This window comes from Streptomyces sp. NPDC041784 (assembly GCF_055591025.1).
The window spans coordinates 42,004-133,988 of record NZ_JBVJAB010000023.1 but is presented as its reverse complement, the minus strand read 5'-3'; the positions used below and the strand labels follow the sequence as shown (position 1 = coordinate 133,988).

Genomic DNA, 91,985 nt, shown 5'->3' with positions numbered 1-91,985 from the left:
TACCTACGGCCCTACACCAGCAACGAACAGCGAACGGCAGCCCTCAACACCTTCCTGCACACCTACAACTACCATCGCTGCCACACCGCACTCGGCGGCCAGCCACCGATCAGCCGTGTGAACAACGCTGCGGGTCAATACACCTAGAGACTCTTCCAGGTGACCGCTCGCCTGTTGGCCCGTGGCGTGGTGCCGGGCAGGGTGCCCGCGCCGGGCCGGAGCAGTTCGGCCGGGTCGTCGCCGCGGCGCAGCCGCTCGAGCAGGTAGTCGGGGTCGAACTCGGTGCCGATCGGGTTGGCGGCGAACTCCTTGCTGCCGAAGAAGGCGGCAGTGGCCTCAGTGGTGGGGAAGTTGTCCACCTGGAACTCCAGGCGGATGCCGTCGGGGTCCTCGTAGTACAGCGAGGTGGTCGGCCCGTGGTTGATGGCCCAGACCGGGCGGATGCCCGCCTGCTTGAGTCGCTCGTAGGTGGTGAGCAGGCGTTCGAGCGAGGCGAACTGGACGGCGAGGTGGTCGATCCCGTAAATCTTGCGCCGCAGCCGTGCCAGCGGGAAGAGGTATCGCAGGACAGACGGCACCGTGACCAGCGCCAGCCGGTGATGTTCGTGGTCCCAGCTGAGGAAGGTGACCTGCCGGCCCTCGTGAACCACGCGGGCGCCGAAGACCACGCGGTACCACGTGATCATCTCGTCGCGGCGGGCGGTCTTGACGACCCAGTGCGCGACGAAGGCTGGCGCGGTGTCGTACGCGGCCTTGTGGGTGCCGACTTCTTTGGCGGCTTCCATGATCGGTCCTTTCAGGATGTGGTGATGGTGGTGTGCTGACGGCCGAGGTCGATGGAGCCGTCGGGGCTGCGAATGCTCGCGGTCACGAGGTCACCGGGCTGGAGGTAGGGCTTGCGGAGGTTGGAGCGGATGAACATCCGCCAGAGCCTGTCCTCGGGTAGCAGCGCCGTGGCCAGGCGGCGGACCAGCGCCGGCGGGGTGGTCGCGGTACAGCCGTGGGGGGTGCCGGTGAGCAGCAGGTCTCCGGGACTGAGGTCGCAGAACGTGGTCAGCTCGGTGAGAGTCTCAGCGGGCCGGTAGAGCAGGTTGCGGGTGCTGTCGTGCTGGCGGAGTTCGCCGTTGACCTTCAGACGCAGTTCCAGGTCGTCCAGGAGCGGGAACTCGCCCGGCTCCGGGACCGCGAGATAGGGCCCGACCGGGCAGAACCCGCGGTAGCTCTTGCCCTTGAGGTACTGGCCCTGCGGGAGCTGGACATCGCGGGCGGAGAGGTCGTTGGCGATGGTGATGCCGAAGACGTACTCGTGGAGATTCTCGGCGGTGACGGTCTCCGGCTGGGTGACCTGTTTGCGCAGCACCAGGGCGAGCTCGATCTCGTGGTCGAGCAGCCGCACGTGGGGCGGCCGGGTGACAGGCGTGTCAGGACCGGTGACCGCGGCGTCCGTCTTGTCGAAGAACAGGTTGAAGGGCCGCGCGTCGGGATCCATTCCGGACTCGATCGCGTGCTGCCGGTAATTGGCGCCCTGGCACAGGACGCGACAGGGCGTGGTCACCGGGGACAGCAGCTCCACCGACTCGGTCGGCAGTTGGGCAGGTTTCTCAGCGGCCGACCGCCAGTCGTCAGCGCCGTCACGGATGAGGTCCGCGGTCGAGGCGTAGCTGCCGGCCAGCGGCGACAGGCCACCGTCGCCGACGGTCGCCCACCGGATCTCGTCGTCGAGGCGGTAGCGGGCGAGGTGGATCACCATGCGCGTTCCTTCGCGGGGCGGCGGCGGACCAGCGAGGCTGGCGCCGGTGCGAGCGATCGCGTCCAGTAGCCGAAGTGCATGCCGACAGTGCAGCGGACACAGCCTTCGCGGCGCTTGGTCCGTGGTGCAATCCGGCCCGCCGTCGATTGGACCGAAGTCCAAAGGGGCCGTCTGGACCGAAGTCCGAAGGGGCCGTCAGCGCCGTCAGCGCGGGGTGGCCTGTTCGCTCAACACGAGGTCGCCGAACTCCTCCGCGAGCGCCAGCGCAACCTGAAGTTGCATCCGCCGGACCTTGATCTCCCGGCCCCGCAGCTGCTCGGCCCGCTGGATGCGGTACGCAACCGTGTTACGCGCGACGTGCAGCAGCTCAGCCGTCGTGTTCAGGCTTCGTTCCGTGTCCAGGTAGCACTTGAGGGTGGTGCGCAGGGTGGTGGCAGGCTCCCCGCATCCCGCGAGTCCAGCCAGCTCACGGCGCACGAACCGGCGCGCCTCATCGAGATGCGTGCTGAGCATGGCGATCAGGTCGAGTTCGGCGTAGTCGAACAGCCACCGGTCGGTGCGGGACAGCATCCCGACCCGGACGGCATCGAGGGCCTGACCGTGACTGAACGCGAACCCCTCGGCGCCGGACTCGGGCGGCCCGGCCGCTACCCGAATCCCGGACAGGGGCGTGCCCGTCGACGTCGGCGGCGTCACCGAGGCACCGTGGACACTGGACCCCCACGCCCACACCCGTTGCCGGCCGACAGGCAGGATCAAGGTGCCCGTCGCTCCGCCCGCCCGCAGCAGCTGCTCGGCGCGCTCTGCCAACCGGCCGGGATCGGCCTGTTCGAGGTCGTCAGTCCACACCACCAAGGCGGTGTGCCGGCGGGTGAGGTCGTAGCCCAGGACGCGGTGCGCATGATCGGCAGCGACTGGCTTTCCGTCGAGGATGTCCTGCACCAGCTCCATGCGCACGGCGGCCGAACTGGTCACCCAGGCGGCATGCGCCCGGGAGAACTCGCGAGTCATCTCGGCGGACAGCTGGTTGACGATCGCGAACAGCACCTCCGAGACATGCGCCACCGCCGCGAAGCGGTCGGAGGCAGGCAGGTGTCGTTCGGCCTCGGCCAGGAGCTCCCTGACGGCGTACGCATGACCGAGCTGGACGCTTTGCAACAGGTGCTCGACACCGACTCCCCGGCCCACAGCCTCCACAGCGCCCGTGAGCGCTTCCGCCGGAGGCTCCGGCGTGACCTCGGTATTCTCGGCCAGCGCAGCCACGATGCTCAACGCGACGGCCTCACATCCCTTCCGCAGCTCCTGCACGAGGCCGTCCACGCCAAGCTGCGGGATCTGCGTGGTCACGTGATCAGTCATGCCCTGGGCAAGTTCGACGGCCCAGGCCACCGGACCCGCGCCGACCCGGTCGACAAGCCGGTTGACCTGGGCCGAGGGCAGAACCGACCAGGACAGCACACTCCGGCCGCGCGGCGCGAGCTCACGAATCCATCCGCCCATGTTGTCCACTGGCCCGCGCCACCTCCGTCCAGGACCGAAGCGCAGCGACCAGTCCGTGCCGCCGAGCGCACCCTCAGTCATCAAGTACAACAGACACCAGACATGAAGCGCTCCGGGTCTGATGGAGGCTCGATTCCCACCGCCGCCCGCTCAGCAGGAGCCAGGCGCAGACGAAGCCGGACCCGAGCCTGGCACCCACGAGAAAGCGCTGGTGGCCGAGCGGGTCGACGATCAGCACGCCTTGCCGCGGAGATGTACGGGCGGTCGTCCTCTTCCTGCGGTGGCCGGCCGAGGTATGCGGTCCATGCGAAGCGGTTGGACGCTGGCGTCCAGGTGTAGATGTCGCTGTCACGGGGCGCACGACGCAGGACTGTGCGGTCGTCGAGCATCGGGTACTCGTGCCTTGCCCCCGGATCGTGGACACCGATGGTCATGCGGCCATGGTCAGCGTAATGGATCTTTGCTCGTAGTCGATCGGGCTGATCTGGCCGAGGCTTGAGTGCCTCCTTCCGCTCGGCCACCAGCCGGGTGACCGGGACACCGAGCGCGGCAGCTATGGCGAACAGGGTGTCCACCGTTGGTTGCCGGTGCCCTGCTCCAGATTCGACAGAGTCCGCTTGGCCAGCCCGGCCTGCCGGGCCAACTCGGCCAGCGGCAGACCCCGCTGCTCTCTGAGAAAGCGCACGTGGCGCCACTACGGCATTTCCTGTGGCCCAGCACACGCCCTTCTTGGCGAACGGAACGGGCAGTGGACTGGGCGCCCAGCTGGTCCTTTGGCCCGATTCGCACGAGCCGCCTGTGAACCGGGCCCGGTACTGACCCCACGGAATGGACGTTGGGCCGTGCCCGTACCGTGGTGGCGTGTACCGATTTCTGCTGACGCCCCGTTGGTGCGGGATCAACGTCTTCGTGCTGTTCGCCATCCCCCTCTGCATCTTCATGGGGTCCTGGCAACTGAGCCGGTTCGAAGAGCGGGCTGCGACACATCGCGGGGCCGAGGCGCAGGCCGCGTCGGACAAGCGGGAGGCGGCTCGGCCGCTTGCCGAGATGCTGCCGGTGGACAAGGCGACCGTGGGGAAGCAGGTCACCGCCACGGGCCGGTACGGGGAGCAGTTGCTCGTGCCGGATCGGGAGTTGCATGAGCAGCGGGGCTTCTACGTCCTGACGTTCCTGCGGACCAATGACGGCTCGGCCCTGCCTGTGGTTCGGGGATGGCTGCCTGGGGATGCGGATCCCTCCAAGGCGCCGGCGGCACCTTCCGGGGAGGTCAGCGTGACCGGGGCCTTGCAGGCGTCTGAGCACCCCGGGGAGAACGGGGTGCCTGGGCAAGGGGGTCTGCCCGCCGGGCAGACGGGAGCCATCAGCTCGGCGTCCCTGGTGAACCTTGTTCCTTACGACGTGCATAGCGCGTGGGTGACTCTGAACAAGGGCGACGAGGGGATGAAGGCCGTGTCGGTGAGTGCGACGCGGCATTCCGGGTTGGATCTGAAGTCGTTCCAGAACCTTGGCTATGCCGGGGAATGGTTTGTCTTTGCTGGCTTTGTGGCCTTCATGTGGTTCCGCTTGTTGCGGCTTGAGGTGGAGTCCGCGCGGGATGCGGACCTTGGGCTGGTGCCGCGGGAGGACGACCAGCCGGTAGCTGTGTGAGCTTGTGCTGGCCTCCGCGGGGATGACGGCCGGCGAGGGGTGCACTCGCCCGCGGAGGCGGGCCACTCCGCCGACCCGTGCCGCCCCAGCGGCGACTACCTGCAGCTACGGCATTTTCATGACCACCGCTGCCAGGGCGGGTACATCCCGACGACCTGCCCTGCCCCGTCGCCGGTAACGGCCCGTCAGGGCTGGGAGCGCGTGCGGGACGGCTACGACCCAGTAGGTCGAACTCACGCATGGAACACGACGCCCAAGGGCGATCAGGCACTCATCCCGCGGAGGGGAGCGGTCAGCCTGATCCCGTGTCTCCGACTGCGCGCAGCCCATGAAGGAACAGGTCGAGGAACCGGTCACGGACTGCGTGCGTGTTCATGCCGCGGAGGCGGGCGATGTGCGTGCTGAACCCGCCGATCGACGCCGCGAAGGTCTCCGCGGCCACGGAGCGGTCGATGTCGCTGCGGAGTTCGCCGCGCACCTGGGCGTCGCGGAGGACGTCCTCGATGACGGCCAGCGGCTGGTCGATGCAGTCGCGCTGGAACGTCGCGTAGAGCTCGGGGTGGTCGGGGAATTCGAAGCTGCAGCGAGCTCCGATCAGCCAGCGGGGGCTGTCGAGATGCTCGGCCATGGCGTCGTAGAGAAGCCGTATGTCCTGTTCGAGGCTGCCCGTGCACGGCGGGTCGAGCCGCACGGACAAGGTGGCCAGGCCGGCCAGGATCAGATCGTCGCGCTCGGGCCAGCGCGTGTAGAGGGTTCGTTTGGCGACCTTGGCACGCGCGGCGACAGAGTTGATACGGAAGCCGGCGATGCCGACCTCGGCGAGTTCGTCCACGACCGCCTGGAGTATGCGCTCATCCGCGCCCGGGTCGCGAGGCCGTCCCTGCTTCGCCGCGGCCGGTGACGTGCTTGCCATGCATGTCCCTTCCAGTCTGCTCGCGGTCCAGTTTCTCAGGTGGCCCGGATCGATCGTCAGTGCCGGGCTTCGCCCGTGTCCCTTTTCACTACCGAAACGGTTTCGTATTCATGCTTCCTCGGGATAGATTTTCTTCGCATGGAACGGTTCCGTTCGAGGGAGTCGCTGATGTTGACGGAGGCCGAGCGCAAGACGTCAGCAGCGTCGGCGCGGCCGGACCGCGCGAGGCCGCGTAGCCGGATAACGCCCGAGCGCGAGGCAGAGATGTACGAGGCCGTGCTCGATGTGCTGCGGGAATCCGGTTACGAGGCCCTGACCATGGACGCCGTGGCCGCCCGGGCCCAGTGCAGCAAGGCCACCCTTTACCGCCAGTGGACGGGCAAGCCGGAGCTGGTCGCTATGGCGCTACGCCATCAAAAGCCCGCCACCCTTGCCGGTGTCGACACCGGATCCCTGCGGGGTGACTTCCGGGCGATGGTGGCGCAACTGGACGACCGGCAGATGATGAAGAACGCCTCGCTCATGCGCGGCCTCGTCCAGGCCGTGCACACCCATCCCGATCTGTTCCAGGCGCTGCGTGACCTGCTCGTTCACCCGGAGCTGACGGGACTCGACAAGGTGCTCGCCCGGGCGGTCGAGCGGGGTGAGATCAGCGCGGCCTCGCCGACCCTGACCTACGTGCCGCACATGCTGCTCGGTGCCCTGATCGCCCGTCAGTTGATCGAGGATAAGTCGGCCGACCGAGCCTTCGTGAGCCATTACATCGAAGCCGTTGTCCTCCCCGCCCTCGGCGCCTGAACCGCCGCACAACGGCGTACGGCACCACAAGCGTCGTGCGGCGCCACACCGCCCTTTCGCCCCACCTGACCTGCGCCACTCTCGTGCGGTTGGCGCTTCTGGCCGTCGTCGCCGTAATGCACTATCGCGATGCGGCCGATACCGGTTCGCATTCGGGACACCGCCGGCACAGTCGACTGAAGCGAGTCTGAGCCTGTCGGCGGTCAGGCATGCCGAGTGCGACAGCAATCTGCTCCCACGTCTGCCCATGAGCACGGGCCTGATCAATGAGCTGGAGTTCGGCGAAGTCCGAGTCGCTGCGACGTGGTCGAGTCGCCGGTCACCGGCGCGGTCACGACGAACCCCCACGAGAAGCCACTGCAGAGCATCGGCCCTGGTGACTCGCGATCTCCCTCCACCGTATCGTTGTGCCAGGGGGAAGATCGCGCCGGCCAGTCTGCCGCCTCGGGGTGGCGGCGGCCGCCTTGAGCGCGTCGGTGATCAGCTCGGTGCGCATGTGGTCGGCGATCGACCAGCCCGCCAGCCCCTTCGAGCACAGGTCCAACACCGTGGCCAGATAGAGGAATTGGCCGTCGCCGATGGGCAGGTAGGTGATGTCACCGACGTAGCGGGTGTTCGGCGCCGTCGCGGTGAAGTCACGCTGCAGCAGATCCGGAACCGGCGCCGCGGACGGCTCCGGGATCGTGGTGCGGACCGTTTTGCGCAGGTGCACCCCGACGATGCTGAAGGACCGCATCACCCGTGTCACCCGCTTGCGGTTGACCTTCAGCCCCGCCCCGCGGAGCTCGGCAGTCACTCGCGGCGAGCCGTAGGTGCCGTCCGAGTCGGCGTGGATCTTCTTGATCCGTTCGGCCAGCTCGGCGTCCGCCCGCCGTCGCGCGGCCCGCGCATCGACGCCGGCGAGCCAGCGGTAGAAGCCGGAACGGGAGCATTCCAGCACCCGGCACAGTCGCTTGACGCCGAACGCGTCGCGGTGGTCTTGGACGAATTGGAAACGACTCACCAGTTCGTCTCCGTCGCGAAATACTTCGCGGCCTTGCGCAGGATGTCGCGCTCCATCTCCAGCTCGCGGACCTGTCGGCGCAGCCGCGTAATCTCCGCGTCCTTCGCCGGATCGGCCGCCGCCGCGGGACTCGATGCTCCGGACCCTGCGGCCGCATCCGCGGCATCCGCGGCCTTGACCTACTGCCGCAGTGTCTCGTGGTTGACGCCCAGCTCCTTCGCGATCTGCGACACCGGGCGGTCCGACGAGCGCACCAGCGCCACCGCGTCAGCCCGGAACTCCGCTGGGTACCTATAGGTCCCCACCTGGGACTCCTCTCCCTGCATCACCCATGATCCAGGTCTACGAGGTGTCCACGATCAAGGGGCAAGGCCCAGGCACTGAGTGCGGAGCCACGTGTCGAGGGCGAGCGCGATGCGAGTGAGCGTCAGGCTGGTCCCGCTCAGCAATTACTCGTTGGAATCGACGGTGATAGTGCGTCGCCTGTGTCGATACGGCTGCCGAGTTCGCGCACATACGGCTGTAGTCGCCGGCGCAGCTCAAGGCGGCCACCGCGCTGATTGGCGGGAGTGAAGTACTGCGAAACCTCGTTGATCAAAAGCGCGGTATCGATGCCGGATCGTCGCAGCCTCTGCCGGAGCGGGCAGAGTAGATACTCGGCCTGAGTGACCTCTGCCCAGACCAATACGGTGCCGATCGCCGTTCCGTGCCGGGAGGTGAGGCGGTTGCCTTGTGCGAGCCCTGAGCAAAGGGCGAGCCAATCTCCGTACGGCATGGTCCAGTTGGCCATGAAGCGGCGCCTGAGAGTGTAATTCGTTCGCTGGGGCAGCTTGTCGAGGTAGTCGGCGAGTTGCTCCGTGGCACGCTCGAAGCGGGGCCACAAGCCGACGTCACCGAACTGACAGCGGAGTTTGTTCAGGGTACTCAAGGCCCGGCTCTGCGGGATATCGAGCGCCTGGGCCGAGTCGCGCCACGAACCGCCTGCGGTCATTTCCACGAGTTTGAGTGAGGCTGCTCGGCGAAGATGGCGCACAGTGTAAATGCCTGCAGGGCTCGGCGACGCGCTCGCCGAGATGGCCGACTGGTCGGCGGCGGCTGACGCGTACCAGCAGGCGGTGCAGGCCGACGACGAACTCTTCCGGGCCTGTCTGGTGAGCTCCTCACGCGTGCGCCAACTGCGTTCGGCCAGTGATCTGCACCAGCGAGGGGCCTACGCGCTGGCTCGCGCGGGCCGGTTGGAGGAGGCCGTGCTCTGTCTCGAACGGGGCAGGACGCGCACCTTCCACCTTGCTCTCGCGCCGGACCACGACCAGCTCCAGCAGCTGGCCCGGACCGACCCGGAGGTCCACCGCTCCTATGTGCGGGCAGCCGAGACGCTACAGGCTCTCGAGGCCCGCAACCGGGAGCTGGGCCGCCATGAACCGCCGGGAGACGGTGGAAGGGAGCGGGAAGCGGCCGAGTACGAGCTGGGCGGACCCCTCGACGAGGCCAGGGCGGAGTTGACCGCCGCTCTGGCCCGGGTCCGGGCGCTCCCCGGCCTGGAGTCATTTCTGCGGGAGATGACGTGGGACGACATCCTGGACGCGGCACGACCGGGCGAGCCGATCTGCTACCTCGCCGCGACGCAGCACGGCACCGTGTCCCTGATCGTCCGCCGCGACACCGACCCGGGGCCCCGAATCGATCCAGGCTCTTCCCCCCGAGGGGCCACCCGGTGTCTCCGCCACCACGGACCGGACCGGCGACACGGCGCCGTCATGAGAGGGGCACACGCATAATCCCGCGCATAATCCGCTGGAGGCGGTGTTTCCCGCGGTCCTATAGTGCCCGGCATGCGCACCCCCTATCCCCGAACTCCCCATTTGCCCTGGTCACCGGGTGCTTCCGCCGACGATGTGCGGGCCGGAGGGCTGAGCGGGTTCGTCGGGCGGGAGGTCGTCGTGACCGAGAAGCTCGACGGGGAGAACACGACGCTGTACGCGGACGGGCTGCACGCGCGGTCCGTGGATTCCGCGCACCATCCGTCGCGGGCGTGGGTCAAGGCGCTGCAAGGGCGGGTGGGGGCGCGGATACCGGCGGGATGGCGGGTGTGCGGGGAGAACATGTACGCCCGGCACTCGATCCCGTACGACACGCTGGAGGGCTACTTCTACGGCTTCTCCGTGTGGGACGAGCACGACCGGTGTCTGGACTGGGACGCGACCGTGCGGTTCCTGCGCGGGCTCGGCGTGCCGGAGACGCCGGTGCTGTGGCGGGGCGTGTTCGACGAACGGGCGCTGCGGCGGCTGCGGGTGGAGACCGGACGCCAGGAGGGGTTCGTCGTACGGACCGTCGAGGGCTTCGGGCGGGAGGACTTCGCCGGGCGGATCGCCAAGTGGGTGCGGCCCGGGCACGTGACGACGGGCACGCACTGGATGCACACGGCCGTCGTCGAGAACGGGCTCGGCCCGGCGGCCGCGCTGTGGGCCGTACGGTCCGGCGCGGCACCGGACGGGGACGCGCTGGCCGGGCACCTGGGCGCGGCGGACGGTGACGCGGGCGCGGCCGCCGAGGTCGTCCCGCGGCTGGACGCGCTGGGGCGGCACGGGGACGCACGGCTCGCGGGCGTGCTCGCCGCACTGCTCCACCGCACACCCCGCGCGCGGCTCATGGGCCGCGCCGCCGGCCCTCTGGGCGTGCCGCTCGCCCGGCGGGTCGCCGACCTGGTGGGGCTGCACACCGCCCTGCACCGGCCGTACCCGGACGCGGAACGGCGGGCCGGGCTCGTACGGATGTCGTTCGCGGCCGACCTCGGCGTGCTGCACGCTGTCGCCGGGGCGGTCGCGGGGGAGGAGCGGGCGCGGGAACAGGCGGAGTGGTCCGCGCTGCACGCGGAGGAGGCCGGGCTGCTCGGCGAGGCGCCGCTCGGACCGCTGCGCGCCGGGCTGCGCGAGGCCCTGGAACGGGACGGCGTCGGCGGCGAGGCCGGGGACCGCTGCTGGGCGGAGGCGCGGCAGGCGTACGCCGAGGGGCGGATCTCCACCGTGGCGGAGGCCGTCGCCGCGACCTGGCGGTGGCGCGGCGGGGACTTCCCCCGGCTGGTGCACCTCGTGGGGCCGTCCGGCAGCGGCAAGAGCGGCTTCGCGGACCGGCTGGAGGGCGTCTCGGCCCGCGTCTCGCTGGACGGCCTGCGCGCGGCGCGCGGCTCGCGGGCGGACCAGAAGGCCAACGGGGAGGTCCTGCGGGAGGGCCTGGACCGGCTGGACCAGGCCCTCGCGGCCGGCGGCACGGTGGTGTGGGACGCCACCTCGCTCAACCCGCACCAGCGCTCCCTGGTGCACGCCGTGGCCCGCCGGCGCGACGCGCTGGTCACCCACGCCGTGCTGCTCGCGGACGAGGACGAACTCGTACGGCGCAACGCCACCCGTGCCCATCCGGTGCCGGCGGACGTGCTGACGGGCCAGCTGCGGCGGTTCGTGCCGCCGTATCCCGGCCAGGCGCACCGCACCTGGTACGTCGGCGCGGACGGCACCGTGGCGGACCGCGACGGCACACTGGACCTGGAAGGGGAGAACGGCTGATGCGTACCAGCGAGGAGATCTACCACCGGGTGCGCTGGGACGCGCGGTTCGACCCCGCGCGGTTCGTGCTCGGCATCAACCAGCGCGGCGCCGCGCCCAAGCGGGTTCCGCTGCCGACGTTCGTGCCGGGCGGCGAGATCCCGTGGCACCGGGTGCTGTTCGTGGAGGCGGACGGCGAGCTCGTCTGGGACCGCGCCACGGGCGTGGACCGCATCGACGAGTCCGGCGCCGGCCGGGTGCGCGACCCGCGGCGGCTGACGGCGCCCTTCTTCACGGAGCGCGTTCCGCACGCCTTCGACGTGGCCGCCGGACGGTGGGTCCCCGCGCCGCCCACCGCGCGCGAGACGGGCCGGGAGCGGGTGCGGGTGCTGACCTGGAACACGCTGTGGGACCGCTACGACAGCCACCGCATCGACACCGCCGCGCGCCGCCCGCTGCTGCTGGCGGCCCTGGAGCGCGCCGACGCGGACGTCATCGCCCTCCAGGAGGTCGAGGCGGGGCTGCTGGCCCTGCTGCTGGACGCGCCGTGGGTACGGGCCCACTACACCGTCGGCACCGACCCCTACGGCAAGGACGTCGACGACTGCGGACAGCTCCTGCTCAGCCGGCTCCCCGTACGGGAGGCCGCCCTGCACGTCCTCGGCCACCACAAGGCCGTCACCGCCGTCGTCGTGGACACCGCGGCCGGGCCGCTGACCGTGGCCACCACCCATCTGACCAGCGACCACTCCGAGGCCGGGCCGGCCCGGCGCGAGGCCGAACTGACCCGGCTCGCCGAGGGGCTGGCGGGCGTGCCGGGCGGCCTGGTCCTGGTCGGCGACTTCAACGACGGCGGCCCCGGCCCGGCGCGCACGCTCGGCCTGGTCGACGCCTGGAGCGAGGCGCACGGGCCGCACGACGACTCACCCACCTTCGACCCCGGCGTCAACCCGCTGGCCGCCGTCTCGTCCCTGAGCGGCCGCGCCTCCCGCCTCGACCGCGTCTTCGTCCGCGCCGCCGACGGGCCGCACGTGACCGGCGCGGCGCTGCTCGGCGACACCCCCACCCCGCAAGGGCTGTACATCTCTGACCACTACGGGGTCGCCGCCGATCTGAGCTGCGGCACCGGTCCGCCCGTCGACGTGCTCGACCTCGCGCCGACCCCCCGTACGGCCCTGGCGTGGGTGCCGCCGCGCGCGCTGTGGCCCGCGCTCCAGGACGTGCGCCGGGACCACGACGTACAGATCCGGCGCTGGCCGCCGCACGTCAACGTGCTGTTCGGGTTCGTCCCCGAGGCTGACTTCGAGCGGGCGGTGCCGCTGCTCGCCACGGTGGCCGCGCAGGTCCAGCCGTTCACGGCACGGCTGGAGGGTCTGCACACCTTCGCCCACCGGCACGGCGACACCGTGTGGCTGGACCCCGCGGCGGACGACGAGACGCCGTGGGCGGAGCTGTGGCAGGCGCTCGTGCGGCACTTCCCGCGCTGCCGTGGCCGCCAGCACGGGTTCACCCCGCACCTCAGCCTCGGCCGGAGCAGCGATCCGCACGCCGTCGCCGTCGACTGCGCGGCCCGCCTCTCGCCCATGGCCGCACGGGTCGGCGAGCTGGTCCTGCTGTCCCGGCGGGGCGAGGAACCGATGCGGCCGCGGGCCACGGTCGCCCTCGGCACCGGCGAGGTGCGGTGGCTGCCCGAGCCCGCCGTCGGCCGGCCCGACCGGGACTGGGAGGACTGGGCCGCGCCCGCCGCCGGCACCGGCGTCCCGCCCGCCCCGGACGACGCGGCGGCCGAGCGGGTCGTGCGGCGCCTGACGGACGCGCTCGGCGAAGGGGTCGTCCACCTCGCCGGGTCGCGGCGGATGCGCTGCGCGCTCGACGGGGCCGACCTGGACGTCGTCGCGGCGCTGCCGGGCACGGCGGACCTCGCGGCAGTACGGGAGCGGGTCACGGCCGCGCTGCCGGGCGCCGAACGGGTGCGGGAGGTCGTCGGCGCGCGGGTGCCGGGGCTGCGGTTCCACGTCGACGGGTTCGACGTGGACCTGGTGGTCGTGGCCACGGGTCCGGTGCCGGCGCGGGACGCGGTGGCCCGGCGGGCCGAGCTGGGCGAGGCCGCGGCGGTCGCGCTCAGCGCGGTGTCCGACGCGGACGCGGTCCTGGCGGCCGTGAGCGGGCGGGCCGTGGGTGCGCGAGGGGAGGAGCGGTTCGCGGAGCTGGCCCGGGGCGTGAAGGCGTGGGCGAGGGCGCGCGGGCTGGACGCGGCGCCGTTCGGCGGGCTGCCCGGGGTCGCGTGGGCGGTGCTCGCGGCCCGTACGGTCCGGGAGTCGCCGGACGTCGGGGACGCCGGTGAGCTGCTGCGGCGGTTCTTCGGCACCTGGGCCGCGTGGGACTGGCGCGAGCCCGTCGCCCTCACCGGGGCCGGGGACGTCCACGGGACCGGCGGGGCCCTGACCGTGCTGACGCCAGGCGCGCCCGTGCGGTCCTGCACCGAACAGGTCGGGCCGGGCGGGCGGGACCTGCTGACCCAGGAGCTGTACCGGGCCTGGGAGACGGTGGAGGCCGCGTCCGCGTCCGGTACCGATCCCTGGCCCGAGCTGCTGACCCCGCCGCCCCTGCACCGACGGCACACGGCCTGGGCCGTGGTGACGGTCCTGCCCCGGCGGACGGCGGACCTCGACGAGCTGAACGGGCGCGTACGCGGACGGATGCGCGCACTGCTCGGCGCGCTGGAGGACGCGGGCGTGCGGGACGCGCACGCCTGGCCGCGGGCGCTGGCCCCCGCCCACCCGCCGGCGTCCGCCGACAGGCCGGCGGGCGCACGGTACGCGATCGGACTCGGCCGCACCCCGCCCGGCGCGGAACGGCTCACGGAGATCGCCGGCCGCTGGACCACGGGTCTGCCGGGGGTCGAGGTGGCGCAGGTCGAGGGCGGGACGGTGCCCACGCTGAGGTGAGCCGGGGCGAGCGGCCCCCGCCCCCGGCCCTGTGCCGCGCAGGCCGATCGAGGCCATGCCCCGGCCCACCGCCGCCACGAACCGGTCCTCCACCGTGCCCGCCGGGACGTAGTGCCCGCGGTTCTGGCCAGCAGGAACACCGCGACGCCCAGCGTGATCCAGCTGGAGCGCAGCGACCAGAACTTGGCCCACTCCGACCGCAGGACCCCGAGGCCGGTCACCTTGTAGGCCGTCGTGCGGGCGGGGGTGGGTGCGGGGGCGGGCGCGGGTGTGGGGTCGAGGCTGGTGACGGTCATCAGGCGGCCTTCCGTACGGTGTCGGCCGGAGCACTCTGGTACTCGACGACGTCGCGGGTGAGTTCCATGAACGCCTCCTCCAGGGAGACGGACTGCGGGGTGAGTTCGTACAACGGCACCCCGTGTCGGGCGGCGATCGCCCCGATCTCCCGGGCGTCCCGTCCGTTGACCAGGAGTTCCTCGGTGGAGGAGGAGCTGATCGTGACGTCGGGGCCGGCCAGCAGCGAGCGCAGCCGGACGGCCTCGGCGGTGGCGACCTTCACGCCCGAACCGCCGGCCTCCCGGGTGAAGTCGTCCACCGTGGTGTCGGCGAGCAGCCGGCCCCGCCCGATGATCACCAGATGGTCGGCGAGCAGCGCGGTCTCGCTCATCAGGTGCGAGGAGAGCATCACGGCGCGGCCCTCGTCGGCCAGGCCGCGCAGGACGTTGCGCACCCACAGCACGCCCTCGGGGTCGAGGCCGTTGACGGGTTCGTCGAGCATCACGATCGCCGGGTCGCCGAGGAGGGCCGAGGCGATGCCGAGCCGCTGGCCCATGCCGAGGGAGAAGGCCCCCACGCGCTTGCCGGCCACGCTGGTCAGCCCGGCCAGCTCGATGACCTCGTCCACCCGGCGGCGCGGAATGCCATGGGTGTGCGCGAGCGCCATCAGGTGGTGGAACGCGCTGCGGCCCGGGTGGACGGACTTGGCCTCCAGCAGGGTGCCGATCTCGTGCAGGGGCGCGGCGTGCCGGGCGTAGGAGCGTCCGCCCACGGTGACCGAGCCCCTGGTGGGGGAGTCCAGCCCGATGATCATGCGCATGGTCGTGGACTTGCCCGCGCCGTTGGGGCCGAGGAACCCGGTCACCTCGCCCGGCCGCACCGTGAAGCTCAGGTTGTCGACCACCGTCTTGTCCCCGTACCGCTTCGTCAGCTCACGCGCTTCGATCATGGGAGTGGACCTTTCCTGCCTCGAACCCGTCCGCGGACACACACCGCGGTGTCTGTGTCCGACGCTATGAGCGCGGCCGGCCCGGACCCTGGGCCCGCGGGGGAATCTTCGGCGGGGGAGTGGTACCGGGGTACCAGTCGCCCCGCCGGGCCGACGGCGACGACCCCGCCGGAGGATCGCTCGGCCCCGGTGGCCGTCAGGCGGGTGCGGCGCCCTCGTTGACGACCCCGAAGGGGATGTGGACGCTCGGGGTGGTCGGCGCGGTGCCCTCCAGATGGCTCACCTGGTCGTCGAAGAAGATGTGCGGCCGCAGGACGTCCATGACCGTGCTCTTGTCGATGCCGCCCAGGAAGAAGGCGTCGTTGACGGTGACGCCCCAGTTGTCGAGGCTCAGTACGGCGCGCTCGTGCGCGGGCGCGTTGCGGGCCGTGACGATGGAGACGTGGACGCGGATCGCGTACTCCGGGTCGTCCCTGCGCCGTGCCTCCTCCGCCCGCTGGAGCTTGTTGATCTCGCGCAGGAAGTCCCGGAGCGGGCCCGCGTCATGAGGGGTGGTCACGTTCAGGGTCTCGTGGGCGCGGAACCCCTCCAGGCCGCCCTCCTGGAACACCCGCTCCGACTCGTCGCCGGCCAGGACGCCGTCGAAGTCGAACGCGATCCGCAGATCGCGGTCCTCGGGATCGTCGTCCACGGCGGCACCGAGGACCCGGCCCGCCGGCAGCCCCCTGGCCACCGCCTCCCGTACGTCGTTGGCGTCGGCGGAGAGGAAGAGGGACATGTGCAGCGCCCGCATGAACCGGTAGGGGGCCCGGCCCTGCATGAAGACGGCGCGGCTTATGGGCAGGCCGTGCGCCTTGATCGAGCGCATCACCCGCAGGCCCGTGTCGGGGTCGTTGCGCGACAGGATGATCACCTCGACCAGCGGATCGCCCGCGGGGTTGAGGTCGTTGAGCGACAGGATGCGGCGGATGAAGGGGAAGGCGACGCCGGGCCGGAGCGTGCTGTCGAGGTGGGCCCGCTGGTAGGCGCGGTAGCTCTCCTCGCCCTCCCTCCGGAACACGGCGTCCGACTCCTTCAGGTCGAAGAGGGCGCTGGAGGCGATTCCGATGACCAGCCGGTTCTCCAGGCTGTAGCGCGACATGAGACTCCCCGAGACGTCTTCGCACGTCAGCGACGCGCGCTCGCGCCGACTGTAGCCCGCCCGCACCCTTTGCCATCTCTTTACAACGCGGTCCGCGGCTGCCTCGTCTCTCCGTCCGATCCGCACCGCGGCCCGTGGAACGAACCCCGGGCACCGGGCGTGCGGACCGACGAAGGAGAGCGACTGATGCGCCGAACCGTCCTTGGTTCCCTGGCCCTCGCGGCCACCGCCGTCCTCGCGGGCGCGCTGCCCGCGTTCGCCGACGGGACCCCGACCCCCGTCCCCTCCCCCACCAAGTCGTCCCGCCCCGCCGAGGCCGACCGGACCCCGGCTCCCGCTCCCGAGGCCACCACCGCCCCGGCGCCGGCGGAGGACCAGGTCGACGCCGTGCCGCGCGGCGCCGCCGACACCGGTGAGGCGCCGGAGACCGCCGGGTCCGCGGGCCACGGCGGGCTGATCGGCGGGGGCGCCGCCGCGGTGTTCGCCGCGGGCGGCGCGGGGGTCTACCTCGTGCGCCGTCGGAGGACGACCGGCGCATGAGCCCCCTCTCCAGGCGCGTCCTGGCCGTCGCGGCCCTGACCGCGCTGCTCACCGGCTGCGCGGGACAGCAGACCGCCCCGACCGCCGACAGCACGGCGGCCACCGGGCGCGGCGCCACGAGCGCACCCCCGGACCAGGCTGCCCGCGCCCGGGCCGCGCGTCCCCTCGCGCGCTCGGTGCCGGTCGGGCTGCGGATCCCCGCGATCGACGTCGACACCACGGTCATGGGGCTGGGGCTGGCCGCCGACGGCACCGTCGAGGTGCCGCCGATCGAGGCGGACGACCGGGCGGGCTGGTACCGGCACTCGCCGACCCCGGGACAGACCGGACCGTCGGTGCTCCTCGGCCATGTCACGGTCGGCGCGTACGGGGACGGCGTCTTCCGGCACCTGGACCGGCTGCGCCGGGGCGACACCGTCGTGGCGCGCCTGGAGAACGGCACGACGGCCCGGTTCGCCGTCACGGAGGTACGGACCGTCGACAAGGCGGAGTTCCCGACGCGGGACGTCTACGGGAACGTGGACCGGCCGGAACTGCGTCTCATCACCTGCGGCGGTCCCCGCGCCGGGGACGGATACCGCGACAACGTGATCGTCTTCGCCGTCCTGGACCACCCGGCCGAGGGATCGTCGGACAACTCCGTGGGAGAACGTTGAAACGCCCCGTCAGGTCCCGGGAGAGGGCGGCGTCCGAGCTGTTCGCCGCCCTCTACCCACGGCTCGCCGGCTGGTGCCGCCGGCTGGTCGACGACGACGAGACCGCCCACGAGATCGCCTCGGAGGCCTTCACCCGGCTCTGGGCCCGCTGGACGTCCGTGGCGGAGCCCCAGGGGTTCCTCTACGTCACCGCCGCGAACCTGGTCCGCGACCACTGGCGCAAGCTGGAGCGCGAACGGCGGGCCGTGCGCCGGGTCACCGCCGAGGCCGCGGTGAGCCCGCCCGCCGAGCAGACCGACCCCTCGGTCCGGCTGCTCGTGCAGTCCCTGCCGGACCGGCTGCGCGTGCCGATCCTGCTGCACTACTACGCTGACATGCCGATCCGGGAGGTGTCCGTGCTGACCGGGCGCAAGGAAGGGACCGTCAAGGCGGATCTGCACGCGGCCCGCGAACTGCTCCGCGCCCACCTGAGGAGAAGCCTTGATCACACCCGCTGACGACTTCGACGACGGCCCGGACCTCGACCCCGACGACCCGCTCACCGTCGTCCTGCGACCGCCGTCCACCGGCCGTCTCGCCCCGCCCCCCGGGCGGTACGAGGAGATCCGTCGCGGTGCGGCCCGGCGCCGCGTGCTGCGCGCCGCGGCCGGGGTCGGCGCGACCTGCGCCGTCGCGGCGCTCGCCGTCCTGCTGCCGCTGCGCCTGACGTCGGACGATGCTCCGAGGTCCCCCACCGTCCCGCTCGCCCCGCCCCCGGCGAGCAGCCCCTCGACCGTGCCCGACTCCTCGACCGCGCCCGTCCCCTCGGCCGTTCCGGACTCCTCGGCCGTGCCCGGCCCGTCGGAGACGACCGCCCCGGTCACGCCGGCCCCTTCCCGGGGGACCGGGACCCCCGGTGCCCGCGCCGCCACCGATGCCCCCAGCCCGGTCCCCACCCGCACCACGTCCCCGAACCCCGAGGAGAACCCGACGACGACCACGGCGGCGCGGCCGACCGCCCGCTCCGCTTCGAGCACGGGCCACTGAGCGGGCACTGAGCGGGATCCACACGCCGCGGGGGCGGCGGCAGTTGCTTTTGAACGTGTTCAACTGTTGGCGTACGCTGCCCCCATGAGCGACAGAGCCGCCCTTCTGAAGGGCATCCGCGGCTGGCTGGTCTTCTTCGTCGTCTGTCTGGTGCTCAGTGGCGCCACCGCCTTCCCCCTCGTCCACGAACTGCGCTGGACCGAGGAGTTGGCGCGGGCCCTGTCCGTGCCGGAGCACCTGCCCGCCGCCATGGACTGGATCGTGCGGGTCCGCCAGGGCCTGGACACCGCCGACGCCGAGTACCCCTTCCTCCTCTACGGCACGGACTGGCTGGCCTTCGCCCACCTCGTCATCGCGGTCGCCTTCTACGGGCCCTACCGCGACCCGGTCCGCAACATCTGGGTCGTCGAGTTCGCGATGATCGCCTGCGCCGGGATCATCCCGCTCGCGCTGATCTGCGGACCGGTCCGCGGGATCCCCTTCTGGTGGAGCGTGATCGACATGTCGTTCGGCGTGTTCGGGGTGATCCCGCTGTACGTCGTACGGAAGAAGATCAAGCGGCTGGAGCGGATCGGCCCGAACACCTGGGCCGTGGCGGCCGTTTGAGCACGCATCCCGGCCCGCACCCACGCCGGCGCCCCGCCCGCACCCCGCCCGCACCCTCCCGAGGGACGAAAAGTGTTATCCGCCGGCCGTTCCGCCCGTCCCCATGGGTGTGATCTCCGACATTGCCAACAGCGGGGGCCCGGCTGAGAGGGTGCGGGCATGAGGACGGATGCCGAGGCCGAGGCCGGCCGGTCCTGGCGCGCCACCATCGCCGCCGCGCAGGCCGGCGACCGGCACGCGCTGGACGAACTGGTCGCGGGCTGGCTGCCGCTGGTCTACAACGTGGTCGGCCGCGCCCTCAACGGCCACGCCGACGTCGACGACGTCGTGCAGGAGACGATGCTGCGGGCCGTCGACAACCTCGGCTCGCTGCGCGACCCCGACAGCTTCCGCTCCTGGCTGGTCGCCATCGCCATGCGGCAGATCCGCGACCGGGCGCGCCGCCGCACGGCCCAGCGCCTCGACGAGAGCACGGCCCACGACGGGGCCGCCGACTTCGCCGAACTCACCGTCCTGCGGCTCCAGTTGGAAGGGCAGCGGCGCGAGGTCGCGGAGGCCGTGCGCTGGCTGGACGCGGAGGACCGGCAGCTGCTGTCCCTGTGGTGGCTGGAGGTCGCCGGGGAACTCACCCGCCGTGAACTGGCCGCCGCCGTCGGCATCAGCCGGCAGCACGCCGCCGTGCGCGTCCAGCGGGTGAAGGAACGGCTGGAGGTCTCCCGGGGCATCGTGCGCGCCCTCGACGGCGCCTGCCCCGGCCTGCGCGAGCTGACCGCCCGCTGGAACGGCCGCCCCGACTCCGTCTGGCGCAAGCGGCTGGCCCGGCACATCCGGGGCTGCGGCTACTGCGGCGACCCCCGCGAGTCCGTCGTCCCCGCCGAGCGGCTGCTCGTCGGCATCGCGCTGGTGCCCGTCCCGGTCGGCTTCGCCCTCTCCCTCGGCCTCGGCGGCAAGACGGCCGCGGCCGCCGCCGGTGCCGCCTCCGCCGGATGGTCCGCGAAGGTGCTGAGCGCGCTGACCAAGCCCGCCGTCGCGGTGACGGCCGGCGCGACCCTCGTGGCGGGCGGCGCCTACGTCGTCGTACAGCCGCCGGACGGCCCGCCGACGCGCGCGGCCACCGCCCCCACGGCGAGCACGTCCGCCGAGCCGGCGCCCCCGCCCACCCCGTCCGCCCCCGGGTCGCCCTCGCCGTCCGCGTCCCCCTCCCCGTCCGAGACCGCGAAGCGGACGGCGCTGTACGGCAGTGTCGTCGACGCCGTCGACCGGGCGCCGGACCCGGACACCCCGCCCGCTGCCCTCCCGCGCCGCCCCGGGACCGGCGTCACCAGCACCGGCGGCGCGCACGCCGTCATGAACCACCGCGGGGACAGCGTGACGCTGAGCGGCCGGGGCTATGTCCTCGTGCGCTGGCAGATCTCGCCGCAGTACCGGTCCGGCAGCCTGGTCATGCCGGCCTGGACCGGCCTCCGGGGCAAGCTCTTCCACGTGGCCTCGGGCGGCGGCCGCCGGATGGACGACCCGGTCAGCGCCACCGACGCCACCGCCACCGGCATGGGCGACGCCACCGTCGGCTACGCCGTCCCGCCGGCCGGCACCCAGCAGATGTGGCAGAACGAGTACTTCTACGTCGATGGCAGCGTCACCCTCGTCCAGAACGAGCGGGGCGCCGACTACGGCCTGAGCGTCTTCCCGTCGAACTGGGACGCGGTCACCGAGGACCTCCGGACCGGGCCGGCGCAGGGCGCCAAGCGGTACGGACTCGTCCGCGACACCGGCGGCGACGACACCCCCGTCCCGCAGTACGTCACCCGCGAGACCCCGGCCGACCCGGCTACGGTGCCCCAGCGCTCCCGCGTGTAGCGGTGTGCCGGTCCTGCGCGGCGAGCACGTCGTCCCCGTGCTCGAACGCCCAGGCGCCGACCGCGTCGATCGCCGGGAGCAACGTCCGCCCGAGCGCGGTCAGTTCGTAGTCGACGCGGGGCGGGGCACCGCCGTGCGCACGGCGGGCGACGAGCCCGTTGAACTCCAGCCGCCGCAGCGTCTGCGTGAGTACCTTCTGGCTGATCCCGCCGATGCGCCCGCGCAGTTCGCCGTGGCGCACCGGGCCCTCGCGCAGCGCCCACAGCACCACCGCGTTCCAGGTGTGCGCGAGCAGGTCGAAGGCGAGGCGGGCGCGGCAGTCGGCGAGGAAGCCCTGGTCCGAGGTCACGTACCGAATGGTGCCCGAGCGGCTTCCTACAGTCCCGGACATGAACATAGGAATCCTCGGCAACGGAGCGATGGCGGACGCGCTGGGCGGCCGGTGGCGGCAGGCCGGACACCGGGTGGTGACCGGCGGCCGGCCGGGCGGGCTGCGGGAGGCGGCGCGGTCCGGGACGGACGCGGTGCTGCTCGCCCTGCCGTACGGGGCGGCGGCCGAGATCGTCGCCGGGCTCGCGGACGTGCTGCGCGGGCGGGTGCTGATCGACTGCACCAACCCGGTGGGGCCCGGCTTCCGGCTGCTCACCGCGGGCGGCCCGTCGGCCGCCGAACGCATCGCCGCCGCCGCGCCCGGCGCCCATGTCGTCAAGGCCTTCAACCTCTGCCATGTCGACGTCTGGCGCCTCACCCCACCGGTCTTCGACGGCCGCCCCCTCGCCGTCCCCCTGTGCGGCGACTCCGCGCCGGCCCTGTCCGTCGTCCGCCGGCTCGTCCGCGACCTCGGCTGCGAGCCGCTGAACGCCGGGGGACTGGACCGGGCGGGGCTGGTCGAGGCGACGGCGGCGCTGCTGATCGGGCTGTGGGTGGGGGAGGGGGCGGACGCGCAGGCGATCGCGCCGCCGCTCGCCCACGCCGGGCCCAGCGCGCCCTAGCGGGGGTCAGCGTCTTGGCGGGGTCAGCCCTGTTTGCGTACGGCGGTCAGGGCGTCGATGCGGTTGGTGGTGATCGAGTCGACGCCCAGGTCGATGAGGCGGCGCATGGAGCGGCGGGTGTCCGGCGTCCACACGGAGAGCAGGTGGCCGCCGTGGTGGACCCGGGCCGCCAGCTCGCGGTCGACCAGGGAGAAGCGGTAGTTGAGCCAGCGGGGCTTCACCGCCGCGAGCAGGGCGGGGCGCGGCGGAGCCAGGCTCGTGCAGGTCAGGGCGATCTCGGCGGACGGGTCGGCCGCGCGCACGGCGAGCATCGCGGTGGCGCCGGCGCAGTAGTAGGCGCGGTCGGCCGCCCCGGCCTCCCGTACGGCGTCCACCACCCGGCGGGCCGCCCGCGGCTCCCGGGTGCCGGGCAGGTCGATCATCACCCGGGTGCCGTCGGTCGCCGCGAGCGCCTCCGCGAGGGTCGGCACCCCGCCCGCCGTCAGCCCCCGTACCTCGGCCGCCGACAGCGACACCAGCGGCCGGTCCAGCTCCCACAGCCGCTTCAGCGTCGCGTCGTGCAGGAGCACGGGCACGCCGTCCCTGGTGAGCCGTACGTCGAACTCGACGGCGTCCGCGCCGCGGTCGAGCGCGGAACGCAGTGAGTCGAGGGTGTTCTCACGGAAGCGGTACGGGTCGCCGCGATGGGCCACGGCAGTCACGGTCTGCATGGGCCCATTGTGGCGGTCAGGGGGCGAGCCACTCCGCCGTGTAGGTGTCGATCTCGTCCCGGACACGGCTCTTGTCGGCCTCGTCGAGGAACGACGCGTCGACCGCGTTCTTCGCGAGGTCGGCGACGCCCCGCTCGTCGAGGTCGAGGAGCCGGGCGGCGACCGCGTACTCGTTGAGGAGGTCGGTGCCGAACATCGGCGGGTCGTCGGAGTTGATCGTGACCAGCACGCCGGCCTTCACGAACTCCTTGATCGGGTGCTCGTCGAGGGTGCGGACCGCGCGGGTGGCGATGTTGGAGGTCGGACACACCTCCAGCGCGATCCGGTGCTCGGCGAGGTGCGCGAGCAGCTTCTCGTCCTGCGCGGAGCTGGTGCCGTGCCCGATGCGCTCGGCACGCAGGTGGGTCAGCGCGTCCCACACCGTCTGCGGTCCTGTGGTCTCGCCGGCGTGCGGCACGGAGCGCAGCCCGGCGGCGATCGCCCGGTCGAAGTACGGCTTGAACTGCGGGCGCGGGACGCCGATCTCCGGGCCGCCGAGCCCGAACGAGACCAGGCCCTCGGGGCGGACCCGGTCGGAGACGGCCAGCCGCGTGGTCTCCTCGGCGGCCTCCAGCCCGGCCTCGCCGGGGATGTCGAAGCACCAGCGCAGCACGGTCCCGAACTCGGCCTCGGCCGCTTTGCGGGCGTCCTCGATCGCCTCCATGAACGCCCGCTCGTCGATCCCGCGCCGGGTGGAGGAGAACGGCGTGATGGTCAGCTCGGCGTAGCGCACCTGCTGCCGGGCCAGGTCGCGGGCGACCTCGTAGGTGAGCAGCCGGACGTCCTCCGGGGTGCGGATCAGGTCCACGACCGACAGGTACACGTCGATGAAGTGCGCGAAGTCCGTGAACGTGAAGTAGTCGACCAGGGCCTCGGGGTCCGTGGGCACCTTGGAGTCGGGGTGGCGGGCGGCCAGCTCGGAGACGATCCGCGGGGAGGCGGAGCCGACGTGGTGGACGTGCAGTTCGGCCTTGGGCAGTCCGGTGATGAAGCCGTGCAGGTCACGGGCGCCGGCCGCGGCCGACGAGGTGGGTCCTGCGGGCACGGCCGGTACGGCGGAAGCGTCGAAGCGATCGGTCAAGGTGTCCTCCCCGGGACGGCGCCCCGGGCCGCGTGGGCCGGACGGGACGCGAGTGATCGGCTGATCGATGGGTCGGGATCATCGTAGGCGGAGGCCCCGCGGCTCTCGACCCCTGCCGACCCGGCGGGCCCCTGCTGTCCCGGCGGGCGTCCGGCCCCCTCCCCGCCCTGTCACCTCGGGGCCGTAGCATGACGGAACGTACGACTGAGGGGGGACTTCACGCATGTCCGACGACGCGCCGACTCCGGCCGGTGACGCAGGCCGCGATCTGTGGCCCGCGCCCGCTTCCGACGAGGACGGCGGTCCGCAGGACGCGGCTCCGAAGGTGCCGTTGGACAAGGGGGCCACGCCGAACCCCTGGGCCGTGCCGAGCGGGCCCGGGAACACCCTGGCCTCGAACGAGCCGCTCACCCCGGCCCCGGCCGCGCGGCACCAGGCGCCGCCGTCCGTGCACGACCAGCTGACCGTCACCTCCCTGCCGGGTGTCACCCCGGACACCCCCGCGCAGCCCTGGGCCAGCCCCGTCGCCCCGTCGGCGGGCGGTGCCCTCGGCTCCTTCCCGCCGCCCAACCCGGCGACGGCGGCGGGCGGCCCGCCCCCCAACCCCTTCGCGCCTCCCGTCCAGGACGGCTCGGTCCCCCCGCCGCCCATCGCCCCGGACGGCCCCGGACAGGTCCCCTACGGCTACCCCGGCGGCTACGGCTACCCGCCCCAGTCCGCCGGCTACTTCGGCTGGCCCGGGCCCGGCGCGGCGGGGAGCAACGGGATGGGGGTCACCGCGCTGGTGCTCGGGATCATCTCGGCCGTGGTGTTCTGCATCTGGCCGGTGGCGATCGTCCTCGGCATCCTGGCCGTCGTCTTCGGCGGGGTCGGCCGCGGGAAGGCCAGGCGCGGCGAGGCCACCAACCCCGGCCAGGCCCTGGCCGGCATCATCTGCGGCACCGTGGGCATCGCGCTCGGCATCGGTCTGGGCGCCCTCGTCATCTGGGCCCCCTGACCGACTGCCACCACCCCCTGGGTACCGACTGCCACCGCCCCCTGGGTACCGACTGCCACCGCCCCCTGGGTACCGACTGCCACCGGCCCCCTGAGCGAAGTGCCGGTCACCTCTCTCTGAGCCGGCGCCTCGCCTCCATCAGCGCGAACCCCAGGAGGTTCGGCCCCCGCCACCGCTCCGGGTCCATCGCCGCCTCGTCGTCCGCGGCGAGGCCGATGCCCCACACGCGGTCCACGGGGCTCGCCTCCACCAGCACCCGCTCACCCGTGCCCAGCAGGAACGCCTTCAGCCGCGGATCCGAGCCGAACTTGTGGACGCTGCCCTCGACCACGATCCGCAGCCGCTCCCGCTGCCAGGTCTCCTCGTCGAACCCGCGGACCAGACGCCCCGCCTTCTTCGCCTCGGATGGGTGCCCGGCGGCCAGCGCCCGCCGCTCCGCCTCGGCGTCGCCGAACAGCCGCGCCTTCTCAGCCATCATCCAGTGCTCGGCCGTGGCGTAGGCGACCGAGTCGACCACGAACGGTGACGGCCACCACTGGCTCAGACAGCTCGCGCCGAGCCGGCCGTCCGGCAGCGGCCGGTGTCCCCAGAAGTGCAGATACTTGATCCTCGCCCCCGCCCGGACCTCCCTGACCAGGGCCTCCCTGTCATCGATCTTCTCCATGCACGCCAGCATGGCAGGCACCACTGACACTGCGTCCTGCCTTTTCCGTCCCGACTCGACACCTGGTCGACAGATTCCGTCGCGTAACCAAAAGGCAACAACGGAATCACTTGTTGGAGTGCCATACCTCTGTCAGGATCGTCACTCAAATCGAGCTGGAGCTACGCCACCCACCCTCGCGAGCAGTGGGGGCGAAGGCGGAGGAGAGGGACATGCAGGACCGGTTCCCCGCACAGGAACGATTCACGGACGGCGCCCAGTACATCGCGGGCCGCCTCACCCACGGCACGTCGGGCCGCACCCACGCCGTCGTCGACCCGGCCACCGGTGAGGAGGTCTTCACCTACGAGCTGGCCTCCGCCGCCGACGTGGACGCGGCCGTCGCCGCCGCGCGCGCCGCCTTCCCGGGCTGGGCCGGGGCGACCCCGGGCGAGCGCTCCGACGCCCTGCACCGTTTCGCCGCCGTCCTCGCCGACCACGCCGACGATCTCGCCCGCGCCGAGTCCCTCCAGTGCGGCAAGCCGCTGAAGCTGACCCGCGAGTTCGACGTACCGGGCACGATCGACAACACCGCCTTCTTCGCCGGCGCCGCCCGTCACCTCCAGGGCCAGTCCGCGGGCGAATACTCCGGCGACCACACCTCGTACGTCCGCCGCGAGCCCATCGGCGTCGTCGGCTCCATCGCCCCCTGGAACTACCCCCTCCAGATGGCCGCCTGGAAGATCCTCCCGGCGATCGCCGCGGGCAACACCATCGTCCTGAAGCCCGCCGAACTCACCCCGCTCACCTCCCTCCTCTTCGCCCAGGCGGCCACGGAGGCGGGGATCCCCGACGGTGTGATCAACATCGTCACCGGGACGGGCCCGGAGGCCGGCGAGCACCTGGTCGGCCACCCCGACGTGGCGATGACCTCCTTCACCGGCTCCACCGGTGTCGGCAAGCGGGTCGCCGAGATCGCCACCGCCACCGTCAAGCGCCTCCACCTGGAGCTGGGCGGCAAGGCGCCCTTCGTCGTCTTCGACGACGCCGACCTGGAGGCCGCCGTCAACGGCGCGGTCGCGGGCGCCCTCATCAACACCGGCCAGGACTGCACCGCCGCCACCCGCGCGTACGTGCAGCGGCCCCTCTACGAGGCGTTCGTCGAGCGGACGGCCGCCCTCATGGAGACCGTCCGGGTCGGCGACCCGTTCGCCCCGGGCACCGACCTCGGCCCCCTGATCTCGCACGTCCAGCGCGACCGCGTCGCCGGATTCGTCGACCGGGCGCGCGGCTACGCGCGCGTGGTCACCGGCGGCGAGGCGCCCCAGGGGGAGCTCGAGAAAGGTGCGTACTACCTCCCCACCCTGATCGCCGACGCGGCCCAGGACAGTGAGGTCGTCCAGTCCGAGCTCTTCGGCCCGGTGCTCGTCGTCCTGCCCTTCGACAGCGACGACGAGGGCATCCGGCTGGCCAACGACACCCCCTACGGGCTCGCGGCCTCCGCCTGGAGCCGGGACGTGTTCCGGGCGAACCGGGCGACCAGGGAGATCAAGGCCGGGTGCGTGTGGATCAACGACCACATCCCGATCATCAGCGAGATGCCCCACGGGGGCTATAAGGCGTCCGGCTTCGGCAAGGACATGTCGGCGTACTCGTTCGAGGAGTACACGCAGATCAAGCACGTTATGTTCGACAACACCGCGGTCGTCCGGAAGCCCTGGCACCGCACCATCTTCGGGGACTCATAAGCGACGACGATCGGCCGACGACCACGGCCGGACCTCCCGAAAGGGCACCACGCGCATGGAGCAGTACGAGCCCGACCGCCTGAGCCCGGCCCAAGCGGCCGCCCTACGGCGCAGCCTCCGCAACGGCAGGGCGGCCATGACCCGCCGGTCGCTGCTGCGCGCCTCCGCCGGCGGCGCGCTCACCCTGGGCGGCCTCGGGGCGCTGAGCGCCTGCGGGATCCCCGCGGCAGGCAAGACCGAGGGCGGCACGTCCGCCGAGGACCACTCGGCGAAGGAGAAGACCGTCAGCTTCTCCAACTGGACCGAGTACATGGACGTCGACGACAGCGGCAAGAGCCATCCCACGCTCGACGCGTTCACGAAACGGACCGGCATCAAGGTCAAGTACACCGAGGACATCAACGACAACAACGAGTTCTTCGGCAAGATCAAGCCGCAGCTCGCCGCGGGCCAGGAGACCGGCCGCGACCTGATCGTCCTCACCGACTGGCTGGCCGCGCGGCTGATCCGGCTGGGGTGGGTCCAGAAACTGGACCCGTCCAACCTGCCGCACGCGTACGCCAATCTGTCGCAGCAGTTCCGCAGCCCCGACTGGGACCCGGGCCGGGCGTACTCGTACCCCTGGCAGGGCATCTCCACGGTCATCGCCTACAACAAGAAGGCGCTCGACGGCGTCGAGGTGACGTCGGTCTCCGACCTGCTGGACAACCCCAAGCTCAAGGGCCGGGTCGGCTTCCTCACCGAGATGCGCGACAGCATCGGCATGACCCTGCTGGACATGGGCAAGGACCCGGGGAAGTTCACCGACGACGACTACGACGCGGCGATCGCGCGTCTCCAGAAGGGCGTCGACAGCGGCCAGATCCGCCGCTTCACCGGCAACGACTACACGTCCGACATCACCAGCGGGGACTTCGCGGCCTGCATCGCCTGGGCCGGTGACGTCGTCCAGCTCAAGGCGGACAGCCCCGACGTCGACTTCGTCATCCCGGACAGCGGCTACATGACGTCCAGCGACAACCTGCTGATCCCCAACAAGGCGCGCCACAAGACGAACGCCGAGCGGCTCATCGACTACTACTACGAGCCGGAGGCGGCCGCCGAACTGGCCGCCTACATCAACTACGTCTGTCCCGTCGACGGCGTGAAGGACGATCTCGCGAAGATCGACCCGGATGCGGCGGACAACCCGCTGATCATCCCCGACAAGGCCATGCAGGCGAAGTCCCACGCCTTCCGCTCCCTGAGCTCGAAGGAAGAGACGGCCTACGAGGCGAAGTTCGCGAAGCTCACTGGGGCGTGACGACGATGAAGACCACCGACAACGGCAGCGGCGACGTCCGCCTCTCCGGCATCAGCAAGACCTACGGCTCCTTCACCGCCGTCCATCCGCTGGACCTGACCGTCCCGCAGGGCTCGTTCTTCGCTCTGCTCGGCGCCTCCGGCTGCGGCAAGACCACCACCCTGCGCATGATCGCCGGCCTGGAGGAACCTTCCTCCGGCACCGTCCACCTCGGCGACCAGGACGTCACGGTCCTCCCGCCGTACAAGCGCCCGGTGAACACGGTCTTCCAGTCCTACGCCCTCTTCCCGCACCTCGACATCTTCGAGAACGTCGCCTTCGGTCTGCGCCGGCGCGGCATCAAGAGCGTGAAGAAGCAGGTCGAGGACATGCTGGAGCTGGTCCAGCTCGGCGAGCAGGCGCGCAAGAAGCCGCACCAGCTCTCCGGCGGCCAGCAGCAGCGCGTCGCCGTGGCCCGCGCGCTCATCAACCACCCCAAGGTGCTCCTCCTCGACGAGCCCCTCGGCGCCCTCGACCTCAAGCTGCGCCGCCAGATGCAGCTGGAGCTGAAGCGCATCCAGACCGAGGTCGGCATCACCTTCGTGCACGTCACCCACGACCAGGAGGAGGCCATGACCATGGCCGACACGGTCGCGGTGATGAACGCCGGCCGCGTCGAACAGCTCGGCTCGCCCGCGGACCTGTACGAGAACCCGCAGACCACGTTCGTCGCCAACTTCCTCGGCACCTCCAACCTCATCGAGGCCGAGGTCGACACCAAGAGCGGTGACGACGTCGTCCTCAAGGCGGGCGGCGGCAAGCTGGTGCTCCCCGAGGCCCGCTGCTCCGCGCCCACCACGGCCGGCGGCAAGGTCCTGGTCGGCGTCCGCCCGGAGAAGATCTCCCTCAGCCACGCCGACGACGCCGGCGAGATACCCGAGGGCCGCAACCGCATCACCGGGAAGATCGCCCACTCGTCGTTCATCGGCGTCTCCACGCAGTACGTCATCGACAGCCAGGTCTGCCCCGACTTCGAGGTCTACGCCCAGAACATCGAGCGCGACGCCCGGCTCGTCCCCGGCGCCGACGTCGTCCTGCACTGGAGCCCCGCCCACACCTTCGGCCTCGACGCGGCCCAGGACATCGACGCGGGCATCCAGGAAGAGGCGGCGGTCTGATGGCGACGCTCACCGAGGCGCCCCCGCCTCTCGCCCCGACGGCCCCCGAGAAGAAGCCGCCCCGCAGGCGCGGCCGCCTGACGCCGTACTGGCTGCTGCTGCCCGGACTGCTCTGGCTGTTCGTGTTCTTCGCGCTGCCGATGATCTACCAGGCCTCCACGTCCGTGCAGACGGGCTCCCTGGAGGAGGGCTACAAGGTCACCTGGCACTTCGCGACCTACTGGGACGCGTTCGGCGAGTACTGGCCGCAGTTCCTGCGCTCGGTCCTCTACGCGGCCTCCGCCACGGTCCTGTGCCTGGTGCTGGGCTACCCGCTGGCGTACCTGATCGCCTTCCGCGCCGGACGCTGGCGCAACCTGATCATGATCCTGGTGATCGCGCCGTTCTTCACCAGCTTCCTGATCCGCACCCTCGCCTGGAAGACGATCCTCGCGGACTCCGGGCCGGTCGTCGGCGCCCTCAACACCCTGCACGTCCTGGACGTCACCAGCTGGCTCGGCTGGACCTCCGGCGACCGGGTCCTCGCCACCCCGCTCGCGGTCGTGTGCGGTCTGACGTACAACTTCCTGCCGTTCATGGTCCTGCCGCTCTACACCTCGCTGGAGCGCATCGACGGGCGGCTGCACGAGGCGGCCGGCGATCTGTACGCCCGGCCGATCACCACCTTCCGCAAGGTCACCTTCCCGCTGTCGATGCCGGGGGTCGTCTCCGGCACGCTGCTGACCTTCATCCCGGCGGCCGGTGACTACGTGAACGCCGAACTCCTCGGCTCGACGGACACCCGCATGATCGGAAACGTGATCCAGACGCAGTTCCTGCGCGTCCTGGACTATCCCACGGCGGCGGCCCTGTCTTTCCTTCTCATGGCCGCGATTCTCTTCATGGTCACTTTCTACATCCGCAGGTCGGGGACGGAGGATCTGGTCTAAATGCCCTTCGTCAACTGGCTCAAGCGCAATCTCGTCGTCATCGCGGGACTGCTCACCCTCGGCTATCTGCTGCTGCCCAACGTCGTCGTCACGGTGTTCTCCTTCAACAAGCCGAAGGGGCGCTTCAACTACCAGTGGCAGCAGTTCTCCACGGACGCCTGGAAGGATCCCTGCGGCGTCGCCGACATGTGCGGCTCGCTGTCGACCAGCCTCCAGATCGCGTTCTGGGCGACGCTCGGCGCGACCGTCCTCGGCACGATGATCGCCTTCGCGCTGGTCCGCTACCGCTTCCGCGCGCGGGGCGCCGTCAACTCGCTGATCTTCCTGCCCATGGCCATGCCCGAGGTCGTCATGGCGGCCTCGCTGCTCACCCTGTTCCTCAACCTGGGTGCTCAGTTGGGTTTCTGGACGATCCTCATCGCGCACATCATGTTCTGCCTCAGCTTCGTCGTGACGGCCGTCAAGGCGCGCGTCATGTCGATGGACCCGAGGCTGGAGCAGGCGGCCCAGGACCTCTACGCCGGCCCGTTCCAGACGTTCGTCCGGGTCACCCTGCCGATCGCGGCCCCCGGAATCGCCGCGGGCGCGCTGCTCGCCTTCGCGCTCTCCTTCGACGATTTCATCATCACCAATTTCAACGCGGGTTCGACCGTCACCTTCCCCATGTTCGTCTGGGGCTCGGCACAGCGCGGCACACCCGTTCAGATCAATGTCATCGGTACGGCCATGTTCCTCATCGCCGTACTGTTCGTCCTGACCTCGATGGTCATCAGCAATCGCCGCAACAGACAAAAGGCATAAGCCCCTGTAGGGAGTTGAAATCATGGCCCCAAGCGCCATGAGCCGTGGCACAGAAGACAACAACAACTGGACGAAGTCGCTTTCCGAAGCGCAGCCGGTCCCGTACTGGCTGGAAGACCCCGGCAAGCCCCACCCCGAGCCCGCGCTCACCGGCGCCGAGACCTGCGATCTGCTGGTCGTCGGCGGCGGGTACAGCGGACTGTGGACCGCGCTCGTCGCCAAGGAGCGCGAACCGCAGCGGGACGTGGTGCTGCTGGAGGGCCGCGAGGTGGGCTGGGCCGCCTCGGGCCGCAACGGAGGCTTCTGCGCGGCCTCCCTCACCCACGGGCTGCCCAACGGGCTCGCCCGCTGGCCCGACGAGATCCACACGCTCCAGGAGCTGGGCGCGCGCAACCTCGACGAGATCGAGGCGGCGATCGCCCGGCACGGCATCGACTGCGACTTCGAGCGCACCGGCGAGATCGACGTCGCCACCGAGACCTACCAGGCGTGGGAACTGCGCGACTGGTACGAGGAGATCGAGCGCAAGGGCCTCGCCGACGGCATCGAGTTCCTCGACGCCGACGCGGTCCGCGAGCAGGTCGCCTCGCCCACCTTCGAGGCCGGCCTGTACGACCGCCGGGGCGTGGCCATGCTGCACCCGGCCAAGCTCGCCTGGGGCCTGAAGGAGGCCTGCGTCCGTCTCGGCGTGCGCGTCTACGAGCACACGCCCGCCCTGACGCTGAAGGCGTACGGCGCCGGCATGGCCGTGAGCACCCCGTACGGGCGGGTCCGCGCCCGGCAGGTCGCGCTCGGCACCAACATCTTCCCCAGCCTGGTCAAGCGGGTGCGGGCCTACACCGTCCCGGTCTACGACTACGCCCTGATGACCGAGCCGCTGACCGACGGGCAGCTCGACGCGATCGGCTGGAAGAACCGGCAGGGACTCGGCGACTCCGCCAACCAGTTCCACTACTTCCGGCTGTCCGCCGACAACCGGATCCTGTGGGGCGGCTACGACGCCGTCTACCCGTACGGCGGCCGGGTGCGCGCCGAGTACGACGACCGGCCGGAGACGTACGCCAAGCTCGCCGGGCACTTCTTCACCTGCTTCCCGCAGCTGGAGGGCGTCCGCTTCACGCACGCGTGGGGCGGCGCGATCGACACCTGCTCGCGCTTCTCGGCGTTCTTCGGCACGGCCCACCAGGGCAAGGTCGCCTACGCGGCCGGGTACACCGGGCTGGGCGTCGGCGCGACCCGGTTCGGCGCCGAGGTGATGCTGGACCTGCTGGCGGGGGAGAGCAGCGAGCGCACCCGGCTGGAGATGGTCCGCCGCAAGCCGCTGCCCTTCCCGCCGGAGCCCTTCGCCTGGACCGGCATCGCGCTCACCAAGTGGTCGCTGGCGCGGGCCGACGCACACGCCGGGCGGCGGAACCTGTGGCTGCGGACCATGGACCGGCTGGGCCTCGGCTTCGACAGCTGACCGCCGGCCGCCCGACGGAGTGTGATCCGGTTCACCCCATCGGGATGCCGTAACCCGCGTAATGCTTGCAGGGGACCTCCCTCTCCCCCTCGGGCGCGACCGACCGCGTCACGGGAGAGAGGGAGGTCTTCACATGGCTGGGGCGAAGACGGCGGTCGAATGGCCGGCATCCGTCGCACCGGATCCCGAGTCCTGCCGCTGGGAATGGGAGCGCAACCCCCTGGGGGTGGCGCTGCTGCCGGTGGGCAGGGCCAGGGACGTACTCATCCTGCCGAGCGAACTCGGCTACGCCACCCTCGACGTGCTCACCCGCATCATCGGCCGGCCGGGGCCCGTGCTCGTGGACTTCGGCGACAACCGCATGGGCTTCTTCGTGCCGCCCGGCACGGCCGCCCGCTGGATCGGCACCGGCACCGGCACCGGCATCCGCACGGCCGGCGCCGGCACCTGGATCGTCGTGCCATACCCCGGCCGCTCCACCCGCGGCGTCCGCCGGCTGATGCCACCGGACGGCTCCGGCACCCTGACCGACCCGTCACTCCTCGAACTCGCCATGCACGAGGCGGCGGCGGGCCTGGCCCGGGGGACGGACGACTTAGGGGGCGTGTTGTGGATCTTGCCCCGGGTCGGGGGGGGGGGGGGGGGGGGGGGGGGGGGGGGGGGGGGGGGGGGGGGGGGAGGGAGGGAGGGGATGAGCCGCCGCGCGTGGGGGGGGTTTTGGGGGCCTCTTCCCTTGCCCGCGCCTCCCCTCTCCCCCCCCCCCTCCCCCCCCCCCCCCCCCCCCCGACGCACCGTCACCGTTCCGGCGACGTCGCCTTCAGGGCCAGCCACAGCTCCATCCGCACGTCCGGGTCGTCGAGCGAGCGGCCCAGGATCTCCTCCACCCGCCGCATCCGGTAGCGCAGGGTGTGCCGGTGCACGCCCAGGTCGGCCGCCGCCGCGTCCCACTGGCCGTGCCGGGAGAGCCAGGCGCGCAGCGAGGCGACCAGATCACCGCGACCGGTCGCGTCGTGCTCGTACAGCGCCCGCAGCAGGCCGTCCGCGAACGCCCGCACCGCGTCGTCCGCCAGCAGTGGCAGCACGGAACCCGCCGCGAGCTGCTCGTGCTCCACGAACACCCGGCCCCTGCGCCGCGCCACCGACAGCGCCTGCTCGGCCTGCTTGTACGCCGTCGCCGCCGCCATCGGCCCGGCCGGCGCCGAGAGACCGACGACCGGCTCGTCCTCCTCGCGCCCCTCGCCCGCCGCCCGCGCCGCCTCCAGCTCCGTCGCATGCCGCGCGGCCGCCGTGACCGCCGCGCCCCCGTCCGCCGCCAGCACCACCAGCCGCTCGCCCTCGGGCACCACCAGCACCGCCTCACCGGACCGGGCGGCCGCCGACTCGACGACCTCGGCGAGCGAGCCGAGCGCGTCCCCGGCGGGATCGGCGACCACCCCGGCGGACGGTTTCCCGGCGCGGTCCGGCCCCGCCGCCGTCGCCGCGGACGGCTCGGCCACGATCACCCGGAACGGGGCGTCGAGCAGCTCGCCGTACAGGTCCCCGGCGACCGCGCGCGCATGGTCCGGTTCACCCGCGAGCAGCATGCGCAGCACCGCCGCGCCGAGCCGCTGCTCCGCCGCGTGCAGCGGGCGGGAGCGCTCGGTGGTCAGGGTGAGCAGAGCGATCGCCGAGTGGACGGCGTACCGCTCGGCCGTGCCCAGGGCCGCCGCCGTACCGACCGCGAGCGCGGCGCGCGGACGCCGGCCGGTGCCCAGGGAGTGCAGCTCGACCCGGTCGTCGTGCTCGGCGTCGGCCATGCCGCCGACCACCACCGAGGCCGGCGCCGGCCGCTCCCGCAGCCGCTCCACCTCCACCGTGAGCCGCGCCGCCCGCCGGCCCGCCCACTCCGGCGCGGCCGCGACGACGGCGCCCGAGGCGTCGTACAGCGCCGCCCACCCGTCGACCTGCGCGGCGAGCGCGGTCAGCAGCCCCTCGGGGCCGTTCGTCAGCGCCTGTTTCGTCAGCTCCCGCTGGGCCGCGAACCCGGCGGTCACCGCCCGGTACTGGTCCGCCGCGATCGCCGCCGACACCGCCTTGCTGATCGCGAGGAACGGAGTGCGCCGGGGCACCTCCAGCAGCGGCAGGCCCTCCGCTTCGGCGGCGTCCACGAGCGCCTCGGGGATCTCCTCGTAGTTGACCCCGACCGCGAAGCCCAGCCCGACCACCCCGGCCCCCGCCAGGCGCTTCACATAGCGCCGCATGGCCTGCGGGTCCTCCGCGTCCAGCTTCAGCGCGGTGATCAGCAGCAGCTCCCCGCCCTCCATGTACGGTACGGGGTCCGCCAGCTCGCTGACGTGCGCCCACCGCACCGGCACGTCCAGGCGGTCCCCGCCCGCCCGCACGGTCAGTTTCAGCGCGGAGTGGTGGACGAGCGAGGCGAGCGTGGGAGGCATACGGCCTTCAGCAGAGGGAGGAACGGCGGGCTTCGGCGAGGGAGGAACGGCGGGCTTCGGCGAGGGAGGAACGGCGGAGTGATCTCTTGGCCGCTTCGTATGAGGGCCTGTGCCGATTCTGCCTCACCGGAGAGATCCCCGGCCCCCGCTTCAGCCCCGCAGGTCCACCAGCAGCGGCGGCGCGTGCTCGCCCCGCACGGTCGTCAGCGACAGCACCGCGTGCCCCGGCGGCACCTCGTGCGCCAGCTGGGAGGCCGACCAGCGCTCCCGCTCGACCTGGCGCACGGTCACCGCGTCCGTGGTCACCGCTTTGCCGGTGACCAGCTTGCGCAGGGCGTGGATGGCCCGGGTCATCGGCTGGTCGGCGAACACGGTGTGCTGGGCGACCTCCGTGGTCTCCACCCACTCGGTGCCCCAGGTCTGCGCGAACCGGCTGCCGTCCCAGGTGGTGATCCCGGAGAACGCCATCCGGCAGCCCACCGCCCCGTACAGCGGCCCGTGCAGCGCCTCCGGGACGTCGCCGACCGTGCGCAGGGCCAGCACCACGCCCGCGTTCTGCGACCGCAGCCGCTGGATCCGGCGCACCGACTCGGCGGTGACCGCGCCCGTCGCGTCGTCCAGGACCAGACAGGCGAAGTGGGCGCGCCGGCCCTCCCGCACGACGGCGTGGAACTGGGCGAGGACCAGCCGGGTGATCAGCCGGCCGGCCTCCTCGTGGCCGCGCTCGGGCAGGTCGACCCGGACCCGCAGCGGGTGGTGGGCGACGGCGCGCAGCGAGAACGCCCGGTGCGCCTCGCCGCCCCCGCCGAAGAACCCGGCGAACACGGGACGGTTCAGCAGCGCCAGCCGGTCGGCCAGGGCGCGGCCCGGGTCCCCGGGGGTGCCCGTCTGCCGGGCGCGGGCCTCGAGCTCGCGGCGCATCACGTCGGCCCCGGTCACGGCCGCCCGCAGTGCGGCCAGCGCGCCCGGCTCGCCCTCGAGGAGTTCGCGCAGCTCGGACAGGTCCGGGAAACGGCCGTGCGCGGCCCGGTAGGGGCCCAGCAGCTGGGCGAGCGCGGTGGCCGCGCTCTGGCCGTTCACGGTGTCGAGGTCGCCGACCAGCGCCTCGGCGAGGATCGCGGCGGCCTCGTCAGGGTCGTCGGACTCCGCGTACGGGTCCAGGTCGTGCACGGACGACGGGTCGCCGATCCGCACGATCACGTCGAACGCGGCGTCGGAGCCGAGCGGACCGCCGCCGGGGGAGGAGACCGCGACGACCGCGCAGCCTCCGGTGAGCGCCTGGAGGGTCAGGGCCTCGGTCAGCGGTTCCACCAGCGAGCGGGTCTTGCCGGAGCCGGACGGGCCGACCGCGAGCAGCGAGGTGCCCAGCACCTCCGGGCCCAGCGCGGCACCGGCGTCGTGGTAGCTCGCCGGGGTGCGCTCGGCGGCCACCCAGCGGCCGACCCGCACCTGCCCGGCGAGCAGGTCGTGGCGCGCGCCGCGCCGGGGCAGGTCACGGGCGCCCGACGGGTGGGCCCAGGCGGCCCCGCCCGCGCGCAGCACGGTCTCCCGGAAGTCGGGCAGCCCGGTCGTCCAGGCCCGCCGCACCCGCGCGCAGTCCACGTCGTTCATCCGCCCGGCGGCCACCTCGGCGGTCAACAGGTCGGCCGCCTCGTACTGCCCGGCCTCGCGCAGCTCGGGCCACTGGGCGCGCGGCCGCTCGACCGTGGTCGGCACGGCGGCCCCGTCGCTCGCGCGCCGGGCGGCGAGTCGTTCCCTCACATACGGCAACCAGCCGCCGACCTTGGCGAACGGCCACACGATCAGCAGGGTCATGACGGCGTACAGCGCGTTCGTGAACAGGGCGGAGGCGAACAGCTCGTAGCCGCCGGTGATCAGGACGATCAGGGAGAAGACCGGGTCGACGACCGGCAGCGCGTCCCAGCCGACGCCCGGGAAGGCGCCGGGGAACACCAGGCTCAGCGCGGACAGCGCGCACACCAGGGCGAGCAGCGCCCGGGAGGGCTGCGGCCGACGGCCCACGAAGTGCCGTACGGTCTCCGGCCAGCTGCCCAGCCGGCCCATGGAGAAGACGAGCACCGCGAAGAACACGCCGTCGTAGACCACCCGGGCCTCGGCGCCGTCCAGGGTCTTCGGGGAGGCGATCGTGCCGCCCCACCACCAGTCGTCCGGGGTGAACAGCCGCAGCAGCGTGAACTGGTACGGCAGGCTGCCGCGCCGCCACAGCGACCACAGCACCAGCGCCACCACCAGCGGGACCAGCATGCCGATGACCGTGACCGGCGCCAGCCGCTCCGCCGCGCGCGCGGACTTCGGCAGCCGGTACCCGAACCGCCAGATGCCGGGCTTCGCGGCCGGGCGCTCCTCGTTCAGCCACTCGGCGACGGCGGACGAGGGCGCGGAGGATGGGGAGGGTGAGGATGAGGGTGAGGATGAGGGTGAGGATGGGGGTGAGGATGAGGCGGACGAGTGTGGCGTCCTCGGCGCCCCCGGCATCCCTGCCGTCCCCGGGGCCCCCGGGGCCCTCGGCGCGCCGGCCGGCCGGGGAGGCACCGCGGGCATCCGCGGCGGCCCGGCCGGGCGCGGCACAGGATCGGCATGCGTGCCCTGCGCGTCCTGCGTCCCGTCGCTGTCCATCGCCCTTGCCCCCTGACCAGCCGTTCCGTCGACCATCAGCGGTCAATCTAACGCGCCCGCAAGGGGAGTTCACCGCTTACGCGGCCGGGCCCGCACCGATGTTCCCCCTTACCTCTATGTCCACGGCGGACAAGCCGTCCGGGCGACACCGCCCACATGGAGCATGCCGACCCCCCGTCACCCGTCCTAGCCTGCGAGAAAAGAAGGAAAGCATCCGCAGAACCGTGTCCTGCGCAACCGCGACCGCGGAACCGTCGGACACCCCCAGAACCTCCAGGAGCCCCTCATGACCGCCCTTCCGCAGGAGCGCCGGATCGTCACCGCCATCCCCGGCCCGAAGTCGCAGGAGCTTCAGGCCCGCCGCCTCGCCGCGGTCGCGCAGGGTGTGGGCTCCGTGCTGCCGGTGTTCACCGCGCGCGCGGGCGGCGGCGTCATCGAGGACGTCGACGGCAACCGCCTGATCGACTTCGGCTCCGGCATCGCCGTGACCTCGGTCGGCGCCTCCGCCGAGGCCGTCGTACGCCGGGCCTCGGCCCAGCTCGCCGACTTCACCCACACCTGTTTCATGGTCACCCCGTACGAGGGCTACGTGGAGGTCGCCGAGGCGCTCGCCGAGCTGACCCCGGGCGACCACCCGAAGAAGTCCGCGCTGTTCAACTCCGGCGCCGAGGCCGTCGAGAACGCGGTGAAGATCGCCCGCGCCTACACCAAGCGCCAGGCGGTCGTCGTCTTCGACCACGGCTACCACGGCCGGACGAACCTCACGATGGCCCTGACGGCGAAGAACATGCCGTACAAGAACGGCTTCGGCCCGTTCGCGCCCGAGGTCTACCGCGTGCCGGTGGCGTACGGCTACCGCTGGCTGACGGGTCCGGAGAACGCCGGCGCCGAGGCCTCCGCCCAGGCCATCGACATGATCAACAAGCAGATCGGCGCGGACAACGTGGCCGCGATCATCATCGAGCCGGTGCTCGGCGAGGGCGGCTTCATCGAGCCGGCCAAGGGCTTCCTGCCCGCGATCCGCCAGTTCGCCGCCGACAACGGCATCGTCTTCGTCGCCGACGAGATCCAGTCCGGCTTCTGCCGCACCGGCCAGTGGTTCGCCTGCGAGGACGAGGGCATCGTCCCGGACCTGATCACCACCGCCAAGGGCATCGCCGGCGGTCTGCCGCTGGCCGCCGTGACCGGCCGCGCCGAGATCATGGACGCCGCGCACGCCGGTGGCCTGGGCGGCACCTACGGCGGCAACCCGGTCGCCTGCGCGGGCGCGCTCGGCTCGATCGAGACGATGAAGGAGCTGGACCTCAACGCCCGGGCGAAGAACATCGAGGCGATCATGAAGGCCCGCCTCACCGCCATGGCCGAGAAGTTCGACGTCATCGGTGACATCCGCGGCCGTGGCGCGATGATCGCCATCGAGCTGGTCAAGGACCGTACGACCAAGGAGCCGAACCCGGAGGCGACCGGCGCGCTCGCCAAGGCCTGCCACCAGGAGGGTCTGCTGGTCCTGACCTGTGGCACCTACGGCAACGTGCTGCGTTTCCTGCCGCCGCTGGTCATCGGCGACGATCTGCTGAACGAGGGTCTCGACATCATCGAGCAGGCGTTCGCCCGCATCTGAGCACCATCCGGGCTGCATCAGGGCTGCATCCGGGCCACATCCGGGCAGCATCTGAGCAGGGGCCCCGCACAGCTGCTTCCCATGGACTGCAGACCGTGTGAAGAAGGTGTGCGGGGTGGATGGCGGGACGGGATTGCGTCTGTCGCACCGCCTGCCACTGCCGTACGTTCTACCCAGATGAGAGATACACCCCGCCCGCAGGGGACTGCGGGCGATTCCAGGTTGGGGCCTCCCCAGCTTCGACCTGGTCGTGCCCTCGCGCACACAATCGGAGCCTCTGGCTCCGGATCTCCACACCGATCGGACGGCGGCCCGCCCCAAACCCCCCGGGGCGGCCTGCATTCCGATCCGGACGGCCACCCCGGAACCACCCCCCCTGTTCCGGGGTGGCCGACCTCCTTCACTTCCTCCTTCTCCGGTACAGACCACGGAAGGCGACCCCGGACCTCGTTCGGGGTCTTTCTTTTCGAGAAGCTGCGATACGATACGTCTCGTCTCGCCAACCTCGCTTGCCCGATCCCCTCCGGAGGAACCCTTGGACCGCTACGTCGACGCCGCCCCCGGCATCCGCCTCTGGGCCGAGGAGCGCGGCTCCGACGGCGCGCCCCCGCTGCTGCTGATCATGGGTGCGCAGGCCTCCGGCCTCGGCTGGCCGGAGGAGTTCACCGACCTGCTCGCCGCCCGCCACCGCGTCATCCGCTACGACCACCGCGACACCGGCCGCTCCACCTGGGCGTACGACGAGCGGCCGTACCCCCTCGCCGCGCTCGCCGAGGACGCCGTCGCCGTGCTGGACGCCTTCGGAGCCGACCGCGCCCATGTCGTCGGCATGTCGATGGGCGGGATGCTCGCCCAGCTCCTCGTCGCCGACCGTCCCGACCGGCTGCGCAGCGCGACGTTGATCGGCACGGGCGCCCTGAGCGGTACGCCCTGGCTGCGCCCTGACGGTACGGCCGTCCCCGTGGAGGAACTGCCCGGCCCCGACCCCCGGCTGCTGGAGCTGTGGTCCCGCCCAGAGCCGGACGACCTGGGCCCCGAGGCCGAGCTGGACCGGCGGGTCGAGCACTGGCGGCTGCTGAACGGCGACCGGATCCCCTTCGACGCCGCGTACTTCCGCGCCCTGGAACGCCGGATCGTCGAGCACACCGGGCACCACCGCGCCTCCACCGCGCACGCCCGCGCCGACACCGCCGGCCTGGAGCGGACCGAACGGCTCGCTCGCACCGACGTGCCCACCCTCGTCGTCTCGGCCCCGGCCGAGCCGGTCTGTCCCCTGCCCCATGCCCAGCACCTCGTCCAGGTGATCCGGGGCGCCCGCGCGGCGGAGATCCCGGACATGGGCCACGCCCTGCCCCGGCGCGTGCACGCCCCGCTGGCCGCCGCGATCCTGGAGCACACCGCACGCCGGACACCCAACCGCTGACTGGAAATCAACTGTTAACGCGCCAAAGGCAGTTGAAGACTTTGCGAAACCAGTGAACGAAGGGTAAATCTGTGGCCTATCTGTCATGAACGGTTCCAGGGGGGAATGTCGTGTCGGAACCCACGGTCACGGTCGTCATAGGCGCCTACAACGCCATGCCGTATCTGACCCGCTGTCTGGAGTCGGTGGTCGAGCAGTCGCTCGGCGCCCACACTCTCGAATGCCTGGCCGTCGACGACGGCTCGACGGACGGCACAGGAAAGGAACTGGACCGGTTCGCCGCCGCGTACCCGGAGGTCGTACGCGTCGTCCACCAGCGCAACTCCGGCGGGCCGAGCGGCCCGCGCAACGTCGCGATCGCCCAGGCCAGGGGGCGCTACGTCTTCTTCCTCGACGCCGACGACCACCTCGGCCCGAACGCCATGCGCCGGCTGATCGACATGGCCGAGCGCAACGGCTCCGACGTGGTGCTGGGCAAGTACGTGGGCGTGGGCTGCGACGTACCGCGCTCCATGTTCGAGTCCAACCAGGAGGTCGTCGACCTGGCCACCTCCCGCGTCTGGTACGCCCTCACGCCGCACAAGCTCTTCCGGCGCTCCTTCCTGCTGGAGCGCGGGCTGCGCTTCGACGAGGACATCCGCATCGGCGAGGACCGGCTCTTCGTCACCAAGGCCTATCTCCAGGCCTCGGCGGTCTCCGTGGTCGCCGACGAGGACTGCTACTACAAGGTCAAGCGCGACGACCAGGGCAACATCACCAGCAACTACAGCGACCTGACGAAACGGTTCGAGGTGGCCCGGCGCATCATGGCCGCGATCGCCGCCCACAGCGAACCCGGCCCGGTCCGGGACGCCGCGCTGCTGCGCACCTTCCGGGGCGGCCTGCTGGACTCCTTCTCCTGGCGCTTCCCGCTGATGGAGGAGAGCGAGCAGACCGAGGCCATGGCGGTCGTCAAGGCGGAGGTGGACCGGTTCTACACCCCGGAGCTCGACGCGCAGATGAGCGCGCCGCACCGGATCTTCGCCCACTGCGCGCGCCACGGACTGCGCCGGGAGCTGATCGACGTCATCGAGTTCCTGAAGGAGGAGCGGGCCCGGCGCCTGCCCCCGCACGAGGTGGTCGTGGACCAGGGGCGCGCCTACGCGGCGTACCCGTACTTCCGCGACGCGACGGCCGGCATCCCCGACTCCTGCTACGACATCACCGGCGAACTGCGGCAGGACGACCGGCTGGACGCCGTCGAGTGGCAGCGCGGCCGGCGGCGCGGGGTGCTCCGGCTGCGCGGCCACGGGTTCATCGAGCGCGTGCCGACCCGGGAGCCGGCCACCGAACTGGTGCTGCGGCGGCGCGGCGACGGCCAGGAGGCGCGGGTGCCCACCCGCCCCGAGCCGCTGTCCGACCCGGACGCCGGACCGGCCGGCTTCACCGCCGACCTCGACCCCGCGCGCGCCCTGGACGGCGGCCCGCTGCCCCACGGCGTGTGGGACGTGTACCTCAACGTCCGGACCCAGGGCCTGAGCACCCAGCGCCGGTTCGGCGCCCGCAAGGCCGGCGACCTGGCCCCGGCGACCACCGGCGGCAGCGGTCGTCTCGCGGTGAAGCCGTACTACACCGCGTACGGCAACCTCAGCCTGGACATCACCGCGCGGAGGACGACACGCAGACCGAAGACCCTCAAGCGGCGGGTCGGCAGGGGGCTGCGCAACCTCGGCCGGCGTCTCGGCGGCAGGAAACTCAGAAGGATCGCCCGCCTCCGCGGCCGTTCGGCGTCCGCCACCCGGCCTTGAGCGACCGGCGGGTGGCCGCGGCAGCCCGCCGCGGACGCTCCCCGCGCAGGCGCGTTCTCGCGCCGCCGGTCGGGCGGGGCTGAGAAGGTGTACCCCATGCCACCCCGCTCCGACCAGCAGACCCAGGACGCGCCCGCATCGGCGGGCCGGCCGGAGAAGTCGTCCGTGTTCCTGCTCGCCCTCCACACCGTTCTCCTCACACTGATCACCTGGCAGGTCGTCGTCGACGGGTCGCTGCTGCGGCTGGACGAGCGGATCAGCCGGGCCCTCGTCCACCCGGACCGGGCCTCCGAGCTGATGTCCGATCTGGGCAACGTGCCGGTCGCCGTGCCCGTGCTGATGCTGGTCGCGGTGTACGTGGCCCGGCGGGCCTGGGCGGCGGGCGGTGAGCGGTGGTGGGTGCCGTCCTTCGCCGTGCTGATCCTGATGGCGCTGGTGCCGCTGATCGTCGTCCCCCTGAAGGAGTGGACCGACCGGTACGGCACCCCGGTCGTGCCGCCCGGCCCCGGCTACTACCCCTCCGGACACACCGCGACCGCGGCCGTCGCCTACGGCGGCGCGGTGCTGATCCTGCTGCCCTGGCTGCGCACGGCGGCCGCCCGCCGCACGGCCGTCGCGACGGCGGCCCTCCTCGTGCTGACCGTGTCCTACGGTCTGGTCCGGCGCGGCTACCACTGGCCGCTGGACGTGATCGCCAGCTGGTGCCTGTGCGCGGTGCTGCTCGGCGCCCTGTGGCTGCTGCTGCGGCGACTGCCCCGCTAGGACCTGCCCGGCCGATCAAGTCGCAGGAAAGCGACGGTGCCTCGGTAGTGCCGGTGAGCGGGGTGTGGTGCGTGCAGCTGCAAGGCGGAGGAGGGCGTCGGCGCGATGGGGTCCCCCCCCCGCGCGAGCGCAGCCGAGCGTGGGGGAGTCGGCAACCGACGACAACGCCGCGGACCTGCCCGCAGGCGGACCCGCCCCACCGCGCCAATCCGGCGTACCCCCGGCCTCCACCCGTACGAGTCGGACAAGCGACCCGGTGCCTTCCCACGCCTACCGTGGACCACGAAAGCCACAGCAACCCCCAACGCGGAAGGGCCGGGAACTCGACTATGACTTCCACCCACGCCTTCTGGCTCGCCGGCCGCCAGGTCACCGGCGAGGACAGCTTCGACGTCACCTCCCCGTGGGACGGGCGGCTCGTCGGCCGGGTGAGCGTGCCGACGGACGCGCAGGTCGAGGAGGCCGTGGCCGCCGCGTACGCCGTCCGCGAGGACTTCGCCGCCAGCCCGGCCCACGTCCGCGCCGCCGCCCTGGACCACGTCAGCAAGCGCCTCGTCGAGCGCACCGAGGAGATCGCGCAGCTGATCTCCGCCGAGAACGGCAAGCCGATCAAGTGGGCGCGCGGCGAGGTCGGCCGGGCCGTGTCCGTGTTCCGGTTCGCCGCCGAGGAGGCCCGCCGGTTCAACGGCGGCGAGGCCCAGCGGCTCGACACCGACCTCGGCGGCCAGGGGCGGCTCGCGCTGACCCGCCGCTTCCCGAAGGGTGTCGTGCTCGGCATCGCGCCGTTCAACTTCCCGCTGAACCTGTGCGCCCACAAGGTCGCCCCGGCGATCGCGGCCGGCGTGCCGATCATCCTCAAGCCCGCCCCGGCCACCCCCCTCTCCGGCCTGATCATCGGCGATCTGCTCGCCGAGACCGAGCTGCCGGCCGGCTCCTGGTCGATCCTGCCGGTCGCCAACGACCGGATGCCCGCCCTGGTCCAGGACGAGCGGCTGCCGGTCATCTCCTTCACCGGTTCCGAGAAGGTCGGTTACGCGATCATGGACTCGGTGCCGCGCAAGCACTGCACCCTGGAGCTGGGCGGCAACGGCGCGGCCGTCGTCCTCGGCGACTACGCCTCCGACGCGGACCTCGACTGGGCCGCGACGCGCATCGCGACCTTCTCCAACTACCAGGGCGGCCAGTCCTGCATCTCGGTGCAGCGGGTCATCGTCGACGCCTCCGTCCACGACCGGCTGCTGCCGCGTATCGTCGCCGCCGTCGAGGCCCAGGTCACCGGCGACCCGTCCGACGACACGACGGACGTCGGCCCGCTGGTCAGCGAGGAAGCGGCCCAGCGCGTCGAGAGCTGGGTGGACGAGGCCGTCGCCGCGGGTGCGACCCTGCTGACCGGCGGCAAGCGCGACGGCGCCTCCTACGCGCCGACCGTCCTCACCGACGTACCGGCGGACACCACGATCGCCCGCGAGGAGGTCTTCGGACCGGTCCTCACCGTGCAGAAGGTGAACGGCGAGGCCGAGGCCTTCGCGGCCGTCAACTCCTCGAAGTACGGCCTCCAGGCGGGCGTGTTCACCCACGACGTCCAGGTCGCCTTCCGCGCCCACCGCGCGCTGGAGGTCGGCGGCGTGGTCGTCGGCGACGTGCCCTCCTACCGCGCCGACCAGATGCCGTACGGCGGCGCCAAGCAGTCGGGTGTCGGCCGTGAGGGCGTGAGGTTCGCGATGGACGACTACACCTACGAGCGGGTGCTGGTCCTGACGGGCCTCGCGCTCTGACGTTCGTACGCCTCGCCCACTAGCTAATGGGAACCATTTTCATATAGCCTCGGGGTGGCGCTCACACGCCGTCCCGGAAGGGGCCCGGCACCGATGCCTTCCGGTGCCGGGCCCCTTCTTCGTGCCGGCCGATCTCCGGACCCTCAACCGGAGAAGCCGACGTGCGCGAGCCGCAGCGGGCCGCGCAGTCTGAGGTGCAGATCGCGCACACCGTCGACGGCGAAGGGCGCCTCGACCGAGAGATAGTCGTACGGCCCCGCCGTGGGCGTCCCGATCGTCAGCGCGGCCAGCGTCGGACCGCCGTCCACCGACAGCTCCACCGAGCCCGAGCCGGCCACCGTCAGGGTCGCGCCCCGGGTGTCCGCCCCGAAGTCGCAGGCCCGGAAGAGCAGCTCGCCCGCACCGGCGGCCACCGGCGTCACCGCGTCGCCCGCCGGCTTCGTACGGTCGACGATCTCCGTGCCGCTCTGCTCGTCGAAGTCGGCCGCGGCGAGACCGTGCCGGCGGACCGCGCGCGGGGCGGAGGGCTCGCCGTCCAGGACGACGGTCGTGCGCAGCCGCACGTCCTCGCTCGACCCGCCGACCAGCACGTCGTACGGCCCCGGCTCCACCCGCGGGCCGCCCCGGGCCACGTCCCAGAACGCGAACGCGGACAGCGGGACCTCGAAGGACACCTCCGCCGTGGCGCCGGGGGCGAGCGTGATCCTGCGGTGGTCGAGCAGCTCGCGGCGCGGCCGGGTGACCGACGGGTCCACCGCGCGGGTGTAGAGCTGGGGGACCTCGTCGGCCGTCCGGTCCCCGGTGTTGGTGACCGTGAACGAGACCCGGGCCACGCCGTCCCCGATCCGTACCGCCAGCTCGGCGTAGGAGAAGGACGCGTACGACAGACCGTGCCCGAACGGGTACAGCGGCCTGCCCTCGAAGTACAGATAGGTCTGGCGGGCGCCGATCACGTCGTAGTCGAGCAGGTCGGGCAGATCGGCGTCGTCGGCGTACCAGGTCTGCGGGAGGCGACCGGCGGGGGAGACGTCACCGGCCAGCACCCGGGCGAGGGCGGTGCCCGCCGCCTGGCCGCCGTGCGCGGTCCACAGCACCGCGGACAGCGCGCCCGGATCGATCGCGTACGGGTACGCCGACACCAGCGCCAGCACCGTGCGCGGGTTCGCGGCGCGGGCCGCCGTCAGGATGCGCTCCTGGTGGGACGGGAGACACAGGGTCGTCCGGTCCTCGGTCTCGCGGCCGTTGATGTGCGGGTCGTTGCCCGCCACCACCACGACCACATCGGCCTCGGCCGTGACGCGGGTCACCGCGGTCTCGCCGCGTTCGACGACGACGACTTCGAAGACCTCGGGACTTTCCTCCCCCTCCTCGGCAACCCGCACGCGGTCGGCGGCGACACAGACAGGGCGACCCGTGCCCAGATGCGTCAGGAGGTGACCGTTTCCATGGGGTTCGAGCCGGAACGTCTCCTGGACGACCCAGCCGCCGGGCTGGTCCGCGGAGGCCCGCAGGAACCCGTCCTCGGCGACCGAGAGATACCGGCCGTCGGGGGCGCGCAGGGTGAGGACGTCCTCGCCCCAGTCGACGAGCGCGAGTTCGGTGCCGGTGGGGTCCGCGGTCAGCGGCGGGAGGTCGGTACGGCCCGCGAGCAGCGCCGGGTCCAGGGCGCCCTCGGCACCGCGTGTCCCGTCGGCGGCCTCGGGTGCGTCGGGCACCCGCAGGAACGTCCCCGCCGAGGTCTTCAGCAGGACCCGGTCCACGCCCTCCGCGAACTCCACCCGGTCGGCGCCGAACCGCTCGTACAGCCCCTCCAGCGGGGTGGAGCGGTGGATCAGCGTGCCGCTGTACCAGTCGAGCTTGCACTCGTCGGCGAGCAGGCCGACCACCGCGATCCGGGTGCCGGCGGCCAGCGGCAGCACCCCGTCGTTGCGCAGCAGGACGACCGCCTGCTCGGCGGCCTCCAGCGCGAGGGCGCGGTGCGCCGGGGTGTCGAACTCGCCGGTGCCCGCGTGCGGGTCGTGGTGCGGATCGAACTCGCCGAGCCGGAAGCGGACCGAGAGCTGCCGGCGGACCGCCTCGTCGACCTCGGCCTCCGTCAGCAGACCGCGCTCCAGCGCTCCCCGCACCCGGGAGGTGATCTTCGAGCCGTCCGTGCCGTGGTCGGTGAAGCTGTCCACCCCCGCCCGCAGCGCGGCCGCCGTCGCCTCCTCGTGGGTGTCGAAGTAGTGCTCGGAGTCGACCAGGTTGGAGGGCGCGCCCGCGTCCGAGCAGACCAGCAGCTCCTCCTCCGTCCAGGCCCGCAGCTGCTCGCGCAGATAGGGGGAGACGTGGTTGGGGCGGCCGTTGACCAGGTTGTACGCCGGCATCACCCCGGCCACCGCGCCCGCCTCGACGGTCTCCCGGAAGGCGCGCAGGTCGTACTCGTGCAGCACGCGCGGGCGCACCGAGGAGGAGGTGACGTCCCGGCCGGTCTCGTTGTTGTGGGCCAGCCAGTGCTTGAGGACCGGCGCCGTGCGCCAGTACGTCGGATGGTCGCCGCGCAGTCCGTGCGTGTACGCGGTGGCGATGGCCGAGGTGAGCTTCGGATCCTCGGAGTAGCCCTCCTCGTTACGGCCCCACAGCGGATGGCGCAGCAGGTTGACCGTGGGCGACCAGACGTTCAGGCCCACCCGGTCGTCGCGGCCGCGCATCGCCCGGACCTCCTTGGACACCGCCTCGCCGACCCGGCGCACCAGCTCGGTGTTCCAGGTCGCGCCCAGCCCCACGGCCTGCGGGAACACCGTCGCCGGGCCCATCCACGCCACCCCGTGCAGGGCCTCCTGGCCGGTGCGGAACGCCGCGACGCCCAGCCGTTCGACGGCGGGGGCGAACTGGTGCAGGAAGGAGACCTTCTCGTCCAGGGTGAGGCGCGCCAGCAGATCGTCGATGCGCTTCGCGAACGGCAGCTGCGGATCACGATACGGCGGCGTGGGCGGCGTGGGTGCGGTCACGTGGGATCCCTTGGCAGTGGAGCGAGGAGGGCGCTTTCGAAGCGCTTCGATGCTCATTCGACGCACGGGTGGGTGTCAAGAGAAGCTCACCGTTATTTCAAGCGGGGCATACGAACAGGTCACTCCGGATACCTCGGAGGAATCTTGGAAGCGACCCTTGTGCGCCTCAGGGTGTTCACTTAACCTCGCAGCAACATCGAAGCGCTTCGACTGTAACGATCCAGGACCGACTGCAACGATCCGGACATTGGTCGGAGGACCGCTTCAGCTCAGCCAGTTCCACTCGAGACACCGCAGCCGACGGCCACCGCCGGGTGTCCTGGTGCGCCATGAAGGGTTGACGCAATGACGCCGAACGCCGCCTCTGCCTCTTCCGGCTCCTCCGGTCCTTCCGGCCCGAGCCGGAGAAGCTTCCTCGCCTCCACGGCGGTCGCCACCGCAGCGGTGGCGGGAGGGATGCCGCTGCTGTCCGCCTGCGGCGGCTCGGACAGCGGCTCGCGCGACGGCACCACCTCGGGCAAGGACGCCAAGAAGATCCTGCCGGCGTACGTCGCCAGCAATGTGGTGACGCCCGACATCCCGTCCAAGAACGGCTCCTCGATCGGCTTCACCGGCAAGCTCGACCTGGCGGGTCTGAAGACCTCGGTGCCCGAGAAGCTCGGCAAGGGCGGCAAGGTCACCGTCATGTCGCCGTTCTGGGGCTCCCCGCCCAAGGCCGACAACGCCTACTACAAGGCGATGAACGACGCCATCGGTGTCGACGTCGTCTGGCAGAACCAGGACGGCAACACCTACGAGCAGAAGCTCGGCGCGGTCCTCGCCTCCAGCGACGTACCGGACGTGGTCGTCGTCCCCGGCTGGAACATGAACGGCCGGATACCCAGCGCGATCATCAGCAAGTTCGCCGACCTGGGCCCCTACCTCTCCGGCGACGCCGTCAAGGAGTACCCGAACCTCGCCGCGATCCCCACGGACGCCTGGCAGCGCTCCATCTTCGGCGGCAAGCTGCGCGGCCTGCCGATGCCGGCGGCGTACGTCTCCAACATCGTCCCCCTCTACCGCAAGGACATATTCGACAAGGAGGGGTACGAAGTACCCACCACCGCCGACGCGTTCTACGCCCTGGCCAAGGAGATCACCAACGCCAAGGCCAAGCGGTGGGCCTGTCTCGACATGAAGTGGACGGCCTGGAACATCTTCGGCGTCCTGTCCGGCGACGAGAAGGCCCTCGGCTGGAACGTCGTCGACGGCAAGCTGATCAACCGCGTCGAGACCCAGGAGTACCTGGAGGCGATCGAGTGGACGCGCAAGCTGTTCGCCGGTGAACTCGTGCACCCCGACGCCAAGCTGGGCAAGAGCAGCGCCACCGACCCGGGACCGAAGTTCGCGGCCGGCGAGTTCCTGATCTACAACAACGACATCTCGCAGTGGTACAGCCGCACCGCCGAACAGGCCGCCCAGAACCCGGACTTCGAGGTCTGGGGCATGGACCTCTTCGCCCACGACGGGGGCACCCCGACCTACTGGGCGAAGAACCCGGCCGGCATCTTCGCCTTCGTCAACCGCAAGGCGTCCGAGTCGGTCGTCCGTGACGTGCTGGCCGTCGCCAACACCACCGCGGCGCCGTACGGCACCAAGGAATTCATGATGACCAACTACGGCGTCGAGGGCACCCACTACACCGTCAAGGACGGCGTCCCGGTCAAGAACGACCAGGGCAACACCGATGTGCTGAACGCCTATGTGATGATCGCCAGCCCCGCCTCGACCCTCGCCCACCCCGACTTCCCCGACGTCGCCAAGGGGCAGGTCGAGTGGCAGCAGAAGGTCGGCGCCGCCACCAAGAAGTCCTCCTTCTACGGCATGCAGATCACCGAGCCCACCCGCTACGCGAACCTCTACAGCGACTTCGAGCAGCTCGAGGACGACATCATCCGCGGCCGCAAGAAGATCGGCGACATGCAGCAGGCCGTCTCCGACTGGAAGAGCAAGGGCGGCGACAAGCTGCGCGACTGGTACCAGAAGCTGCTCGACGACAACGGCTCGGCGGCGAGCTGATCCGGCACCGAGGCAAGGAGAACGGCCGTGTCCCACAGCACGGTGCCTCGGAGCGGGCCCGAGGCAGAAGAACCGGAGAAGCCCCCGGTGGCGTCCGGCGGCGCCACCGGCCGCACCGGCACCACCGGCGCCCAGGAGAAACGACCCTCCGGGAAGCTGAGTCTGCGCCTGAGGTTCAGACGCGACCGCGTCCTGCTGCTGATGACCCTGCCGGCCGTCGCGCTGGTCCTGCTCTTCAACTACGTGCCGATCCTGGGTAACCTCGTCGCGTTCCAGGACTACGACCCGTACGTCAGCGACAACGGCATCGTCTCCATGCTGCACAGTCCCTGGGTGGGCCTGGAGAACTTCCAGCGCATCTTCGAGGACTCGGCGTTCTGGGACGCGGTCACGAACACACTGGTGCTGTTCTTCCTCCAGCTGGTGCTGTTCTTCCCGATCCCCATCCTGCTCGCGCTGCTCATCAACAGCGTGGTCAGGCCACGGGTACGGGCGATCTCGCAGGCGATCCTCTACCTCCCGCACTTCTTCTCGTGGGTGCTGGTCATCGCGGTCTTCCAGCAGCTGTTCGGCGGCGCGGGCATCCTGTCCCAGCTGCTGCGCCAGCGCGGCTACGACGGCCTCGACTTCATGACCGACCCCGAGACCTTCAAGTACCTGATCACCGCGCAGAGCGTGTGGAAGGACGCGGGCTGGGGGATCATCGTCTTCCTCGCCGCGCTGTCCTCCGTCCCGACGGACCTCTACGAGGCCGCCGCGATGGACGGGGCCGGACGCTGGCGCCGCATGTGGCACGTGACGCTGCCCGCGCTGCGGCCGGTGATCGCGCTGCTGCTGGTGCTGCGGGTCGGTGACGCGCTGACGGTCGGCTTCGAACAGATCCTGCTGCAACGCGACTCCGTGGGACCTGGCGCGGCGGAGGTCCTGGACACCTTCGTCTGGTGGAACGGCGTCCGCAACCAGGACTTCGGCTACGCGGCCGCCGCCGGTCTGGTCAAGGGCGTGGTCAGCCTCGGGCTGGTCCTCGCCGCGAACAAGGTGGCCCATCTCATGGGCGAGCAGGGGGTGTACAAGAAGTGAGCGCCGTGATCGAGAAGTCCCGCCCGTGGGCCGCTCCGCCCCGGCCGGCCTGGGAGGAGGAGCCCGGCAAGGCCGGCCTGGCGGGCAAGGGGCTGGTCCTCACGCTGGCCTGCCTCGGGGTGCTGTTCCCTCTGTGGATCATCGTCGTCACCAGTCTGTCCTCCCGCCGGACCATCGACGAGGCGGGCGGGCTGGTGATGATCCCCAAGGACATCACCTTCGTCGCCTACCGGGAACTGCTGAGCGGGGGGCAGGTGACCCGGGCGGCGGTGATCAGCGTGCTGATCACGCTGGTCGGCACGGTGTTCTCGATGACCGTGTCGGTGCTGTGCGCCTACGGCCTCTCCCGCACGGGGTCGCTCGGGCACCGCTGGCTGCTGCTGCTTCTGCTGGCGACGATGTTCTTCAGCGCGGGGCTGATCCCGACGTACCTGCTGGTGCAGTCCCTCGGCCTCACGGACACGTATCTCGCGCTGATCCTGCCGAGCGCGCTGAGTGTCTTCAACATCCTGGTGCTGCGGGGCTTCTTCATGGGGATCTCGCAGGAACTGATCGACAGCGCCCGGATCGACGGGGCGGGCGACTTCCGGATCCTGTGGCAGATCGTGATGCCGCTGTCCCGGGCGGTGCTCGCCGTCATCACGCTGTTCTACGCCGTCGGGTACTGGAGTGCCTGGTTCAACGCGTCGCTGTACCTGAACGACCAGGACATGATGCCGCTGCAGAACGTCATGATCCAGCTGGTCCAGAAGCAGGAGGCGCCGGTCGGGCTCGGCCAGGCGATCAAGACGGGCGAACTGTCCGGGCTGGCCGTGCAGATGGCCGTGATGGTGATGGCTCTGCTGCCGGTGGCCGTCCTGTCGCCGTTCGTCCAGAAGCACTTCAAGAAGGGGATGCTGACCGGGGCGGTCAAGGGGTAGTCGGCGCCCACCGTCCCGGTCGCACGGGTCGTACGGCGGCCGCGGGCCCGTCGCGGCCGATCGCGCCCACGCGGCGGAGCCGCATAGCGATACAGCCCCGCGCCCCCAGGGGTTGCGGTCATCCGGCGCCCCCAGCACCCGGCACCCGGCAAACCCAGGTCCCCCTCTCCAACCCCCCTGCGAGGTACCCCATGCCCGTCAACCGCCGCACCGTCCTCGCCGGCACCGCAGCCGCCGCCGCGCTCACGGCACTCCCCGCCGGGCAGGCGGCCGCGGCCACCGGCACCGGCTCCGCCACCCCCGCCTACCGCTGGCGCAACGCCGTGATCGGCGGCACCGGCTTCGTCACCGGCGTCCTCTTCCACCCCACCGTCCGAGGCCTCGCCTACGCCCGTACGGACATCGGCGGCGCCTACCGCTGGGACGACAGAACCGCCCGCTGGACCCCCCTCACCGACCACCTCGGCTGGGACGACTGGAACCTCCTCGGCGTGGAGGCCCTCGCCGTCGACCCGGCCCACCCGGACCGCCTCTATCTCGCCCTCGGCACCTACGCCCAGTCCTGGGCCGGCAACGGCGCGATCCTGCGCTCCGAGGACCGCGGCGCCACCTGGACCCGGGCCGACCTCACCGTGAAGCTCGGCGCCAACGAGGACGGCCGGGGCACGGGCGAGCGGCTGCTCGTCGATCCCCGGGACAGCGACACCCTGTGGCTGGGCACCCGGCACGACGGACTGCTCAGATCCACCGACCGGGGCGCCACCTGGGCACCCGCGCCCGCCTTCCCGGCCACCCCCAGGGCCACCGGCCAGGGCGTCACCCTCCTCGTCGCGGCCGGCCGTACCGTCTACGCCGGCTGGGGCGACTCGGACGGCAGCACCCCGAACCTCTACCGCACCGCCGACGGCACGACCTGGGAAGCCGTACCCGGTCAGCCCACCGGCACCGCCGCGAAGGTCCCGGTCCGCGCCGCCCACGACCGCCACACCCGCGAGTTGTACGTGACGTACGCCGACGGGCCCGGCCCCAACGGCCAGTCCGACGGCAGTGTGCACAAGCTGGCCACGGTGAGCGGCCGGTGGACCGACGTGACCCCGGTCGCGCCCGGCGGCGGCGACACCTTCGGCTACGGCGGCGTCGCCGTGGACGCCCGCCGCCCCGGCACCCTCGTCGTCTCCACCAACAACCGCTGGGCGGCGGTCGACACCCTGTACCGCACGACCGACGGCGGCCGCACCTGGACGTCGCTCAAGGACGCCGCGGTCCTCGACGTCTGCGAGACTCCTTTCCTGAAGTGGGGCGAGGACCAGCCCAAGTTCGGCTGGTGGATCCAGGCCGTGGCCGTCGACCCGTACGACTCCCGGCACATCGTGTACGGCACCGGCGCCACCCTCTACGGCACCCGGGACCTGAAGCACTGGGCTCCGCGGATCCGCGGCCTGGAGGAGACGTCCGTGGTCCAGCTGGTGTCGCCCCCGGTCGGGAGGGCACACCTGCTGAGCGGCTCGCGGGACATCGGCGTGATGTACCACGAGCGGCTCACCGCGTCTCCGGCGCGCGGCATGGCCACGAACCCCGTGTTCGGGTCGGCGACGGGGCTCGCGCAGGCCGCTGCCAGGCCGTCGTACGTCGTCCGGACGGGGTGGGGCGACCACGGCAACGGCGCCTGGTCGGACGACGGCGGGCAGACCTGGGCGCCCTTCGCGGCCCAGCCCTCCGTCGCCCACGACGCCCCGGGGCCGATCGCCACCAACGCCGACGGCAGCGTGCTGCTGTGGTCCTTCGTGCACTGGGACGGCACGAAGTCCGCCGCCCACCACTCCACGGACAACGGCACGACCTGGTCCGAGATCTCCTCCTTCCCGAAGGGCGCCACGCCGGTCGCCGACCCGGCCGACCCGACGCTCTTCTACACGTACGACACCGACACAGGAAACGTACTCGCCAGCACTGACAGTGGCCGTTCCTTCACGGTCCGTGCGAGCGGGCTGCCGTCCGGCGACAGCCAGTTCAAGCTGGTCGCGGCCCCGGGCCGGTCCGGCGACCTGTGGCTCTCGGCCAAATGGAACGGGCTGTACCGGTCCACCGACGGGGGTGCGGGCTTCGCCAAGGTCGACAGCTGCCGGGCCTCCTACACCCTCGGCTTCGGCAAGGCCGCCGACGGCGCCGACTACCCGGCGATCTACCAGGTGGGCTCCATCGATGCCGGCACCGCCGTCCACCGCTCCGACGACGGCGCGAAGACCTGGGTGCGGATCAACGACGACGCCCACCAGTGGGGCTGGACCGGCGAGGTCGTCGTCGGCGACCCACGCGTGTACGGCCGCGTCTACCTCGCCACCAACGGCCGGGGCATCCAGTACGGGGAGCCGGTCTGATGCCGAGCCTCGCCGACGCCACCCGTGGCCGCATCCTCTTCGGCGGCGACTACAACCCCGAGCAGTGGCCCGAGGAGACCTGGCACGAGGACGTCCGCCTGATGCGCGACGCCGGAGTCAATTCCGTCACCCTCGGCGTCTTCTCCTGGGCGAGGCTCGAACCCCGGCCGGGGGAACGGGAGTTCGGCTGGCTGGACCGGCTCATGGACCTCATGCACGACCACGGCATCGGCGTCGTCCTCGCCACCCCCACCGCCTCCCCGCCGCCCTGGCTCGGACGGCTCCACCCCGACACCCTGCCCCGCACCGAGGACGGCCGGACCGAATGGTGGGGCGGCCGGCAGCACTTCTCCCACTCCAGCGCCGCCTATCGCGGCCACGCCGCCGCGATCACCGAGGCACTGGCCGCCCGCTACGCCGCTCACCCCGCCCTGACGATGTGGCACATCAACAACGAGTACTGCACGGCCGACCACGGCGACGAGGCGGCCGTCCGCTTCCGCCGCTGGCTGCGCGCCAGGTACGGCACCCTCGACGCCCTCAACACCGCCTGGGGCACGGCGTTCTGGAGCCAGGGCTACGACACCTGGGACGGCATCCTGCCCCCGCGCACCGCGCACTACCTGAAGAACCCCACCCAGGTGCTGGACTTCACGCGCTTCACCTCCGACATGCTCCTGGAGTGCTACACCGCCGAGCGGGACATCGTCGCCCGGCACACCCCGCACCTCCCGGTCACCACCAACTTCATGCCGCTGTTCTTCGGCGTGGACGGCTGGCGCTGGGCCGAGGAGGAGGACGTCGTCTCCGTCGACCTCTACCCCGACCCGCGCGACCCCCTCGGCCCCCAGCACGGCGCCCTCGTCCAGGACCTGACCCGCTCCCAGGCCCGGGGTCCGTGGATGCTGATGGAACACGCGGCCGGCCCGGTCAACTGGCGCGGGGTGAACCACCCCAAGCCGCGCGGCCTCAACCGCCTGTGGTCCCTGCAGGCAGTGGCCCGCGGCGCGGACGCCGTCTGCTACTTCCAGTGGCGCCAGTCCCGCCAGGGCGCCGAGAAGTTCCACTCCGGCATGCTCGGCCACGCGGGGGAGCGGGGCCGTACCTTCCAGGAGGTCAAGCGGCTCGGCGCGGACCTCGCCGCGATCGGCGGCGAGGTGGCGGACACCCGCATCCACGCGGACATCGCCATCCTGCACGACTGGCACGCCTGGTGGGCCGGCGCCCAGCAAGCCCGCCCCTCCACGCACGTCGACCACCCGGCCGTCCTGCACGCCTGGCACCGCGCCCTGTGGGAGGCCCACCTCACCACCGACTTCGCCCACCCCGAACACGACCTCACCGGCTACCGGCTGGTCGTCGTCCCGCAGCTGTACGCGATGACGGACGCGGCGATCGACAACCTCCTCGCCCACGTCCGCGCCGGCGGCACCCTCGTCTCCGGCTTCCTCACCGGCGTCGCCGACGAGGACGACCGCGTCCGCCCCGGCGCCATGGACCCCCGGCTGCGCGAGCTGTTCGGCATCGACATCCTGCACGAGTGGTGGCCGCTGGAGCCGGGGGAGACCGTCCGGGCCGAGGGCTTCTCCGGGACCCTGTGGTCGGAGGAGATCGAGAAGGCCGAGGAGGCCACGGTCGAGGCCGCGTACCAGGGCGGTGAACTCGACGGCCTGCCCGCCGTCCTGCGCCGGGGCCGCGCCTGGTACGTCTCCACCCTTCCCGAGCCCGACGCCCTGCGCGCCCTCCTGGCCCGGATCGCGGCCGACGCGGGGGCCCGGCCCGTCCTCGACGGCCTGCCCGAGCGGGTCGAGGCGGTCCGGCGCGGCGAGCTGCTGTTCCTGCTGAACCACGAGCGCCAGCCGGTGACCGTCGAGGTGCCCGGCACCCACACCGACCTGCTCACCGGCGACAAGATCACCGACCGCCTCACCCTCGGCCGCTACGGCGTGGTGGTGCTGCGCCCATGACCCTCACGCACGGCACCTGGGAACCCCACCCCGCCGCCCGCTGGGAGGACGCCTTCCTCGGCGGCAACGGCCACCACGGCACCCTCGTGTTCGGTGACCCGAACGACGACCGGGTGATCGTCACCCATCACACCCTGGTCCGCCCCAACGGCGGCGAACACGCCCGCCCGCCCGAGCTGGCCGCCGAACTCCCCACTCTCCAGGACCGGTTGCTCGGCGGCGACCCGACCGCCGCCGAGAGCTTCACCGACCACCGCCCCCTCCAGTGGGTCCAGCCCTTCCACCCGGCCTTCCAGATACGGCTGCGCAGAACGCCCCCGGCCGAGCCGCGCCCCTACCGCCGCGCCGTCGACTTCACCACCGGCGAGACCACCGCCGGCTGCGCCGACTGGACCAGCCGGGTCTTCGTCTCCCGCGCCGACGACGTGATTGTCCACCGGGTCACCGCCCCCGACCTGGACATCTCCCTGGACCACCGGCTCCCGGGCGCCCCCGCCGACCTCGCCGTCGGCCACGGCGCGCTGCTCACCCCGGACGGCGCCCTGCTCACCCTGCGCGCCCGCTACCCCGGGAGCGACCGCGCGTACACGGGCGTGACCCTCGTCGTGGTCACCGGCGGCTCCACCGTCCTCGCCCTCCCCGGCGTCCGGATCACCGGCGCCGAGTCCGTGCTGCTCCTCACCCGCGTCCGCCGCCACACCGGCGAACTGGACGTCACAGGGGAACAGCGCGCCCTCACCGCCCTGCCGCACTCCTACGACGTCCTCCTCGACCGCCACCTCGCCCTGCACCGCACCGCCTACGACCGCGTCACCCTGGACCTCCACGCCGACCCGGCCGAACGCGCCCTGTCGGGCTCGGAGTTGCTGAAGCGCCCGCACAGCGCGGCCCTCCTGGAACGCCTCTTCGCCGCCGGCCGCTACCACCTGCTCTCCTCCGCCGGCCTCAACCCGCCCCGGCTCACAGGCCTGTGGACCGGCGACTGGGACACCGCCTGGTCCGGGGCGTTCACCAACGACGCGAACCTCAACCTCCAGACGGCCTCCGCCACGGCCGCCGCCCTCCCCGAGGTCACCGCCTCGCTCGCCGCCCTGATCCACCGCCAGCTCGACGACTGGCGGGAGAACGCCCGCGCGGTCTTCGGCGCCCGCGGCGCGGTCGCGCCCGCGCACACCGACGGCGAGTCCGGGCTGTCGTACCACTTCAGCCGCGAGTACCCGCTGCACCTGTGGACCGCCGGCGCCGACTGGCTGCTCAAGCCGCTCGTCGACCACGACGAGGCCCGCGGCGAGCGCGATCCGCGCACCGCCGCCGCGCTCGCCGAGGTCGCCCGGTTCTACGAGGACTTCCTCACCCGCACCGACGCCGACGGACATCTCGTCGTCGTCCCCTCCTACTCGCCCGAGAACCGTCCCGCCAACGCGAGTTGGGGCGCCCTCGACGCGGCCATGGACCTTTCCGCCGCCCGGCACGCCCTGCGCACCGCCGCCGACCACCACCCGGGCCCGGACGCCGACCGCTGGCGTGCCCTCGCCGACCGCCTCCCGCCGCACCGGGTCAACGCCGACGGCGCCCTCGCCGAATGGGCCCGGCCCGGCCTCGACGACAGCTACGACCACCGCCACCTCAGCCATCTCTACGGCGTCTGGCCGCTGGACGAGATCACCCCCTACGACACCCCGCGCCTGGCGGCCGCCGCCCACCGGGCGCTGGCGCTGCGCGGCGCCGAGAACGACTCCGCGCACGGCCACCTCCACCACGCCCTGATCGCGGCCCGGCTGCGCGACGGCGACCGGGTCGCCCACGCCCTCGCCGCCGTCCTGGACGGCGACTTCTTCCACGCCTCCCTGATGAGCGCCCACTACCCCCACCGTGACGTCTACAACGCCGACGCCGCCCACACCCTGCCCGCAGTGCTGATCGAGGCGCTCGTCCACTCGACCCCCGACCGGCTGATCCTGCTCCCCGCGCTCCCCGCCGCGCTCCCCGCCGGTGAACTCCGGGGCGTGCGCACCCGGTTCGGCGCCGAGCTGGACCTCGCCTGGGGACCCGACGGCGTACGGGCCGTCCTGAAGCCGCACCGCACCCACCGCATCGAACTGTGGACTTCCGCCGACGACGGGCGGCCGCTCGACCTCGTCGCCGGCGAAGACCACGTCCTCACCCTGGGGACGTGGTAGCCCCCGCACCTCCCCCCACCCATGGAAGGGACACCATGGCAACACGCACACTCCGCCGCCGGATCACCATGGCGCTGATCGCCCCCGCCCTCGCCCTCGGCGCCACCGTCGGCCTGGCCTCCGCCCCCGCCTCGGCCGCCGTCTGGAACTCCTGCGACCAGTGGGGCAACACCAGCCTGGGCGGCTACACCCTCTACAACAACATCTGGGGCTCCGGTGCCGGCAGCCAGTGCATCTGGGCCAACTCCGGCACCAGCTGGGGCGTCTGGGCCAACCACCCCAACACCGGCGGCATCAAGTCCTACCCGAACTCCAAGAAGGTGATCAACAAGACGATCACCTCGCTCGGATCGCTCTCCAGCAGCTACAACGTCACGGTCCCGTCGTCCGGCGCGTACAACACGTCGTACGACATCTGGGACACCGACTACGACTACGAGATCATGCTCTGGGTCAACTACAACGGTGCCGTCGGCCCCCTCGGCACCTCCCAGGGCAATGTCACCCTCGGCGGCCACACCTGGACCGTCTACAAGGGCAACAACGGCGCGAACGAGGTGTTCTCGTTCCTGCGCACGTCCGACTCGTCGTCCGGCACGGTCAACATCCTTCCGATCCTCAAGTGGATCAAGGACACGAAGGGCTGGTTCGGCAACGAGACCATCGGTGACGTGCAGTTCGGCTTCGAGGTCACCTCGTCCTCCGGCGGGCTGGACTTCGTGACCGACAACCTCACCGTCAGCAGCAGCTGACCTCGGCCGCCGAGGCCGACCGGGGTTCCTAGGCTCGGTCGACCTCGGCGCGCAGCGCGTCGTAGTCCGCGAACGCCGTGTCGACGTCGGCGCGGGTCAGGCCGTAGCGGGCGAGGTCGTAGCGGTGCGGGCGCGTGCCCTTGGGACGGGCGGCGACCTCGGGCAGCCGGGCCGCGTCGGCGTCGGTCCAGCGGGCCCCGACCGCGTCGTAGAGCTTGGGGGCGCCCGTGGCCGGGTCGGAGCCGAGCCAGGAGTACGGGACGTCGATCAGCGCCTCGCGGGGGATCGCGGCGCGGGCGGCGAGACCGCGGTTGACGGAACGGCTCAGCAGTTCCAGCCAGGTGGCGCCGAGGCCGTGCAGGTCCAGGGGGCGCAGGGTGATCGCCATGCCGTGCTCGATGAGGCTGCAGAACGAGGCCACGACGGCCGCCGGTTCGCGGTGCGTCCACACGATCGTGGCGTCGGGGAAGACGGAGAGCAGCGCGTCGAGGTTCTCGGTGTGCAGCGGCGACTTCAGCACCCAGCGGCGGCGCGGGCGGCCGTACTGGAGGACCTGGTAGATCTGCTTGAGGTACGCGTAGTCGGGGACGAAGTCCCGTGTCTCGTGCCACGCCCGGTACTCGGGGATACGGGCCTGGGACAGCGGCATGATCGTGTGGGGGAGGGCGAAGGTGCACTCGTCGGGGCCCTCGGCGGTCATCGGGTGGATGTCCCGGTAGCGCGGGGCGAACAGGTTGATCGCGCCGACCATCATCCGCGCCGCCCCGACCGCCTTCTTCCGCCGCTCGGGCGTCCCCTCCAGATCCGGTGTCAGTAATTCCCACAGGAGCGGACATCGGTGCTGCTCCGAGAGGGACAGCACGCCATGGGTGAGGGTGGTGGCCGTGCGCGGCAGTCCCACCACGAACACCGGCCGCTCGATGCGCTCCCGGGCGATCTCCGGGTGCTCGGCGAACAGCCGGCGGACCCGGGCGCGGTTGGCCAGATGCCGGCGGACGTGGCCCTGCGCCGACCACCAGCCGACCGGGGTGAGGTGCTCGTCCCGCGCCCAGTGGCGCAGCAGGAACCGGAATTCGTCGGTGAAGCGTTCGTCCCCGTCGGCCCGGCCGATGTCGGCGACCAGCCGGTCGAAGGCGCGGTCGGGGCTGCGGCGGCCGGAGAATCCCGGCCTGGCCAGCAGATTGGCCAGGGTGAGGGGGAGGGGATCTGAGGGCACGTCAGGGTCCTTTCGCGAGCGGACGGGGGAGGGTTAGTCCCCCGTCGGCCGCCCTGCCATGCCGCGGCGTCGCGGGATTTACCGCCCGGTTACCGGAAGGCTCCTCGCCGCCGCCGCTATTCGGCCACCGGCAGCCGTGCCCCGTCCCGCAGAAACAGCGGGATCCGGTCCAGCGGGGCGTCGACCGTCACGGCCGCACCGCCCTCGTACGTCTCGCCCGTCCACGCGTCCGTCCAGCTCGCCCCCGCCGGGAGATACGCCGTACGGCTCGTGGCGCCCGCCGTCAGCACCGGGGCGACCAGCAGGTCCCGGCCGAACAGGTAGGCGTCGTCGACCGACCAGGCCGCCCCGTCGCCCGGGAACTCCAGGAACAGCGGCCGCATCGGCGGCAGCCCCTCCTCGTGCGCCTCCCACATGACGTCCAGCACGTACGGCTTCAGCCGCTCGCGCAGCCGCAGGTACTTCTCCAGGACCGCGCCGGCCTCGTCGCCGTACGACCACACCTCGTTGGGACCGCCGGTCATGTCCGGGCCGAGCGGCATGCCGGGGTCGCGGAAGCCGTGCAGGCGCATCAGCGGGGACAGCGCGCCGAACTGGAACCAGCGGACCATCACCTCGCGGTACGCCGGGTCGTCCGGGTCGCCGCCGTGGAAGCCGCCGATGTCGGTGTTCCACCACGGGATGCCCGACAGCGCGGTGTTGAGGCCGGCCGCGATCTGGCGGCGCAGGGTCGGGAAGTCGGTGCCGATGTCCCCCGACCACAGGGCGGCGCCGTGGCGCTGACTGCCCGCCCACGCCGAGCGGTTGAGGGTGACGACCTCCTCGCCCTCGGCACGCAGACCCTCGGCGAAGGTCCGGGCGTTCTCGGCCGGGTAGAGGTTGCCGACCTCCAGACCCGGCCCCGCCCAGTAGCGCAGGTTCTCCTGGAAGCCGGGCTTCAGCTCCGGCTCGCAGGCGTCCAGCCAGAAGGCCGTGATGCCGTACGGGACCAGGTAGTTGTCGCGGATCCGGGACCACACGAAGGCACGGGCGTCGGGGTTCGTCGCGTCGTAGAACGCCACCTGGACGGTGGACGCGACGCCCTTGTCCGGCCAGTCGGCGTGCGCCATCGGGCCGTACTGGGTGCCGATGAAGTAGCCGCGCTGCTCCATCACCGGGTGGTTCTCGCTCAGCGGCGACACCGACGGCCAGACGCTCACCACCAGCTTGATGCCCAGCTCCGCCAGCTCCCGGACCATTGCCGCCGGGTCCGGCCACTCCTGCGGGTCGAACCGCCACTCGCCCAGGTGCGTCCAGTGGAAGAAGTCGCAGACGATCGCCGAGATCGGCAGCCCCCGGCGCCTGTACTCCCGGGCCACGGACAGGAGTTCGTCCTGCGTGCGGTAGCGCAGCTTGCACTGCCAGAAGCCCGCCGCCCACTCCGGCAGCATCGGCGTGCGGCCGGTCACCGCGCTGTAGCGGCGCTGGCCGTCGGCCGGATCGCCCGCCGTGATCCAGTAGTCGATCTGGCGCGCCGAGTCCGCCACCCAGCGGGTGCCGTTGCCGGCCAGCTCCACCCGCCCGATCGCCGGGTTGTTCCACAGCAGCGTGTAGCCGCGGCTGGAGGTGAGCACCGGGATCCCCACCTCGGCGTTGCGCTGCACCAGGTCCAGCACCAGGCCCTTCTGGTCCAGCCGCCCGTGCTGGTGCTGGCCCAGGCCGTACAGCTTCTCGTCGTCGTAGGCCGCGAACCGCTGCTCCAGCCGGTGGTGGCCGTTGCCGACGGCCGTGTAGAGCCGGGGGCCCGGCCACCAGAAGTGGGCGCGCTCCTCGGCGAGCAGCTCCCCGCCGTCCGACGTGCGCACGAAGCGGATCAGCCCCTCGGCGTCCACCTCGACGGTCAGCGCGCCGACGGTCAGCAGCCCCCGCCCGTCCTCGGTCTTCACGCTGTACGACGCCGGCGGCGCGTCCGCGAGCAGCGCACCCGGCAGCCCGTCGAGGACGGGACCGCCGAGCCGCGCCCGGACCCGGACCGCGTCCGGTCCCCACGGCTCGATCCGCAGAGTCTCCTGACGGCCGCTCCACTCCAGGCCGCCGTCCCGCTCACGGAAGGTACCGACGGTGGGGGAGGACTGCGCGAGGCTGACGGTGCCGTGACTGGTCTGGTTTTCGGCAGGCTGATTCACGTGGGGGCTCCTGTGCTCCTGGAGGAGTGCAGACAAGGGCTGCCCCGGCCGGAGCGGGGGCAGTACGCGAAAAGAGGTGGCTCAGGAGGCGGTGGCCGGCGCCGGGCCCGAACTCGCCCGGACCGTCAACTCGGGTGCCAGCAGCACCACTTCGTCCGTGCCCCGGCCGTCCAGCTTGGCGACCAGGTGTTCCACGGCGCGGCGGCCCATCTCCTGCGCGGGGATGGCGACCGAGGTCAGCCGCACCGAGGCCTGGACCGCGACCGGGTCGGGGCAGACCGCGACCACCGACACGTCCTCGGGCACGGCCCGCCCCTGCTGGCGCAGCAGCGCGAGCAGCGGCTCGACCGCCGACTCGTTCTGGACGACGAACCCGGTGGTGCCCGGCCGCTCGTCGAGGATGCGGGCGAGGGTCACGGCCATCGCGTCGTACCCGCCGTCGCACGGCCGGTGCAGCAGCCGTACGCCCAGCTCCCGGGAGCGGGCGCGCAGTCCGTCGAGGGTGCGCTCGGCGAAGCCGGTGTGCCGTTCGTAGACCGCGGGGGCCTCGCCGATGACAGCGATGTCGCGGTGGCCGAGTGTCGCCAGATGCTCCACGCACAGCGCGCCGGTCGCCGTGAAGTCGAGATCGACGCAGGTCAGGCCGGTGGTGTCGGCGGGCAGGCCGATCAGCACCGAGGGCTGGTCGGTGGCCCGCAGCAGCGGCAGCCGTTCGTCGTCGAGCTGGACGTCCATCAGGATCATCGCGTCGGCGAGCCCGCTGCCGGTGACCCGGCGCACCGCGTCGGGCCCCTCCTCGCCGGTGAGCAGCAGCACGTCGTAGCCGTGGGTGCGGGCGGTGGTGGCCACCGCGATGGCGATCTCCATCATCACCGGCACGTACATGTCGGTGCGCAGCGGGATCATCAGCGCGATGATGTTCGACCGGCTGCTCGCCAGCGCCCGTGCGCCCGCGTTGGGGTGGTAGCCCAGCTCGCGGATGCTCTGCTCGACCCGCTGCCGGGTGGTCGTGGAGATGGACCGCTTGCCACTGAGGACATAGCTCACCGTGCTCGCCGAGACTCCGGCGTGCTGGGCGACCTCGGCGAGGGTGACCATCCAGCTCTCCAAGCTTTGTGAAGCGCTTCGACAGTGCGCATTGCGAACAGGTCCGGGTGAGGGTGGTTCGACAGTAGCTCTAGCGACGGTGGGTGTCCATAGGTTGTCGAAGCGCTTCGACAGCGAGTTGTGGCGGAACGGTGGAGAAGAGTGCGCCCTGCCTACCACGCGCAAGCGCTCACCGGGGAGATCCGCATCGCGCGGCAACCCTTCCCGCCCCGGCGGCCACTGGAGTCACGTAAGGACGATCCGCCCCGGAAGAACTCCCATGCAGCACCGCCGCCCCCGACTGTCGAAGAAGGCGAAGGCCCTGACCGCCGCCGCCGTGGCCCTCGCGGCCGCCGCCGGCGTCACCGTCGCCCAGGCGGGCGAGTCGAGCAAGAAGTGCACCGCCTTCGACACGGTCACGCTCGGCAAGTACTACGTGAACAACAACCTGTGGGGCCAGGACAAGGGCACCGGCAGCCAGTGCGTCTGGGACAACTCCGTCTCCGGGAACACCGTCTCCTGGGGCACCGGCTACACCTGGGCCAACAACGCCAAGGGCACCGACGCGGACGTGAAGTCGTACGCCTCCACCGTCCTCGGCCGGCACTGGGGCTGGAAGGTCGACAAGGCGAAGACCGGGCTGCCGATCAGGGTCGGCGACCGCAAGAAGGTGACCGCGAGCTGGGAGTTCTCCCTGCCGTCCACCCCCGGCACCATGAACGTCGCCCACGACCTGTGGCTGCACTCCACGAACACCGCGGACTGGCAGGACCAGCCCACCGACGAGGTGATGATCTGGCTCAACCGCCAGGGCGGCGCCGGCCCGCTGGGCACCAAGTACGGCAGCGTCAGCCTGGGCGGCGCGATGTGGGACATCTACCAGGGCGACATCGGCTGGAAGGTGTTCTCCTTCGTCCGCCGCACCAACACCACCAAGGCCACGCTCAACCTGGACGACTTCACCCAGGCACTCGTCCGGCGCAAGCTCCTGAGCAACGACACATACATCTCGGGCATCGAGTCCGGCACCGAGGTCTTCAAGGGAACGGGCCGTCTGGACACCACCTCGTACGCCGTCACCATCGGCTGAGACGGGCCGAACGGGCACGCGAGGGGTGGCGGGGTCACCCCGGATCGGGTACCAACGATCGGGTAGCACCCATCGGTAACCATTCAGGTCCATGATCCCGATTCGCGGCGAGGTGACCCTCATGTCCGCACCACCCCTCAAGAAGCCCGTCGTCACCGAACGTGAGGCCCGTCAGGTCGCCGAGGCCGCCCGGGACCAGGACTGGCGCAAGCCCAGCTTCGCCAAGGAACTCTTCCTGGGCCGCTTCCGCCTCGACCTGATCCACCCCCACCCCCTCCCCACCGACGAGGCGGTCCGGCGCGGCGAGCAGTTCCTGGCCAAACTCCGCACGTTCACCGAGACGAAGGTCGACGGGGCGCTCATCGAGCGCGAGGCCCGGATCCCCGACGAGGTGATCAACGGCCTCAGGGAACTCGGCGCCCTCGGCATGAAGATCGACCCCAAGTACGGCGGTCTCGGCCTCACGCAGGTGTACTACAACAAGGCGCTGGCCCTGGTCGGCTCCGCCAGCCCCGCGATCGGCGTGCTGCTCTCCGCGCACCAGTCGATCGGCGTACCGCAGCCGCTGAAGCTGTTCGGCACCCCCGAGCAGAAGCAGAAGTTCCTGCCGCGCTGCGCCACCACCGCCATCAGCGCCTTCCTCCTCACCGAGCCGGACGTCGGCTCCGACCCGGCCCGGCTCGCCACGAGCGCGGTGCCCGACGGGGACTCCTACGTCCTCGACGGCGTGAAGTTGTGGACCACCAACGGCGTGGTCGCCGACCTGCTGGTCGTCATGGCCCGCGTGCCCAAGAGCGAGGGCCACCCGGGCGGCATCACCGCCTTCGTCGTGGAGGCCGACTCGCCCGGCATCACCGTGGAGAACCGCAACGCCTTCATGGGCCTGCGCGGCATCGAGAACGGCGTCACCCGCTTCCACCAGGTCCGGGTCCCGGCCGAGAACCGCGTCGGACCCGAGGGCGCCGGCCTGAAGATCGCCCTCACCACCCTCAACACGGGCCGGCTGTCGCTGCCCGCCTCCTGCGTCGCCGCCGGCAAGTGGTGCCTGAAGATCGCCCGCGAGTGGTCGGCGGCCCGCGAGCAGTGGGGCAAGCCGGTCGCCCACCACGAGGCGGTCGGCGCGAAGATCTCCTTCATCGCCGCCACCACCTTCGCCCTGGAGGCGGTGCTCGACCTGTCCTCCCAGATGGCCGACGAGGACCGCAACGACATCCGGATCGAGGGCGCCCTGGCCAAGCTCTTCGCCTCCGAGATGGGCTGGCGGATCGCCGACGAACTCGTCCAGATCCGCGGCGGCCGCGGCTTCGAGACGGCCGACTCGCTCCGCGCCCGCGGCGAACGCGCCGTCCCCGCCGAACAGGTCCTGCGCGACCTGCGCATCAACCGCATCTTCGAGGGCTCGACGGAGATCATGCACCTCCTCATCGCCCGCGAGGCCGTCGACGCCCACCTCTCCGTCGCCGGCGACCTCATCGACCCCGACAAGTCCCTCCAGGACAAGGCGAGGGCCGGCGCGAACGCGGGTGTCTTCTACGCCAAGTGGCTGCCGAAACTGGTCGCGGGACCGGGCCAGCTGCCCTCCTCGTACGGCGAGTTCAAGCACGGCGGCACGGACCTCTCCGGGCATCTGCGCTTCGTCGAGCGCCACGCCCGCAAGCTGGCCCGCTCCACCTTCTACGCCATGTCCCGCTGGCAGGGCCGGATGGAGACCAAGCAGGGCTTCCTCGGCAGGATCGTCGACATCGGCGCCGAACTGTTCGCGATGAGCGCGGCCTGCGTCCGCGCCGAGCTGCTGCGCTCCCGCGGCGAGCACGGCCGCGAGGCCTACCAGCTCGCCGACGCCTTCTGCCGCCAGTCCCGGCTGCGCGTCGACGAGCTGTTCACCCGCCTGTGGGCCAACACCGACGACCTGGACCGGACCATCGTCAAGACGGTCATGGCGGGCGACCACACCTGGCTGGAACAGGGCGTCGTCGACCCCTCGGGCGACGGCCCCTGGATCGCCGACACCACACCCGGCCCGAGCGAGCGGGAGAACGTCCACCGCCCGATCGGGTGAGCCGGCGCACATCCTGCCGACACGGTGTCCCCTCCCCGGACCCACCATGAGAGGGGCCAGGAGGGGACACCCTGTCCAGCCGCACATCCGATGCGGCAACAATGGGGGGATGACCGACAGTCCAGCACCGCTCGCCGACCCGCACCTCGTCTACGATCCCGTCGCGGGCGACGGCCCGAAGGCCGTGGTGGTCCTCGGCTCCACCGGCTCGATCGGCACCCAGGCCATCGATCTCGTGCTGCGCAACCCGGACCGCTTCCGCGTCACCGGCCTGTCCGCCAACGGCGGCCGGATCGCCCTCCTCGCCGAGCAGGCCCGCCGGCTCCGGGTGCGGACGGTCGCGGTGGCCCGCGAGGACGCCGTACCCGCACTGCGCGAGGCGCTCGCCGCCGAGTACGGGCCCGGAGAGCCGCTGCCCGAGATCCTCGCCGGTCCGGACGCGGCCACGCAGCTCGCCGCCTCCGACTGCCACACCGTCCTCAACGGCATCACCGGCTCCATCGGCCTCGCGCCCACCCTCGCCGCCCTGGAGGCGGGCCGCACCCTCGCGCTCGCCAACAAGGAGTCGCTGATCGTCGGCGGCCCGCTGGTGAAGGCGCTCGCCAAGCCCGGCCAGATCATCCCGGTGGACTCCGAGCACGCCGCGCTCTTCCAGTCGCTCGCCGCCGGCACCCGCGCCGACGTCCGCAAGCTCGTCGTCACCGCCTCCGGCGGCCCCTTCCGCGGCCGGACGAAGGAGCAGCTGGCGCACGTGACGGTCGAGGACGCCCTCGCCCACCCCACCTGGTCCATGGGCCCGGTGATCACGATCAACTCCGCGACCCTCGTCAACAAGGGTCTGGAAGTCATCGAGGCGCACCTCCTCTACGACATTCCCTTCTCGCGGATTGAGGTGGTCGTGCACCCGCAGTCGTATGTCCACTCGATGGTTGAGTTCACGGACGGATCGACACTGGCCCAGGCGACGCCCCCCGACATGCGCGGGCCCATCGCCATCGGCCTCGGCTGGCCGCACCGCGTCCCCGACGCGGCCCCGGCCTTCGACTGGAGCACCGCGTCGACGTGGGAGTTCTTCCCGCTCGACAACGACGCCTTCCCCTCGGTGAACCTCGCCCGGCACGTGGGCGAGCTCGCGGGGACGGCCCCGGCGGTGTTCAACGCCGCCAACGAGGAGTGCGTGGAGGCGTTCCGCCAGGGCGCGCTGCCGTTCAACGGGATCATGGAGACCGTGACGCGGATCGTCGAGGAGCACGGCACACCGCGCGCGGGAACCTCGCTCACCGTGTCGGACGTCCTCGAAGCGGAGACCTGGGCCCGCGCCCGGGCCCGGGAACTGACGGCACAGACGGCGGAGGCCCGTGCATGACGACCCTGATGTTCATCCTGGGGATACTGGTCTTCGCGGTGGGCCTGCTCGTCTCGATCGCCTGGCACGAGCTGGGCCACCTCTCCACGGCGAAGCTCTTCGGCATCCGCGTGCCCCAGTACATGGTGGGCTTCGGCCCCACCATCTGGTCGCGCAACAAGGGTGAGACCGAGTACGGCGTCAAGGCCATCCCCTTCGGCGGCTACATCCGCATGATCGGCATGTTCCCGCCGGGCGACGACGGCAGGATCACCGCCCGCTCCACCTCGCCCTGGCGCGGCATGATCGAGGACGCCCGCTCGGCCGCCTACGAGGAGCTCCAGCCCGGCGACGAGACCCGCATGTTCTACACGCGCAAGCCGTGGAAGCGCGTCATCGTGATGTTCGCCGGCCCCTTCATGAACCTCGTGCTCGCGATCGGCCTGTTCCTCACCCTGCTCATGGGCTTCGGCATCCAGCAGCAGACCACCACCGTCAGCTCGGTCTCCCCCTGCGTCATCGCGCAGAACCAGAACCGTGACGACTGCAAGAAGACCGACCCGCAGTCCCCGGCCGCCGCCGCCGGCATGAAGGCCGGCGACAAGATCGTCGCCTTCGACGGCGTCCGCACCGAGAAGTGGGACACGCTCTCCGACCTGATCCGCGACAGCGCGGGCAAGGAGGTCGCGATCGTCGTCGACCGCGGGGGCCAGGAAGTGACCCTGCACGCGAAGATCGCCACCAACCAGGTCGCCAAGAAGGACTCCGCCGGCTCCTACGTCCAGGGCGAGTACGTCAAGGCCGGCTTCCTCGGCTTCAGCGCGGCCACCGGCGTCGTCAAGCAGGACCTCGGCGAGTCCGTGACCTGGATGACCGACCGCGTCGGTGACGCCGTCGACTCCCTGATCGCCCTGCCCGCCAAGATCCCCGCCCTGTGGGACGCCGCCTTCGGCGACGGCCCGCGCGAACCGGACTCCCCGATGGGCATCGTCGGCGCGGCCCGGGTCACCGGCGAGATCGCCACCCTCGACATCCCCGCCTCCCAGCAGGTCGCCATGTTCGTGGGCCTGCTCGCCGGCTTCAACCTCTCCCTGTTCCTCTTCAACATGCTCCCGCTCCTCCCGCTCGACGGCGGCCACATCGCCGGCGCCCTGTGGGAGTCGCTGCGCCGCAACACCGCCAAGGTCCTGCGCCGCCCGGACCCGGGCCCGTTCGACGTGGCGAAGCTGATGCCGGTGGCGTACGTGGTGGCCGGGATCTTCGTCTGCTTCACGATCCTGGTGCTGATCGCCGACGTCGTTAACCCGGTCAGAATCTCCTAGCCACACGGCGTTCGAAGACGGCCCGGCACACGCGTGCGGGGCCGTCTTCCATCGAGTGCGTCTGGCGGCGGGTGGGGGTCCCCCCGCCGAGTGGGTTCGAGGTGGGGGAGTGCTCGCTCCCGGGCCCGTGCCGTAATCTCGAAGCCTGGAACCCGCCTCCGACGGGACCTGGGCCTTGATCCACGACTTGGGGTTGCACAGCAGATGACTGCGATTTCTCTCGGCATGCCGTCCGTTCCGACCAGGGTTGCCGAGCGCCGCAAGAGCCGGCAGATCCAGGTCGGCTCCGTCGCGGTCGGCGGTGACGCCCCGGTCTCCGTGCAATCGATGACCACGACCCGTACGTCCGACATCGGCGCCACCCTCCAGCAGATCGCCGAGCTGACCGCCTCCGGCTGCCAGATCGTCCGCGTCGCCTGTCCCACCCAGGACGACGCCGACGCCCTCGCGACGATCGCCCGCAAGTCGCAGATCCCGGTCATCGCCGACATCCACTTCCAGCCGAAGTACGTCTTCGCCGCCATCGAGGCCGGCTGTGCCGCGGTCCGGGTCAACCCGGGCAACATCAAGCAGTTCGACGACAAGGTCAAGGAGATCGCCAAGGCCGCGAAGGAGCACGGCACCCCGATCCGCATCGGCGTGAACGCCGGCTCGCTGGACCGCCGCCTGCTCCAGAAGTACGGCAAGGCGACCCCGGAGGCCCTCGTCGAGTCCGCCCTCTGGGAGGCCTCCCTCTTCGAGGAGCACGACTTCCGCGACATCAAGATCTCGGTCAAGCACAACGACCCGGTCGTGATGATCGAGGCCTACCGCCAGCTTGCCGCCCAGTGCGACTACCCGCTCCACCTCGGCGTCACCGAGGCCGGCCCCGCCTTCCAGGGCACCATCAAGTCGGCGGTCGCCTTCGGGGCCCTCCTGTCCCAGGGCATCGGCGACACCATCCGCGTCTCCCTGTCGGCCCCGCCGGTCGAGGAGGTCAAGGTCGGCAACCAGATCCTGGAGTCCCTGAACCTCAAGCAGCGCGGCCTGGAGATCGTCTCCTGCCCGTCCTGCGGCCGTGCCCAGGTCGACGTCTACAAGCTGGCCGAAGAGGTCACCGCCGGCCTCACCGGCATGGAGGTCCCGCTGCGCGTCGCCGTCATGGGCTGCGTCGTCAACGGTCCCGGCGAGGCTCGCGAGGCCGACCTCGGCGTCGCCTCCGGCAACGGCAAGGGCCAGATCTTCGTCAAGGGCGAGGTCATCAAGACCGTCCCCGAGTCGAAGATCGTCGAGACCCTCATCGAGGAGGCCATGAAGCTGGCCGAGCAGATGGAGGCCGAGGGCATCACCTCCGGCGAGCCGTCGGTGTCGGTCGCCGGCTGAGACGTTCCCCTCGAAGCGCCGGTCGCGGCAATCAGCCCGTCCGGCGTTTGAGGACGAGGCCCCTTCAGGGCCGAAGCGGGGGCCCGGGGGCGGCAGCCCCCGGAGACGGGACACGAGCCCACGGTCACGGACAACCCCCGAGCCCCCGCAGGGGCTCGGCACCGCTCAGCTTCCGCAGGTACAGTGCGGAGATCAGCAGCCCTGAGGGTGAGGCCCCGCACGTGTTGACCCAGACCACCTCCCGGGTCCTCGAACCGAGCGACCTGGACGCCGCGCTCGCCGTTCTCGACCGCGACCCGGTCGCCAACGCCTTCGTGACCTCGCGGGTCCAGGTCGCCGGCCTCGACCCGTGGCGGCTCGGCGGCGAGATGTGGGGCTGGTACGAGGACGGCATGCTGACCTCCCTGTGCTACGCGGGCGCCAACCTCGTCCCGATCTGCGCCACCCCCCGCGCCGTACGCGCCTTCGCGGACCGCGCACGCCGGGCCGGCCGCCGCTGCTCCTCGATCGTCGGCCCCACCGAACCCACCGCCCTGCTCTGGCGCCTGCTCGAACCCCACTGGGGCCCGGCCCGCGAGGTCCGCGCCCACCAGCCCCTCATGGTCACCGACCGCATGCCCGCCGACATCGCCCCGGATCCGTACGTCCGCCGCATCCGCAAGGACGAGATGGAGACGATCATGCCGGCGTGCGTGGCCATGTTCACCGAGGAGGTCGGCGTCTCCCCGATGGCCGGCGACGGCGGCCTGCTCTACCAGGCGAGGGTCGCCGAACTCGTCGGCTCCGGCCGCTCCTTCGCCCGCCTCGACGAGCACGGCAAGGTCGCCTTCAAGGCCGAGATCGGTGCGGCCACCCCGCGGGCCTGCCAGATCCAGGGCGTGTGGGTGGCCCCCGAGTACCGGGGCCGGGGCCTGGCCGCGCCCGGCATGGCCGCCGTCCTGCGTTACGCGCTGGCGGACGTGGCACCGGTGGTCAGTCTCTACGTGAACGACTTCAACACGGCGGCGCGACGGACGTACCGCCGCGTGGGCTTCCACGAGGTCGGCGCCTTCACCAGCGTCCTCTTCTAGTGCCCCTGTAGGCTCCCCGCCATGGACCTCGTCATCGGCCCCTTGGACCTCCCCGCCCACGTGGACGAGGCTCTCGCGGTCCAAGCCGTGGCGTTCGGACTCGGGCCCGACGAGGTGGCCGTACGCCGGCAGATCGTGCTGCGCCACATGACCCACAACGGCGCGCGGGCCTTCGGCGCCACGACCCCCGAGGGCCGTCTCGTGGGGTTCGTCTACGGCATGCCCAACGACCGCACCCACTGGTGGTCCACCGTCGTCGAGCCTTACCTCCGCGCCCAGGGCAACGAGCTGTGGCTCGACGACTCCTTCGTCATCACCGAACTCCACGTCCACCCCGCCCACCAGAACCGCGGCGCGGGCCGTGCCCTGATCACCACCATCACCGACGGCGCCGCCGAACCCCGCTCGATCCTCTCCGCGATCGACACCGAGAGCCCCGCCCGCGCGCTCTACCGCTCCCTCGGCTACCAGGACCTGGCCCGCCGGGTCCTCTTCCCCAGCGCCCCCCGCCCCTACGCGGTCATGGGCGCCCCGCTGCCCCTGCTGCGCGCTTGAGCGCATAACGGATTTCCGGCCGCGCCCGGCTCCCGGCTAACCTCCATGCCAACACCCTCCCCCACTCTCGGCCGCGCTCGAGCGGGGGGACCCCCATCGGCAGGAGTACGAGAACCATGGCGAACGCACCGGTCCAGCGCATGTCCCAGTTGATGGCGAAGACCCTGCGCGACGACCCGGCGGACGCCGAGGTGCTCAGCCACAAGCTCCTGGTCCGCGCCGGCTACGTCCGCCGCACGGCCGCCGGCATCTGGAGCTGGCTGCCCCTCGGCAAGAAGGTGCTCGCCAACGTCGAGCGCATCGTCCGCGAGGAGATGGACGCGATCGGCGCCCAGGAGGTGCTGCTCCCCGCCCTGCTGCCGAGGGAGCCCTACGAGGCGACCGGCCGCTGGGAGGAGTACGGCGCCGAGCTGTTCCGGCTCAACGACCGCAGGGGCGGCGACTACCTCCTCGGCCCCACCCACGAGGAGATCTTCACCCTGCTGGTCAAGGACCAGTGCACGTCCTACAAGGACCTGCCGGTCATCCTCTACCAGATCCAGACCAAGTTCCGTGACGAGGCCCGCCCCCGCGCCGGCATCCTGCGCGGCCGCGAGTTCCTCATGAAGGACTCGTACTCCTTCGACACGGAGGACGAGGGCCTCGCCCAGTCCTACGCCCTGCACCGCCAGGCCTACCAGCGCGTCTTCGAGCGCCTCGGCCTCGACTACCGCATCTGCGCCGCCACCGCCGGCGCCATGGGCGGCTCCAAGTCGGAGGAGTTCCTCGCCCCCGCCGAGGCCGGCGAGGACACCTTCGCCGACTGCCCGAACTGCGACTTCGCCGCCAACACCGAGGCGATCACGTACGAGCTGAAGCCGGTGGACGCCGAGGGCGTGCCCGCGCTCGAGGAGATCCCGACCCCGGACACCCCGACCATCGAGACCCTCGCCGCCCACCTCGGCGTCCCGGCCTCCGCCACGCTGAAGAACCTCCTCGTGAAGGTCGACGGCGAGATCGTGGCCGTCGGCGTCCCCGGCGACCGCGAGGTCGACATGGGCAAGGTCGAGGCGCACTTCGCCCCGGCCGCCGTCGAGCTGGTGACGGCGGAGGACTTCGCGGACCGGGCGGACCTGGTCCGCGGGTACGTAGGCCCGCAGGGCCTGGAGAAGGTCACCTACATCGCCGACCCGCGCGTGGCGCCCGGCACCTCCTGGATCACCGGCGCCAACAAGGAGGGCATGCACGCGAAGAACGTCGTCGCGGGCCGTGACTTCGAGGTCGGCACGTACGTCGACGTCGTGGTCGTCCAGGAGGGCGACCCCTGCCCGAAGTGCGGCACCGGCCTCAAGCTCGACCGCGCCATCGAGATCGGCCACATCTTCCAGCTCGGCCGCAAGTACGCGGACGCCCTGAAGCTCGACGTCCTCGGCCAGAACGGCAAGCCGGTCCGCGTCACCATGGGCTCCTACGGCATCGGCGTCTCCCGCGCGGTCGCGGCCCTCGCCGAGCAGAGCGCCGACGACAAGGGCCTGTGCTGGCCGGCCGAGGTCGCCCCGGCCGACGTGCACGTGGTCGCCGCCGGCAAGGCCCTCCAGACCGAGCTGGCGCTGGAGGTCTCCGAGAAGCTCCGGGCGGCCGGACTGCGCGTCCTGGTCGACGACCGCGCCGGTGTCTCCCCGGGGGTGAAGTTCACCGACTCCGAGCTGATCGGCGTACCGAAGATCCTGGTGGCGGGCCGCCGTTCGGCCGAGGGCGTCCTGGAGCTGAAGGACCGTCGCACCGGCGAGCGCGAGGAGCTGACGGTGGACGAGGCGATCGCCCGCCTCACCGCCTGATCCGCACCCCTGATCCACACCGCCTGATTTAAAGGATCGTCCCAGGGAGTTCTGTCGCGGCGCATGGGCGCCTCACAGACTTCTCTCAGGCCGTTCCCCGACCGTAGTGCGTGACAGAACGTCACTACGGAGGGGAACGGTCATGGCGACCAGGGAAGAGGAGCGGGGGGCCGCGGCGGCGGTCCGCAGAGGCGCGCGACGGACGGCGGCCCTCGCCGCGGCGATCACGCTGGCGGGGGCGGCGGGCGTGTTCGCCCTGATCGGCACGATGCAGGCGGACGCGAGCACGACGGCGAGCAGCAGCGGCTCCGGATCCGGCTCCAGCGCAAGCTCCAGCACGAGCGGCACGGACACCTCGTCGAGCAGCTCGTCCACGGACAGCGGCTCCTCGTCGGACGACTCCGCCGGCTCCGACTCCACCGGCTCCGACTCGTCGTCGTCCGACAGCTCAGACAGCTCAGACAGCTCAGACAGCTCCAGCAGTTCCGACAGCTCCAGCAGTTCCGACAGCTCCAGTGGTCTCACCTCCTCCTCCGGCGGTTCCGCCGACTCCACCTCGGGGGCGTCGTGATGACCACCCCGCCGCGCACCACCGCCGCCACCGAGTGGCGTGCCCTCGGGACCACCGTCCGGCTCGTCGTCACCGACCCGGCCCTGCTGGACTCCTGCAACCTGCTCCTCGTCCGCCACCTCGCCGAGGTCGACGCGGCGTGCAGCCGCTTCCGTCCCGACTCCGAACTGGCCGCCCTCGACACCACCGCCGGACGTCCGGTCCGCGTGAGCCCCCTGCTGGCCGAGGCCCTCGCCGCGCGACCTGGCTGGAATCCGCCCTCGCCCAGCGCACCGCCGACCCGCTGCCGGTCAAGGTCGTCCGGCTGCCGAAGTCCTTCCTCTCCGGCCAGGCCTCGGCCCTCGCGCGGTACGTCTCCGCCGGCGCGGCCCTGCCCGCCCACCAGCGCCCGCCGGTCCGGGAACACGGGGTGCACCGCGCCCCCACCCTCGTGCAGAACGTCGAGACCCTCGCCCACCTCGCGCTGATCGCCCGCTACGGCGCCGACTGGTACCGCACGGCGGGCACCCCGGCCCAGCCGGGCAGCGCCCTGTGCACGGTCCACGTCGCCGGACACGAACCCCGGGTCGTGGAGGCCCCGTGCGGCCTGCCGCTCGCCCGACTGCTGCCCCTTCAGGGCGCCTCGGCGGTCCTCGTCGGCGGCTACCACGGCACCTGGATCCCGGCCCCGGAGGCGGCCCGACTCACCGTCGACGCGACCAATTTGGGCGCCGGCGTGCTGGTCGTCCTGCCCGCCGGCCGCTGCGGCCTCGCCGAGACCGCCCGCGTCCTGCGCCACCTCGCCCTGCAGTCGGCCGGACAGTGCGGCCCCTGCCTCAACGGCCTGCCCCGCATCGCCACCGCGTTCCGCACCCTCGCCAGCCCCGGCCCGCAGGGCGCCGTCCGCACCGACCTCACCCGCTGGTCCGGCCTCGTCGAGGGCCGCGGCGCCTGCCACCACCCCGACGGCACGGTCCGCCTGGTCCGCAGCGCCCTCACGACCTTGCCACCGAGATCGACACCCATGCCCACGGCCACTGCACGGCGACCGACCACACCCCGCTGCTGCCCGTCCCGGAGGACCGGAACTGACATGGACCAGCACACGGCGATCGACATCGACCGGACCACCTGCCAGGGCCACGGCCTGTGCGCGGAACTCCTGCCGGACCACATCACCCTGGACGAGTGGGGCTACCCCCTGGTGGACGGCGCCCCCGTCCCGGCCCGCACGGTCGGACGAGCCCGCAGAGCAGCATCGGACTGCCCGGTCCTGGCCCTGAAACTCACGTCGACATGAGCCCCCGAGCCCCCGAGATGCCGAGGCCCCGAGGCCCCTAGAGCCACCCGGCGAACTCCAGCAGCAGCTCGGCATCCTTGGGCCGCCCGACCCTGCGCGCCCGGACCCCCGACTCCACGGCCCGGAACAGCGTCCACCCCCGCACCCGCTCCTGATCCAGCTCCAACGACTCCGCCAGCTTCCGCACCCGCCGCCGCGTGGTGGCCGCCCCCGAAGGGGAGGCGATCAGATCCTCCACCCGGTCCCGCACCAGCCGCGCCAGATCGAAGGCACACTCCCCGACCACCGGATCCGGCCCCACCACCAGCCACGGCGTCCGCTCACCCGCGAGCACCTTGCTCTGCCGGAACGTCCCGTGCAGCAACCGCTCCTCCGGCGGCGCGGCCAACAGGTCCTCCCGGGCCGCGAGCGCGGCATCGACCAGGGCGCCCACCTCGGCGTCCGCACTCGCCCGCATCGCCTCCGCCTGCCGCCCGGTCCGCTCGGCCACGCTCTCGAAGGAGTACGCGCCACGGCCGGCCGGTGGCTCCACCCACAGCCGCCGCAACGTCCCCGCCGCCTCCAGCAGCGCCTTCGCCTCCGGCAGCGACCGCACCGACACATCCGGATGCAGCCGTTCGAGCAGCAGCGCCCCCTCCGTCACCGGCCCGCCCAGCAGTTGGACGGCGCCCAGGCCGTCCCAGTGCGCCAGCGCGGCCCGCTCCGCCTCCGGCCGGAACCGGGGCGGCGCCAGCTTCAGGACGGCGGGTGTCCCGTCCGCGCGCCGCACCAGCACGACCAGACTGGTCCGGCCACCCGGCACCTGGGTCCGCTCGACGGTCAACTCGCCGAGAGCGACGGCCTGTTGGGCCGTCTCGGACAGCTTCCCCAGCCAGTCGTCACCGTCGGGCGCGGTCTCCCCGAGTGCCCGCACCAGACGCTGTGGCGGTTCGAAAGCCATGCGCGAGTCGTTCCCTTCCGTCTCCCCGGTCACGCGGGAGGTGTCGCCGAGGCCCCGGCGGCGGCCGACTTGGTGCCGGCCCGCTCGGCGAGACCAGGGAAGGCTACGCTTCCGCCGCGCCAGCGCACCGCCCGCACCGCCGCCTCGCGCAATGCCCCCGCGGCCTCCCGGCGCCGCGCGCCCGAGGCCGCCCGCACCAGGTCCGAGTACACCCCGGCCACCCGGTCCTCCAGTTGGGCGGCGAGCCGTACCGCCGACGCGGCGTCCGCCACCGGGAACGGCAGCGCGTACGCGGCGCTCGCGGCGGCCGGATCGGCGCCCAGCTCGCGCACCTCGCGCACCAGCGCGTCCCGGCGAGCCCGGTGCGCGTCGTACGCCCCCTTGGCCTCCGTGCGCCGGGCCTCACCGATCCGCCCGCCGACCACGCCGTACCCGTACACCGCGGCGTGCTCGGCCGCCAGCGCCGCCTGGAGCGCCGTCAGTTCCGCCGCGGTCGCCTTGCTCATCGAGCCCCCTCCGTCAGCAGGTACGCGTGGGCGGCGCCGGCCGCCGCCACCGAGGCCAGCAGCCGGGCCAGCTCGCCCGGGACGTCCACCAGCGCCGCCGCCCTGCGGTCCGCGAGCGCCCGCTCGGCGGCGGCCAGACCGGCCAGGGCGTCCTTCTCGGTCGTCGGCGCGCCCGCGGACGGGGAGGCGGAGGTGGACGCGGAAGAGGAAGCGGCGGAGGTGGAGACGGAGGGAGAGGCCGACGGAGCGGCCGACGGAGAGGCCGAGGCCGAGGACGAGGGAGAGACGGAGGACGAGGGGGAGACGGAGGGGGAAGCCTTGGTGGTGCCCCCGAACGCCTCCACGTGCCGGACGACCTCCGCCCGCAGCGGTGCGAGCCGCTTCGTGAGCGCCGGATGGGTGGCCAGGACGGCGTCGTACCGCTCGATCAGCCCGTCGCTCTCCTGTGCCGCACGCGTGCGTGTCCGCTCGGTGACCGACGGAGCGCCGCCCGCGCTCTCCTCCTCGGGGCCCCCCGAGCCGGACGACGAGCAGCCCACGAGCAGCGCGGCGCCGGCGGCCGACGCGAGCAGGGTTCTTCTGCGCGGCCCCGAGGGGGTGCGCGGCGGGAGGGGGAACGGCACGGCAGACGTCCTCGGGGAACTCGTACGAAAGAAACACCAAGAAGGGCGGCAGGCCCGTGATCACCGTACCCGCGCACCGGTGCGGCATCACTCAGCGGCACCGCCCCGGCGAGCTCCCGGCCACCCTGCCGTGCACGGGTGGACGGCAACACACCCTGCGACCGGATACCCTTTGACCAGACACGCGACCCATCCCACAACAGCACACGCGGCCGAGGAGTCACCCGGATGAGCACCACCCAGAGCGAGAGGCTGCGAGAGCTCCTGGAACCGCTCGTCGCCTCTCAGGGCCTGGATCTCGAAGAGATCGCCGTGGACTCCGTCGGACGCAAGCGTGTGCTGCGTGTCGTCGTCGACTCCGACACCGGGGCCGACCTGGACCAGATCGCCGATGTGAGCCGCGCGCTCTCGGCGAAGCTGGACGAGAGCGACGCGATGGGCGAGGGCGAGTACACCCTCGAGGTCGGCACCCCGGGCGCGGAGCGCGCCCTCACCGAACACCGGCACTACGTGCGTGCCACGGACCGGCTGGTCAGGTTCCAGCTGGCCGAGGGCGGCGAGCTGGTCGCCAGGATCCTGAACGTCGACGACGACGGCCTCGACCTCGAGGTGCCCGGCGTGAAGGGCCGCAAGGCCACGACCCGCAGAGTCGCCTTCCCCGAGATCGAGAAGGCCCGCGTGCAGGTCGAGTTCAACCGCAAGGACAAGGACGAGAAGGAAGAGGAGGCGTAGCCGTGGACATCGACATGAGTGCCCTGCGGGGCTTGGTACGGGAGAAGGAGATCTCCTTCCCCCTGCTGGTCGAGGCGATCGAGGCGGCCCTCCTCATCGCCTACCACCGCACCGAGGGAAGCCGCCGACACGCGCGCGTGGAGCTCAACCGGGAGACCGGGCATGTGACCGTGTGGGCGAAGGAGGACCCGGAGGACCTCGAGGAGGGCCAGGAGCCCCGCGAGTTCGACGACACCCCGTCTGGCTTCGGCCGTATCGCCGCCACCACCGCCAAGCAGGTGATCCTGCAGCGGCTGCGCGACGCCGAGGACGACGCGACGCTCGGCGAGTACGCCGGCCGCGAGGGCGACATCGTCACCGGAGTGGTCCAGCAGGGCCGCGACCCGAAGAACGTGCTCGTGGACATCGGCAAGCTGGAGGCCATCCTGCCGGTGCAGGAGCAGGTCCCGGGCGAGGCGTACCAGCACGGCACGCGGCTGCGGTCGTACGTCGTCCGGGTGGCGAAGGGTGTGCGCGGTCCCTCGGTCACGCTTTCGCGTACCCACCCCAATCTGGTGAAGAAGCTGTTCGCGCTGGAGGTGCCGGAGATCGCCGACGGGTCCGTCGAGATCGCCGCCATCGCCCGCGAGGCCGGCCATCGCACCAAGATCGCCGTACGGTCCACCCGTTCGGGCCTGAACGCCAAGGGCGCCTGCATCGGCCCCATGGGCGGCCGGGTGCGCAACGTCATGGGCGAGCTGAACGGCGAGAAGATCGACATCGTCGACTGGTCGGACGATCCGGCCGAGATGGTGGCCAACGCGCTGTCCCCGGCCCGGGTTTCCAAGGTCGAGGTGGTGGACCTGGCGGCCCGCTCCGCGCGCGTGACGGTGCCGGACTACCAGCTGTCGCTGGCGATCGGCAAGGAGGGGCAGAACGCCCGCCTCGCCGCCCGTCTGACCGGCTGGCGGATCGACATCCGACCGGACACGGAGCAGACGCCGGAGTGAGCCCGTCCGCCGGCTGGGGAATAGATCCCAGCCGTCGGCCCGCTTAGATCACGTCAGATGTATCGCGGCAACTGTTCGAATCCTGCCCCAAAGGGGTGAGGTGGCCGCGGGGAGGTAGACTTAGCTGTGTCTGGCCGGACGCACGCCGGAGCATGCCCTGAACGCACCTGTGTGGGGTGCCGGGAGCGGGCGGCCAAGACGGATCTGCTGCGCATCGTGGCGATCGGGGGCGCATGCGCCCCCGATCCTCGCGGTACGCTGCCCGGCCGGGGTGCGTATGTACACCCCGCTCTGGTCTGTCTCGACCAGGCGGTACGCCGGCGAGCGTTCACGAGGGCTTTGCGCGCCCCGGGAGCGCTCGACACAAAGGCGTTGCGCCAGTACGTCGAGCAGACGACAGTTGCCGACCAGGCAACAGTTGCCGATCAGGCGACACCGTAAGAAGCGTCGTGCGGAGCACCCGCGCGGCTCAGGTACCCCGCGAGTTGGAAGTAGGTCGAGATTGCGATGAGCACTCGATGAGCACGCGATGAGTACGCCCATGAAGTAGCGACGGTCCGGACGCAAACCCGGACCTAAAAGGAGCGAAGTGGCTAAGGTCCGGGTATACGAACTCGCCAAGGAGTTCGGGGTGGAGAGCAAGGTCGTCATGGCCAAGCTCCAAGAACTCGGTGAATTCGTCCGTTCGGCGTCTTCGACCATCGAAGCGCCCGTAGTCCGCAAACTGACTGACGCCTTCCAGGGCGGCGGCAAGTCCGCCAAGTCCGCCCCGCGCAAGGCCGCCCCCAAGCCCGGCGCGCCCTCACCGGCGCAGTCGGCCCGTCCGGCCGCCCCGCGGCCGCCGGCCCCCAAGCCTCCCGTGGCCCAGACTCCCGCGGCTCCCGCGGCTCCGGTGACCCCGGCGGCGCCCTCCGCGCCGGCCCCCGGCCCGCGTCCGGTCCCGGGTCCCAAGCCCGCGCCGCGTCCGGCCCCGGCCGCCCCGGAGTTCACCGCTCCGCCGGCGCCCCCGGCCGCCCCGTCCGCGCCGCGTCCGGCCGCCGCCCAGGGACCGCGCCCCGGCGCGCCCCGCCCCGGCGGTCGTCCCGGTGGTCCCGGTCAGGGTCAGCAGGACCGTGGTCAGGACCGTCGTCCGGCCGCGCAGGGTCAGCGTCCCGGCGGTGCCGGCGCGCCCCGTCCGGGCGGTGCCCGTCCGGCCGGTCCGCGTCCGGGCAACAACCCCTTCACGTCCGGCGGCAACGCCGGTATGGCCCGTCCGCAGGCCCCTCGTCCGCAGGGCGCCCCGCGTCCCGGCGGCCCCGGTGCCCCCGGCGGCGGTCCCCGTCCGCAGACGCCCGGCGCCCAGGGCGGCGGTCCTCGTCCGCAGGCTCCGGGCGGCTCGCGTCCCTCGCCGTCGGGCATGCCCCGTCCGCAGGGTGCCGGCCCCGGTGGCCCGCGTCCCGGCGGTCCGCGTCCGAACCCCGGCATGATGCCGCAGCGTCCCGCTGCGGGCCCGCGTCCCGGCGGTGGCCCCGGCGGCCGCGGTCCGGGCGGCGGCGGTGCCGGTCGTCCCGGCGGCGGTCGTCCCGGTGGCGGCGGCGGCTTCGCCGGTCGTCCGGCCGGTCCCGGTGGCGGCGCCCGTCCGGGTGGCGGCGGCGGTTTCGCCGGTCGTCCCGGTGGCGGTGGCCCCGGCGGCGGTGGCGGCGGCTTCGGTGGCGGCGGTGGCCGTCCCGGCTTCGGCGGTCGTCCCGGCGGTCCCGGTGGCCGTGGTGGCACGCAGGGTGCGTTCGGCCGTCCCGGCGGTCCGGCGCGTCGTGGCCGCAAGTCGAAGCGTCAGAGGCGCCAGGAGTACGAGGCCATGCAGGCCCCGTCGGTCGGCGGTGTGATGCTGCCGCGCGGCAACGGCGAGACGATCCGTCTCTCCCGCGGCGCGTCGCTCACCGACTTCGCGGAGAAGATCAACGCCAACCCGGCGTCGCTCGTCGCGGTCATGATGAACCTCGGCGAGATGGTCACCGCGACCCAGTCCGTCTCCGACGAGACGCTCCACCTCCTTGCCGGCGAGATGAACTACGAGGTTCAGGTCGTCAGCCCGGAGGAGGAGGACCGCGAGCTGCTCGAGTCCTTCGACATCGAGTTCGGCGAGGACGAGGGCGACGAGGACGACCTGGTGGTCCGTCCCCCGGTCGTCACCGTCATGGGTCACGTCGACCACGGTAAGACCCGCCTGCTCGACGCCATCCGCAAGACGAACGTCATCGCGGGCGAGGCCGGTGGCATCACCCAGCACATCGGTGCCTACCAGGTCTCGACCCAGGTCAACGACGAGGACCGCGCGATCACCTTCATCGACACCCCGGGTCACGAGGCGTTCACCGCCATGCGTGCCCGTGGTGCCCGGTCGACGGACATCGCGATCCTGGTCGTCGCGGCCAACGACGGCGTCATGCCGCAGACGGTCGAGGCGCTCAACCACGCCAAGGCGGCCGACGTCCCGATCGTCGTCGCGGTCAACAAGATCGACGTCGAAGGTGCCGACCCGACCAAGGTGCGCGGTCAGCTGACCGAGTACGGCCTGGTGGCCGAGGAGTACGGCGGCGACACGATGTTCGTCGACATCTCCGCCAAGCAGGGTCTGCACATCGACTCGCTGCTGGAGGCCGTGATCCTCACGGCCGACGCCTCGCTCGACCTGCGGGCCAACCCGAACCAGGACGCGCAGGGCATCTCGATCGAGTCCCGTCTCGACCGCGGCCGTGGTGCCGTGGCGACGGTCCTCGTCCAGCGAGGCACGCTGCGGGTCGGCGACACGATGGTCGTGGGCGACGCCTACGGCCGAGTGCGCGCCATGCTCGACGACAACGGCAACAACGTGGCCGAGGCCGGTCCGTCTACGCCGGTCCAGGTCCTGGGTCTGACCAACGTCCCGGGCGCCGGCGACAACTTCCTCGTGGTCGAGGAGGACCGTACGGCCCGCCAGATCGCCGAGAAGCGTGCGGCCCGCGAGCGCAACGCCGCCTTCGCGAAGCGCACGCGCAGGTTCTCCCTGGAGAACCTGGACGCGGCGCTGAAGGCCGGCGAGGTCCAGCAGCTGAACCTGATCATCAAGGGTGACGCTTCTGGTTCCGTCGAGGCCCTCGAGTCCTCGCTGCTCCAGCTGGACGTCGGCGAAGAGGTCGACATCCGCGTCCTGCACCGCGGTGTCGGTGCGGTCACGGAGTCGGACATCGACCTGGCCATGGGCTCGGACGCCATCGTCATCGGCTTCAACGTCCGTGCGGCCGGCCGTGCTCAGCAGATGGCCGAGCGCGAGGGCGTCGACGTCCGGTACTACTCGGTCATCTACCAGGCGATCGAGGAGATCGAGGCGGCCCTGAAGGGTCTGCTGAAGCCGGAGTACGAGGAGTTCGAGCTCGGTACGGCGGAGATCCGCGAGGTCTTCAAGTCGTCCAAGCTGGGCAACATCGCCGGTGTCCTCATCCGCTCGGGCGAGGTCAAGCGCAACACCAAGGCCCGACTCATCCGCGACGGCAAGGTCATCGCGGAGAACCTCAACATCGAGGGCCTGCGTCGCTTCAAGGACGACGTCACCGAGATCCGCGAAGGGTTCGAGGGCGGTATCAACCTCGGCAACTTCAACGACATCAAGATCGACGACGTCATCGCGACGTACGAGATGCGCGAGAAGCCGCGGGTGTAACACCCACGGTGTGTGCCGGCCGACCGGGGCTCGTCCCTGGCCGGCCGGCACACCGCCGTCTGCACCCACAAGCCTGACTGGCGAGGTACGGAACCTGATGTGGGGCGAGGCGCCGAGCCCTATGTGGGGTGAGGTGGCGAGCCTGATGTGGGGCGCGGTGCCGAATCCTGTGGGGTAGAGGTGGCGAACCTGATGTGGGGTGAGGTATCGAATCCGATGTGGGGTGCGGCCGAACCCGATGGTGGGTGGGTGCTTAGCCCGACGCGGGGTGGGTGCTGAGTCTGCTCCGGGTGGGCGTTGAGCCTGCTCCGGGCTGGTGCTGAGCTCGCTCCGAGTTGGTGCTGTGCCTGCTCCGGGCGGGCGTGGAGCCTGCTCCGGGTGGTCACCGAACCCGCTGCATGGTGGTCACTGAACCCGCTGCCGGGAGGGGTACTGAACGCGCTGCCGGATGAGGCACTGAGCCCGACAGGGTGCAGGCCGAGCCCGGCGAGGGTCCAGGCCGACCTCGGCGGGGTGCAGGGGCGGAGCCCCGACAGGGGTGCAGGGGACGGAGTCCCCGCTGGGGTCGGGGGCGCAGCCCCGGGGTGGGTCACCTCTTGTCCGACCGAGTCGGGTGGGTGGGTGGTGCAGGCCGGGTACTGGGCGGCGCCTTCGCGTGGAGCCCCGGGGTGGGTCACCTCTTGTCCGACCGAGTCGGGTGGGTGGGTGGGCGAATCCGGGTGCCGGGCGGAGCCACGCGCGCAGCGCCGGGAAACCCCGTCGAGACACGGTCAGGATCGGGGTACCGTTCTTGATGCCCCTGTCCCATACGGCCGACAGGGTCATCGATCCCGTACCGGCGGGTGAACCGGCTGTACATGTACGTGGGGACACTGTCCTTCGACCTGCTCCTCGGTGACATACGGTCGCTGAAGGAGAAGCGCTCCGTCGTCCGCCCCATCGTCGCCGAGCTCCAGCGCAAGTTCGCGGTGAGCGCGGCCGAGGTGGACCACCAGGACCTCCACCGCAGGGCCCGGATAGGCCTCGCCGTGGTGTCCGGGGACGCGGAGCACCTGACCGACGTACTGGACCGGTGCGAACGGCTCGTGGCCGGCCGCCCCGAGGTGGAGCTGCTGTCGGTCAGGCGCCGCATCCACGGCGAAGACGACTGACCTCAGAACGTCGACCGACCTCGGAACGTCGACTGACCTCAAGCACGCAGAGACACACGAAGCAAGGAAGAACGGGAGACGGACCAGTGGCCGACAACGCGCGCGCCAAGAGGCTGGCGGACCTCATCCGAGAGGTGGTGGCCCAGAAGCTACAGCGCGGGATCAAGGACCCGCGGCTCGGCTCCCACGTCACCATCACGGACACCAGGGTCACGGGCGACCTCAGGGAGGCGACCGTCTTCTACACCGTGTACGGGGACGAGGAGGAGCGGAATGCCGCCGCCGCGGGCCTGGAGAGCGCCAAGGGCATCCTCCGCTCCGAGGTCGGCCGCGCCGCCGGCGTGAAGTTCACGCCGACGCTGGCCTTCGTCGCCGACGCCCTTCCGGACAACGCCCGCACGATCGACGACCTGCTCGACAGGGCGCGTGCGGCCGACGAGAAGGTCCGCGAGGCGTCCGCGGGGGCGGGCTACGCCGGTGAGGCCGACCCGTACCGCAAGCCCGGTGACGACGAGACGGACGACACCGCCGAATGAAGCAGAAGCACACCGCGCCCGACGGCCTGGTCATCGTCGACAAGCCGTCGGGCTTCACCTCCCACGACGTCGTGGCCAAAATGCGCGGGATCGCCAGGACCCGCCGCGTCGGCCACGCCGGCACGCTCGACCCGATGGCGACGGGCGTCCTCGTCCTCGGTCTGGAGAAGGCGACCAAGCTCCTCGGTCACCTCGCCCTCACCGAGAAGGAGTACCTCGGCACGATCCGCCTCGGCCAGACGACCCTGACGGACGACGCGGAGGGCGAGATCACCGCCTCCGTGGACGCCTCCAAGGTCACCCGGGAGGCCGTCGACGCCGGCATCGCCAAGCTCAGCGGCGACATCATGCAGGTGCCGTCCAAGGTCAGCGCCATCAAGATCGACGGCGTCCGCTCGTACAAGCGGGCCAGGGACGGCGAGGACTTCGAGATCCCGGCCCGCCCGGTGACCATCTCCTCCTTCGCGGTGTACGACGTCCGTGACGCCGTCGCCGAGGACGGCACGCCCGTCCTGGACCTGGTCGTGTCGGTGGTCTGCTCCTCCGGCACCTACATCCGCGCCCTCGCCCGCGACCTGGGCGCGGACCTCGGCGTCGGCGGCCACCTCACGGCACTGCGCCGCACCCGCGTCGGCCCGTACAAGCTGGACGCCGCGAAGACGCTCGACCAGCTCCAGCAGGAGCTGAGCGTGATGCCGATCGCGGAGGCGGCCGCCGCGGCCTTCCCGCGCTGGGACGTGGACGCCAAGCGCGCCCGGCTGCTCACCAACGGCGTCCGCCTGGAGATGCCCGAGGAGTACGCGGGCGCCGGCCCCGTCGCCGTCTTCGACCCGGAGGGCCGCTTCCTGGCCCTCGTCGAGGAGCAGAAGGGCAAGGCCAAGAGCCTCGCCGTACTGAGCTGAGGGACTTGCCCGTGGAGCGGCGAACACGGGGTGTTCAATGTCGCCGCTCCACGGTCCCCCCTCGGTTCCCCCACCCCTAGGGTGTATCCAACGTCCCCGGTTCATTCACCCGTCCGGGCAGGCGCTCGGAGTGAACCGAGGGAGCGTGAGGGGGCGCGTTCGTCCCGAGATCTGTCCCGCTGATCATCTCGCCCCTACCGTCGAACGCAGGGCAGACGGGCGCGGCGGGGAGGTACGACGATGGCGGCACGGGGCCCGCGGACCGACGGCGGCCACCACTCACCCACCGCACCCCCGGGCGAGCCCACAGCCGCCCCGCCGACGGACCCTCCGGGCGCACCCCCGCCCGCTGACGCCTCCCTCGTCCGGATCCGCGACCTCGCCGGCCGCCCGCGCGGCACCGGCTTCGTCGCCGACCACCACGGCACGGTGATCACCAGCCACGAGGCCGTCGACGGTCTGCCCCGGCTCGTCCTGTACGCCGCCGGCGACCGCGGCTGTGTCGTGACCGCCGACGCGGTCACCCCGCTCCCGGAGCTGGACCTGGCCCTCGTACGCACCGAGGGCTTGGGCGCCCAGCCGCTGCCGGTGACCGTCCGGGAGGCCGTCGGGACGGGTACGTACGTCCGGCTGCCGGCCGGCTGCTGGCGCGAGGCGCGGGTGCTGGCGGAGACACCGGTGACGTACACGGCCACGGACCGCTTCCACCTCGTCGACGGCGCGCTGGAACTGGCGATCGGCACGGCGGGCCGGGACGCGCTGCGGCTGGGCGGCGGCGCGGCCGGGGGACCGGTGCTCGACGCCACGACCGGCGCCGTCGTGGCCGTCGTGGGCACCGCCCTCCAGTGCGGCGCCCGCGACGCGGGCTTCGCCGTCCCGCTGCGCCCCGCCACCGGCCCCCTCGCCGAGCTGCTCGCCCGCAACGCCTCGACGGTCCCCGCCTACGGCGCCGACCTCAACCTCGCCGGAGTCCTGGAACTCACCGCCACCTCGGTCGGCTCGGACGGCCCGCCGGGCACCCTCACCGGCTTCCTCGGCCGGACCGGCACCGAGGACCTCGGCCCCCACGCCGCGCCACGGCCGGTCGAACGCGCCGCACCCGCACGGGAGTTCGCCGCGTTCGCCGCGAGCCCCGCGACCGTCCTCGGCCTCGTCGGAGCCCCGGGCAGCGGCCGTACGACGGAACTCGCGGCGCTCGCGGCCCGCCGCAACCAGGGCACGGAGCCCGCGCCCACCCTGTGGCTGCGCGGAGCCGACCTGCGGGACGACGACGACTCGATCGCCGACGCGGCCCACCGGGCGCTGCACCGCGCGGCCCGGATCGTGACCGCGTCGACCGGGCTCTCCGCCACCGCCCTCGGGGACCTCGACCCCGCCCGTCTGGCCCGGCTCGCCCGCGCCGCCGGCCGCCCCCTGCTGCTCCTCCTCGACGGTCCTGAGGAGATGCCGCCGGTTCTCGCCCACCGGCTCTCCGAGTGGACGGAGGGCACGGCCCACTGGCTGCGGGACGCCGGGGCACGGCTGGTGGTGGCGTGCCGCGCGGAGTACTGGGAGCGGGCGGGGGCGGAGTTCCCGGCCGAGCTGCTGTACGGGGGCGGGGGAGCGACCGGGGACGGTACGGAGGGCGTCCCGGGGGACGGTACGGCGGGCGCCACGGTGGGCGGTTCGGGGGACGGCACGAGGGGCAGTTCGGGGGGTGCTTCCGGGGACGGCACGAGGGGCAGTTCGGGGGGTGCTTCCGGGGGTGCTTCGGGGGGTGTGCTGCCGGCCTGTGTCCGGCTCGGCGATCTCACCCCCGACGAGGCGCGCGAGGCACGGACCCGGTACGTCGTACCCGAGACCGCGCTCGCCGCGCCCGACGCCCGCCACCCCCTCACCCTCCGGCTCCTCGGCGAGATCCGCGCCGCCCTCCCGGCGGCCCCGCCCGCCGACCCCGCCGACCCCGTCGACCCCGTCGACCGCGACGACGTCTTCGCCGCCCACCTCGACCTGATGTGCCTGCGGGTCGCCGTCCGCCTCGCCGCCGAGAACGGTCTGCGCGGCACCGCCGTACGGCGGCTCGCGGCGAAGGTGGCCGGGCAGGTGCACGAGGCCGCCCGCCGCAGCCTCGGGCCCGGGCAGGGGGAGCTGGACCGGGCGTCGTTCGAGGCGGTGTTCCCGTGGGGCCCGGCTCCGGCCCGGCTCGGGGGCGGCACCGGCTGGGCGTCCGCCGTGCTCGCGGAGGGACTGCTGGTGCCCGCGGGCGGCGGCTACCGCTTCGCCCACGAGGAAGTGGCCGACTGGATCCAGGGCCTCCACCTCGACCTGGACGAGGCCCTGCGCGCCCTGGTCCACCGCCGCCGCACGCCCGACGGCGGGCACCCGCTCCCCGTCCCGCACCACCGCATCGGCCCCGTCGTCCAGGCCCTGCTGCTCCTCGGCCGCCACCAGGGCACCCGTCGGCTCGCCCGCCGGCTGGAGAAGCTGGCCCACGCCCTGCACGCCGACCCGGCCTCGTGGTGGGCCGCCCGGCTGCTCGCCGAGACCCTGCTGCGGGTCCCGGACGCGACCCCGTACGCCGGGGTCCTGCGGCTGCTCGCGGACCGCGTCGCGGAGGCGGGTGGAGGGGGAGCCGTCGCCGAGGGCGCGGGGGCGCTCCCTGAGTTCGGTCTCCCGGAGTTCGGCCCCGGCTTCTGGACGGGGCTCGCCCTCCCGTCCGACCTGCGCCTCGACCTCCTGCGCCGCCTGGTCCTCGCCGACACGGCCCCGCCCGACGCGGACGAACTCCGCGGCCCCCGCTACCTCGACGCCGTGGCCCGGCTCCTCGTCGCCCAGCCCACCACCGTCCAGGCGTGCCTCACCCGCTGGTTCGACGACGAGCGGCCGCTGCCCGCGGCGCCGCACGCGACCGTGGCGACCGCAGCGCAGGCGCTGCTGCACACCCACCGGCACCGGGCCCTGGACGACCTCACCGAGACCCTGGTCGGCTGCGCGCACCGGCGGGCCGACGAGCTGCTCGCCGTCCTCGCCGAGGAGGAGCCGTCGGCCCTGTGCCGGGCCGTCGACCGGTGGGCGCACGACGAACGCCCGGCCCGGCGCGTCGCGGCGGTGGCGTACGGGCTGCGCGCCGCACCGCACGTGCGGACGGACGCCGACCGCCGGCTGCTGCGCTACGCGGCCCTCGCCCTGCTCGCCCGCCCCGCCGACCGCACCCTGCACGCCGGTGCCCTCGGCCTCCTCGTACGGGACCCCGAGACCAGGGCCCGGTATCTGCCGCTGGCGCTCGAGCGGTTCGCGGCCGGTGATCCGCAGCTCCCGGCGGACGCGCTGCTGGCCGCGCTGGCCATCGATCCCGAGCCGGTGCTGGACGCCGTCCGGACCCGGCTGTGCCGCCCCGACGCGGGCGCGGGCCGTACGCTGCGCGCGCTCGCCGAGGTCACCACACCCGCGCTGGCCGGTCCGGTCGCCGCGCTCGTCCGGGAGGCGGTGCAGTGGCATCCGGAGGCCGCCGGGGACGTGGCCGCGTACGTCGACCGGCGCCTCGATCATGGCCCGGCCGCCCATGCCGTGCTGTTTCCGCTGGTCACGGGCCTGCTGGGCGAGGGTGGCCCGGAGCCGCTGCGGGCCGCCCTCGCCGCCGTGCTGGCCGTCCCCGGGGCGCCCGGCTCCCGGCCCCTGCGCCGCGAGCTGCTGGAGTTCCTCCTCCACCGTGAGCAGGCTCCGGCCGTCCTGGACGCCGTCCTGTACGCGGCCGCCCAGTGGAGCGGGGAGGAACTGCGCGCGCTGGTCCACCGCACCGGGCTGCTCCTCGTCCGGACGACGGAGGGCGCGACCCGTTTCGACCGGGGGCTCGTCGATCTGGGCCGCCATGTTCCCGGCTTCGCGGCGCAGGTGACGGGCTGGCTCACCGGGGCGCCGGGGGAGTGGGCGGCGGTGGTCGGGCCCAGCGCGCGGCGGACGCTGGAGAACCTGGCGGGGGTGCGGGTGCCCGCGTGAGCCGCGCGGGCGGCCCCTCAGCACGTGGGTCGAGTCACAGGCACCATGCCGATGCGAGCCGGGAGCACCCGGCATGGCACCCTTAGACCGCGTAAGAAGGCAACGATTTACACGGACACGGGTTCGAGGAGCGGTCACAGTGCAGCGCTGGCGTGGCTTGGAGGACATCCCCGAGGACTGGGGACGCAGCGTCGTCACCATCGGCTCCTACGACGGAGTCCACCGCGGACACCAGCTGATCATCCGGCACGCGGTGGACCGCGCCCGGGAACTGGGCGTCCCCGCCGTCGTCGTCACCTTCGACCCGCACCCCAGCGAGGTCGTCCGCCCCGGCAGCCACCCGCCGCTGCTCGCCCCGCACCACCGGCGCGCCGAGCTGATGGCGGAGCTGGGCGTCGACGCCGTGCTCATCCTTCCGTTCACCACGGAGTTCTCGAAGCTCTCGCCCGCCGAGTTCGTGGTGAAGGTCCTCGTCGACAAGCTGCACGCCAGGGCCGTCGTCGAGGGCCCGAACTTCCGCTTCGGCCACAAGGCCGCCGGGAACGTCGAGTTCCTCATCGAGCAGGGCAAGGTGTACGACTTCGAGGTCGAGGTCGTCGACCTGTACGTGCGCGGCGAGGCGGGCGGCGGCGAGCCGTTCTCCTCGACCCTGACCCGCCGCCTGGTCGCCGAGGGCGATCTCGCGGGCGCCGCCGAGATCCTGGGCCGGCCGCACCGCGTCGAGGGCGTCGTCGTGCGCGGCGCCCAGCGGGGACGGGAGCTGGGCTTCCCGACCGCCAACGTCGAGACCCTGCCGCACACCGCGATCCCGGCCGACGGCGTGTACGCCGGCTGGCTGCACGCGGGTGACGAGGCGATGCCGGCCGCGATCTCCGTCGGCACCAACCCGCAGTTCGACGGCACCGAGCGCACGGTCGAGGCGTACGCCATCGACCGCGTCGGCCTCGACCTGTACGGGCTGCACGTCGCCGTCGACTTCCTCGCCTTCGTGCGCGGCCAGGCCAAGTTCGAGTCCCTGGAGGGGCTGCTGGAGCAGATGGCGCTGGACGTGAAGCGCTGTCGGGAGCTGGTGGCAGCGGCGTCCGCGGAGTAGCGAGCGAAGCCCTCCGGGCGAACAACGACTGAGGGGGGGGGGGGGGGGGGGGGAAAAAGGGAGGCCCCCCCTCTTGTTTTTGTTTTTCTTTTGTGTGGGCCTTTTTTTGGGGGGGGGGGGGGGGGGGGGGGTGTGGGGTTGTGCTGTCGTCC

At 72.2% G+C, this 91,985-nt stretch carries 72 protein-coding genes and 4 pseudogenes; 52 read left to right on the top strand and 24 right to left on the bottom strand.

The annotated features are described in order from the left end of the window. Positions 1-147 (top strand): annotated as a pseudogene (locus tag ACZ6D7_RS35690) (IS481 family transposase); the annotation flags it as partial. On the opposite strand, the gene ACZ6D7_RS35685 reads toward ACZ6D7_RS35690, so the two are convergent. The 4 genes from ACZ6D7_RS35685 to ACZ6D7_RS35670 all read right to left on the bottom strand — a co-directional run bounded on the left by ACZ6D7_RS35685 (position 144) and on the right by ACZ6D7_RS35670 (position 3,935). Continuing rightward, positions 144-785 (bottom strand): VOC family protein, encoded by a 642-nt coding sequence (locus ACZ6D7_RS35685; RefSeq protein ID WP_469500098.1) that lies wholly within the window; start codon positions 783-785, stop codon positions 144-146. The pseudogene ACZ6D7_RS35690 and the gene ACZ6D7_RS35685 sit on opposite strands and share 4 nt — an antisense overlap. Before the next feature lie 11 nt (positions 786-796). After that, positions 797-1,750 (bottom strand): fumarylacetoacetate hydrolase family protein, encoded by a 954-nt coding sequence (locus tag ACZ6D7_RS35680; RefSeq protein ID WP_469500096.1) that lies wholly within the window; start codon positions 1,748-1,750, stop codon positions 797-799. Positions 1,751-1,954: 204 nt separating this feature from the next. Next, entirely contained in the window at positions 1,955-3,250 is a 1,296-nt protein-coding gene (locus ACZ6D7_RS35675) for a PucR family transcriptional regulator (RefSeq protein ID WP_469500109.1), read from the bottom strand. Between the two features lie 553 nt (positions 3,251-3,803). Continuing rightward, complete coding sequence (locus ACZ6D7_RS35670) at positions 3,804-3,935, bottom strand: helix-turn-helix domain-containing protein (RefSeq protein ID WP_469500094.1); 132 nt, start codon at positions 3,933-3,935, stop codon at positions 3,804-3,806. Positions 3,936-4,111: 176 nt separating this feature from the next. Here ACZ6D7_RS35670 and ACZ6D7_RS35665 point away from each other — a divergent pair, with 176 nt between their 5' ends. Continuing rightward, positions 4,112-4,897, top strand: a complete 786-nt coding sequence (locus tag ACZ6D7_RS35665; protein ID WP_469500092.1) for an SURF1 family protein — start codon at positions 4,112-4,114, stop codon at positions 4,895-4,897. A gap of 292 nt (positions 4,898-5,189) precedes the next feature. Here the strand turns inward: ACZ6D7_RS35665 and ACZ6D7_RS35660 are convergent, their stop codons facing one another. Then, positions 5,190-5,810: a TetR/AcrR family transcriptional regulator gene (locus ACZ6D7_RS35660; RefSeq protein ID WP_469500090.1), complete on the bottom strand. Its 621-nt coding sequence runs from the start codon at positions 5,808-5,810 to the stop codon at positions 5,190-5,192. Positions 5,811-6,074: 264 nt separating this feature from the next. Between ACZ6D7_RS35660 and ACZ6D7_RS35655 the strand changes: the two genes are divergently transcribed. After that, entirely contained in the window at positions 6,075-6,608 is a 534-nt protein-coding gene (locus ACZ6D7_RS35655; protein ID WP_469500107.1) for a TetR/AcrR family transcriptional regulator, read from the top strand. Between the two features lie 451 nt (positions 6,609-7,059). Here the strand turns inward: ACZ6D7_RS35655 and ACZ6D7_RS35650 are convergent. From ACZ6D7_RS35650 to ACZ6D7_RS35640, 3 genes and pseudogenes are all read right to left on the bottom strand, one after another. Then, positions 7,060-7,688, bottom strand: a pseudogene (locus ACZ6D7_RS35650) (IS3 family transposase); the annotation flags it as partial. 102 nt (positions 7,689-7,790) lie between these two features. After that, positions 7,791-7,916, bottom strand: a complete 126-nt coding sequence (locus ACZ6D7_RS35645) for a transposase (RefSeq protein WP_469500088.1) — start codon at positions 7,914-7,916, stop codon at positions 7,791-7,793. Between the two features lie 137 nt (positions 7,917-8,053). Continuing rightward, positions 8,054-8,602, bottom strand: a complete 549-nt coding sequence (locus ACZ6D7_RS35640) for a hypothetical protein (RefSeq protein WP_469500086.1) — start codon at positions 8,600-8,602, stop codon at positions 8,054-8,056. Positions 8,603-8,651: 49 nt separating this feature from the next. Here ACZ6D7_RS35640 and ACZ6D7_RS35635 point away from each other — a divergent pair, with 49 nt between their 5' ends. From ACZ6D7_RS35635 to ACZ6D7_RS35625, 3 genes are read left to right on the top strand one after another with little or no spacing between them, the layout of a single operon-like run. Then, a complete protein-coding gene (locus tag ACZ6D7_RS35635; RefSeq protein ID WP_469500084.1) occupies positions 8,652-9,389 on the top strand; it encodes a hypothetical protein in 738 nt (245 codons plus the stop codon). Between the two features lie 54 nt (positions 9,390-9,443). After that, positions 9,444-11,171 carry an RNA ligase family protein gene (locus ACZ6D7_RS35630; RefSeq protein WP_469500083.1) on the top strand — a complete coding sequence of 576 codons (1,728 nt, stop codon included), beginning with the start codon at positions 9,444-9,446 and terminating at the stop codon, positions 11,169-11,171. Continuing rightward, complete coding sequence (locus ACZ6D7_RS35625) at positions 11,171-14,098, top strand: poly(A) polymerase (RefSeq protein WP_469500082.1); 2,928 nt, start codon at positions 11,171-11,173, stop codon at positions 14,096-14,098. The genes ACZ6D7_RS35630 and ACZ6D7_RS35625 overlap by 1 nt, the downstream gene beginning before the upstream one ends. Before the next feature lie 295 nt (positions 14,099-14,393). Here the strand turns inward: ACZ6D7_RS35625 and ACZ6D7_RS35620 are convergent, their stop codons facing one another. Both ACZ6D7_RS35620 and ACZ6D7_RS35615 read right to left on the bottom strand, forming a co-directional pair. Beyond that, a complete protein-coding gene (locus tag ACZ6D7_RS35620; RefSeq protein ID WP_469500080.1) occupies positions 14,394-15,323 on the bottom strand; it encodes an ABC transporter ATP-binding protein in 930 nt (309 codons plus the stop codon). Positions 15,324-15,519: 196 nt separating this feature from the next. Further along, positions 15,520-16,464 carry a 5'-nucleotidase gene (locus ACZ6D7_RS35615; RefSeq protein WP_469500078.1) on the bottom strand — a complete coding sequence of 315 codons (945 nt, stop codon included), beginning with the start codon at positions 16,462-16,464 and terminating at the stop codon, positions 15,520-15,522. 186 nt (positions 16,465-16,650) lie between these two features. Between ACZ6D7_RS35615 and ACZ6D7_RS35610 the strand changes: the two genes are divergently transcribed. The 6 genes from ACZ6D7_RS35610 (at position 16,651) to ACZ6D7_RS35585 (ending at position 21,149) form a co-directional block, all read left to right on the top strand. Further along, positions 16,651-17,004, top strand: a complete 354-nt coding sequence (locus ACZ6D7_RS35610) for a sortase-dependent protein (RefSeq protein WP_469500076.1) — start codon at positions 16,651-16,653, stop codon at positions 17,002-17,004. Beyond that, the gene (locus ACZ6D7_RS35605) at positions 17,001-17,660 is read left to right on the top strand and encodes a class F sortase (protein ID WP_469500074.1); all 660 of its coding nucleotides are present in this window, start codon (positions 17,001-17,003) and stop codon (positions 17,658-17,660) included. The genes ACZ6D7_RS35610 and ACZ6D7_RS35605 overlap by 4 nt, the downstream gene beginning before the upstream one ends. Next, positions 17,657-18,157, top strand: coding sequence for an RNA polymerase sigma factor (locus ACZ6D7_RS35600; protein ID WP_469500072.1), 501 nt, complete (start codon positions 17,657-17,659; stop codon positions 18,155-18,157). Before ACZ6D7_RS35605 ends, ACZ6D7_RS35600 begins: the two co-directional genes overlap by 4 nt. Further along, complete coding sequence (locus ACZ6D7_RS35595; protein WP_469500071.1) at positions 18,141-18,686, top strand: hypothetical protein; 546 nt, start codon at positions 18,141-18,143, stop codon at positions 18,684-18,686. Before ACZ6D7_RS35600 ends, ACZ6D7_RS35595 begins: the two co-directional genes overlap by 17 nt. A gap of 84 nt (positions 18,687-18,770) precedes the next feature. Next, the gene (locus tag ACZ6D7_RS35590) at positions 18,771-19,292 is read left to right on the top strand and encodes a hypothetical protein (RefSeq protein ID WP_469500070.1); all 522 of its coding nucleotides are present in this window, start codon (positions 18,771-18,773) and stop codon (positions 19,290-19,292) included. A gap of 159 nt (positions 19,293-19,451) precedes the next feature. Continuing rightward, positions 19,452-21,149, top strand: coding sequence for an RNA polymerase sigma factor (locus ACZ6D7_RS35585; protein WP_469500068.1), 1,698 nt, complete (start codon positions 19,452-19,454; stop codon positions 21,147-21,149). On the opposite strand, the gene ACZ6D7_RS35580 is transcribed toward ACZ6D7_RS35585, so the two are convergent. Next, entirely contained in the window at positions 21,121-21,498 is a 378-nt protein-coding gene (locus ACZ6D7_RS35580) for a winged helix-turn-helix transcriptional regulator (protein ID WP_469500066.1), read from the bottom strand. The two genes, ACZ6D7_RS35585 and ACZ6D7_RS35580, sit on opposite strands and share 29 nt — an antisense overlap. Positions 21,499-21,538: 40 nt before the next feature. Here ACZ6D7_RS35580 and ACZ6D7_RS35575 point away from each other — a divergent pair, with 40 nt between their 5' ends. Further along, positions 21,539-22,141 carry an NADPH-dependent F420 reductase gene (locus ACZ6D7_RS35575; RefSeq protein WP_469500064.1) on the top strand — a complete coding sequence of 201 codons (603 nt, stop codon included), beginning with the start codon at positions 21,539-21,541 and terminating at the stop codon, positions 22,139-22,141. 23 nt (positions 22,142-22,164) lie between these two features. On the opposite strand, the gene ACZ6D7_RS35570 is transcribed toward ACZ6D7_RS35575, so the two are convergent. Together ACZ6D7_RS35570 and ACZ6D7_RS35565 are read right to left on the bottom strand one after the other, a co-directional pair. After that, complete coding sequence (locus tag ACZ6D7_RS35570) at positions 22,165-22,851, bottom strand: glycerophosphodiester phosphodiesterase (protein WP_469500063.1); 687 nt, start codon at positions 22,849-22,851, stop codon at positions 22,165-22,167. A 16-nt stretch (positions 22,852-22,867) separates the two neighbouring features. Next, positions 22,868-23,935, bottom strand: coding sequence for an adenosine deaminase (locus tag ACZ6D7_RS35565; RefSeq protein WP_469500105.1), 1,068 nt, complete (start codon positions 23,933-23,935; stop codon positions 22,868-22,870). A 259-nt stretch (positions 23,936-24,194) separates the two neighbouring features. Here ACZ6D7_RS35565 and ACZ6D7_RS35560 point away from each other — a divergent pair, with 259 nt between their 5' ends. After that, the gene (locus tag ACZ6D7_RS35560; RefSeq protein ID WP_469500061.1) at positions 24,195-24,968 is read left to right on the top strand and encodes a DUF4190 domain-containing protein; all 774 of its coding nucleotides are present in this window, start codon (positions 24,195-24,197) and stop codon (positions 24,966-24,968) included. A 106-nt stretch (positions 24,969-25,074) separates the two neighbouring features. On the opposite strand, the gene ACZ6D7_RS35555 is transcribed toward ACZ6D7_RS35560, so the two are convergent. Beyond that, positions 25,075-25,632 carry an NADAR family protein gene (locus ACZ6D7_RS35555; RefSeq protein ID WP_469500059.1) on the bottom strand — a complete coding sequence of 186 codons (558 nt, stop codon included), beginning with the start codon at positions 25,630-25,632 and terminating at the stop codon, positions 25,075-25,077. Between the two features lie 212 nt (positions 25,633-25,844). On the opposite strand from ACZ6D7_RS35555, the gene ACZ6D7_RS35550 reads away from it, so the two are divergent. From ACZ6D7_RS35550 to ACZ6D7_RS35520, 7 genes and pseudogenes are all read left to right on the top strand, one after another. Then, positions 25,845-27,359 carry a gamma-aminobutyraldehyde dehydrogenase gene (locus tag ACZ6D7_RS35550; protein ID WP_469500057.1) on the top strand — a complete coding sequence of 505 codons (1,515 nt, stop codon included), beginning with the start codon at positions 25,845-25,847 and terminating at the stop codon, positions 27,357-27,359. 55 nt (positions 27,360-27,414) lie between these two features. Further along, positions 27,415-28,662: a polyamine ABC transporter substrate-binding protein gene (locus ACZ6D7_RS35545; protein ID WP_469500055.1), complete on the top strand. Its 1,248-nt coding sequence runs from the start codon at positions 27,415-27,417 to the stop codon at positions 28,660-28,662. Continuing rightward, positions 28,659-29,819 (top strand): ABC transporter ATP-binding protein, encoded by a 1,161-nt coding sequence (locus tag ACZ6D7_RS35540; protein ID WP_469500053.1) that lies wholly within the window; start codon positions 28,659-28,661, stop codon positions 29,817-29,819. Before ACZ6D7_RS35545 ends, ACZ6D7_RS35540 begins: the two co-directional genes overlap by 4 nt. Then, entirely contained in the window at positions 29,819-30,748 is a 930-nt protein-coding gene (locus ACZ6D7_RS35535; protein WP_469500052.1) for an ABC transporter permease, read from the top strand. The genes ACZ6D7_RS35540 and ACZ6D7_RS35535 overlap by 1 nt, the downstream gene beginning before the upstream one ends. After that, the gene (locus ACZ6D7_RS35530) at positions 30,749-31,549 is read left to right on the top strand and encodes an ABC transporter permease (protein ID WP_469500050.1); all 801 of its coding nucleotides are present in this window, start codon (positions 30,749-30,751) and stop codon (positions 31,547-31,549) included. A gap of 22 nt (positions 31,550-31,571) precedes the next feature. Next, positions 31,572-33,011, top strand: coding sequence for an NAD(P)/FAD-dependent oxidoreductase (locus tag ACZ6D7_RS35525; protein ID WP_469500048.1), 1,440 nt, complete (start codon positions 31,572-31,574; stop codon positions 33,009-33,011). A 133-nt stretch (positions 33,012-33,144) separates the two neighbouring features. Next, positions 33,145-33,603, top strand: a pseudogene (locus ACZ6D7_RS35520) (hypothetical protein); the annotation flags it as partial. Positions 33,604-33,805: 202 nt separating this feature from the next. On the opposite strand, the gene ACZ6D7_RS35515 reads toward ACZ6D7_RS35520, so the two are convergent. Further along, on the bottom strand, positions 33,806-35,443 hold the full coding sequence (locus ACZ6D7_RS35515; RefSeq protein ID WP_469500046.1) for a PucR family transcriptional regulator: 1,638 nt from the start codon (positions 35,441-35,443) through the stop codon (positions 33,806-33,808). A 150-nt stretch (positions 35,444-35,593) separates the two neighbouring features. Then, a complete protein-coding gene (locus ACZ6D7_RS35510; protein WP_469500044.1) occupies positions 35,594-38,080 on the bottom strand; it encodes an ATP/GTP-binding protein in 2,487 nt (828 codons plus the stop codon). A 286-nt stretch (positions 38,081-38,366) separates the two neighbouring features. Between ACZ6D7_RS35510 and gabT the strand changes: the two genes are divergently transcribed. The 6 genes and pseudogenes from gabT to ACZ6D7_RS35480 all read left to right on the top strand — a co-directional run bounded on the left by gabT (position 38,367) and on the right by ACZ6D7_RS35480 (position 45,448). Next, the gene (gabT, locus tag ACZ6D7_RS35505) at positions 38,367-39,701 is read left to right on the top strand and encodes a 4-aminobutyrate--2-oxoglutarate transaminase (protein ID WP_469500043.1); all 1,335 of its coding nucleotides are present in this window, start codon (positions 38,367-38,369) and stop codon (positions 39,699-39,701) included. A 177-nt stretch (positions 39,702-39,878) separates the two neighbouring features. Further along, positions 39,879-40,097 (top strand): annotated as a pseudogene (locus ACZ6D7_RS35500) (phosphatase PAP2 family protein); the annotation flags it as partial. Positions 40,098-40,236: 139 nt separating this feature from the next. After that, positions 40,237-41,124, top strand: coding sequence for an alpha/beta fold hydrolase (locus ACZ6D7_RS35495; protein WP_469500041.1), 888 nt, complete (start codon positions 40,237-40,239; stop codon positions 41,122-41,124). 110 nt (positions 41,125-41,234) lie between these two features. Then, positions 41,235-42,911 (top strand): glycosyltransferase family 2 protein, encoded by a 1,677-nt coding sequence (locus ACZ6D7_RS35490; protein ID WP_469500039.1) that lies wholly within the window; start codon positions 41,235-41,237, stop codon positions 42,909-42,911. Positions 42,912-43,007: 96 nt separating this feature from the next. Next, positions 43,008-43,673 carry a phosphatase PAP2 family protein gene (locus ACZ6D7_RS35485; RefSeq protein ID WP_469500037.1) on the top strand — a complete coding sequence of 222 codons (666 nt, stop codon included), beginning with the start codon at positions 43,008-43,010 and terminating at the stop codon, positions 43,671-43,673. Positions 43,674-44,002: 329 nt separating this feature from the next. Then, a complete protein-coding gene (locus tag ACZ6D7_RS35480) occupies positions 44,003-45,448 on the top strand; it encodes an aldehyde dehydrogenase family protein (RefSeq protein WP_469500035.1) in 1,446 nt (481 codons plus the stop codon). Between the two features lie 143 nt (positions 45,449-45,591). On the opposite strand, the gene ACZ6D7_RS35475 is transcribed toward ACZ6D7_RS35480, so the two are convergent. Continuing rightward, positions 45,592-48,438, bottom strand: coding sequence for a glycoside hydrolase family 3 C-terminal domain-containing protein (locus ACZ6D7_RS35475; protein ID WP_469500033.1), 2,847 nt, complete (start codon positions 48,436-48,438; stop codon positions 45,592-45,594). 345 nt (positions 48,439-48,783) lie between these two features. On the opposite strand from ACZ6D7_RS35475, the gene ACZ6D7_RS35470 reads away from it, so the two are divergent. The 7 genes from ACZ6D7_RS35470 (at position 48,784) to ACZ6D7_RS35440 (ending at position 59,773) form a co-directional block, all read left to right on the top strand. Beyond that, positions 48,784-50,496, top strand: a complete 1,713-nt coding sequence (locus ACZ6D7_RS35470) for an extracellular solute-binding protein (RefSeq protein WP_469500031.1) — start codon at positions 48,784-48,786, stop codon at positions 50,494-50,496. Between the two features lie 27 nt (positions 50,497-50,523). Continuing rightward, a complete protein-coding gene (locus tag ACZ6D7_RS35465) occupies positions 50,524-51,576 on the top strand; it encodes an ABC transporter permease (RefSeq protein WP_469500029.1) in 1,053 nt (350 codons plus the stop codon). Beyond that, a complete protein-coding gene (locus ACZ6D7_RS35460) occupies positions 51,573-52,496 on the top strand; it encodes a carbohydrate ABC transporter permease (protein ID WP_469500028.1) in 924 nt (307 codons plus the stop codon). Before ACZ6D7_RS35465 ends, ACZ6D7_RS35460 begins: the two co-directional genes overlap by 4 nt. Positions 52,497-52,687: 191 nt before the next feature. Next, positions 52,688-54,874 (top strand): sialidase family protein, encoded by a 2,187-nt coding sequence (locus ACZ6D7_RS35455; protein ID WP_469500027.1) that lies wholly within the window; start codon positions 52,688-52,690, stop codon positions 54,872-54,874. Beyond that, entirely contained in the window at positions 54,874-56,841 is a 1,968-nt protein-coding gene (locus ACZ6D7_RS35450; protein ID WP_469500025.1) for a beta-galactosidase, read from the top strand. The genes ACZ6D7_RS35455 and ACZ6D7_RS35450 overlap by 1 nt, the downstream gene beginning before the upstream one ends. Then, a complete protein-coding gene (locus ACZ6D7_RS35445; RefSeq protein WP_469500023.1) occupies positions 56,838-59,021 on the top strand; it encodes a glycosyl hydrolase family 95 catalytic domain-containing protein in 2,184 nt (727 codons plus the stop codon). The genes ACZ6D7_RS35450 and ACZ6D7_RS35445 overlap by 4 nt, the downstream gene beginning before the upstream one ends. A gap of 35 nt (positions 59,022-59,056) precedes the next feature. Next, positions 59,057-59,773, top strand: coding sequence for a glycoside hydrolase family 12 protein (locus tag ACZ6D7_RS35440; protein WP_469500021.1), 717 nt, complete (start codon positions 59,057-59,059; stop codon positions 59,771-59,773). Between the two features lie 28 nt (positions 59,774-59,801). Here the strand turns inward: ACZ6D7_RS35440 and ACZ6D7_RS35435 are convergent, their stop codons facing one another. From ACZ6D7_RS35435 to ACZ6D7_RS35425, 3 genes are all read right to left on the bottom strand, one after another. After that, the gene (locus tag ACZ6D7_RS35435; protein ID WP_469500019.1) at positions 59,802-60,989 is read right to left on the bottom strand and encodes a sulfotransferase family protein; all 1,188 of its coding nucleotides are present in this window, start codon (positions 60,987-60,989) and stop codon (positions 59,802-59,804) included. A 116-nt stretch (positions 60,990-61,105) separates the two neighbouring features. Beyond that, complete coding sequence (locus ACZ6D7_RS35430; RefSeq protein ID WP_469500017.1) at positions 61,106-63,154, bottom strand: glycoside hydrolase family 31 protein; 2,049 nt, start codon at positions 63,152-63,154, stop codon at positions 61,106-61,108. 81 nt (positions 63,155-63,235) lie between these two features. Further along, positions 63,236-64,252: a LacI family DNA-binding transcriptional regulator gene (locus ACZ6D7_RS35425; protein WP_469500016.1), complete on the bottom strand. Its 1,017-nt coding sequence runs from the start codon at positions 64,250-64,252 to the stop codon at positions 63,236-63,238. A 268-nt stretch (positions 64,253-64,520) separates the two neighbouring features. Between ACZ6D7_RS35425 and ACZ6D7_RS35420 the strand changes: the two genes are divergently transcribed. The 8 genes from ACZ6D7_RS35420 (at position 64,521) to ACZ6D7_RS35385 (ending at position 74,860) form a co-directional block, all read left to right on the top strand. After that, entirely contained in the window at positions 64,521-65,330 is an 810-nt protein-coding gene (locus ACZ6D7_RS35420; RefSeq protein ID WP_469500014.1) for a GH12 family glycosyl hydrolase domain-containing protein, read from the top strand. Between the two features lie 121 nt (positions 65,331-65,451). After that, on the top strand, positions 65,452-67,389 hold the full coding sequence (locus ACZ6D7_RS35415) for an acyl-CoA dehydrogenase family protein (protein ID WP_469500013.1): 1,938 nt from the start codon (positions 65,452-65,454) through the stop codon (positions 67,387-67,389). A 109-nt stretch (positions 67,390-67,498) separates the two neighbouring features. After that, entirely contained in the window at positions 67,499-68,755 is a 1,257-nt protein-coding gene (dxr, locus tag ACZ6D7_RS35410) for a 1-deoxy-D-xylulose-5-phosphate reductoisomerase (RefSeq protein ID WP_469500011.1), read from the top strand. An 8-nt stretch (positions 68,756-68,763) separates the two neighbouring features. Further along, complete coding sequence (locus ACZ6D7_RS35405; RefSeq protein ID WP_469500103.1) at positions 68,764-70,056, top strand: M50 family metallopeptidase; 1,293 nt, start codon at positions 68,764-68,766, stop codon at positions 70,054-70,056. Positions 70,057-70,260: 204 nt separating this feature from the next. Beyond that, entirely contained in the window at positions 70,261-71,418 is a 1,158-nt protein-coding gene (ispG, locus tag ACZ6D7_RS35400) for a flavodoxin-dependent (E)-4-hydroxy-3-methylbut-2-enyl-diphosphate synthase (protein WP_469500009.1), read from the top strand. Positions 71,419-71,639: 221 nt separating this feature from the next. Beyond that, positions 71,640-72,488, top strand: a complete 849-nt coding sequence (locus tag ACZ6D7_RS35395; RefSeq protein WP_469500007.1) for a GNAT family N-acetyltransferase — start codon at positions 71,640-71,642, stop codon at positions 72,486-72,488. A gap of 21 nt (positions 72,489-72,509) precedes the next feature. Beyond that, positions 72,510-73,043, top strand: a complete 534-nt coding sequence (locus tag ACZ6D7_RS35390) for a GNAT family N-acetyltransferase (protein ID WP_469500005.1) — start codon at positions 72,510-72,512, stop codon at positions 73,041-73,043. A 116-nt stretch (positions 73,044-73,159) separates the two neighbouring features. Beyond that, positions 73,160-74,860, top strand: a complete 1,701-nt coding sequence (locus tag ACZ6D7_RS35385; protein ID WP_469500003.1) for a proline--tRNA ligase — start codon at positions 73,160-73,162, stop codon at positions 74,858-74,860. 72 nt (positions 74,861-74,932) lie between these two features. On the opposite strand, the gene ACZ6D7_RS35380 is transcribed toward ACZ6D7_RS35385, so the two are convergent. Next, positions 74,933-75,550: a hypothetical protein gene (locus ACZ6D7_RS35380; protein ID WP_469500001.1), complete on the bottom strand. Its 618-nt coding sequence runs from the start codon at positions 75,548-75,550 to the stop codon at positions 74,933-74,935. A 20-nt stretch (positions 75,551-75,570) separates the two neighbouring features. On the opposite strand from ACZ6D7_RS35380, the gene ACZ6D7_RS35375 reads away from it, so the two are divergent. Then, entirely contained in the window at positions 75,571-76,710 is a 1,140-nt protein-coding gene (locus ACZ6D7_RS35375; RefSeq protein ID WP_469499999.1) for a ferredoxin, read from the top strand. Between the two features lie 37 nt (positions 76,711-76,747). On the opposite strand, the gene ACZ6D7_RS35370 is transcribed toward ACZ6D7_RS35375, so the two are convergent. Genes ACZ6D7_RS35370 through ACZ6D7_RS35360 form a run of 3 tightly spaced genes read right to left on the bottom strand, consistent with a single transcriptional unit; the run spans position 76,748 to position 78,779 of the window. Further along, positions 76,748-77,650 (bottom strand): aminoglycoside phosphotransferase family protein, encoded by a 903-nt coding sequence (locus ACZ6D7_RS35370; protein ID WP_469499997.1) that lies wholly within the window; start codon positions 77,648-77,650, stop codon positions 76,748-76,750. Between the two features lie 29 nt (positions 77,651-77,679). Further along, entirely contained in the window at positions 77,680-78,156 is a 477-nt protein-coding gene (locus ACZ6D7_RS35365; RefSeq protein ID WP_469499995.1) for a ferritin-like domain-containing protein, read from the bottom strand. Further along, a complete protein-coding gene (locus ACZ6D7_RS35360; protein WP_469499994.1) occupies positions 78,153-78,779 on the bottom strand; it encodes a hypothetical protein in 627 nt (208 codons plus the stop codon). The genes ACZ6D7_RS35365 and ACZ6D7_RS35360 overlap by 4 nt, the downstream gene beginning before the upstream one ends. Positions 78,780-79,007: 228 nt before the next feature. Here ACZ6D7_RS35360 and rimP point away from each other — a divergent pair, with 228 nt between their 5' ends. The 9 genes from rimP (at position 79,008) to ACZ6D7_RS35315 (ending at position 91,833) form a co-directional block, all read left to right on the top strand. Then, entirely contained in the window at positions 79,008-79,511 is a 504-nt protein-coding gene (rimP, locus tag ACZ6D7_RS35355) for a ribosome maturation factor RimP (RefSeq protein WP_469499993.1), read from the top strand. Between the two features lie 2 nt (positions 79,512-79,513). Continuing rightward, positions 79,514-80,500 carry a transcription termination factor NusA gene (gene nusA, locus ACZ6D7_RS35350; RefSeq protein ID WP_469499992.1) on the top strand — a complete coding sequence of 329 codons (987 nt, stop codon included), beginning with the start codon at positions 79,514-79,516 and terminating at the stop codon, positions 80,498-80,500. Positions 80,501-80,626: 126 nt separating this feature from the next. Beyond that, on the top strand, positions 80,627-80,941 hold the full coding sequence (locus ACZ6D7_RS35345; protein WP_469499991.1) for a YlxR family protein: 315 nt from the start codon (positions 80,627-80,629) through the stop codon (positions 80,939-80,941). 148 nt (positions 80,942-81,089) lie between these two features. After that, a complete protein-coding gene (gene infB / locus ACZ6D7_RS35340; RefSeq protein WP_469499989.1) occupies positions 81,090-84,176 on the top strand; it encodes a translation initiation factor IF-2 in 3,087 nt (1,028 codons plus the stop codon). An 857-nt stretch (positions 84,177-85,033) separates the two neighbouring features. After that, on the top strand, positions 85,034-85,327 hold the full coding sequence (locus ACZ6D7_RS35335) for a DUF503 domain-containing protein (RefSeq protein ID WP_469500102.1): 294 nt from the start codon (positions 85,034-85,036) through the stop codon (positions 85,325-85,327). Positions 85,328-85,413: 86 nt separating this feature from the next. Further along, positions 85,414-85,863, top strand: a complete 450-nt coding sequence (gene rbfA / locus ACZ6D7_RS35330; RefSeq protein ID WP_469499987.1) for a 30S ribosome-binding factor RbfA — start codon at positions 85,414-85,416, stop codon at positions 85,861-85,863. Continuing rightward, the gene (gene truB / locus ACZ6D7_RS35325) at positions 85,860-86,765 is read left to right on the top strand and encodes a tRNA pseudouridine(55) synthase TruB (RefSeq protein ID WP_469499985.1); all 906 of its coding nucleotides are present in this window, start codon (positions 85,860-85,862) and stop codon (positions 86,763-86,765) included. Before rbfA ends, truB begins: the two co-directional genes overlap by 4 nt. A gap of 240 nt (positions 86,766-87,005) precedes the next feature. Continuing rightward, on the top strand, positions 87,006-90,740 hold the full coding sequence (locus tag ACZ6D7_RS35320) for a trypsin-like peptidase domain-containing protein (RefSeq protein ID WP_469499983.1): 3,735 nt from the start codon (positions 87,006-87,008) through the stop codon (positions 90,738-90,740). A 139-nt stretch (positions 90,741-90,879) separates the two neighbouring features. Continuing rightward, positions 90,880-91,833, top strand: a complete 954-nt coding sequence (locus ACZ6D7_RS35315; protein WP_469499981.1) for a bifunctional riboflavin kinase/FAD synthetase — start codon at positions 90,880-90,882, stop codon at positions 91,831-91,833. The last annotated feature ends 152 nt before the right edge of the window (positions 91,834-91,985 follow it).

What these genes read in the sequence shown, in the direction of transcription:
- ACZ6D7_RS35685 (WP_469500098.1), bottom strand. Translation starts at nt 785, where the DNA reads ATGGAAGCCGCCAAAGAAGTCGGCACCCACAAGGCCGCGTACGACACC.
- ACZ6D7_RS35680 (WP_469500096.1), bottom strand. Translation starts at nt 1,750, where the DNA reads ATGGTGATCCACCTCGCCCGCTACCGCCTCGACGACGAGATCCGGTGG.
- ACZ6D7_RS35675 (WP_469500109.1), bottom strand. Translation starts at nt 3,250, where the DNA reads ATGGGCGGATGGATTCGTGAGCTCGCGCCGCGCGGCCGGAGTGTGCTG.
- ACZ6D7_RS35660 (WP_469500090.1), bottom strand. Translation starts at nt 5,810, where the DNA reads ATGGCAAGCACGTCACCGGCCGCGGCGAAGCAGGGACGGCCTCGCGAC.
- ACZ6D7_RS35655 (WP_469500107.1), top strand. Translation starts at nt 6,075, where the DNA reads ATGTACGAGGCCGTGCTCGATGTGCTGCGGGAATCCGGTTACGAGGCC.
- ACZ6D7_RS35640 (WP_469500086.1), bottom strand. Translation starts at nt 8,602, where the DNA reads ATGACCGCAGGCGGTTCGTGGCGCGACTCGGCCCAGGCGCTCGATATC.
- ACZ6D7_RS35635 (WP_469500084.1), top strand. Translation starts at nt 8,652, where the DNA reads ATGCCTGCAGGGCTCGGCGACGCGCTCGCCGAGATGGCCGACTGGTCG.
- ACZ6D7_RS35630 (WP_469500083.1), top strand. Translation starts at nt 9,444, where the DNA reads ATGCGCACCCCCTATCCCCGAACTCCCCATTTGCCCTGGTCACCGGGT.
- ACZ6D7_RS35625 (WP_469500082.1), top strand. Translation starts at nt 11,171, where the DNA reads ATGCGTACCAGCGAGGAGATCTACCACCGGGTGCGCTGGGACGCGCGG.
- ACZ6D7_RS35620 (WP_469500080.1), bottom strand. Translation starts at nt 15,323, where the DNA reads ATGATCGAAGCGCGTGAGCTGACGAAGCGGTACGGGGACAAGACGGTG.
- ACZ6D7_RS35615 (WP_469500078.1), bottom strand. Translation starts at nt 16,464, where the DNA reads ATGTCGCGCTACAGCCTGGAGAACCGGCTGGTCATCGGAATCGCCTCC.
- ACZ6D7_RS35610 (WP_469500076.1), top strand. Translation starts at nt 16,651, where the DNA reads ATGCGCCGAACCGTCCTTGGTTCCCTGGCCCTCGCGGCCACCGCCGTC.
- ACZ6D7_RS35605 (WP_469500074.1), top strand. Translation starts at nt 17,001, where the DNA reads ATGAGCCCCCTCTCCAGGCGCGTCCTGGCCGTCGCGGCCCTGACCGCG.
- ACZ6D7_RS35590 (WP_469500070.1), top strand. Translation starts at nt 18,771, where the DNA reads ATGAGCGACAGAGCCGCCCTTCTGAAGGGCATCCGCGGCTGGCTGGTC.
- ACZ6D7_RS35585 (WP_469500068.1), top strand. Translation starts at nt 19,452, where the DNA reads ATGAGGACGGATGCCGAGGCCGAGGCCGGCCGGTCCTGGCGCGCCACC.
- ACZ6D7_RS35575 (WP_469500064.1), top strand. Translation starts at nt 21,539, where the DNA reads ATGAACATAGGAATCCTCGGCAACGGAGCGATGGCGGACGCGCTGGGC.
- ACZ6D7_RS35570 (WP_469500063.1), bottom strand. Translation starts at nt 22,851, where the DNA reads ATGCAGACCGTGACTGCCGTGGCCCATCGCGGCGACCCGTACCGCTTC.
- ACZ6D7_RS35560 (WP_469500061.1), top strand. Translation starts at nt 24,195, where the DNA reads ATGTCCGACGACGCGCCGACTCCGGCCGGTGACGCAGGCCGCGATCTG.
- ACZ6D7_RS35555 (WP_469500059.1), bottom strand. Translation starts at nt 25,632, where the DNA reads ATGGAGAAGATCGATGACAGGGAGGCCCTGGTCAGGGAGGTCCGGGCG.
- ACZ6D7_RS35550 (WP_469500057.1), top strand. Translation starts at nt 25,845, where the DNA reads ATGCAGGACCGGTTCCCCGCACAGGAACGATTCACGGACGGCGCCCAG.
- ACZ6D7_RS35545 (WP_469500055.1), top strand. Translation starts at nt 27,415, where the DNA reads ATGGAGCAGTACGAGCCCGACCGCCTGAGCCCGGCCCAAGCGGCCGCC.
- ACZ6D7_RS35535 (WP_469500052.1), top strand. Translation starts at nt 29,819, where the DNA reads ATGGCGACGCTCACCGAGGCGCCCCCGCCTCTCGCCCCGACGGCCCCC.
- ACZ6D7_RS35530 (WP_469500050.1), top strand. Translation starts at nt 30,749, where the DNA reads ATGCCCTTCGTCAACTGGCTCAAGCGCAATCTCGTCGTCATCGCGGGA.
- ACZ6D7_RS35525 (WP_469500048.1), top strand. Translation starts at nt 31,572, where the DNA reads ATGGCCCCAAGCGCCATGAGCCGTGGCACAGAAGACAACAACAACTGG.
- ACZ6D7_RS35515 (WP_469500046.1), bottom strand. Translation starts at nt 35,443, where the DNA reads ATGCCTCCCACGCTCGCCTCGCTCGTCCACCACTCCGCGCTGAAACTG.
- ACZ6D7_RS35510 (WP_469500044.1), bottom strand. Translation starts at nt 38,080, where the DNA reads ATGGACAGCGACGGGACGCAGGACGCGCAGGGCACGCATGCCGATCCT.
- gabT (WP_469500043.1), top strand. Translation starts at nt 38,367, where the DNA reads ATGACCGCCCTTCCGCAGGAGCGCCGGATCGTCACCGCCATCCCCGGC.
- ACZ6D7_RS35485 (WP_469500037.1), top strand. Translation starts at nt 43,008, where the DNA reads ATGCCACCCCGCTCCGACCAGCAGACCCAGGACGCGCCCGCATCGGCG.
- ACZ6D7_RS35480 (WP_469500035.1), top strand. Translation starts at nt 44,003, where the DNA reads ATGACTTCCACCCACGCCTTCTGGCTCGCCGGCCGCCAGGTCACCGGC.
- ACZ6D7_RS35470 (WP_469500031.1), top strand. Translation starts at nt 48,784, where the DNA reads ATGACGCCGAACGCCGCCTCTGCCTCTTCCGGCTCCTCCGGTCCTTCC.
- ACZ6D7_RS35455 (WP_469500027.1), top strand. Translation starts at nt 52,688, where the DNA reads ATGCCCGTCAACCGCCGCACCGTCCTCGCCGGCACCGCAGCCGCCGCC.
- ACZ6D7_RS35450 (WP_469500025.1), top strand. Translation starts at nt 54,874, where the DNA reads ATGCCGAGCCTCGCCGACGCCACCCGTGGCCGCATCCTCTTCGGCGGC.
- ACZ6D7_RS35445 (WP_469500023.1), top strand. Translation starts at nt 56,838, where the DNA reads ATGACCCTCACGCACGGCACCTGGGAACCCCACCCCGCCGCCCGCTGG.
- ACZ6D7_RS35440 (WP_469500021.1), top strand. Translation starts at nt 59,057, where the DNA reads ATGGCAACACGCACACTCCGCCGCCGGATCACCATGGCGCTGATCGCC.
- ACZ6D7_RS35425 (WP_469500016.1), bottom strand. Translation starts at nt 64,252, where the DNA reads ATGGTCACCCTCGCCGAGGTCGCCCAGCACGCCGGAGTCTCGGCGAGC.
- ACZ6D7_RS35420 (WP_469500014.1), top strand. Translation starts at nt 64,521, where the DNA reads ATGCAGCACCGCCGCCCCCGACTGTCGAAGAAGGCGAAGGCCCTGACC.
- ACZ6D7_RS35415 (WP_469500013.1), top strand. Translation starts at nt 65,452, where the DNA reads ATGTCCGCACCACCCCTCAAGAAGCCCGTCGTCACCGAACGTGAGGCC.
- dxr (WP_469500011.1), top strand. Translation starts at nt 67,499, where the DNA reads ATGACCGACAGTCCAGCACCGCTCGCCGACCCGCACCTCGTCTACGAT.
- ACZ6D7_RS35405 (WP_469500103.1), top strand. Translation starts at nt 68,764, where the DNA reads ATGTTCATCCTGGGGATACTGGTCTTCGCGGTGGGCCTGCTCGTCTCG.
- ispG (WP_469500009.1), top strand. Translation starts at nt 70,261, where the DNA reads ATGACTGCGATTTCTCTCGGCATGCCGTCCGTTCCGACCAGGGTTGCC.
- ACZ6D7_RS35390 (WP_469500005.1), top strand. Translation starts at nt 72,510, where the DNA reads ATGGACCTCGTCATCGGCCCCTTGGACCTCCCCGCCCACGTGGACGAG.
- ACZ6D7_RS35385 (WP_469500003.1), top strand. Translation starts at nt 73,160, where the DNA reads ATGGCGAACGCACCGGTCCAGCGCATGTCCCAGTTGATGGCGAAGACC.
- ACZ6D7_RS35370 (WP_469499997.1), bottom strand. Translation starts at nt 77,650, where the DNA reads ATGGCTTTCGAACCGCCACAGCGTCTGGTGCGGGCACTCGGGGAGACC.
- ACZ6D7_RS35365 (WP_469499995.1), bottom strand. Translation starts at nt 78,156, where the DNA reads ATGAGCAAGGCGACCGCGGCGGAACTGACGGCGCTCCAGGCGGCGCTG.
- rimP (WP_469499993.1), top strand. Translation starts at nt 79,008, where the DNA reads ATGAGCACCACCCAGAGCGAGAGGCTGCGAGAGCTCCTGGAACCGCTC.
- ACZ6D7_RS35335 (WP_469500102.1), top strand. Translation starts at nt 85,034, where the DNA reads ATGTACGTGGGGACACTGTCCTTCGACCTGCTCCTCGGTGACATACGG.
- truB (WP_469499985.1), top strand. Translation starts at nt 85,860, where the DNA reads ATGAAGCAGAAGCACACCGCGCCCGACGGCCTGGTCATCGTCGACAAG.
- ACZ6D7_RS35320 (WP_469499983.1), top strand. Translation starts at nt 87,006, where the DNA reads ATGGCGGCACGGGGCCCGCGGACCGACGGCGGCCACCACTCACCCACC.